Raw genomic sequence first — 115343 nt, 5'->3', positions numbered from 1 at the left:
ACCTGTTCGGCCACGACATCCCCCCAGACTGCGGCGGCGGCGGAGGCAGCCTCAGCCAATCGATGATCTGGATCGCCAACTCGGCGCAGGGCAGCGTGTCGAAGATCGACACCCAGACCCTGGTCGAGGTCGGCCGCTACTGGGTCCGGCCCGACCACGGCGGGAGCCCCTCGCGGACCTCGGTCAACCGCGCCGGAGACGCGGTCGTCGCCGCGCGCACGGGCGGCGTGACCATGGTCCGCTTCGACGCCGCGGACTGCGAGGACACCAACGGGACCCCGGGCGTGCAGACCTCTTCAGGCGCGGCGGACATCCTCGACTGGGACCAGGAGGAGTGCCGCGGCTGGCACACCCCGACGGCGCACGCGAGCATCCGCGCCCTCGCCTGGACCGCAGGCGAGTGGGACCCCGAGACCTGCGAGTGGACCGGCGCCAAGGTCTGGGTTGGGGCCGACTTCGGGACCTCGGGCAGCGCCGAGGTCCTGCGCCTCGACGGGGAGACCGGGCTCATCGAAGACACCGTCCCGCTCCCCGACATGGAGATGTCCCTCAACGTCGGCCCCTACGGCGCGGTCGTCGACGGCGAGAACAACCTGTGGCTCGCCCAGATCTACGCCAAGGACCTGACCCGGGTCGACCACGACACCCTCGAGGTCTCGACCTGGCAAGAGCCGATCCACACCTACGGCATCGCCTACCACGACGATCACGTGTACCTGTGCAACCGCGAGATCTCGCGCTTCGACCCCGTGACCGAGGCCTTCACGACCGCGCTGGTCGAGGACTGGAACGGCTTTTACGGCCACACCGGCGGCTGCATGGTCGACTCCGAGGGGGTGCTGTGGAAGGCCGTGGACGACACCCTCTACGGGGTCGATACCGAGAGCCTCGCGGTGCTCGACAGCATCGCCATGCCCGAGGGCATGCAGTGGGGCGTCGCCGTCGACTTCGACGGCTACGTGTGGACCATCCCGCGCGACGGCTCCCGGGCCTACCGCGTCGATCCCATCGACCACTCCATCGAGACCGTCGAGGGCCTCGTGGGCGCCTACACCTACAGCGACATGACCGGCTTTTCCCTGGACAGCGCGGCGGCGGGCTAGCGTCGAGATGGACCCTGGCGCGACATCTCCCCCGAGCTCCGAGCGCTCCCCGGACGCCTTCGACCGGCACTTGCGAACGCTCGCCCTCGGCCCGAGCTCCGAGGAGGACGAGGCCCTCGCGCGCCTCGAGGCCCGCCTGTTCGGCCAGCAGGCCCCGAGCATCCTGCGCGGGCGCTACGTCTTGCTCGAGCGCCGGGGGAGCGGGAGCGGCGGGGTCGTCTATCGGGCCTACGACCCGCGCCTCGATCGCCAGGTCGCGCTCAAGCTGCTCCGCCACCGTGACCGGCCCAGCCCACGCGCCGCGCACAGGCTCGAGCGCGAGGCCCAGGCCCTCGCCAAGCTCAAGCACCCCAACGTCGTGACCGTCTACGACGTCGGCGTCCACGGCGGGCGGCTGTTCGTAGCCATGGAGTTCGTCGAGGGTCAGACCATGCGCGAGTGGTTGGGCCGGGCCGGGCCAAAGCCCCGCAGCTGGCGGGCGATCCTGTCCGTGTTTCAGGCCGCGGCCCGGGCCCTCGCCGCCGTCCATGACGCGGGCCTGGTCCACCGCGACTTCAAGCCCGAGAACGTCATGATCGACACGGACGGGGTCGCCCGCGTGATGGACTTTGGGCTGGTCGCCGGGCCCGAGCACCTCTTTGGCGGCTCGACCAGCGACGAGCGCCAGACCCCAGAGGACTCCAACCCCCAGATCACGCGCACCAACGCGCTGGTCGGGACCCCCGCGTACATGGCCCCCGAGCAGCTCGAGGGCGGACGCGCCAGCCCAGCGAGCGATCAGTTCAGCTTCTGCGTCGCCCTCCACGAGGCCCTGTTTGGCGCGCGGCCTTACCCCAAGCTGAGCGACGAGCTCCCCGAGCAGCCCATGGCCCTCCCCCCCGCCAGGGCGCGGCGCGTACCCGCCTGGCTGCGCGCCGTCGTGGCCCAGGGGCTCGCCCCCGACCCGCGCGCCCGCCATCGAGACATGCAGGCCCTGAGCCACGCGCTCGAGGCCGGAGAGAGCCGGCGCCGACGTCGACGCGTCGTCGCCCTGCTCGCCGCGGGGCTCGCCCTCGTCGCCGCTCCCCTGCTCGTCGAGGGCGAGCGCGAGCGTCAACACCTGCTGCAGTGCGAGGCCGCTGGCGATCCCATCGCGGAGGTCTGGAGCCCGCGCGCCCGCGCCGAGCTCCTCGACACCCTGCTCGCCACGAAGCTCAGCTACGCCGACGAGGTGGGCGCGCAGCTCGAGCGGCGCCTCGACGACCACACCCGCCGCTGGCGAGCCGACGCCGCCCTCGTCTGTGACCGAGCGGTGCGCGAGCCGAGCTGGGACGCCGCGCAGGTCGACAAGGCCAACTGGTGCCTCGAGCGGCGCCGCATCGAGCTCGAGGCCCTGCTCATCGAGCTCGGCCGCGGGGGCAAGCAGAGCGTCGATCGAGCCCTCGAGCTGAGCTCGACCCTGAGCCCGAGCGCGAGCTGCGTGGACCCCATGACCCTCGCGGCCCAGCCCTCGGCCCCGGCCCTCGGCGCCCGGGGTCAGGTGCTCCGCCTCCACCGCGACCTGTCCCAGGCGCGCTTTTTGAACCTCACCGGCGAGCACGACGAGGCGGGCGCCCTGGCTCGAGCGGTCCGCGGCCTCGCCGAAACCCAGGGCTGGGGCACCCTCGCCGCGGCGGCCCGCCTGCGCGAGGGTCAGAGCTTCATGGACGCCGGTCGCCACGAGGAGGCCCTCGCCCCCCTGCGAGCGGCCTACTACGCCGCGGCCAAGCGCGGCGGCTGGACCCTGGCGACCGAGGCCGCGCTCGAGCTCGGCGCCGCGCAGATGGAGACCGCCGACTACGACGGCTTTCGAGACTGGATGCGCCACGCCGGCGTCGCGGCGAAGCACGCTGGCGATCCGGAGGGCTCGTGGGAGGCCCGCATCGCCCTCTCGTGGGGCGTGCTGGCGCTGACCGAGGGCGAGTTCGACCTCGCCGAGCGCCACTTCCGGCGGACCCTCGAGCTCTACGAGGCCAACCTCGACCCCCACCACCCCGACCTCGCCGTCGTCCTCAACAACCTCGGCGGGGTCTACTTCCTGCGCGAGGACTACGGCCACGCCGCCGAGTTCATCGGCCGGAGCCTCGAGATCCGCGAGCGCGCCCTCGGGCCCGGCCATCCTGGGCTCGGCTACATGCTGACCAACCTCGGTACTCTCGAGGCCAAGCGTGGCAACGACGCGCGGGCCCGCGAGCTGCTGACCCGCTCCGTCGAGGTGCGCACCCGCGGCTTCGGCCCCGAGCACCCCGACACCGCGACCAGCCACCACGCCCTGGGCGACTTCCTGGTCGCGCGCGGCGAGCCCGAGCTCGGCCTCGAGCACCTCCGCCGCGCCTCGGAGATCGTCGACGGCCACCCCGGGGTCGACCGGCGCACGCTGGCGATCTTCCTGGCCGGAGAGGCCAAGGGCCACGCCGCTGGGGGCGACCTGGCGAAGGCCTGCGCCCGGCTCGAGCGAGCCCTGCGGATCTTCGAAGACGAGCGCGCCGACGGCCACGAGTCGGAGCTGAAGTACCCCGAGTACGAGGCGCTGTTGGGGCGCTACCGCCTGCGCGAAGGTGAGACCGAGGCCGCCCTCGGCCTCCTCCAGTCGGCGCTCCGCAGCCAGCGCGAGGTCCTCGATGCGCGCAGTCCAGCCCTGGCTCAGACCCTCGTGGATCTCGGCGACGTGCACCTGGCGCGGACCAATTGGAGCGCCGCCGAGCGAGCCTACGCCGAGGCCGAGGCCATCTACCTCGGCACCCCCGGCGCGCCCCAAGAGGGCCTCGCCCGAGCTCGAGCCGGCCTGTCGCGGGCTCGTGGGGGCCCCCGCTGATCGCGCTCGGGAACCAGATCGCCGCCCGCGACATGTCTAGAGCGTGGACACTTCACGCTGCTGGACTCTGTGCGCCCTGCTCGGCGCAGGTTGCTACGTCGGGGTTGCGACCGACCCCGGTGAACGGGCCGAATCGGACACGGGCGGCCACGCCTCGACCGGCGGCGAAGACGAGGGCGAGCCCAGCTGCGAGGCGGGCGTCACCGAGCTCGGCCCCGGGGCCATGGCCCGGCTGACCCGGCTCGAGTACAGCCACGCCGTCCGCGACCTGTTCGAGATCGAGGTCCCCCTCGACGAGCTCCCCGACGACGAGCTGCTCGGGCCCTTCTCCGCCAACCTCGACGCGCCCCCCTCCGAGCTCGAGCTCGAGGCCTACATGGATCAGGCCGAGGCGATCGCGGCCGCCGTCGCCGAGCAGCCCGAGCGCGTGCTCGACTGCGCCGCCGAGGGCATCGACGAGCCCGACGCGTGCGCCGACGCCTTCATCGAGGTGCTCGGGCGCAGGGCCTACCGCCGCCCGCTCAGCGACGCGCAGCGCACCCAGCTGCGCGGGCTCTACGAACTCGGCGTGGCCCAGGGCGGACCCAGCCGGGGCCTCGAGCTCGTGACCACCGCCGCCCTCGAGAGCCCGCACTTCCTCTACCACGTGGAGATCGGGGTGGAGCTCGGGGTGGAGCCCGGGACCGGACCGAGCGAGGCCCTGCGCCTCGACGCCTTCTCCCTCGCCGCGCGCCTGTCCTTCTTCCTGTGGCGCTCGATCCCCGACGACGCCCTCCTCGACGCCGCCGAGCACGGCGAGCTCGACGAGCCCGCGGGGCTCGAGGCCCAGGTCGAGCGCATGCTCGACGACCCCCGAGCGGCGCGCGGGAGCGCGGCCATGTACCGCCAATGGATGGGCCTCGAGGGCGAGTTCCCCGACAAGTCGTCCGAGAGCTTCCCGGCCTACGACCCCAGCCTCGCCCCGGCCATGCGCGAGGGCCTGGGTCGCTTCGCCGCCGCGATCATCCACGACGACGGGGGCTCCATGGCCGGCCTGCTCGAAGATCCCCGCGCCTTCGTCGACGCCCCGCTCGCGTCCTACTACGGCGTCGAGCTCCCCCCCGATCCGGCCGGCGACGACGGCCTGCACCGCGTGGACCTGCCCGGCGACGAGCGGGCCGGGCTGCTGACCCGCGCCGGGGTCATGGCGATGCACGGGCACTTCAACCAGACCGCGCCGGTCCAGCGCGGCCGCTTCGTCCGCGAGGCGCTGCTGTGCCAGCCCATCCCCGATCCGCCGCCGGACGTCGACGACACGCCCCCGGCCCTCGACCCCGACCTGTCCGTGCGCGAGCGCTTCGCCATGCACTCCTCCGAGGCGGGCTGCGCCTCCTGCCACACCCTCATGGACCCCATCGGCTTCGCCTTCGAGCACTACGACGGGGCCGGGCGCTACCGGACCGTCGACGGCAACCTGGCCGTGGACGCGAGCGGCGAGCTCACCAACACCGAGGACCTCGACGGCAGCTTCTACGGCGCCATCGAGCTGTCCGAGCGCCTGTCCGACAGCGACCAGGTCCGGGCCTGCTTCGTCCGCCAGTACCTGCGCTTCGCCCTGGTCCGCCCGCTCGCGGCCGAAGACGACTGCACCCTCGCGGCGCTCGAGGAAGCGTTCGCCGCGTCGGACGACACCGTCGAAGCCCTGATGCTCGCCGTCGCCACCTCCGAGTCCTTCCGCCTCCGCCGCCCCCGCCCCCTGCCCGAGGAGTCCAACTGATGTCACCGCGCCGCTTCGCCCCCCCACACAGCCGCCGCTCCTTCCTCGCCGCCCTCGGTCTGGGCGCTGCCGCCGGGGCCCTCGCCCCCTTCGTCCCCCTGCTGGAGGGCGAGGCCCGGCCCGGCAGCTTCCCCCGGCGCCTGGTCCTGTTCCACACCCCCAACGGCACCATCTTCGACGAGTGGCGGTGCGCGGGCACGGAGCACGACTGGTCCCTCAGCCCCATGCTCGCGCCCCTCGCCAGCCGCAAGCAGGACGTGATCGTCCTCGACGGCGTCGACAACGTGGCCATCTACTCGGGGCCGGGCGCCGGCCACTCGGGCATCGGCACGCTGTGGACCGGGACCGAGCTGCAAGAGGGCGACATGCACGACGTCCCCTCGGGCTGGGCCAACGGCATCTCCGTCGACCAGCTCATCGCCAACCGCCTCGAGGGCCAGACCCCGTTCAAGAGCCTCGAGCTCGGCGTGCGCGTGACCAACAACGCGACGGTGCGCTCGCGCATGAGCTACACCGGCCCCGCCGAGCCCCTGTCCATCGACAGCGACCCCTTCAACGTCTTCGACCGCCTGTTCGCCGACGCCGAGCTCGACCCCCTCGCCCTCGCGGAGCAGCGCGAAGCTCGGCTCGGCGTCATCGCCGGGGTCGAGGCCGAGCTCGAGACCCTCGGCGGGAAGCTGTCCGGCGCCGACCAACACAAGCTCGAGCAGCACCTCGACAACCTGCGCGCGATCGAGGCGCGGATCGAGAACTCCGTCGGCCTCGACTGCGCCATCCCCTCGATGCCCGCCGAGCTCGCCCTCAACGACCCCAACTACGCGGCGATCGGCGCCCTGCAGATGGACCTGCTGACCGCGGCCTTCGCCTGCGACCTCACCCGCGTCGCCTCGATCATGTGGTGCCGCGAAGCCGGCGGCCCGGTGTTCTCGGGCTTCGGCCACGTCGACAACGCGCACTGGCTCTCGCACCGCAAGGAGGAGCCCTACATGAGCCAGCGCCGCCAGATCCACACCTTCTACGCCGAACAGTTCGTCGCCCTCCTCGATCGCCTCGCCGCCGTCCCCGAGGGCGACGGGAGCATGCTCGACAACACCGTCGTGGTCTGGGCCTCGGCGATCTGCGAGAGCACCGCGCACGGCAGCCGCAACATCCCCGTCGTGCTCGGAGGTCGCTGCGGCGGCTACTTCGAGACGGGCCGGTACCTGCGCTACGGCAGCTTCACGGGCTCGCCCAAGCACGCCGAGCACGGGGGGCGGACGAACAACGATCTGCTCATCACCTTGTGCCACGCCATGGGCCAGACCGACGTCGAGACCTTCGGCAACCCGGGCTACTGCACCGGGCCCTTGCTGTGATCGTTCGCAGCACCGCGGGCCGACTTTCGCAGTGACACGGGCGGCGAAACCCAAGATGATGTCCCTGCGAGGTGCGTGGTGATTTGGAACTCTTGCTGGCCTGGCGCGCGGGGGACACCCGCGCGGGCAACGAGCTCGTCCGTCGGTTCTTCCCGAGCATCTATCGCTTCTTTCGCAGCAAGCTCGAGGCCGAGGTCGAGGACCTGACCCAGCAAGTCCTCCTCGCCCTCGTCGAGCGCAGCCCGCACATGGCCAGCGACAGCAACGTCCGGGCCTACCTGTTTGGCATCGCCAGGCGCAAGCTGCTCGCCCACCTGCGCCAGCGCTACGCCCAAAACCAGCACATCGCCAGCGACGTCATCTCGGTCCAGGGCATCGCGGGCGAGTCGCAGGAGTCCTTCAGCGAGCTCGTCCACGCCCACCGAGCGCAGCGCCAGCTGCTGCTCGCGCTGCGCCGCCTGCCCATCGAGCATCAGATCGTCGTCGAGCTCCACTACTGGGAAGGCATGCGCATCGCCGAGATCGCCGAGGTCGTCGAGGCCGCGCCGGGGACCGTCAAGAGCCGCCTGGCGCGGGCTCGGGCCAAGCTCCAGGAGCAGCTCGGCGAGGGCTTCGCGGCGGCAGATCCTAGCCTGGGTGAGGGCATCGACGACTGGGTCAGCTCGATCCGGGCCCTCGCCGGCCCGCCGAGCGCGTGACGCCCAAGGCTGGTGTCTCCACGCGCCCATCTCGAACGATCAAGGTGCGGTCGAGCGCGAGCCCGAGGCGCTCGAGGTTGTGGGTCGCCACGACCACGCAGCGCTCCCGCGCCTGCTCGAGCAGCGCGCGCAAGTCGTCCAGGGCGGCGAGGTCCAGGGTGTTGCTCGGCTCATCGAGGAGCAGCACGGGCGGGTCGACCGCGGACGCGGCCGCGAGCGCGAGCTTGCGACGCTGCCCCGCCGAGAGCGTGGCGAGGGTGCGATCGAGGGCCCCCTCGCCGACCCAACCCACGAAGCGCTCGATGCCCCGCTGCGTCCCGGCCCCGCGCACGCTCCCCGCCGTCTCGAGCAGCTCCCGCGCCGTGAGGTAGGGGAAGAACTCGGGCCCCTCGGCCAGGCGATCCACATGTAGACCAGGGTCATCAGCGCGAGCCCGAGCCCGACGCCGTAGGACGGTTTCATCCCTCGGGGTGAAGTCGGAATCCCCGTGTCATTCACTGACCCGCAAGCTACTCGAGCGGCGCGACCGCTCTACACAGGTCAGGTCCCCGCGAGCTCGCGTACTTCGAAGCCCGGCGAGAGACGACCAAGCGCGCCTAGGAGCAGCTCCTGCTCCAAACCCGAGCGCTCTGCGGTGATCAGCAAAACAGGGCCATCCTCGACCAAGCCCCGCAGCTGTGCGACAGCCTCCCAGTTCTCCTGGTAGTGCCGCTCGAGGCGCTGCCGATAGCGCTCACCATCCCAAGACTCGCCAGCGAAGCGGTTGGCCAGAGCCGCGAGATGGATGTAGTCAGCCCCAAAATGCTCAGCTCGCCGAACGAACTCTCGCCCTCGAAGGCCCAAGCGGAGGAACGAGGGCGCAACGCGTAGATCCACGATCCGACGAACGTCGAGATCGCTAAGCAGGGCATCGAAACCGAGCGCGGCGAGCACCCCAACCGTCGTGCAGATCAGCGCCTGACGCGGCGGTGAAAAGCCCGGTAGCCCTAGCTGCGAGCCCACCGAAGGACCCGAAACCAGCGAAGCGCCGCCAGCGCTTCCTCCACCTTCAATCACTCGAAGGCTCGGTTGGTCCTCGCGCACCGTCATCCCCTGCACCTGCTTGTAGCGTAGAGTCGACCTTCTTGGCCAGCTCTTCCTCGAGTTGTAGGAAGCTCCGCATGAGCACTCGGTCGGAGTGGGCGGGCCCCTCGCGCTCCATCAACCACCCATCCCCGTCTTTGAGCGAGCGCCGTTTTTCAAACAACGCCGAGAACCTCCGAGGGGCGACTCCACTAAAGAGTCGAAACACCACCCGGCGCTCCCCCGACTCGACGCCCTTTTGACCCGAAACCGTCTGCTCGCGGATCGCGTCATCGTGCAGCTCGAGGGCGAGACTCTTGGCGTAAGGCTCGATATAGATCACCTCGGTGAGACCCGAGGCGACGATGTGACGCGCACAACTGTGACACGGGTAGGTCGTACAGTAGAGGGTCCCTTCAGGGGGGACGGGAGTGCCCGCTCGCGCCAGCGCCAGCAACGCGTCCATTTCGGCGTGAATCGCACGAGAGAACTCAATCAAGTCGCGCACTCGAGTCCTCTCGAGGGCTGCTCGAATCATCTGGCTCGTCACACCCTCCCTCAGCGCACGAGAGTCCTCCAGCTTGGTAAAAATATCCTCATAGATTTCCTTCTTCTTATGATCATTGCGGCAGTATGGCCGCTCGTGGGTCCCTGCCCACTTGAAGCAACGCCGATCGGGCAGTCCCTCGGCCTCGGCCTCCTCCTCCGAGTAGAGCCCACCTCCAGGAGCTGGCGGATCGTTGGTCCCGGTCGCCAGAATCTCCCCCTTGGAGTCCGAGATCGCGGCACCGACCTGCCGCGACATGCACGACGATCGCAGCGAAGCCGACCAGGCGGCGTGCATGCCTCGCTCGTCTCGTGTTGGTCGAATGACCTCGACTCCCGTCACGGCCTGCAAGAACCGCTCGAGCGGTTCTCCGAGCTCATCGGCATCCTGCCCCGCATCGTTGGCGACGAAGAAGTCTGCCCGATGCAGGGTCTTGCGCACTTGCTGCCCAACAGGATCAGCGGAGGCATGGTCTCGGTCCATGAGGTCCTCGATCTTCGACTTGTCCACTTCATCCTTGAACTTGAGCCGGAGTCGACTCGAGCGCTCCTTCCGATTGCACAGGACGCCGATCAGGTAGAAGCCTCGCCCGTAGACTGCTCGCAGGAGCTCGATTTCCTGGGGATGCTTGAGCGAATCGAGCACGAACACCCGCGCATTCCCAGGAGTCGCGCGCCGCTGGACATGGATTCTCTTGATGGCCAAGCCCGCTACGAAGTTCGCCCCATAGCGATCCCGAAGACGATCGCCCTCATCTTGGAGCTGGACACTCTCCACCACGGTCTTGGCGTGTCTGCGCTCGAGTTCCATCCGCTCGGCCAGAAGTTCGGAGAGCTTGATCCGCTGTACATCTTCGAACCCGAGACCCCGGAGCTGCTCGACCAGAGCCGCGCTGACTGTACTGAGACCGGACCCGACATATCCCGTGACTCCAAAGACGAGGTCATCGGTTTCCTTCGAGCGAACCTCGTCCCCAAGGAGATCCTCCCGCTGTGAGGCGACCTTCAGCCTGCGTGCGGCAGTACCCATCCCGAGTACATATCACGGGCCGCCGCTGACTCAAGTCACTCGCTCCCCGCCCGGTGGCCCAAATCCGGGCCACCGGCGACCAAAAACTGGAGGCTCCTGGCGTTCCTAGCCAGGCACCTTCAGGGGTGAGGCCGGGTCAGTCGTCGAGGTCGAGCAGCGAACGAACGCCCACCGCAGCCACGACCGCCGCGGCCGCGACCCCCGAGCTGCCGCCCTCATCCGTCGAACAAGCGCAGCCCTCTTCGTCGAGGCTGCCCCCGTCGGCGCCGCCGCCAGTGCCTTCGGTGTCGTCGCCGATCTCGTCCTCGCCGCTCGAGCCATCGGTCCCGGACTCGTCGCCGCTGCTGCCAGACTCCTCCGTCGACCCGTCCGTCGTGTCGGTCTCGCCGGTGTCCTCGGTCTCGCCAGTGTCCGTGCTCTCCTCGGTGTCCGTCTCCTCCCCGGTGTCGGTCTCCTCCTCCTCGCCGCCCATCATCTCGGGGAAGGGCCCGGTGACGACGAGGGTCAGGCCGTCGCCCTGGATGTTGACGAACAGCGCCTGGCCGTCGGGCGAGAAGCACACGCCGGCGAACTCGCTGTCGCTGGTGGCGTTGCGCGCGAAGTCGCAGACCTCGCCCTGGTCGTTGATCCAGCGGATGTACTGGTCGCCGCCGCCGTCCTCGGCCATGAACACCTCGCCCCAGGGCGCGACGGTGATGTTGTCGGGCTTGTCGAGCACGCTGGTGCTGGTCGAGCTCACGACGCACTCGAGGGTCGGGCTGTCGCCGTCGATGAGCCGGAAGATCTGGCCGGCGCCCGCCGGGCCGCCGCTGGTCGAGCAGATGTAGACCTGGCCCTCGAAGAACCACATGCCTTCGCCGCGGACGATGATCGCCGCGCCCTTGTCCTGGGCCTCGTCGCGGACGGAGTCGCTGTCGGGGTCGGGCTCGTCGATGTCGACCCAGTCGACGTCGACCACGTCGCCGGGGTCCATGTTGGTGGTCGCAAAGTTGTCCTGGCCGACGACGCGCAGGGCCTGGAGCTGGCCCGTGAAGGGGTCGCTCATGTCGTCGGGGACGAAGCGGTAGAGGCAGGAGTCGCCGCGGTCCTCGCTGAGGTAGGCGTGGAAGTTCGAGGGGTCGACGGCGACGGCCTCGTGGTTGTAGCGGCCGTAGCCCTCGACAGGCTGCGGGTCCTGGACGGAGTCCGCGTCCGTCGGGCACACGAAGGTGTAGCCGTGGCGCACGCCGCCGTTGATGTCGACGTTCTCCTCGCAGCTGAGCCAGCCCCAGGGGCTCGGGCCGCCGGCGCAGTTGCGGACCGTGCCGACGAGCACGAGGTTGCTCGAGATCCGCTCGTAGGTGCCGGCGTCGATGACCAGGCGGGTGACGCCGCCCATGGCCGCGGCCTCGTAGGCCTCGTCGGGCGGGAGCTGGCCGAGCTTGTAGGGGCCGTTGAGGATGTCGCCGACGCTGTTCTCATGGTTGCGCATCAGGATCAGCGTGTCGTCGGGGCCCTCGAAGCAGGCCATGCCGTCGGGGCGACCGGGGACGCGGTAGCCGTCGTCCATGTCCTCGCCGGCCTCCTCGATGATCGCGTAGCTGAAGCCCTCGGGCAGGTCGAGGATCCCGTTGGGATCGGAGACCAGGTCCCCCCAGCGCCCGCGCGCCGCGGCCCGGCGGTTGCTCGCCAAGGTCGCGAGCGCGGCCGCCAGAGAAGCGGCGCCAGAGGTGATCAAGAACTTACGTCGGCCAAGTTCGCGCATGGCCGGACTCTCGTCGCCGAGTGCAGCCGGGCCATGAAGCTGCCGTTACGAATCCAACCCGAAGCGTTACGAGTTCAACTCGAAGCGTTGCGAATTCGACGCAGCCCTACTCGCAGATGCCCTCGGGGCTCCCGCACGCCCCCGCACCTGCGCAAGTCCCACTCTCGCACTCCGCGTCGAAGCGGCACACCTGGCCCGCGACCAGCGCGCCCGGGCAGTACTCCTCGTCGCACTCCTGGGGGAACTCCTGCAGGCGCTCGAAGTGCGAGGGCAGCACGGTCACGCCCGAGCCGTCCATCGCCGGGAGATCGGGGATCGGCCCCGAACGCATGCCCTCGGCCCGCTCCCACATGCGCACGAAGTCGTCGGCGGAGCGGCGCAGAGGCTCGACGTCGGAGCCGAGCAGCTCGAGATCGTCGATGAGATCGCCGAGCAGGCTCATCTCGCTCAGGCCCTTTTGGTCGAAGGGCGTGCCGAGGGTCAGGCCCTCGAGGCGCTCGTCGCGTTGCTGGCACTGCGCCTCGACGGGGAAGGACGCCGAGCAGCCGTCAGCCGCAAAGCGCGGCCGGGTCTGCTGGATGAAGCCGTTGAGGTCCGAGCCCATGCCGATGGCCACCTGCAGGCCCAGGCGCCCGTAGTCGTAGGCCTGGGCGAAGGAGCGGCTCGAGCCGTGGCAGGTGTTGGTGACCGGCGAGGGCTCGTAGGTGTTGGTCTCCTCGTGGGCCGTGCGCAGCCCGACCATGCCCCCGGTCTGCCGGACCATGTCGACGATGAACATCGGCGTGGTCTTCTCCTCGCGGCCCTTGGCCGGGAGCATGATCTCGCGGAAGTGGGCGTGGGACAGGTAGAGCGGGTAGTAGTCGTTGGCGACGGCGATGTCGTAGACGTCCGCGGTCATCGCCTCGGACATGTGCGCGAGGTCCACGGGCATGCCGCGCTCGATCATCTTCTCGATCAGCGCCGCGCCCTCGTCGGTGAGGCCCTTGGTGTTGCGGCAGTTCTCGTCGACGTCGAAGCCGAGGGTGACCGAGCCCGAGGTCAGCCCGCAGTCGGTGTCGATGTGGCAGCTCTCCTCCATCTGCGTCATGTGGAAGATGGTGTTGTGCGGCGCGGCCCCGCCGAAGCGGTTGTCGAGCTGGTGGACGGGCTGGAGGGTGCGCACGCCGAGGGCGTAGACCTCCTCGAAGCTCGCCTCCCAGTCGCCGTCGCCGAAGATGTGCGAGGCCTCGATGCTCAGGACCATGGCCAGCTTGTCCTCGGACACGATGCGCCGGGCGTCCTCGGCCGACAGCGCGATCTCGACCCAGTCGTTGGCCTCGGCGAAGGCGTTGGCGCGCTCGAGCTGGATGATGACGTCGTCCATCTCGTCGCAGTCCGGGCGCTCGACGTTGGCGGGCTCGATGGCCCGGCACAGCCAGTCGAGGGTCACCGCCGACATCACCGATACGCGCAGGCCGTCCTCGTAGGCCTGCTCGAGCCAGCCCTCCCAGGACTGCTGGTGGGCGATGGCGTCCCAGCGCGGCCAGCCCTCGAGCTCGGGCCAGCCGTCGGTGCGATCGGGGTGCAGGCCGGTGTCGCCGTCGCTGCCGGGGACCTGGGCGAGGAGCTCCGCGATGCCCAGGCCGTTGAGGTTGAGCAGCGCGCCGAACAGCGGGACCTGGAGCATGGCCTCGGTGTAGATGGCCTCGTCGCAGGCGGTGAACAGCACGGACAGGTCCTCGCGCAGCATGCCGTGGTCGCCGGGCGTGCCGCCGTCGCACATCGCCAGGGCGATCTCGGCGGGGCCCTCGACCTGGCCGTGGAACCAGCCCCCGCCGAAGGCCTCCTCGGCGAACATGTGCAGGTGCAGGTCGGCGACGCCGGTCAACGGCTCGGGCTGTTCGCCGGTCTCGCCCGTATCGGCGGTGGTGTCGGCGGTGGTGTCGGCCGTCGTGTCCGGCTGGCTGATCTCGTCGCCGCCCTCGCCGTCGTCGCCAGGGCACGCGGTCACAGACAGGAGCAGGCCCAGGCTGAGCGGGGTGGACCAGAGCGAAGAGCAAGACAGGCGACGCATCTTCGGGAGTCTAGCCTCCCGATCTGAAAGGCCCAAGGGCGCTCGCCCCTGGGCCTTCGGTCGGATTGTCCGGCTTCGAGCCGAGCGATTCACTGCGGCGTGATCGTCACGCGCACGACATCGCTCACCGCGGGGTAGGCGTAGCCGTCGTCGACGACCATGACCACGCCGCCCTCGTCCGCGCCCGTATTTGGACCGCTCTGTCGCGGCGCCTGGTCCAGCCCCGCGCCGGGGAACTGGTTGACCTCGGTGCCCGCGTCCCACAGCTGAATCTGCGCGGTGAGGTCCCCCGAGATCGGCGCGCCGTCCTCGCTGAACAGCGCGAGCCCTGCGGCGTCCAGGCCGTAGAACAGGTCGTTGGACTGGACGAGCATGTTGGCGAAGCTCAGGTGATCGCCAGGCGCGGCCTCGACGGTGAAGCTGTAGCGCGCACCCGAGAACAGCGGGCCCGGGCCGTCGGCGCCCTCGGGCACGGCGTAGGCCCCCGCGGCGTAGCCCGCGTCGAGCAGCGAGGCCTCCAGCCCCGAAGGATCGCCGTCCTCCGCCAAAGCCTCGAGTCCCTGGCCGAGGTCGGCCTCGCCGACTTCGAACAGCGCCGGCTGCTCTCCGTGCACGACCCAAACCCCTGGGGCCAGGGGTCCCACCAGGGCCGTACGCTCCGCCAACGCCGCGGCGAGACCATCGATCGCGCCATCCTCGGCCAGGGCCTCGAGACCATCGCCCGCGTCTGGCTGACCTTCCATGAACAGCGGGGCCTCGCCCTCGCCGTGCACGGCCCACACGCCGGGGGCCACGGGCACGGGCGAGTCGCCCTCGGAGCTGGTCAGGGTCGTCCCCGTGGAGACGTTGGTCAGGCGCAGGCTGAACATGCTGTCGCCGTGGGCGATGAGCTCGACGCTGAGCACGTCGGACACCTCCGGGAGGTTGCCGAAGTCGTCGCTGGCCAGGCGCACGCTGGTGTCCGGATCGGCCGGGCCCGTGTCCGCGTCGCCCTGGTTGAGGACCTGGTTGGGCCCCGCCCCCGGCTCCTCGTTGGCCTCCGTGCCCGCGTCCCACAGCAGCACCTCGTCGGTCACGTCGCCCGAGCGCGGGTTGCCCTCGGCGTCGTAGAGCGCGATACCGTCGCTGTCCGGGCCGTAGAAGAGGTCGTTCGAGGGCACGAACATGTGCGCGAAGCTGATCGCGTGGCCCGGGCCGGCGTGGAAGTCGACGACGTAGGTCGAGCCGGGCAGCAACGGGCCAGGCTCGTCGGCGCCCTCGGGCACGGCCGTGGTGCCGCTGAGCAGGTGGCCGGTGCTCGGCGAGACGTTCTCGATCTCGACGACGAAGGTCTGCGCCTCGCCCCCGGACTCCTCCTCGCCCTCGTCCTCCGTGCTGTCGTCCTCGCCCTCTTCGTCCGCGTCGGCGCCGTCGGTCCCGTCCTCGCCCAGCTCGTCGCCGTCGTCCGTCGGGTCCATCGGATCCGTGCACGCCGCGAGGCTGAACCCGAACAGGGTCGCAAGGGAAAGGGCAGTGATCGAAAGACGGGAAGATTGATCGAATTGCAGTGTCATGGTCTGGCTTCTCCTGTCCCGACTTGCTCCGCCGCTGCGCGCAGGTCCCCGTCGTCGCGCCCTCCCGCGAGCCTGGACAGGCTCCGCGAAAACGTGCGTCTAGAGGCGCCTGTGCTCAAACAACGGCATTTGGGAGCCGGGCGCGTTCGCTGATGTCCGCCATACCCAGCAACGCACCGCGCAGTTACAACCCATCTCGCGCGGCACTCACACGGCTTTTTTCTCGGCCAGCGTTACGTTCTCAAGAACGTCCCGTTTTGACCGCGGTGGTCAGCGACGAAGAGCTCATGTCCCGCTATCAGCGAGGCGACCGTGCAGCCTTTCGGCAGCTGTTCGAGCGCTACGCTCCCCGCCTGCGCCGGACCATGCTCCGCGGCCTCCACGACCGCGAGGTCGCCGACGACCTCCTGCAGCAGACCTTCCTCCAGCTCCACCGAGCCCGGGCCGACTACCGCACCGACGCGTCCTTTCGGCCGTGGATCTACACCATCGCCCTCAACGTCAAGCGCAGCTACTTTCGCCGGGTCGGCCGGCGCTCCGAGGGCGCGCTGGCCATCGACCCCGCGTCCATCGACGGCGACCCCGACGAGCTCATGGCCGCCCGGGAGCTGCGCCAGGCCGTCGCGACCTTGCCGGCGGCCCAGCGCCAGGTCGTCGAGCTGTTTTGGTTCGAGGGCTTCAGCTTCCCCGAGATCGCCGGCGTGGTCGGCTCGACCCACGGCGCCGTCAAGGTCCGCGCCCACCGGGCCTACAAGAGCATCCGCGCCACCCTCGAGCGCCAGGGTGTAACCGAGCCGGGGCAGCTCGCATACCTGGGGAGGCTCGCACCATGAGCACGACCGACGACCACCCCCAGACCGAGCCGCGCCCGGACGCGAGCGGCGAGTTTGACGATCTGTTCGCGCGCATCGAGGCGGACATCGAGCGCGAGCGCGGACTCGCCGCGCGCCTGCGCGCGCTGCCGCGGTGGCTGGCCATCGCCCTGGCCGTGGGCCTCATCCTCCTGTTCGCCGGGCTGTGGCTGTGGCTGTGGCCGCGCTCGGACATGCACCTCTACCCGGACTGGCGCCTGCTGCTCGAGCTCGCCGCCCTGGCCGCGCTGTCGATCAGCGCCGTGCACACCTTCCTCAGCGGCCCGCGGCTGTGCCCCACGCACGAGCCCCTGATCGCGCTGCGCCTGCTCGGCCACCTGATCGTCGCCCTGGCCATCGTGTTCATGCCGCCGGCGCACCTGACCGAGCCCTACCTCAGCGCCGGGACCGGCTCGATGCTGTGGCCGTGCGCGACGGCCTGCCTGAGCATCGGCACGAGCGCGGCCCTCCCGGTCCTCGGCCTCATCCTGCTGCTCGATCGCGGCTCGGCGATGCAGGTTCCGCTCACGCGCATGCTCGCCCCTGCCGGCGCGTGGCTGGGCGGGATGCTGGTGCTCCAGCTCCACTGCCCCATCCTCGCCCACGAGCACCAGGTCCTCGGCCACGCCGGCGTGCTGGTCCCCGTGCTCGCGGTCTGGGCCCTGATCGAAGGGCTACGCCGCGCCCGGAACGAGTCGGTCTAGGAGCGCGTCCACCTCGGCCTCGACCCGCAGCAGCGCGCGGTGCTCGGGGGCGACGAAGCCCTCGGCGATCATGTGCTCGACCATGGCCACGAGCGGCTGCCAGTAGCCGCCCACGTCGAGCAGCCCGATGGGCTTTTGGTGCAGCCCGACCTGGGCCCAGGTCAACATCTCGAACAGCTCCTCGAGGGTGCCCATGCCCCCGGGCAGCGCGACGAAGGCGTCGCCGAGCGCGGCCATCTGGGCCTTGCGCGGGTGCATGCCGCTGACCACGTGCAGCTGCGTGAGCCCGCGGTGGCCGACCTCGCGGGCCTCGAGAAACTCCGGGATCACCCCGACGACCTCGGCGCCTCGCTCGAGGGCCGCGTCGGCAACGACGCCCATGAGCCCGACGTGGCCGCCGCCGTAGACCAGGCTCAGGCCGCGAGCCGCGAGGGCCTCGCCCATCGCCCGGGCGGCGGCGACGTACTCGGGCCGCGCCCCCACTCGGGAGCCACAAAAGACGCACACACGACGGAGCGGGGAGGTCACGGCCGCCGGAGTAGCACGACCGCCCTCACTCCTCCACGGCCTGGGGGTTGCGCGCGATGACGCCGCCCAGGGTGACCGCCATGCCCAGCACGAGCACGTTGGTCGGCGGCGCCCACATCAGCAGCGACCAGCTCGGCGCCGCCCCGCCCATGCCCAAGACGCTGAACAGCCCGAAGGTCCACAGCAGCGCGAGCGCGCCCAGGGCCAGGTAGACCAAGGCGACGCGGGTGTAAGAGCGCGGGATCTTCGAGATCACGCGGACCCACAGGTGCGGCGCGAGGGCCAGCAGGCCCGAGTGGTAGGTGAACATGGCGATGGGTCCCCGCGGGGACCAGCGCCACCCCGAGCAAGAGCGCGAGCCCGGTCCCCAGCCACAGCCCGCCGCCTTCGAAGCCGCTGACGTCGAGGTACAGGTTGACGACCAGGGCCGGGAGCACGGCGATCACCATGAGCGCCGCGCCTCGGCCCAGGTGCTCGAGGAGCCGGTCCCCCGCGGCCTGAGGGAGCTTCCGCCGCCCCTTGGCGACGTGGGCGAGGATCAAAAAGTAGGTCGCGGCCAACCCCGCGATGTAGAAGAGAATTCCGACCAGGGTCAGGCCCAAGACGACGAAGATCAAGGGCGCCGCCGCGGCGAGGGCGAAGGCCATCCCCTCGATGCCCCACAGGCGCAGCAAGTCCTCGCGCATGGCCGCGAGCACGACGGGGTCGAAGAGCGGGCGCTCCTCAGAGTCCGGCGCGGCCTCCTGGACCCGCGCGATGCCTCCCGAGCCCACGAACTGCACGAAGCCGTGCGCGACCGATCGTCCGTCGTCCGCCGCCGCCCGGTCCGCGCCGAAGCTCTGCAAGTGCGCGACGAAGGCCTCGACGTCGGCGGGGCCGAGGCTCGGGAGCTCCCCGAGCTCCCGCGCGCCGACGAACTCCTCGAGCACCGAGCGCTGGCGAATCCGCTCTGCGGGGCTCATGGGGTGTTGAGAGGCTTTTTCACGCACGTAGCCGGTGATGATCCCGGCCATGTCCAGCTGCTGCGCCACGACCCCAGCCTAGCGCAGACGCCGGGGCCCGCCGCGTCGCTGGCGAGATCGACACAGGCGCTTGGGTGGCCCCCGCCAGGCTGACGGATCCGCCAGCCGCAGCCATCACCCCCGTGGGTGAACCGCTAGCCCAAGATGCACACGCCGACGTCGCCGAAGCTCGGCGGCGCCTGGCCGGGCTCGAAGAAGGGCACGCAGCTGCGCGGCGCCGCGCAGGTGTCGGGCCCCGTGATGTCGCACCACGGCGTGCAGCAGTTCACGTCGCTACCGCTGCACTCGGGCACCAGGGCCTTGTCGACGCAGGCCAAGCCCGGCACGCAGTCGTTGGTCATGTCGCAGGCCTCGAGGTCGCCCCCGGGGCTCGCGACCAGCCCGCAGTCGAAGCCGTTGCCCGCCCAGTAGCAGCCGTAGTCCAGCGGGCAGTCCTGGGCGAGGGGGTGGCACTGCTTCGCGCACAGAGCCACGGCGCCCGAGAACAGGCAGCCCCAGCCCTCGGGGCACATCAGGTCCTGGGGCGAGCCGACGCAAAAGGGCACGCAGGTCCCGTGCAGCTCGCCCTCGACCCACTCGAGGTTCCAGCAAAAGCCCTCGCCGTTGCAGTCGTCCTGGGCCTCGTTGAAGTCGCTGAGGGTGCACGGCTCGCCCCAGATCTTGTCGCCGAGGATCGGCATGCACTTGTTGGCGTCGAGGAAGGGGCTGCCCTCGACGGTGGCATAGGGCACGCACTTGTGGGTGGGGAAGCAGTCCTGGGCCAGGGGCGCGCAGGGCTCGTTGGTGACGTCCGGCGGGGTGCCCCAGGTGTCCACGCCGTCAAAGCTGTCGCTCTCGTCGACGTCGTCCTGGTCGTCGGCGTCGGTGGACTCGTCGGCGCTCGCCGTCGTCGCGCTCGCGGTCTCGTCCTCGGACTCGTCGGCGGTGTCGCTCGTGGGGCCCTCGCTCGCGGTGTCGCTGGTGGGGGCCTCGTCGGAGCTCGAGGTCGGCCCGTCTTCGCCCACGTCGTCGTCGGTGGTCGAGGCCGTCGTCGCGCCATCGTCCGCGCCCGCCCCGGGCCCGCCCTCGTCGGCCTCGTCGCCCTCGCCCAGGGAGCCGAAGTTGTTGTTGGGCAGCAGATCTCGACCGCAGCCCGCGAGCGCCATCAGGCTCGCCAGCACCAGGGCTGATCTCGTGTGCCACCTCGACCCCATCGCCGCGCTCGACTCTAGCAGCCGCCCCATCGCCGCTCCATGACCCCGAGCGCCCGGATCCTTCCCCCGCCCTGGCTCCATGGGGCTCCATGGGCTCCACGAGGCTCCACGAGGCTGGCGCCTGGCCTCCAGCCGCACCTTCGTGCCACCCTCGGCCCATGCGTCGTGCGCTCGTGCTCCCTGCGCTCTTGCTCGTGGCCCTCGCCTGCGAGGCCCCGCCCGCGGCCAAGCCCGCGCCCAAGGCCGCGCCGGAGCCCAAACTCGAGCCCCAGCCCGAACCCGCGCCCAAGACAGAGGAGCCCCCCGCCGATCCCCTGGCGCTCCCGAGCGTCGAGGGCGTGCACTACTTCGAGCGCGTCACCGGCGGTGCCGCGGCCGACGCCGAGCTCCCGATGATCGTCGCCATCCACGGCCTCGGCGACAACCCCCGCGACTTCGCCCACCTGTTCGACGGCTTCGACCAGCCGGCCCGGGTGATCTTCCCCCGGGCCCTCGACGCCCACGAGCCCGGCTGGTCATGGTTCCCGATCCGCGCCCGCGACCCCGACGTCGAGGCCCTCGCCGCTGGCATCGAAAAGGCCGCCGACACCCTCGCCCCCGCCATCGCGGCCCTCGCCAAGGATCGCCCGACCGTCGGCAAGCCGATCGTCACGGGCTTTTCCCAGGGCGGGATGCTGACCTTCACCCTCGCTGTCCACCACGGCGAGCTGTTCTCGGCCGCCTTCCCCGTCGGCGGGTGGTTCCCGCCCCCGCTCATGGACGACGCCGACAAGACCGCGCCCGCCGACGCCCCGCCGATGGTCGCCTTCCACGGCGACCAGGACCGCGCCGTGAAGTACCTGCCCACGGCCGAGTGCGTCGCCGCGCTCCAGGAGGCGGACTACAGCGTCGAGCTCAAGACCTACGAAGGGGTCGGCCACGCCATCCCGCCGGCCATGCGCGCGGAGCTCATGGCCGGCATCACCGGCGCCCTGCCCTCTGCCCCCGCCAACTGAGCCCCCTGCCATGTCCAGCTCCAGACTCAAGACCTACCCAGGCCTGCAGCCGACCGACTTCATGCACCCCTGGGACGTCAAGGCCACCGGCGCCCTCAAGAACGTCCCCGGCCTCGACAAGCTGATCGCCAAGGTCATGGAGTACAGCTTCGAGCGGGTCTACTACCTGCAAAACGTCGCCGACAACGTGCGCGTGACCGAGTCGATGTTCCCCAAGCTCCACCGCTACCTGACGTGGGGCTGCAAGATCCTCGACATCGAAGAGCCGCCCGAGTTCTACGTGTCCCTGGACCCGGCCTACAACGCCTACACCTACGGCCACACCAAGCCCTTCATCGTCATCACCTCCTCGCTGCTCAACCTGCTCGACGAAAAAGAGAAGATGTTCGTCATCTGCCACGAGCTCGGCCACGTCAAGTGCGAGCACGTGCTCTACACCCTCGTCGCCGAGAACCTCGCGGCGCTCATCGAGGTCATCGGCAAGATGACCCTCGGCGTGGGCTCCCTGCTCGGGGCCGGCCTGGCCCTGCCCCTGCTCGACTGGTACCGCAAGGCCGAGCTCAGCGCGGACCGGGCCGCGCTCTTGGCCGTGCAAGATCCGGCCGTGGCCACGCGGGTGTTCATGAAGCTCGCCGGCGGGGCCGAGAGCTTGGTCGAGGACATGGATCAGGCTGAGTTCCTGCGCCAGATCCGGGCCTACGAGGACCGCGACGCCTCCAACCTCGACCGGGCCTACAAGCTCTTGCTCACCATCTTCCGCACCCACCCCTTCCCGATCATGCGCGCCAAGCACCTGGACCTGTGGGTCCGCGAGGGCGGCTACGCGAAGGTCTCGGGGACGGGCTAGCCGCCTGGCCCTGCGCACGCCCAGCGCGGGCTACGGGATGACGATGTCCCTTTCAGTTCCCGTTCGCCGACGAGGCGACCCCGTCCCGTCCCGGGCGAACACGGAGGTCATGCTCGGCCACCTCCGCGAGCTCCAGGCTTCGCAGCCCGCTAGAGCTCGCAGTCGTGCAGGTACAGCGGCATGACGTAGGGCCAGTCGAAGGTGCCGTCCCAGTTGCCGGACTTGGGCGCGTCGAGGGCCCTCGCGGCCGCGCACGCACCGTCGGCGAAGCTGGCCGCGTCGCCCATGCCGAGCAGCTCGCGCAGACCGTCGAGCACGGCGTGGGCCTGCGGGTGCTCCTTTGCCCCGCCGGGGCCTTCGGTGCTGCACAGGTGGACGCGGAACAGCAGCGGGCCCTGCTCCACGGCGTCCGCGGGGTAGCCCATCATGCCCGTCGACGGCGACGCGCCGGGCTCGGGGCGGGCGTAGACGAGGAGCTCGACCGAGCTCCACGCGGCCTCGAGGGCGTACTCGTCTTCGTAGCTGTCGACGAGCTCGAGGCTCTGGCGGCCCGGAGCCTCGGCTTCGAACAGCGCGACGAGCGGGGCGAGCAGCGCCCGGTCGAGCAGCGCCGCGTCGGGGGCGGGGAGCTCGAGGGGCGTGTCGTTCTTGGTGTGCGAGCCGTCCCAGTTGGCGCAGTGGTTGGCGGACAGCCGAGCCTCGCCGTCGACGAAGCGCAGGGTGTACTTGAGCGTGTGCATGTCGGCGTTGCCGCCGGGGAAGCGATCGAGCGCGCGAAAGTAGGCGACGAGGGCGAGCTGGTCCTCGTCGAGGGCGAGCTGCAGCCCGTCCGCCCCCGCGATCGGCGAGGGCTCTTGGCGAGCTGCGTAGCGAGCGTAGTGACCCAGCCAGGACCCGCGCTTGGACGCGTAGCACGACGCGTTGCAGACCATCTCGCCGAGGGTCGCGTGGCTATCCTCGGGGCGACCGAGCTCGACCGCGACCCAGCGCCACGGCTCGTCGTAGTAGTCGTCGTGGCGATCTTCGTCCTCGAGCTCGAGCCATGGAGGCATGAAGCCGCCGTGCTCGAGGGCGGCCATGCACAGCGAGTAGGCGCGGTGCAGCTCGGCCTCGCTCAGCGGAGGAGACTCGCGGTCGGCGACGATCACGAGGGTCTCGCCGGCCTCGAGCTGGGCCTCGCGCTCGCCGTCCTCGAAGGTGAAGCCCTTCGCCGAGAGCTCGAGGGTCCAGCCCACGTACTTGGCATCGATCTCCACGCGCTCGCCGACGGGAAAGTCGAAGCACACGTAGCGCTTCCCCCCGTCGCCCGTCGGCTTGGACAGGGGCGAGTCCCAGCCGCCGATCGCCTCGCCAGCACGGTTGATCACGACGGGCGCCTTCTTGGTCGGAGACATGCGAGCGCCATGATGACACAGGCTGACGAGGTGCTCGGTGACCGCGGGGGTGAACGGCGCCGTCCATTTTTTGGTTAGAGTCTCGCCGTGCGGAACACGAGCCGAGGGTGGTCGCTGACGTTGGGGCTGGGCTTTGTGGGGGCGTGCACGCTCGCGTGCTCCGACGCGGCTGCGCCCACCGAGGACGAGGGCGCGGACGAGGTCGGGCAGACCGACTCGAGCACGGACACCGAGACCGAGACTGAAACGGGAGAGTCGTCGAGCACCGAGACCGAGACCGAGACCGAGTCCAGCTCCGAGACCGAGACAGACACCGAGACCGGGACCGAATCGGACACGGACACCGACGAGTCCAGCTCCGAGACCCAAGCCCCGCCGTGCAACAACACCGTCGTCGTCACCGGCTACTGGCCGCCGACCAACGAGATGCTCCGCCCGTGGAGCCAAAACCCCGACCAAAACCCCGAGGGCTGGATGGGCGCGAACTGGCACGACCACGGCTACGACGTCTACGCCTTCTTCCCCGAGTTCCCCCCGGACGGCGACCCCACCAACGACGAGCTCGGCGACCCCGGGGCCGTGGGCTCGCCCGAGTCCGACCTGCAGGTCGACTACCAGGACACCTCCCAGGACTTTTGGGCCATCGTCGACGAATACGCGCCCGCCATCTTGATCACCACCAGCCGCGGCGGTGAGATCGGCTGGGAGCTCGAGGCCGTCGAGGGTGGCCACGCCGCGGGCGGCCCCCAGCCCGCCCTCGACTGGTACCCCGACGGCTACGGCGAGGTCATCTTCCCGACCCAGGACAGCATCGAGGCGCGCTCTTGGGCCGGCATCAGCACCTACCGCCAGGGCGACCAGCTCCCCTCCCAGCTGCCCCTCGAGGCCATCCTCGACGCGACCGCGGCCCTGAACCTGACGACCGTGGCCATCGACCAAGAGACCAGCGGCAACTTCCTGTCGGGCTTCATGGGCCTGCACGGCCTGCTCTACAACCTCGAGGCCGAGGACAACCTCGCCGCGGGGCACATCCACGTCGGCTTTGGCCTGCCCGTGGACGACGCCCGCGCGTTAATCGAAACGACCCTCGACGTGGTCCTCGAGGCCCACCCGCTGGACTGCGAGCCCTGACATGCTCCGCTCCGGCGCTCCCCTCCCCGCGCTCCTCGGGAACGGGGCGACCCCCGACGAGGTCTTCGCTGCCGTCGCCGCCGGCCTTGGCGCGACGATCTTGCTGGCCCTCGGCACCCTCGTCGCGCTGCTCGTCCGCGCTCGCGACGATGAGCCCGCCCCGATCTATGTACGGCTCGCGTGGGCCTGGCTCGCCCTCGCCACGGTCCTCGCCGTGCTCGTCGGCCCCCACCTCGATCCAGCAGCTTGGCTCCTGCTGTGCCCCTTCCTCCTCGCCGCAGGCCTCAGCTGGCGGATCCACGCAGCCCCGCGGGCCCTGCCTCCGCGGCTCGCCCTCGCCGCGCTCATGCTCTCGCCGGTCATCCTGGCCGCGGGGTCGGTGTTCGTCTATCAGTCGAGCCAGCGCGAAGCCGCCCAGCAATACGAGGAGGCCCTCCAGCGAGAACGACAGCTCGACGCGAACTGACGGGAGCGCGAGTTCAAAACTGCGCGTGAACGACGCAGCACTCTGATATCCTGGTCACCATGCGCCTTTTTGGGAGCAGGGCCACCTCGCACACAGCGCCGCTCCTCGTTGGGTTCATCAGTGTCGCCATCAGCTGCGGCCCGGCCAGCCCGCCGGCCGAGCGAGAAGAGCCAGCCCGAGGTCTGGCTCTCGACCCGGCCGGTGAGCCGACTCGAGAGGACCCGTCGGCACGGCTGCTCATGGCCTCGGGGTGGTCCGAGCTCGCAGACACGGCCGCGGCGAGCGAGCAAGCCCTGGCCAAGGTCGGAGCCGACGTCCCCGAGCCTCGCTTCGTGTTGGTGTTCTTCACCGAGCCGCACAGCCCCGACGCGATCCACGACGCCGTCCGAAGCCGCCACCCCGACGCGCAGATCTTCGGCATGCAGTCGGCCAACGCGGTGTTCACCTCCGAAGGCATCCACGGCCTCGAAGGCGGAGCGATCGCCATGCTCGGCTTCGCCGCCGAGGACCTCCGCGTGGGGATCGCGGGCGCCCCCCTCCTCGACGGGGACAACCTCGAGCACCGCGCGCTCGGCCGGGAGCTCTACACCCTCGCCCTCGCCTCCGCCGGACAAAGGCCCGACTCCACGCCCACGGCGATGATCACCAGCCAGGCCATGGGGCACTCCGAGCAGTACTGCGAGGCGCTCAACGAGTCGCTGTCGATCCCCGTGCCGATGATCGGGGGCAACGCGGTCACCTCGACCATCACCCACGGCGCCGTGATCGCCAACGACGAGGTCTACGCCGAGGGGGTCGGCCTCGCCGTCCTGTTCAGCGAGACCAAGGTCGGGACGCACTTCCACGGCGGCTTCTCTGGCCGGATGAAGCGCGGGGTCGTGACCGGGGTCGCTCCCGACGACGACCACGTGATCACGACCATCGACGGCCGCCCCGCCCTCGAGGTCTACGACGAGTGGTCCGAAGGCGCCTTTCGCGAGCAGGTCGAGGCCAGTCGCAGCGCGCCCGTCATCGTCAACGAGAGCGTCCTGCAGCCCCTCGCCAAGGCCCTCGACACCAAGAGCGGGGAGCCCCACTTCGTGACCCTGCACCCCTGGCGCTTCAACCCCGACGGCTCCCTCGACGGCGGCGTGTCCGTGACCAAGGGCGAGACCCTCCACTACGTCGAGGGGAGCGACGAGGCGCTCATCCAGCGCAGCGGCGTCGTCACCCGACGGGCCATGGCCGAAGCCCGGATCCCCCGCCCACAGCTCGCGGGCGGCGTGCACATCTACTGCATCGGCGCCGGCATGGCCCTGGGCATCGGGGCCGACGGCAAGGCCGGCGGCATCGTCGACGCGATCAATACCCAGACCGACGGCGCCCCCTACATCGGCGGCTTCTTCGGGGGAGAGCAGGGCATGATCCCCGACCATGGCTACTTCGCGGGGAACCTGATGAGCTCGATGATGGTGTTCTCGCGGTGAGCTCGGCCCTGCCCCGAGAGCCCCGACGGCGCCTGGGGCTGCGCACGCGCACCTTCTTGCTGGTGATCACCTGCGCCACCTTGCCGGTGCTGCTCGTCACCTTGCGCAACGTCGTCCGCTTCCAGGCCGCGCTCGAGCTCGAGTTCACGGCCCGCGCGGAGCTCGTCGCCCAGCAGCTCGCCCGCGGCAGCGTCGAGGGCCTGGTCATCGAGGACGAGCGCCTGCTCGATGAACAGCTCGACGCGGCGAGCGAGTCCGCGTCCGCCGAGCACATGGCCATCCACGACGCGGACGGGCTGCCCGTGGCCTGGCGCGGCGGCCCAGCGCCACCGGCCCGCAGCTGCGCCGAGCCCTCGACGCAGCTGCGGCCCGACCCGGCGGAGGAGCTCCTCGAGATCGAGCGCCCCGTGCTCGACCCCAAGCACGGCGCGATCGGCTGCGTGCGCATGCAGTTCTCCCTCGCCCCCGTGCGCGAGGACAGCCGCGAGGCCCTGCTCGACGCCCTGCTGCTGTGGCTGGGCGTCACCGGCACCCTCGGCGCGCTCGGGGCCTACTACGTGGGCTACCGCGTGTCCGAGCCGATCTTGGCCCTCGTCGACCGCGCGAGCGCCTTTTGGGCCTCCCGCGAGGCCGCCGACGAGTCGCAGCGCAGCAGCAAGGACGAGGTCGAGCTGCTCGCGCGCAGCTTCGACGCCCTCGCCGACCGCGTCAACACCAGCCTGAGCGAGCTGACCGAGAGCGAGCAGCGCCTCCAGAGCACGCTCAACGCCATCGGAGACGCCGTGATCGCGACCGACACCCTCGGCGGCGTCGCGTGGATGAACCCCGTCGCCTCGCGGCTCACGGGGGTGCGCGTCGAGGACGCTCGCGGCCGGCCCCTCGACGAGCTGCTCACGGTCCGCGATCCGATCGGCGCCGAGCCCCTGGCCCTCCCCCTGTCCGAGCTGCTCAGCGAGGGCGCGGGTCCCGAGCTCAGCGGCCGCCCGCTGCTCATCGACGGCCCCCTCGGCCGGCGCCGGGTCGTGCCCTCGCACGCGCTGATCCTCGACAGCGTCGGCGCCAGGGACGGGCTGGTGCTCGTGCTCCACGACGTCACCGAGCAGCACGAGCTCCAGGCTCAGCTCGCCCAGCGCGACAAGATGGACGCCCTCGGCCTGCTCGCCAGCGGCGTGGCCCACGACTTCAACAACATGCTCACGGGCATCCTCGGCGGCGCGGAGCTCCTGCGCGCCACGATCTCCCCCGAGGAGGAGGAGGACGCCCTGCCCTTCATCGAGCTGATCTCCGACGCCGCCGAGCGCTCGGCCGAGCTCACCGCCCAGCTGCTCTCCTTCTCGCGCAAGAGCCACGTCGAGCTGTCCCCCGTGGACGTGCACGCCAGCGTCCGCGAGGCCGTCGCCCTGCTCCGGCGCAGCCTCGACAAGCGGGTCCAGATCCAGACCCGGCTCGACGCCGCTCACGCGACGGTCATCGGCGACCGCGGGCGACTGCTCAGCGCGCTCATCAACCTCGGCGTCAACGCCTCCCACGCCATGCACGGGGGCGGGAAGCTCACCTTCAGCACGCGCCTGCGCGAGCCGACGCAGCTCGAGATCGAGGTCCGCGACACCGGCTCCGGGATCTCGGAAGACAACCTCGCGCGCATCTTCGAGCCCTTCTTCACGACCAAAAAAGAAGGCAAGGGCACGGGCCTGGGCCTCGCCGCCGTCCAGGGGATCATCGAGCAGCACGGCGGCAGCGTGGCCGTCGACAGCGAGCTCGGGGTCGGCACCTCGTTCTACCTGCGCCTGCCCCTGTCGACCCGCGAGCTCGCGCCCGAGGACGGAGACGAGCTCGTCCTTGGCCACGGCCACGTGCTCGTCGTCGACGACGAGCGAGCCGCCCGCGTCGCCGCCCAGGGCATGCTCGAGACCCTCGGCTACCGCGTCACCGCGGTCGCCGACGGCCGCGAGGCCCTGCGCGTCTACGCCGAGCGCGGCGACGCGTTTGCCCTGGTCCTCCTCGACATGATCATGCCCGGCCTGAGCGTGCACGAGTGCTTCGCCGGGCTCCGCGAGCTCGACCCCGAGGTCCGCGTCCTGCTGCTCTCGGGCTTCACCCGCGAGCGAGACGTCCGGGCCCTGCGACGCGCTGGCGCCCTCGGCCTGCTGACCAAGCCCTACACCCGCGTCGGGCTCAGCCGCGCCGTCGCCAAGGCCCTCGCTACCGGCGACGCGCCGCCTTCCTGAGCCGCGGCCGCCTCCCCCTCACTCGAAGCACGAGCAGGTCTGGGCCGTCGCCTGCAGGCCGTTGGGGCCGTCGACCAGCAGCTGGCCCCAGGGCGTGAGCTGGTCGGAGAAGTCGACGACCATGTCCAGGGACGCCAGCTCCGCGCTGTTGCCGGACCACGACCAGCCCAGGTAGCCCACGCCGGAGGCCTCGGCCGTGGCCATGATCGCCTCGGCGGCGACCTGCGGCCCGCCGTGGTCGGCCGCGAACTCGCCGACGAGCAGCGCGAGCCCCGAGCCGAGGAAGTCGGCGACGTAGGACTCGACCTTGGCGTCCTCGTCGTAGACCTCGTACATGTGCACGGAGAACATCACGTTGGCGTCGGGGTCGGCGGCGAAGATCGACTGGGCCTGGACCCCGTCGCGCATGGTCCCGGTCCAGTCCTGCCCCCAGTTGGGCGCGTCGACGATGAGCGTGTGGTGGATGCCGGCGCTGCGTAGGTCCCCGATGGCGCCGACGTGGAAGGGCATCCACTCCTCGGTGGTCGTGTTGCCCATGGGCTCGTTGGCGATGTTGATGAGCACGTGATCTTCGCTGCCCTCGACGGCCGCGCGGACGTCGTCGCTGAGCCAGTAGTCGACCGCCGTCGAGGGCGGGGCCGCGCTGGCTTGCTCGGACCAGCCCGTGGCGTCGTGGACCTCGAGGATCGCGACCATGTCGTTGTCCCGGGCCCACCCGATGACCTGGGCGACCTCGTCGCCGGAGACGCGCTCCCACTGCGCCCCGTCGGTCAGCACGATGCGCACCGCGTTGGCGCCCGCGGCCGCCATGGCCGCGAACTGCTCGGCGGTGTCGTCCCGCCAGCTGTACCAGGCGTAGGGGTAGTTGACGCCGCGGATGACGAAGGCGTTGCAGTTGGCGTCGTAGAGCGCGCCGCCGTCGACGTGAAAGCCCAGCGCGTCGCAGCCGCGGGTGTCCGCGCTGGAGCTCTCTTCGCTCGAGCTCTCCGCAGTCTCCGTGCTGTCCGTGCTCTCGCCAGCGTCGGTGGTGCTCGTCGAGTCCGCGCCCGAGGTGTCCTCTCCCGTCGTCGAGCTCTCCGTGCCCGAGGTCTCGGCGGCCTCATCGGAAGACGCGGGTCCATCGTCGCTGCAGCCGAGCGCGGCCACGAGCAAGAAGCTACTCAGGAGACGATTGCGCGGGTGTCGATTCAGCATGGCTCATCGACATCATAGCGCCGGGGCTAGTCGACACTCACTGGCAACTGACCCCAGCGAGCCTCGCCCTCCGAGACGCTGATCGCCCGCTGACCGCCCCCGTCGACGGCCGCGCTCCACAGCTCCTGCGCGTCACCGATGCGCTCGAGGGAGCCGTCGCTGCCGAGCAGGCTCAGGTCCAAGGTCGAAGGCGTCGCCTGCGTGCGCACCAGCAGCCGGCCGTCCGCGCTCCGCCCCCAAAAACCGCGGAGGTTGCCGACCGTCCCAAAATCCGCGGGGAAGGCCTCCACGACCTCTCCGCCCGCGCTCAGGATCTGCTCGAAGGTCTCGCCGAGGGAGCCGTCCTCGGCCACCAAGGCGCCGCGGAGCAGGAGGGCCCCGTCGTCGAAGAGGCTGCGAATGACGATCGCCTCGGGGTTGCCGGCGGCGGTCACCAGCGTGGGCGCTCGCCCGCCGCCGACGGACCAGCGCTCGACGAAGACCTTGCGGTTCGAGCAGTCCGGCGGCGCCAGGCAGCCGCCGGTGTTCTTCCACGCGACCCACTCGCCCTCGGGCGACACCAACAGATCCGTGGGCGGGCCGATGTGCTCGCCGATGACCTCGAGGCGCTCGGGGTCCGCGTCGGGCATGGCCACGATGGTGCCGTCGGTGAACGCGAGGACCACGGTCCCGCCTTCGGCCGTTCGGCTCGTCGAGATCCCCAGGCTCTCCCCGGTGTGGATGGGGTAGACCCGGAGCTCCCCCTCGACCTCGACGAAGGCCACGGCCTGCGACTCGGTCACGACGATCGCGATCCGCCGCTCACCGACCCCCACGGCCAACACGGAGGCCGGCAGGGGGTACTCGGCGACGAGCTGCCCCCCGCCGTCGTAGACGCGGCGCCGGGTGATGCTGCCCCCGGGCTCGGCGGGCGCCATGAACGAAGCCACGGTCCCCAGCGGGTCCATCCAGATGTTCGCGTCCTCGGGGATCTCGCTGCCCGGCACGAGCACCGTCGACTCCCCCGAGTCGGCGTCGAGGCGCACGAGGTTCCCGTCCCGGTCGCGGGTCAACATCCGCGGGACGACCGTCGAGCTGCGCACCTCCCCGCCAGCGTCGCAGCTGCCGACCTCGAAGCTCACCACCTCGTCGAAGTCGAACACCTCGATGAAGTCGCCCTCGTTCCTCGCCACGCACACCCAGGGCCGGCTGAGCGAGCCCCCCGCGCGCGTGCCGACCCAGCCCGACTGCGACACGGAGTCCTCGTACACCCGCGAGCGCCCCTCGCCCTCGAGCTCGCGGAGCACGAAGCGGCCGAACCCATCGAGCCACCGCGCGCGATCGCCGTGAGGGGAGAAGCGCAAGGCCTCGATGTCGCCGAGCTCCTCGCGGCTGCCGTCGAGGCGAACGAGCTCGATGCCCGCCGGCTCGCCTTCGAGCGTGGCCCGCTCGAGGATGACCTGGCCGCACGGGGCCAGCTCCATGCTGGCCATGGGCCAGTTCTCGGGGGTGATGTCGACGCCGAAGCCCGGGGCCTCGACCTCGGGGCACAGCAGCCCAACGCGCGCCTCGACCTCCGCCGCTTCCTCGGCCCCGACGCAGCCACCCGAGAGCAGCCACGACGCGGCGAGGGCGGTGACCCCGAGGGGCCAGGCCGAGGCGCGGAGGGATCGAAGGCGAGTCATGCCCGGTGTGTGCCACCCAGAGACCGCTTCGATCATGGCGAGCGCAAATCCTCGACCCCCTGCCCCTGGGACAGTCTGGGCTGTTAGGCTGAGCGCGGTGCTCGCTTGCCGCCAGCGACGGTCGACCCGGCTCCTGCGGGCCCTGGGTGTCCTGGCGCTGACCCTGGCGCTGTGGCTCGCGCCCCGCGTCGCCCAGGCCAACCCCGACCTGGCCTTTCGGACCATCGAGACCGAGCACTTCATCATCCACTACCACGTGGGCGAGGAGGAGCTCGCCGACCGCGTGGCGCTGCTGGCCGAGCGCGCCTACGCGCGCATGACCCTCGAGCTGGCCCACGAGGTCCGGCTGCGCACGCACATCATCCTGACCGACACCACCGACGCGTCCAACGGCTTCGCCAACGCGACCCCCTTCCCGGCCATCCGCCTGTTCGCCCCGGCCCCCGACACCCTCAGCGTGCTCGGCAGCTACGACGACTGGATCGACATCCTCGTCACCCACGAGTTCGTCCACGTCGTGCACATCGACACGGTCCACGGGCTCCCGCGCCTGCTCAACGCCCTGCTCGGCTTCGGCGTGGTCGGCAAGGTCTCGGCGCCCAACATCGTCCAGCCGCGGTGGATCGTCGAGGGCCTGGCGACCATGTACGAGTCGAAGCTCGGCGCCCAGGGCCGGCACCGCTCGGCGCTGTTCGACATGTTCATGCGCGTGGCCATCCTCGAGGGCCGCTTCCAGACCCTCGACCAGATCAACTCCGGCGCCCGCGTGTTCCCGGGCGGGACCTCGGTCTACCTCTACGGCCTGCACCTGCTGCACTACATCGCCGCCCACTACGGCGCCGACAAGCTGGCCGAGATGAGCCACCTCTACGGCGGCCGGCTGGTCCCCTGGGGCATCAACCGGGCCCTGCGCGAGGTCATCGGCGTCGACTTCGAGACCCTCGAGCGCGAGTACCAGACCCACCTCGAGCGGCGCTTTTACGCCGAGGCCCGGCGGATCCGCGCCAGGGGACTGCGCCAGGGCCGGCGGCTGACCTTCACCGCCAGCGCCGGCTCGTCCGGGGCCCACACCCGCTTCCCGGTGTGGAGCCCCGACGACCAGCACATCTATTTTTTTGACGACGACGGCCACCGCCAGGCCGGCATCCGGCGGATCTCGGCCGAGGGCACGCGCATCCGCGAGGGCCTGGCGATCGGCAACCAGGGCAAGAGCCCCGACATCGAGCGCGTCATCGACATGGAGGACAACTCGCGGCCGAGCTTCGTCGGGCCCAACGAGGACCAGATCATCTTCGACATGGTCGGCGTCCACGACCAGCGCTACCGGTGGAGCGACCTCTACCGCTGGAAGGGGCCCAGCCGCCGGGGCCGCGAGCAGCTGACCTTTGGCATGCGCGCCCGGGCCCCGGACGTGTCCCCCGACGGGCGCACCGTCGCCTTCGTGCGCAACGACAGCGGGCAGTCGCGGATCGCTTTTTTGGCCCTCGACACCCTCGAGGTCCGCGAGCTCGAGCCCCTGGGAACGGGCCGGGGCTCGGGCGTCGAGCTGCAGCAGGCCTACGACCCCGACTGGCACCCCAGCGGCACCAAGGTCGCCTACTCGGCGTGGCGCGACGGGGGCTGGCGGGACATCTACGTCCACGACCTCGAGACCCAGACCACCGAGCGGATCACCGCCGACCGGGCCCAGGACAACTCGCCGGAGTGGAGCCCCGACGGGCGCTGGCTGCTGTTCTCGAGCGACCGCTCCGGGGTCTTCAACCTCTACGCCTTCGACACCGAGAGCGGGCAGACGCGGCAGGTGTCCAACGTGCTCGGCGGCGCCTTCGAGCCGGCCATCAGCCACGACGGCGAGCGCATCGCCTACGTCGGCTACTCGAGCACGGGCTACGACCTGTGGGCCATGGACTTCGACCCGGCGCGCTTCATGGATCCGCCCGAGGCGATCACCGACTGGCCCGTGGCCCTCGACCCCGAGCCCGGCTACGACGCCGACGACCCCAGCGCCGGCCCCCCGCCCTCGGCCAGCGCCAAGCCCTACCGCTTCTACCGGACCTTCTTCCCCCGCACCCTCGTGCCCTCGGCGGCCGACTTCGAGCTGGGCACGCTGCTGTCGACGCTGTCCCTCAGCCTCGCGATGGAGGACGTGATCGGCTACCACTCGCTGGTCGGGAGCTTCGAGTGGCTGACCGATCTGCGCCTGCCCGCGGGCTCGGTCAGCTACCGCTTCAGCCGCCTCTTCCCCAGCATGTTCGTGGGCTTTGGCCAGGACTACCGGGTGCGCACGGGCTTTACGCGCTACGCCTACGACCCGCCCGCGAGCGCCCCCGGCACGGACCCGCCCTACCGCCAGGACCTCTACCTCGAGCGCGTGCTCGCCTTCAACGCGGGGCTGAGCGTGCCCGTGCTCCGCATGGGTCGCCACGACGCCCGCGCCTCGCTGAGCTACAGCTACGTCCACTACACCAACCTCGACGCCGCCGACGCGCAGGTCGACCCCAACGCGCCCGCGAGCCTCGAGCCCGAGATCGGGGGGCTGAGCACGGTCAACCTCGGGCTGACCTACGACAACCGCGAGGGCGTGCGCTACTCCTGGGGCAACGAGACGGGCCGGCGCCTGGCCGTCGATCTGAGCCTCAGCGACCCGGCCCTCGGCGGGCGCTACAGCGACCTGCGAGCCAGCGGCAACTACACCGAGGCGCTGCGCATGCCCTGGGTCGGCCACCAGGTCCTCGCCCTGCGCCTGGCCGGCGGCGCGTCCTCGCAGGGCCTCGCGCGGCGCGGCTCCTTCCGCCTCGGGGGGCTGCCCGAGGACCAGGACGTGATCCAGACCATCCTCGCCCGGAGCCCCTGGGGCGAGGCCGGATCGCTGCGCGGCTACGACCCGAGCGAGTTCGGCGGCCGCTACTTTGGGGTGCTGCAGCTCGAATACCGCGTTCCAATCCTCGACGTCGACCGCGGCCTGGGCACGACGGCGGCCTTCTTCGAGCGCCTCGTGCTGGTCGCGTTCACGGACTGGGGCATGGCCTGGACCGACCCGATCACCATCAACGATCTGGCAGGCAGCGTCGGCGCGACGCTCATCTCCAGCTTCAAGTTCGGATATGGCGAGCGCCTGGCCCTGTTTTTCCAGTACGCTCATGGTCTCGACCCCGAAGTCGGCATCGACTACTTCCGGGTGTTCGTTGGCCGAGGTTTTTAGTGATCGCCCGTCGCCCAGCTCGCGCTCCCCTGCCCCGCCCCCTTTGCTGGCTGACGCTGGCCTCCCTCGCGCTGGCGCTGCTGTACGCCTCGCCGACCCACGCGGCGCCCCCCGAGGCCGACGAGCCCGCCCCCGACGCGGCTGCTCCCGCGGACGCCGAGCCCGCGACCCTCGCGGCCGACGAGACCCCGCTGCCGGACGTCCCCGAGCCTGAACCCGAGCTCGAGCCCGAACCCGAGCTCGAGCCCGGGCCCACGGCCGACGGCGCCCTCGTCGAGGGACCCCCCGAGCCCGAACCCGAGCCCGCCCCCGCGCCCGAGCCCGAGGGCAAGAAGAAGCGCAAGAAGAAAAAGCGCGACCCCAACGACCCCCACCGCCTCGAGTGGGGCGTGCTGCCGGCGGTCTCCTACGACATCGATCTCGGCCTCGGCTTCGGGGCCCTCGTGTCCCTCGCCCGCTTCCACCCCGACTTCCAGCCCTACCGCTGGCGCCTCGAGTTCCTCGCCCAGGCCACGGTCAAGAACACGCCCGGCATCGGCCTGGGCCTCCCCTACCACAACGACTACGTCAAGGCCGACCTCCCCGGCCTGTGGAACGGGCGGCTGCGCATCAACGCCGAGGCGCGCTTTCGTCGCTTCACCAACCAGGGCTGGCACGGCCTGGGCAACGCCTCCCTCAACCCCGAGCCGTGGGAGGACATCGACCCCGACACGGACCCCGACGCCTACCGAGAGGCGCGCTTTTACAACAAGTACCTGCGCACCCGGGCCTCGGCGGCCTTCAACGCGCGCATCATCTTGTGGGACCGCTCCGTGCTCGGCAACGACGTGCCCCGGGCCTGCGGCCCCAAGCTCCGCGACGGCTGCCCGCCCTACGCCAGCCAGCGCGCCCGCCAGGGCCTGGGCCCTGCGCCCAAGGTCGCCCACAAGCGCCGCCTCGAGCTGCTCGTGGGCACCTCGCTGGGCTACAACGCCATCGAGGCCTACGCCAACAGCAAGCTGGCCGAGGACATCGCCGCCCGCGACGAGCCCGGGCCCGACGGCGAAGACGACGCCGAGACCCTCCGCGGCCTGCTGCACGGCACCGACAACCACTTCTTGATGACCCTCAACGCGGGGTTGCTCTACGACACCCGCGACCACGAGTACACGCCGACCCGCGGCTCGTTCACCGAGCTGTCCCTGCAGTTCTCCCCGGGCGTCGACGAGAACCTGCTCTACTCGCGCCTGTACCTGGGCACCTCGCACTTCGTCCCGCTCTACGGCGAGTACCTGGTGTTCGGCGTGCGCGGCATCCTCGACTACCTGTGGGGCACGCCGCCGCTCTACGCCATGGGCGAGACCGGCGTGCTCGTGCCCCTCGACGGCCCCGGCGGCAGCTGGACGATCCGCGGCATCCCCCGCCAGCGCTACTTCGGCAAGCAAAAGGCCATCGTCAACCTCGAGCTGCGCTCGATGCTGGTTCGCTTCAACATCAAGAGCGCCCGCTTTGGGGTGGGCACGGCGCTCTACTTCGACGCCGGGCGGCTGTGGACGGACACCCAGCCGGTGTTCCTCGACGGCGTCAACCTCGACGGCGAGTTCTCGGACATCAAGACCGGCGTGGGCGGGGGCCTGCGCCTGACCTGGGGCGAGACCCTGGTCGTACGCGTGGATCCGGCGTGGTCGCCCTCGGACCAGAACTTCGGCTTCTACCTCGACGTCGGCCAAATGTTCTAGCCGTGGGGTCGCCCCCAGAGGGGGCAAAATCGTCCACACCTTCGACATCGAGCGAACGCAGCCGCTGCGCACACTCGCGCGTGGGAGCTGGATTAGCCTTGGTTCCCGTGAATCCGCGCGTCCCCATCGAGTTCGCACGCTGCGAGCTCGGCCTGTCCCAGTCCCCGACGCCCGCGTGGGTCCTCGACGCCGCGTCGCTGACCTTTCGCTGGGCCAACGACGCGGCCCTCGAGTTTTGGGGCGCCGACACCCGCGAGGCGCTGTTCGCCCGGGACATCATCACCAGCGCGCCCAAGCCCGTGGTCGAGCGCATCCGCGGACAGATCGCCCGCTGCCGCGAGGGCGAGCGCGTCAGCGAGGAGTGGATCATGTACCCCAACGGTCAGCGGCGGACGATCCTCCTCGACGTCCGGGCCATCCTGCTCGACGAGGGGAAGCTCGGGATGCTGCTCCAGGCCCAGCCCCTCGCCGGCGTGGCGTCCGAGGCCGTCGAGCGCAACGTCGCCATGCACCGCCACGCGACGGTCATCCTCGGGCTCGCGTCGAACACCGGGGCCCTGCTCGCCCAAAACCCCGCCGCGACCGCGACCTTCGGCGAGCGCGAGGGCTGGCCGGCGTGGTTCGAAGACCCGGCCGAGGCCGGGCGCATCCTCGAGGCGACGCTGGCCGACGAGGTCCAGCGCAACCTGCTGCCGGTGCGCACCCTCGGCGGGGAGCGGCGCTGGCACCTCGTCGTCACCCAGCCCATGCGCGACCCCGTGAGCGCCGACATCGGCGTGCTCGTCGAGCACCTCGACGTGAGCGCCCAGGTCGAGGCCGAGGCCCTCGCCGAGACGACCCAGGCGACCCTCGAGATCGTCGAGCGCCAGCGCCGGGAGATCCTCCAGCTGTCCGCGCCGCTGCTCGAGGTCGGCGACGCGACCCTCGCCGTGCCGCTCATCGGCCGCCTCGACCGCGAGCGCCACGAGCTGTTGATGGCCAAGCTGCTCGAGCACGTCTCGACCCGCGGGGTCCGGCGCGTGCTCCTGGACCTGACCGGCATCGCCGAGGTCGACGGCGAGGCCGGCCAGCGCCTGGTCCAGCTGATCGCGGCCCTGGGCCTGCTCGGCGCCCGAGCGACGCTCACCGGCGTCCGCCCGGCCCTCGCCCTGGAGCTGGCGAGCACGGGCGCCGCCCTCGAGGGGGTCGCCTTCCATCGCTCCCTGGCCCGCGGGCTCGCCCAACGGCGGGGCCTCGACGGCCGCGGATCGTGAGCTTGAAGGTTCGAGACCGCGCACTTTGCACAGCGTGCCCCAAACGTGGGATGCTGGGGCCCTATGGCATCCAAGCTCTGGACAGTCCTGGGAGTCGGGGCCTTCGTCGGTCTCGTGGTCGCGTCGGGCGTGGTGATCGCCGCCGACCACGACGAGGCCGACACGACCTCCTTCGACGACGCGGCCGCAGACATCGGTGACCTCTACGCCTTCCACGACGGCGAGCGCCTGACCCTGATCTTGACCGTCGACGGCTACAAGCTGCGCACGGAGGAGACGGTCTACGACGACGGCGTGCTCTACGGCGTGCACATCGACACCGACGGGGACAACGTGGCCGACCACGACCTGTGGGCGCGCTTTGGCAGCAACGCCGCGGGCGAGTGGGCCGTGCAGGTCGAGGGCATCCCCGGCGCGGACGGGCCCCTGGTCAGCCCCGTCGACGAGGTCCTCGAGGTCGAGGGCGGCGCGTCGATCTTCGCGGGCACCCGCGACGACCCCTTCTTCTTCGACCTCGACGGCTTCCAGGACACCCTCGCCACGGGCACGGTGGCCTTCAACCCCGAGCGCGACTTCGTGGCGATCAAGAACACCGTCGCCATCGTCGTCGAGTTTGACCACGCGGCCCTGGGCAGCGAGACCTTCGGCGTGTGGGCGACCACCGGGAGGCAGGCACAGTGACGCTCCAACTCCAACTCCGACTCCGCTGGGCCCCCATGGCGCGGACTGTGGCTGTGGCTCTGGCCGGCGCCGGTCTGCTGACGGCCTGCTCCACCGAGCCCGAGACCCCCGACGACCCCTTCGTATTTGCGACCGACGATCCCTCGACCTACGTCCGCGTCGATCGCATCGGCATGCCGGCCATCGGCACGGCGGTCATCGCCGACAAGGAGGGCTACAACCAGGCCGACCCCAGCGACGATCCGAGCGCCTTCGTCGAGCAGATCGTCGCCTCGGTCACGGGCCTCCACGAGGCCCTCGACGACGACCTCACCGGCCTGGGCCTGAGCCCCTGCGCCCCCGACCTGTGCGTCGAGCAGGCGGCCCCGCTGGTCGTCCCCGACATCATCACCGTCGACACGAGCGCGGACTCCGGCTTCCCCAACGGCCGGCGCCTCGAGGACCCGGTGATCGACGTCACCCTGGCCCTGGTGCTGCTCGACCTGAGCGTCGAGGGGCAAACGGTGACGAGCCTCGTCGGCGCCCTCAACCCCACGGCCAACGACCGCCCCTTCGAGGATGCCTTCCCCTACCTCGCGCCGGCGCACGAGCTGTGATCTCGGCCTCGCGCTCGCCGCAGCCCTGGGCGCGGCCATCGCCCTGAGCTGCGGCGGCCAAGAGAGCCCCGAGGCCGCCGCCCAGCGAAGGGCCGCGCGCCCCGAACACAGCTCGCCGACGACCTACGTCGAGGCCCTCGCCATGCTCGACGCCGAGATCCGCGAGGCCCGCTCCCTCGCCGGCATCGAGCCCGACGACTCGACCGCCACCGCCCGGCTCGTCAGCTGGAGCGACCTCGAGCTCCTCGCCCGCCTGTGCATGCGGCGGGCCCGGCTCAGCGGCAACGTCAAAGACTGGCTCGCGGCCCGCGACGCCCTCGACGCAGCTCTCGACCTCGCCCCCGAAGGCGGCGGCCCGACGCTGACCCGGGCCGAGCTCGCCCTCGCCTTGCACCAGCTCGACGACGCCGAGCGCTGGCTGGCCACGGCCCGCCGCGCGCCCCTGCACTCGGCCGGCGCCCTCGAGCGCATGGAGGCCATCGAGGCCGAACTCGCCCGCGGGCGCAGCGATCACGAGGGCGCCGCCCAGCGCTACGGGGTCGGCCTGCCCTTCGCCCCCGAGCCGCCGCCCGAGGGGGAGGGCGCGCCCGCGGCCGAGGCCCTCCGCGCCGCCCGCGAGGGCTTGCTGCGCCGCGAGGCGGGGGATTACGACGGGGCGCGGGCCGCCTTTGACCGAGCCCTCGCGCGCATGCGCGCTGGTTCGACCCCCCGCCACCAGCAGACCCTGGCCTGGCTCGCCCTCCAGCGCGGCCTCGTGGAGTGGGAGACCGGCAACCCCAAGGAGGCCCTGCGCTACTACCAGGGGGCCCACGCCGCGTTCCCGGACTGGTGGCTGGTCACCGAGCACCGCGCCGAGGCCCACGCCGCCCTCGGCGAGCACCACGAGGCCATCTCCTTGTACCGCCAGGCCCTCGACCACAGCCACCAGCCCGAGCTCATGGACGCCCTCGCGGCCCTGCTCCAGCAGCACCCCGACCTGCAAATCAGCGAAGGTGAGGCCGGCCACTGGCGGCGGCTGTCCAAAACCACGCAAATCGAGCGGGAGCGCGTGCTCCCCGAGCTCGCCCGGGCCCACGACCACACCCGCGGGTGAACGCTCGATCGCCCCGTCAACTGTCCGGGCGATCAATCCGAGCGATCGAGGCAGCGGCGCCCATCCTGTGTATGCTCGCCGGGCGTGAAACTTCCTTCGACGATCCTCGCGGGTCTCCTCGCGCTGCCACCGAGCTTCACCGCGGCGACCGCTGCCCCCGACGCCGACGCCCCCGACGAGACCGCCGAGGGTGAGGACGGCGGCGAGGGCGAGGGCCTGTCCGCCGACGCCGAGCGTGCGCGCGAAGCCTACGTCCGCGGCACCCAGCTCTACCAAGACGCCGACTTCGAGGCCGCCCTCGAGGCCTTCCAAGAAGCGGCGACCTACTACGCCTCGCCCGACTTCCAGTTCAACATTGCCCGCTGCTACGAACGCCTGGGCAACTACGAAGAGGCCATCCGCCACTACGAGATCTACCTGCGCACGAGCGAGGACTCCATGGATCGCGCCGTGGTCGAGGCCAGCATCGAAGACCTGCGCGAGCGCATCGCCGAGCGCGAGGCCGCGGAGCAGGCCGAGGCCGAGCGCCTCGCCGCCGAGGCCGAGCGCAAGCCCTCCAAGCCGCTGATCCTGTCCGGCGCCGCGCTGCTCGGCGTGGGCGCGGCCGTCGGCCTCGGCGGCGGCATCGGCTTTGGCGTGATGGTGGCCCGGGACAACGCGGCCCTCGGCGACGTCGCCAGCGGCAACCCCGAGGGCCTGAGCTTCGCCGAGGCCGAGACCCTCGCGGACCAGGCCCGCGCCAACCAGACCCTCGAGCTCGCCATGATCGGCGCCGGCTCGGCCCTGGCGATCACCGGCGCCGTGCTCTTGGCCGTGGGCCTCAAACGCAAGCGCGACGCCGAGGCCGGCGAGCAGGCTCCCCCGGCGAGCGCCCAGACCTGGCGCCTGAGCCCCTACGCCGCCCCCACCGCGAACGGCCTCTCGGCGGGCCTGCACTTCGGAGGACAGTTTTGAACGCGCCCACTTCTTCGCCCATGTCCCGTGGCTGGCGTCGGCGCGCCCTCGCCTGCTTCGGCTTCGGCCTGCTGTCCGCCTGCCTGACCAACGAGCCCGACCCCGACGCCTCGGGCATCTACGCCTGCGTCGGCACCGAGGACTGCCCCGGCGAGCAGGCCTGCCTGCAGGGCGTGTGCGAGGCCGTCGCCCTGCCCGTCGTCACCATCAGCAGCCCCGAGGACCTCGAGGCCCTGCCCTTCGGCACGGAGCACCAAGAGGTGCTCAGCCTCACCGGCGCCAACTTGACCCTGCGCCCGCTGTCCGAGTCCGGCGAGGCCGTCCCGGGCGAGGGCCACATCGTCGTGTTCGTCGACGAGGTCGAGGTCCTGGTCATCGACAGCGGCAACCTCGGCGCGGGCATCCAGGAGTTCATCGACATCCCCGACACCCCCGGCGTCCACTACATCCGCGCCCAGGCCCGGCTCAACGACGGCAGCGACTACGACAACCCCGAGGGCTCGGGCCGCAACCTGGTGTGGGTCGACGACGGCCGGGAGCACGTCGCCCTGCGCCGGCCGTGGCTGCGCGAGCGCTTTGGCCTGGACGAGCAGAGCATCGAGGTCGAGATCGAGGTGCTCGGCGGGATGACCGTGGGTCCGCCCTCGGACACCGAGGCCATCCACGCGCACATCTACTACGACCAAATGCTGCCCGAGTGCCTGAACATCCCGCTGTGCGAGGCCGGCTACAACGGCGTCGTGCCCTCGAACGCCGGCGAGTTCGGGCCCATCCCCATCCCCGCGAGCGAGCCCGGCCCGGCGACGATCTCGGCCTCCTTGGCCGAGTCCGGCCACACCGTCTACCTCGAAGAGTCCACCATGATGCCGGTGGTCACCGAGGTCACCATCTTCCGCGAAGCGCTGCCCTGACGCCCCGGCCTCGAGCTCAAGGATCCCCGGGCAGGAAGCAGCCGCCGAACTCGGGGCAGCCCTCGGGCGCGAGGGTCCGGAAGCGGTCGGAGCAGACCGTGCCCGGCACGGCCGCGTCGCAGCTCGCGTCGTCGCCCGCGGCGCAAAAGGGCGTGCAGCAGCTCCAGCCCTCGCAGCTCGGCAGGTCGTCCGCGTTGCCGCACATCGAGCCGGGGGCGCAGTCGCTGGCGCTCTCGCAGGTCTCGCCGATGAGCTTGGGCGTCTCGAGGGTCTGCACGGCGCAGACCGTGTCGACGTAGCCGCCGTAGTAGACGCAGCTCATGCCCTCGCCGCAGTCCTGCGCCATCGGGTCGCAAGACTCGACGCACAAGGGCATGCCGACCTGCCCGATCAAGCGGCACTCGTAGCCGAAGCAGCTCTCGCCCTGGCCCTCGCAGGTGGCGTCCTCCCAGCCCGTGCCCTGGCAGATCGGGATGCAGCTCCCGACGTAGCCGCCCTCTTCGGTCTGCTCGAGGTTCCAGCAGTGGCTGTTCGCGTCGCAGTCGTCGGAGCCGAGCTCGTGGCCGTGGTACTCGCAGGGCTCGTCGACGCCCTGCTCCCCGAGCACCGGCACGCAGCGCGACACCCCGTAGAACTGGGACCAGGTCGTGGGCACGCACTTCTCGCCCTCGGCGCAGTCCTGCTCGAAGACGTCGCAGTCGGTCCCGTTTTGGATGTCCTCGTCGGGCACGAAGTCGAGGCCGCCGTCGTCCGCGTCTGCGTCCGCTTCGTCCGACTCGCCTTCGTCGGCTTCGCCCTCGCCCTCGCCCTCGACCTCGGCGTCCGCTTCGGCCTCGTCGTCCGCCTGAGTCTCGGTGCCGTCGTCCCCGGTGAGCTTGTGCGTTCCGCATGCAGCGAGCGCCAGGGACAGGCCGACGACGAGAGCGCGTGAGTGGCGGACCATGCCTCAGAATAACTAACAAAACGAAACAAGACAGGCTCTCACGGGTTTTGCGCATCCGGACCGCTCGGTCCCCGCGCGCGATCCAGATCGGCCGGTCAGCCCAGCCTTGACACCCGTCCAGGGCCCTGGCAATTAACTGAACATTCAGGCAGATGACATCATGAGCAGTACCTCGCCGAGCGCCGCCAATCCCTCCTCTGAGCCCTCCTCCGCCATCTCCGAGCCCGTTCGCGCGGTCCTCGCGGTGTTCGCGGGGCCCCTCGCCGAGGTCCGCTTCCCCGACGTGGACGGCGACCAATTGGCCGCGAGTGCCGCCGAGGTCGAGGCCCAGCGCGTGGAGCTCCAGCGCGCCCTCGAGGCCGTGGTCGAGGCCCGCGCGGTGCTCGAGGCCGGCCAGGCGCAGCTCCTGAGCCAGGCCAAGAAGGCCCACGCCTACGCCTCCATCTACGCCGCCGGCGACCCCGAGCTCGTCGACAGCCTCGCGGCGATCCGCTTCGACGCCAGCCGCCTCGCGCCCAAAAAGCGCCGCGGTCGGCCGAGCAAGTCCGCCAGCAAAAAGCGGGCGGCGGCGGAGTCCAGCCCAGAGCCCAAGGCAGACTCCAAGGCAGCGTCCAAGGCCGACGAGGCTCGGCGCCAGGCGAGCTTCGCCGTGGCCGACAGCGACGCGGCCTGACCCTCACCACGGACCCGTCATGAAGCTCGAGCTCGCACTCTCGCCGCCGGACTCGGCCGCGCCGATCGACGCTGGCGATCCCTGCGTGGTCGTGGCCGAGGCGGCCCAGCGGGCCCACCGGCGCGCCCTCGCCCGGCGCTTCTTCGCCCTGGTCGCCGCCGCCCTGGGCAAGGACGAGCGCGCCCCGGGCTGCGCGTGGTCCATCGCCAACGCCGACGCCGGGGTCGACCTCGCCCAGGAGCTCGGCCGCCAGCTCGACGCCGCGTGGGCCCGCGAGGGCATCGAGCGCGGCCTCGAGGCCTTTGGTCGCTGCCTCGACGAGACCGGGCAGCGCTGCGTCGCCGCGCTGATCGCCGAGTACTTCGCGTGGCGCGAGCCCCCGGACCGCTTCTTCAACCACGCCAGCCGGCTCATCGCCGGGCGCTCCGCGGCCGAGCTCGTGCGCGTGGCGATCGTCGCGGCCGGCTACGCGCGCCTGCCCAAGCCCGAGGACGAGGACGACCTGCGCGTGCTCGCGGCCGTGCCCTGGTCCCACGGGGACCTCGTCGCGCCCGCCGGTGGCACCCGCGAGCTCGCGGTGATCGCCTTCACCGGCGATCACCCGGTCGAGGCGCACCGCGTGGCCACGGACATCTCCAGCCTCGGCAGCGAGGTCATCGTCAGCGCCTTCGCCGAGGCCCAGTTTGGCTGGATGGCCGAGCCCGGGCCCGCCGCCGTCCCGCTCGTGGGCCGGCCCTTACTGTGGTTTCCGGCCGATCTCGACGCCCACCTCCGCCGCCTGCACCTCGTGTTCGCCGCGGCCATCGCGTAGCCCCTCCCCCCTCCGCCCAGGGACGTTGCCTCCGGGCCGCGGATCACGGAAGCTGCGACGGTCGTGAGCGCCGCCAAGCCGCCCTTTTCGAAGATCCTGGTCGCCAACCGCGGAGAGATCGCCATCCGCGTGTTCCGAACCTGCCGCGAGCACGGCATCCGCACCGTCGCGGTCTACAGCGACGGCGACAGCGACTCGCCCCACGTGGCCGCGGCCGACGAGGCCGTGCACATCGGGCCCACGCCCTCGGCCCAGAGCTACCTCGTCGCCGAGAAGATCATCGCCGCCGCCAAGCAGACCGGCGCCGACGCCATCCACCCCGGCTACGGCTTCCTCAGCGAGCGGGCCAGCTTCGTCGAGGCCTGCGACGCCGCCGGCATCACCTTCATCGGGCCCGGCACCGAGGCCATGAACGTCATGGGCGACAAGGTCCGCGCGCGCAAGGCGATGATCGCCGCCGAGGTCCCCCTGGTCCCCGGGCGCGAGGACCTCGAAGGGGTCGACGACGCCCTCGCGGCCGCGGCCGAGATCGGCTACCCGCTGATGCTCAAGGCCTCGGCCGGCGGCGGCGGCAAGGGCATGCGCATCGTCCACGACGAGGCCCAGCTGCGCCGCGGCTTCGAGGCCGCCCAGCGCGAGGCCCTCGCGGCCTTCGGCGACGGGCGCCTGTTCGTCGAGCGGGCGGTCATGAAGGCCCGCCACGTGGAGATCCAGCTCATGGCCGACCGCCACGGCACGGTCGTCTACCTCAACGAGCGCGACTGCTCGGTGCAGCGCCGCCACCAAAAGGTCATCGAGGAGGCGCCCTCGCCCTCGCCGCAGATGACCCCGGAGGTGCGCGCGGCCATGGGCGAGGTCGCCTGCCGCGTCGCCCGCTCGGTCAACTACGTCGGCGCGGCCACGGTCGAGTTCCTGTTCGAGGAGCAAGACGACGGCGAGCCGCGCTTTTACTTCCTCGAGATGAACACCCGCTTGCAGGTCGAGCACCCCGTGACCGAGATGACCACGGGCCGAGACCTGGTCTGGGACATGATCCGCGTCGCCGCCGGCGAGCCCCTCGGCTACGGCCAGGGCGAGGTCGGGCTGGTCGGCCACGCCGTGGAGTGCCGCATCTACGCCGAGGACAGCCTGCGCTTTTTGCCCAGCCCCGGCCCCCTGCTGCGCCTGCGCTGGCCCGAGGGCCCCAACCTGCGCATCGACGCGGCCGTGCGCGAGGGCTCCGAGGTCTCGAGCCACTACGACCCGATGATCGCCAAGCTCGTCGCCTGGGGCCCAGACCGCGCCGTCGCCATCGAGCGCATGCGCCGGGCCCTCGAGGACACGGTCATCCTGGGCATCGACTGCAACATCGACTTCCACCTGAAGGTGCTCGCCGAGGAGGACTTCCGCGCGGGGCACTTCGACACCGGCTACATCGGCAAGCACCCGGCGCTGACCGAGGCCAGCGAGCTCGGCGAGGCCGAGTCCGCGGCCATCGCCGCCGCCGCGGCCCTGGCCGTGGTCGACGCGGGCCCGGGCGGCCGCGGGCGCGCGGACAGCCAGGGCGGCGAGGCGGGCTTTAGCTCGTGGCAGCGCAGCGCCCGGTGGATGCGCTGAACCAGCGCTGACGCGGGGCCCCTCGGGGGCGTAGGCTGGGGTCGCGTGCCCGCCCACCGCATCGACCTCCCCCAACCCGCGTGGATGCAGCGCTGGCCCGCCGGGCTCCGCCCCGCCGGGCTCACGGGTCGCCGCGACGGGGTCGAGCTGATCTACTGCGCGGCGAGCTTTGGCGAGGTCCGGGTCGTCGCCTACCCGGCCCGCGAGGCCGGGCGCGTCGACCTGCGCGTGGTCCCCAACCCGCGCCTCCCCGAAGCCGTGGCCCGCCGCCTGTCCGCGGGCGTCGGCCGGGTGTTCGCCCACAGCCGCGCCGACGCGCTGCCGTGGCTGCGCCGGGTGCTCGCGCGCTGCGAAGCCTTCGAGGAGGCCGCGGAGCCGGGCCTCGACGCGGCCCTGGCTCGCTGCGCCGAGGCGGCCACCCGAGCGCGCAGCGACGAAGGCCCGAGCCTGCCGGCTGCGGCCGTCGACGCGCTCGCGACCCGTCTGCCCGAGGCCGCGCGCGACGAGCTCGAGCCGCGCCTGGCCCTGGCCCACCTGCAGCTGTGCGCCGGGCAGCTCCAGGGTGCCCTCGACACCCTCGGCGGTCCGGGCCAGGGCTGGCCGGACGTGCCCGCGGCGGACGCCAGCGCCGAGTCCCCCCGCGCCGCGGCCCGCCGCGCCGTCCTGGCGGGGACCCTCGGGCTGCGCGACGCGGCCATCGACCACGCCCGACGCTTCGCCGCGCTGGCTCGAACCACCGGCGAGCTCGAGTTTGGCGGCCGCCTGTGCGCCCACCTGGGCCTGCGCGACGAGGCCTGCCAACAGTACGCGGCGCTGATCCGCGTCGCGCCCCGGCCCCGACACCTCGCCGCCTTGCTGCGCGCGGCCGAAGAGGCCGACGCGGACGGCCGCCAGGCCCTGGCCGAGCTCGCCGAGCACCTCGGCGACGACCCCCTGCCCTGGCTGCCGGCGGACCTCCGCGTGCGACTGGGCCGGACGCTCATGGAGCTCGGCGCCTACCCCCTCGCCGAGCTCCAGCTGCGCGCGTGCGCGGCCACCAGCCCCGACGCCGCCGGCAAAGCCAGCGCGACCGCCACCCTCGCCCGCGCGAGGCTGTGGGCCCTCGACCTCGACGCCGCCGAAACCCTCGCCAACGAAGCCGACGATCCCAATAACCCCGAGCACGCCACCGCGCTCATGGTCCTCGGCGCCGTCGCCTGCCTGCGCGGCGAGCCCGCCCGGGGCCTCGACGCCCTCGAGCGCGCCCATCGGCTGCGCGGCGACGACCTCGAGATCCGCAACTGGCGAGTCGAAGCCCTGCTGCGCGCCGGCCAGCCCGACGCAGCCCAGGCCGCGGCGCTCGAGGAGGGCTACCGCAGCGCCATCGTCCGCCAGCTGCTGCGGGTCCGGCTCGCGGCCATCCACGCCGCCCGGGGCCACGCCGCGCCCGAGGGCCCGCGGGACGACACCGACTACATCCACCGCACGATCTTGCGTCAGCTCGCCCAGCCCCTCGCGGCCCTCGACGCCGACGCGGCCGAGGCCATGACCCTCGGGCCCGAGGCCAGCGACGCCGACACCCTCGCCGCCGTCGAGCTGGCCCTGCGCGCCCTCGGGGGCAATCGCTCCAACCACCTGAGCCTCGTCGGCGAGAGCGACGGCCGGGGCGGCCGGAGCCTGCACCCCGCGCGCGAGGTCTGGTCCCCCCGCGCCCGCGCCTCCGAGCTCCAACACCGCCTGCTCTTCGAGCCCCTCGCCACGGTCCGCGAGCGCCTCGCCGAGCTGGTCGCGACCTACCCCGGGGTCCCCTACGGCGAGACCTACTCCGCCGAGCTGTTGTTGTGGGAGGGCCGCTACGCCGAGGCCCTCGAGGTGTTCGAGGCGGTCTGGCAGCGCACCCACCAGCGCTGGAGCTACGTCGGCTCGGCGGCCGCGCTGCACTTCCTCGACCGCGACGACGAGGCCCTCGCGCGCTGGGAAGAGGCCGCGACGGTCCACGCCTTCTTGCCCGAGGAGGCCACCCACGCCTACCGCTCCGAGATCTGGCGCAAGCGCGGCGCCCTCGAGGCCGCCCTCGAAGCCGCCAGCTTGGCCGTCGAGGCCACCAACACCCGCTTTGGCGCGTGGATCAACCTCGCGCTCATCGAGCGTCGCCGCGGCGATCGAGGCGCCGCCGAGGCGGCCTTGGAGGTCGTGCGCGACAACCTCCAGGTCCAGCTCGCCCTCGTCGCCCGCGCCGAGGGACTGACCGTCGACGACGCCCTCGAGCTCGAGAGCGCGCCGGTCTTGCTCGAGGCCTTGCTCCGCGCCATGCGGGGCAATCGCTCGTCCGGCGTCCAGACCCTCGTCGACGATCGCGGCGTCCTGCGCATCTTCACGCAACGCCACCTCGAGGGCTGGACCGAGCTCGCCAGCTGGTGTTCGGAGTGGAGCATCCACACCCTCGCGCTCCTCGAACACCCATCCATTGGAGTCGTGGACGTGGGGCAGGGAGGGCGTGGCGTCGTCCACGACGGCTAAAACAATCCCTCGTGGACGTGGGGCAGGGAGGGCGTGGCGTCGTCCACGACGGCTAAAACGATCCCTCGTGGACGTGGGGCAGGGAGGGCGTGGCGTCGTCCACGACGGCTAAAACGATCCCTCGTGGACGTGGGGCAGGGAGGGCGTGGCGTCGTCCACGACGGCTAAAACAATCCCGCGTGAGCCAGGTCGGCGTCGAGAGATCGCACCGCCCCCGATCGCCGAGCGCGGCGCCCTCCGGAGATTGCGCGTCCTCGCGTCGCGCCCCGCTTCGCGGCGAGGACACTGGCCGCTGAGCGCGGCTCAGACCCGAACGCGCGGCCTTGGTGATCACGCCTTGACCCGTCCCCGAGTTCGTGCCATTTCGACCGCCCGTGCGGCGGCGTAGCTCCTCCAAGCGGACCAAATTCATCTTCGTGACCGGCGGCGTGGTGTCGTCCCTGGGCAAGGGCCTGTGCGCGGCATCCGTCGGCGCGCTGCTCGAGAACCGGGGCCTCAACGTCGGGATGCAGAAGCTCGACCCCTACCTCAACGTGGACCCGGGGACGATGAGCCCCACCCAGCACGGTGAGGTGTTCGTGACCGACGACGGGGCCGAGACGGACCTCGACCTCGGCCACTACGAGCGCTTCGTGTCGCACCGCATGTCGCGGCACAGCAACTACACCTCGGGCCAGATCTACTCGTCCGTGCTCGAGAAGGAGCGCAAGGGCGACTACCTCGGCCAGACCGTCCAGGTCATCCCCCACGTCACCAACGAGATCAAGCAGGCCGTGCTCAAGGCGGCCGAGGGTGTCGACCTGCTGATCTGCGAGATCGGCGGGACCGTCGGCGACATCGAGTCCCTGCCCTTCCTCGAGGCGGTCCGTCAGCTCCGCCTCGAGCTCGGGTCCGAGAACGCGATCTTCATCCACCTGACCTTGCTGCCCTACCTGCCCACGGCCGGCGAGCTCAAGACCAAGCCCACCCAGCACTCGGTCATGAAGCTGCGCGAGATCGGCATCCAGCCCGACATCCTCGTGTGCCGGGCCGAGCACCCCATCGAGACCGACACCCTCGAGAAGATCGCGCTGTTCACCAACGTGCAGCTGAGCTCGGTCATCCCCCTGCCCGACGCCGACACCATCTACGCCGTGCCGCTGATGCTCCACGAGGCGCGCGTCGACGACGTGGCCTGCGAGCTGCTCAACATCTGGAGCCGCGAGCCGCAGCTGGAAGAGTGGCGGCGCATCACCTCGATCCTCCGCGGGCCCGAGCACACCGTGAAGATCGGCGTGGTCGGCAAGTACGTCGACCTGCACGAGAGCTACAAGAGCCTGTCCGAGGCCCTGACCCACGGCGGCCTGGCCAACTCGGCGGGGGTCGAGATCGTGTTCGTCGACGCCGAGCAGGTCTCGGCCGGCGGCCCCGCGGCCCTCGAAGAGCTCGACGCCGTCTTGGTCCCCGGAGGCTTCGGCGAGCGCGGCAGCGCGGGCAAGATCGAGGCCATCCGCTGGGCCCGGGAGAACCGCGCGCCCTTCTTCGGCATCTGCCTCGGCATGCAGCTGGCGACCATCGAGTTCGCCCGCCACGTCGCCGGCATCGAGGACGCGCAGTCCACGGAGTTCGACCCCGAGGCGAGCCAGCCGGTCATCGACCTGATGGAGTCGCAGTCCGAGGTCACCCACAAGGGCGGCACCATGCGCCTGGGCGCCTACGACTGCGAGCTGTCCGCGAACACCCTGGCACGCCGGGTCTACGGCCGCCCGCGCATCTCGGAGCGCCACCGCCACCGCTGGGAGTTCAACAACGCCTACATGGACCGGCTGCGCGAGGCCGGGCTGATCTTCTGCGGCATGGCCCCCGACGGCAGCCTCGTCGAGATGGTCGAGCTGCCCTCGTCGGCGCACCCCTACTTCATCGCCTGCCAGTTCCACCCCGAGTTCAAGAGCCGGCCGACCGCACCCCACCCGCTGTTCACGGCCTTCATCGCCGCGGCCCTCGCCCATCAAAAAGCGCGCGCGGAGGGCTAGGCGGTCACGCTCGGCCTGCGCAAAACACCGGCCGAGCTCCCCCAACTCGTGGGGGCCGCGAAGGCTCGATCACGGCCCGCGCTCGCACGCCGATTCGTGGCGAAAGGCAAGGCTTTTTCCCGCACAAATCGCCGTTCGAGCGCGGTGCCGAGCCGGTTTTGTAGTGGGCGCCCGCACGAGTCTCTGGTAGCCTGATCTTCAGTCCATGGTCCTGCACATGCGCCAAGAGCTGCGAATGTCGCAGCAGCTCGTCATGACCCCGCAGCTGCAGCAGGCCATCAAGCTGCTGCAGCTGTCCCGGGTCGAGCTCCAGGACCTCGTGCGCAACGAGCTGCTCGAGAACCCCCTCCTCGAAGAGTCTCGGGAGATGGGCACGACCAACGAGGAGCCCGTGTCCGCCGTCGAGATGCAAGACGGCGTCGACCTCCAGGGCGACATCGGCGAGGCCCGGGCTGCAGACGCGCCCCAGCAAGAGGTCAAGGCCGACGCCCCCAACACGGACAACTTCGACTGGGAGTCTTACCTCCAGCACCACACCCTCTCGGGCCCCATGCCCGGCTCGGGGGTGCGCGGCGACGACGACCTGCCCGGCCTCGAGCAGACCATGGCCGACGAGGAGACCCTCGTCGAGCACCTGATGTGGCAGATCCGGCTGTCGAACTGGTCGCCCCTCGAAGAGGACATCGCCGAGTACATCGTCCGCAGCATCACGGCCTCGGGCCACCTCGGCCTGTCCGTGCCGCAGATCGCCCAGCGCCTCGAGGTCTCGACCCTGCGCGTCGAGCAGATGCTGCGCAAGGTCCAACAGCTCGACCCCCTGGCCCTCGCCTCGCGCAACCTCGCCGAGGTGCTGTGGATCCAGGCCCGCCACCCCGAGCACCCCATCGGCGACCCGCTGGTCCTGACGATCATCGCCAAGCACCTGCCCAACCTCGAAAAGCGCGCCTACCAGGCCGTCGCCCGCGACACCGGCGAGCCCCTCGAAGAGGTCTACGAGGCGACCAAGGTGATCATGGGCCTCGAGCCCCGGCCCGCGCGGCAGTTCGTGTCCGAGTCGGCGCAGTACGTCACCCCCGACGTCTACGTGCACAAGATCGGCGAGGAGTACGTCGTCACCCTCAACGACGACGGCCTGCCCAAGCTCAAGATCTCCAACTACTACCGCTCGGCCATGCTCGCCGACTCCTCCAAACAAGGGGGCAAGGGCAAGGGCGCCAAGCAGGCCAAGCAAGGCAAGGGCGCCAAGCCGGCCAAGGGCGACCAGGCCGGCGCGAAGGATTACATCACCGAGCGGCTGCGTTCAGCCCAGTGGTTGATCCGCTCCATCCAGCAGCGCCAGCGCACGATCTTGAAGGTCACCAAGTCCATCCTCGGCTTCCAGCGCGAGTTCTTCGAGAAGGGCCCCCAGCACCTGCGCCCGCTGATCCTCAAGGACGTCGCCGAAGACATCGAGATGCACGAGTCGACGGTCAGCCGCGTGACCACCAACAAGTACGTGCACACGCCCCAGGGCATCTACGAGCTCAAGTACTTCTTCAACGCCGGCATCTCCCGGCGCGGCGGCGGGGAGCTGGCCTCCGAGGCCGTCAAGGAAAAAATCAAGAAGCTCATCGAGGGCGAGGACTCTCGCAAGCCTTACAGCGACCAAAAGCTGGTCGAGCTGTTGCGCGAGGAAGGCATCGACATCGCCCGGCGCACCGTCGCCAAGTACCGTGAACAGCTCAACTTGTTATCGAGCTCGAAGCGGCGCAAACTGTTCTAAGCTCGAACCACTCGGCCACCCCGACCGGCCACTCGTTCAGTCCGAAGTAATCTGTACCCTTTGCGCGCCCCCGCCCTCCCCTTCCTCGCCCCTGAGACGCCGAAAACCCGGCGCCCGGGAGAGGACGGGCTCGGAGCTGGGGACGCCGCGTTTGGGGCCGCCGCTCGGATCAGTCACGATTTTCCCGACCCCCATTGGAGGGGGTCAGAAAGTAGGAGGTAGACCGCGATGCAAACCCAGTTTGTGTTCCGCCACATGGAGTCGTCAGACGCCCTTCGCAACTACGCCGAGGACCGCCTGGCCAAGATCAAGCGCTACTTCTCCGATCCGCTGAAGGTCAACTGCACCTTCTCGGTCGAGAAGATCAACCACATCGCGCAATTCGACGTCACGCTTCGCAACGGCCTCCAGCTGCACTCGTCCGAGAAGACGGAGAGCATGTACAGCTCCATCGACATGGCCCTGGCCAAGATGGAGCGGCAGGTCCGGCGCTACAAAGATCGCATCACCAACCACAAGCCGCACAAGGGTAAGGCGGCGCGCGTCCGCCAGGTCGTGTTCTCCCTCGACGGTCAGGAGGAGCCCGAGACCATGGTCCAGGCCGAGGAGCGCCGCGCGGCCGAGTCTCAGTCCTCGCCCGTGGTTCCCGCCGAGGAGGCGGCGACCATCATCCGCGAGACCGAGTTCCAAGCCGGCCGCCTCAAGGTCCGCGAGGCCGTCATGCAGCTCAACCTCGCGCACAAGCAGTTCCTGGTGTTCACCAACACCGAGACCGGGGACATCAACGTGATCTACCGGCTCGAGGACGAGGGCAGCTACGGCCTGATCGAGACCCGCGGTCACGTCGAAGACGCCTAGGAAGCCAGGCACCCATTTTTGCGGGCGCCAGCCTGAGTCGAGGACGTGGGGCAGGGAGGGCCTGGCTCGTCCTCGACGTTGAAGGAGTCAGAGGCTGTGAATGATTCACAGCCTCTGGCTGGCGCCCCGCCGTGACATGACCTCGGCGCCCGCCTGTGCCACCCTCGGGCCATGCGTCGTGAAGCCGCCGTCGAAGTCAGCCGCCTGCTGGACGAAGACTCCACCGACTTGCAGCTCGAGGTGCTGTCGAGCTGGGGGGGCCTCGACCGCCTGCTGACGCGGCCGCGGATTCAAAAGCCCGGGCTGGCCCTGTCCGGCTTCGTCAAGCACGTCTACGGCGACCGCTTGCAGGTCCTCGGCCTGACCGAGATCGACTACCTGCTCCACGTCAGCGAGGAGCAGGCGCGGATCGGGGTCGAGAAGTACTGCAAGCGCAAGCTCGCCGCCCTCGCCCTGACCCGGGGGCTCGAGCCCCCGGACCTGCTGATGGAGCTGGCCGAGGCCCACGGCATCCCCGTGCTGCGCACCCCGCTGATGACCTCGAGCTTCATCGGCCGGGTGACCCGCCGGCTCGAGGACCTGCTCTCGCCCCGGGCCAACATCCACGGCGTGCTCGTCGACGTCCTCGGCGTGGGCCTGCTGCTGATCGGGCGCAGCGGCGTGGGCAAGAGCGAGGCGGCCCTCGACCTGGTGCTCCGCGGGCACCGGCTGGTGGCCGACGACGTCGTCGAGGTCACCATCCGCCCGCCCGACACCATCTGGGGCTCGGCCACGCACCTGCACCAGCACCACATGGAGATCCGCGGCATGGGCATCCTCAACATCACCCACCTGTTCGGGGTCGCGGCGGTCCGCGACGCCAAGAAGGTCGAGGTGGTCGTCGAGCTCTCGGACCTCCACGAGGGCGACTACGATCGCCTCGGCACCGAGAACCACACCTGGCCGATCCTCGGCGTCGACATCCCCCTGGTCCGCATCCCGCTGCGAGCCGGCCGCAACATCTCCTCGCTCATCGAGGTCGTGGCCCGCAATCAGATCCTCAAGTTCCGCGGCATCGACTCGGCCCGCGAGTTCCAGGAGAAGATCGCAAACCACATCGCCCAGACCACCGGGACGGCCCCCGACGCCAGCCCCGAAGAGGGCGCCCCGATCAAGGTCCTGCCGCCTCAGACCTCCGGTCTGGTGCAGCGCGGCGACGTCGAATAGGCTGGGGTCACCGGAGCTCGCGCCCGAGCCCGGCGAGACCGAGACGCCCATGGAACTCCTCGTCGTCAGCGGACTGTCCGGCGCCGGCAAGTCGACCTGCCTCCGAGCCCTCGAGGACCTCGGCTACCCCTGCGTCGACAACCTGCCCGTGCCCCTGCTGCCCCAGCTGGTCGAGATGAACGCCAGCCGGGCGGGCGCCAGCCACAAGCTCGCCATCGGCATGGACGCCCGGGCCCCGGAGCACCTCCACGATCTGCCCCGCGTGCGCGAGGAGCTGATCGCCGCCGGTCACCAGGTCGAGCTGCTCTTCCTCGAGGCCCCGAACTCGACCCTGGTCCGGCGCTTCTCGGAGACCCGCCGCCGCCACCCCCTGGGCGACGTGCCCGGGGCGATCGTCGAAGAGCGCCAGCGCCTGGTCGAGCTGCGCGCCCTGGCCGACTCGGTCATCGACACGGAGAACCTGCGCTCGCGCCAGCTCCGGCAGCTGATCCGCGATCGCTACGGCGGCCGGGGCGAGGCCCTGCGCGTGGTCTTGATGTCCTTTGGGTTCAAAAACGGCCTGCCCAGCGAGGCCGACCTGGTGTTCGACGCCCGCTACCTGCAAAACCCCTTCGACGTCCCCGAGCTCCGGGCCCGCGGCGGCTTCGACGGGCCCGTCCGCGACTTCGTCCTCGCCCAGCCCGAGGCCCAGGAGCTGCTCGAGCGCGTCGAGGGCCTGCTGCGCTTTCAGGCCCCCCTGACCCTGCGCGAGGGTCGGAGCTACCTGACCCTCGCGCTGGGCTGCACCGGCGGCCAGCACCGCTCGGTGGCCTTGGTCGAGGCGCTGCTGGGGCGCTGCGAGGCCAGCCCCCTCGCCTCGCCGACGCCCGTGCTGACCGTCCGCCACCGCGACCTCGAGCGCGCCCTCGCGGACACCGCCCACCTCGCGCCGCCCAGCGAGAGCGGAACACCCGGGGCGTCGTGAGCGGGCCGCCGAGCGAGCGCCTGCTGCTCGCGCTCTCTCAGCTCATCGCCCGCCAGCCCGGGGCCGAGGCGCGCCTGGTCTACGACGACCACCTCGCCGGCGATCGCCTGGCTCTGGTCGTCAGCCTTGGCGGGGCTCCAGGCCAGGACAGCCCCCTGGCGCGGCAGCACGGCGAGCTGCAGGTGTGGCGCGTGGGCGGCCGGGAGCACCTCGCCCTGCTCGTCGACTCGCCCCAGACCGCGTCGAGCTTCATGGTCTGCAGCGAAGACCTGGCGGCCCAGGCCGGGATGATGGCGCGCAGCACCAAGCGCTTCGCCAAGCGCTGCAAGCTCCTCGCGGCCGGACTGTTCGCGACCTACGCGCGTCGGGCCGAGGGCTTCCCCCGCGAGGTCCTCGGGCGCCTGACCCCGACGGACGACGACAACGACAACGACGGCGACGGCACCCCCGACGCAGCCGCGCCGCCCTTCGTCGCCGCCCGTCCTCTCGTCGGCTTCACCGTCGCCCTGGTCGGATCCACGAAGGCCAAGCGCAGCCACGAGCACCCCCTCGCGCTCGAGGCCCAGGGCCTCGACGGCACGCTCTGGGCCGCCGCCGCCGCCCTGCCCGGCAGCCCCGCCCTGCGCGCGATGCCCTGGAGCCCCGCGGGCGAGGGCTTCCTGCCGCCCCGAGAGCTGCGCGTGGCCCTGTGCTCGCGCTTGGGCCTCGAAGCGCTCCGCGCCCACTGGCGCAGCTGGGGCCTGGCCGGCGATCCGCCCATCGCCAGCGAACAACCGCTGCCGCCCGTCGAGTCCAAGACCGGAGCCGCCGACGGCGGCGGCGGGACGACCTGCGGCGACGAGTGCCGCAGCTGCGCCTACGAGCTGCCCTACCTGCCCTGCGAGCTCATCGACTGCCTGTACTGGAGCGACTGCGACCTCGGCCTGCCGAGCTGCGACTTCGACCTCCTGCCCAGCTGCGACGCCGCGCCGGGCTGCGATTGCATGCCCTGTGACCTGTGAAGCCAAGCCAGGCCCGATGCAGCGCGCAGGTCTGGGCGCCCTGCGGACGGCCATCCTCGCCTATCGCCGGTGGGCCTCGGGGCGCGGGCCGCTGCGCCGGGTCGGCTGCACCTTCGCCCACGGCGAGAGCTGCTCGGCCTACGGGCTGCGCATGGCCGAGACCTCGCCCAGCCTGGGCCTGGCCCTCGCGCGCATTCGCGGTCGCCTGCATCGCTGCCGCGGCGCCTCGGTCTATCGCGTCCACCGAGGAGCACGCCGCGACGCGCTGGCGTGGGGATGCGACCACGACGAGCCACATACTCTGGAGGATGAGCTGTGCGCCGCCCGAGAGCGCCCGAGCACCCGCGCGGCCGTGCTCGCCGTGAGCCTCGAGGTCGCGCGCTACCGCGGGCGGTGGGCCCTCGCGGCCGAGCTCGCCGAGGTCCTCGCGCGCGCCGAGACAACCTTGGACGCGACGCTCGACGACGCGGCCCCGCCCGCGCCCTTGCTGGTCCGCCGAGTCTCCGCCGCGAGCCTCGACGATCGCCCCCGAGCCACCCTCGCCTGGCTCGCGCCGGCCCTCGCCCTCGAGCTCGGCGTCCTCGCCCTCGCGCTGCCGGTCCTCGCCCTCGCGTGGTGGTGGCTGGCGTGGCCCGGCCCCCTCGGCCTCCCCCTCGCGCTCTCGTTCGGCTTCATGATCCTCGCGCGCCTGCTCACCCGCGCCCGCGCTCGCCTCGAGCTGCGCGATCGTTTGCGCAGGCAGATCGACGCGCTGCGCTTCGAGACCGCAGGTTCGCCCGCTCCGCACCGGCGCCGCCGGCCCTCCGAGGCCGCGCCTCGACCGGGGTCGGGCCAAGTCTCGGGGGTCACGAAAAGTCCCGTGATTTCAGCGGGACACGGCTAGGCGGGGGGATCGCCACGCGCAGGGCGGGGCGGACTCACCAGGCGCAAAGTTGCGATTTATTTGGGGTGGTTGCAGCATCTCGTGGAAGGCCATGCCCATCGACGGCTGCACCACAGCGCCCTCGCCTCCGCCCGCGGCGAGCGATAGCGACCCGAACGGCGACGCCGTCCGACCGCGCTGTGGCGTCGTCATCATCGGCCACGGGACCTCGGCCACGGCCCTCCTCGCAGCGGCCCGCTCGTTGCTCCCCGTCGACGGCCTCGACGACGCCGTGGCCATCGACGCGGGCGCGGGCGTGACCCCGGCGCTCAAGGCCCGCGTCTGCGAGGTCATGGGCGAGGTCGACATCGGCGGCGGCATCTTGCTCGTCGCGGACCTCATGGGCTCGAGCCCCTGCACCTGCGGCGTCCAGCAGAGCGTCGGCCACGGCTTCGCCCTCGTCACCGGCCTCAACCTCGCGGTGCTCACCAAGCTCGGCCTCCTCGACCGCCGCCAAGCTCCGCGCGCCCTCGCAGAGCAGTGCGCCGAGTCGGTCAAGCGCTCGATCGTGGTCAAAGCCCACGACTAGCCCTCCCCCACGCCCCCTCAGCATCTCATGCCGCGCAGCAAGTCGAGCGAGCTCGAAATCGTCAACCCCCTCGGCCTCCACGCCCGCGCCGCGGCCAAGCTGGTCAACGTCGCCAACAAGTACCAGTCGGACGTGTTCATCGGGCGCGACGGGCAAGAGGTCAACGGCAAGAGCATCCTCGGCGTGCTCGGCCTGGCCTGCGCCCAGGGCTCGAAGATCAACCTGCGCGTGGAAGGGCGCGACGCCGACGAGGCGCACACGGCCCTCGCCGCCCTGGTCGCCGAGGGCTTCGGCGAAATTTGAAGCTCCAGTCCGCGCGCGCTGGGGTGGTGCTCCATTCAGAGTGACACTCGGGAGCGTCTACAGGACAATGGCCGCATGTTCGGTCCTTCCCGTGCTGTCCTGGTCCTCGGGGGCCTCGCTTCGGTTTTGACGCTGACGGGCTGCGGACGGACCGTCGAATGCGGCGAAGGGCTGAACTGCTTTGGCGAAGGCTCGACGATCGGCACGAGCATGGACGAGGTCGGCGAGAGCTCGACGCCGCCGGACATGCCCGAGGGCGAGTCGGCCGACTCCAGCTCCGAGAGCGAGTCCACCGAGACCGAGTCCACCACCGAGACCGAGTCGACCACCGAGACCGAGTCCACCGAGACCGAGTCCACCGAGACCGAGTCCACCGAGACCGACGCGACGGACACCACCGAGTCGACGGAGACCGACTCGACCACGGACAGCTCGGACACCTCCGACACGGACACCACCGAGACCGAGACCAGCTCCGACTCTGGGGACACCGAGGGCACCACCGACACGACCACCGGCGGCTCCTCTTGCGGCGACGGCATCGTCGACCTCGGCGAGCAGTGCGACGGGGACAACCTCCAGGGCTTCTCCTGCGTCGACCTCGGCTACGTCGGGGGCACCCTGCTGTGCGACCCCGTGACCTGCACCTTCGACGCCTCCATGTGCGACACGGGCGGGGGCGGCACGACGGGCTGAGCGGGCTGCTACCATGGGCGCGGCGATGAGCGACGAGCGCCCGACCCCAGACGCCCACAAGCGCCCAGCCCGCGAGCGACGAGGCAACGGCGTCAGCGCGGGCCTGGGCATGGGCCCGGCCTACGTCGTCGACCGCCGCGAGGTCAACGTCCCGCACACCACCATCGCGCGGGAGGGGATCGACGACGAGCTCAAGCGCTTCCGCGCCGCGCTGCGCGGGACCCAAGAGCAGCTCGAGACCATCAAGAGCCGGCTGACCCACGGCGAGCACCGCCAGATCCTCAAGGCGCAGCAGATGATGCTGCGCGACCCGGACCTCATCCAGCACGTCGAGCAGCTGATCCGCGAGCGGCTGATCGGCGCGGAGTGGGCGGTCAGCGAGGCCGTCGACGAGGTCCGGGCGACCCTCGCCAAGGTCGGCGACGACTACTTCCGCGCCCGCCAGTCCGACGTCGCGTTCATGGGCGAGCGGCTGATCACCACCCTCGGCGGCGACGAAAAAGACGCCCTGACCCCGCCCCCCGGCTCGGTCATCGTCGCCCACGAGCTCAGCCCCGCCGACGCGGCCAACCTGGCCAACCACGACGTCGCCGGCATCGTCACCGAGGAGGGCGGGGCCACCTCGCACACGGCGATCATCGCCCGCGCCCTGCAGATCCCCGCCGTCGTCGGCGTCCACGACCTCATCCCCGAGGTCTATACCAACGACCCGGTCATCGTCGACGGCGTGCACGGGCTGATCCAGGTCCGGCCGACCCAGGCCCGGGTCGAGGAGCTGCGCGACGAGGTCCAGCGCTACGAGGCCTTCGAGCAGCGGGTGCTCCGCGAGCGCGCCCTCCCGGCCCAGACCGAGGACGGCGAGAACGTCTACCTGCGCGCCAACTTGGCCCTCGATGAAGAGATCGAGCTGGCCAAGCGCAGCGGCGCCGAGGGGGTGGGGCTGTACCGCACCGAGTTCATGTACATGAACCGGCAAGAGCCGCCGAGCGAGGAGGAGCACTACCGCATGGGCAAGGCCCTGCTCCAGCGCTGGGCGCCCTACCCCGTGCGCGTGCGGACCTTCGACCTGGGCTCGGACAAGCAGTGCGAGGCCCTGGGCCTCAACGAGGCCGAGGCCAACCCGGCCATGGGCGTGCGATCGATGCGCCTGGCCCTGCTCCACCGCGAGGTGCTCCTGGACCAGCTCCGCGGCCTGCTCCGCGCCGCCCTCCACGGCCCGCTGCAGATCATGCTCCCGCTGATCTCGGGCCTCGAGGAGCTCTCGGCGGTGCGCGGGGCCTTCAACGAGGCCCGGGCCCAGCTCGCCGAGACCGGCCTGCCCCACGCCAGCGAGGTCCACGTGGGCGTGATGATCGAGGTCCCCGCGGCGGCCATCGCCGCGGATCTGATCGCCGAGCGGGTCGACTTCATGAGCATCGGGACCAACGATCTCATCCAGTACGCCCTCGCCATCGACCGCGACAACGACGACGTCAACTACCTCTACGAGCCGCTGCACCCCGCGATCCTGCGGCTGATCAAGACCGTGTGCGACGCCGGCCGGGCCCACGACATCCCCGTGTCGCTGTGCGGCGAGATGGCCTCGGACCCCCGCTACACCTGGGTGCTCGTCGGCCTGGGCCTGCGCGAGCTCTCGATGCAGGCCGCGGCCATCCCCGTGATCAAGAACATCATCCGCTCGTCCTCGATCGACGAGATGGAGGCCCTCGCCGCCCAGGTGCTCGAGTGCAGGACCGCGACCGAGGCCCGGCGCCTGGTCGTGCGCAAGATGAACGAGCGCTTCCCCGAGCACCTCGAGCACGGCGCAGGCATCCAGATCCTCGACGACGACAGCCCCGAACGAGCGTCCGCCGAATGAGCACGACGAGCTCTCCACCACGCCCGAGCGACGCCCCCAGGGAAGGCCCCGCTCCCCTGCCCGCCGAGCGCTCCCGGCTCATCCCCATGGCCCCGGGCCGGATGTGGCTCCAAGACCTCGGGCCGCTCGCGCCGGAGCGTACGGACGAGGTGCCCGCGCTCTTGCTGCACTCGCTGCTGGTCACGGGCTGGGACTTTCGCTTCCTCGCCGAGTCCTGGTCCCCGCGCCGCCGGGTCCTGGTCCCCGATCTGTTCGGCTGCGGCAGCTCCGACCGCCCCGCGGCCGCGGACGCGGCGGGCTACGGCTTCGAGTGGCACGCCGAGCTCCTCGCCCGCATGCTCGATCGCCTGCCGGATCTGTCGGGCCGCGAGCGCGACGATCACCCCGGGATCGATTTGGTCGGCCACGGCTACGGGGGCGCCATCGCGGTCGCCCTGGCCCACAAGCTCATGCGCGTGGGCAGCCCCCACCGCGTCGGCGTGCGCCGGCTGATCCTCATCGCCCCGCACCTGGTCCCCGTCGACGCGCCCATCGCCCTCCCCGGCCCGGTCCCGGCCCTGCGTCGCGCCTGGCGGTGGGTCGGCTTCGCGCCCCTGGTGCTGCGCACCGCCTTTCGTCGCGCCGACCTGCGCCGCTTCCTGCGGCGCTCGCTGTCCACCGAGGAGCTCCTCGACCACGAGCCCCTCGCCGACGACGTCGACGTCTACTGGGACCGGCTGTGCCGCGACGGCGGCCTCGAGGCCGTCGAGGCCATGCTCCGCCAGCTCGACGACCTCCACCAGCACGAGCCCGGGGGCACGCGCCAGCGCCTCATCGAGGCCTGCCAGACCATCGAGGGTCTGCGCACCCCCACCATGCTCGTGTGGGGCGACCGGGACGCGATCGTGCCCACGGCGATGAGCGAGCGGACCGCGGGGCTGCTGCCCAGCTCGGCCTTGCGGATCATCGAAGGCTGCGGCCACGCGCCCCAGCGCGAGCGGCCCGAAGCCCTGCTCCGGGCCCTCGACGCGCCCTCGGCGTGGTGAGCCTGAGCGGCGCCGCTCAAGGGTTGTCCGGATCGGGCACGAAGCTGCCGTCGGCGAGGTAGTAGACGTCGCTCGCCTCGCCCTTGGGGACCAGGCGCCACAGCAGCAGCGCCTCCTCGTCACGCCCAACCACGACCTGGGCGATGTCGACCCCGGCCCGCTCCCGCGCGTCGGCGACCAGCCGCGGCACGAGCTCCAGGTCGAGCTCGCGCAGGTCGAAGGGCTCGGCGTCGACGAGGCCGGCCCCGCCCCGGCGCATCACCGTCCCCTTCGGGCTGACGGTGTAGCGCCTGGCGACCCCGTCGCGCTGGAGCACGAGCTCGACGGAGCGCGGGGACAGGGTCAGCTTGCCCGCCGAGCCCAGCCAGTCGCCGTCGATCGCCCCCGCGAAGGCGGGCTGCAGTCCGCTCGCGTCCTCGAGGGGCGAGGCGAGGCCCGAGCCCGCCGCCAGCCCGGGGTTGTCCTCCGCCTTGGCCAGCAGGAAGAAGGCCATCCCCGCGCCCATGATGAGCATCACGAGCAACGCCACGCCCACCCCGAGGACGACGAACACCCGGCCCTGGCTCGCCTGCTTGCTCATGGCTGCTCCTCCCGCGCCTCGATGCGGACCAGCTCGGCGTCCTCTGCCTGGGCCACGGGGCCGTCGACGGCGGTGCCCTCGAGGACGACCGAGGCCTCGTCGCGCAGGGCCATGGCCGCGCCCGAGCCGGTGATCGAGCCGCCCTTGGCGTGGACCTTGGCCTGCCCGCCCGCCTGCAGGCCCGTCGACCCGCCGACCGCGACCTCGGTCAGGTCCACGGAGGCGCCGCCCGAGGCCCGCACGCCCACGCCCTCGGCGGTGATGCTGCCGCTGACCATGATCAGCTCGCCGTCCTCGATGACCACGCCGTCCTTGGCCCTCAGGTCGACGTTGACCAGGCGCAGCTGGCAGCCCCCCCGGACCCGCACCCCCGTGGGCCCCGTGACCCGCAGCTCGAGGTTGGACACGGTCTGCGCCCCGCCGTTGCACTCGAGGGGCTCGGACTGCATGGAGGTCGCGCCAGGCACGGAGCGGACCTTCTTGCGCTCGCCCCGGGGCGGGTGGACCGGCGTCGCCTTCCCGGCGACGAAGTTGCTGTCCATGGCCCGGTCGCCGATGTCGTCCTTGCCGATCAGGCCGCAGCCCACCAAGGCCGCGCAGCCCAGCGCGAGGAGCGAAGATCGCCAGCGTCCCATCGCGCGGATTTCACCACGCCGAGGCCCCGCCAGCCAAGGCGCGAGCCCGCTCAAAGTGCGCTCTCAGCTTCTTCGTACAGGCGCTTGGCCTCGAGCATCTTCAACGGGTCGCCCGAGCGCAGCGCCTCGAGCTCCGTGCGCAGCGCCTGCTCGGTCTTCTCGGCGTAGACCCTGAATTTGTCGAGGTCCTCGCGGTGCTGCCGGGGCGCCTGCTCGACCTCGGCCAGGGCCTCGCGCAGGTCGACGATGGCCGGCAAGGTCACCTCTTCGATGGCCTTGGCCCGGTCCTCGTCGGTCTCGGCCTCGTTGTAGGCCGAGAAGGCCGTGCGGTTGAGGACCTCGACCTGGTCGTAGACGACCATGATCTCGGGGTCGGTCCGCAGCAGCACGCACGCGCCCGCGACGAGCACGGCCACGCCCGCGCCGACCATGAGCGAGAGCCGGCGCTGCAGGGCGAGGCTCTCTTGGCGGCTCTGGACCGGGCGCTCGGCGAGGGTCGTGATCAGGTAGCCGATGCCCAGCCCCGCGACGAGCCCGCCGACGTGGGCGGCGTTGTCGATGTTCGACATGAAGAAGGCCACGGCGACGTTGAGGCCGATGAGCACCATGGCGTTGCGCCGCACGCTCTGGACGAACTCCGGCGGCAGGACCTCGCGGCGCCGGAGGGTGAAGCCCAAGAAGGCCCCGAACACCCCGAGCAGCGCCCCCGAGGCCCCCACGCTGGGCGCGATGGGGTTCCAGGCCAAGCTCGCCGCGCTCGCGCACAACCCACTCCCGAAATAGATCACGAGGTAGGCGGGGGCGCGGAAGATCTGCTCGGTGATCCGGCCGATGACCCACAGGAAGTAGATGTTGAAGCCGAGGTGGATGAGGCCGCCGTGGAGGAAGGTCGCGGTCAGCAGCCGCCACCACTGGCCGCTGGCGGTCTTGGGTCCAAAGTTGGCCCCCCAGTCGACCAGCTCCTCCGACGAGGGCTCGAAGGCGTCGACGCCCATGCCGACCATGAGCAGCCAGACCGCGACGTTCAGTCCGAGCAGGACGTAGCTGGCGTAGGGCTCGGGGCGCGAGCTCTGCTGCTGCCGGGCCCGACTGTCGGCCTCGGCGCGCCGAGCTTCGCGGTCGGCCGCCTCGACCTCGCGCGTCCGCTCGGCCCGCCTATCTGCCAGGGATACGATCTCGGCGCCGTCGTCTCGTTCGCTCACCTGGGCTCAAAGTAGACCGCCGGGCCGCCGAGGGCCAGGGCCCCCGAGGGCTCCGGGTGGAGCGAGGCTGCGCGCCCGGTCGCGCGGGGAACAAAAGGGCGTCGTGGGCGACTACTCCCGATCTGCCCGAGCCAAGTTCGGGCCCGCCAGCGCCAGCGCCCGACCCAGGCCCGGGCCCCCCGGACCACCAGGGCGTCGAGCTGACGCAGCAGGAAGCCCGGCAAGGCGGTGAGCTCCCGGGGCCGTCGACGCCAGCGCGAGGGCCAGCTGTCGAGGACCTGGCCGCACCACGCCCAGCCCCGGTACAGGGTCACGGCGCTCATCCGGGCGGGCTCGACGACGACGTGGGCGCCGTCCCAGGCGCGCCAGTCCCGGTGGACGATGCGATCGACGGAGGCCAGCTCGCGGACCTCCGCGCTCCCCGGCTCGGGCGTGCGCAGGCGCAGCTCGACCTCCGCCAGGCCCTGGTCCTCGACCCAGGCGACCAGGCGCTCGAAGCTGCCGACCTCGTCGTGATCGAGGCCGAGGGTGAAGCGGCCCGAGACCCGCACGCCGCGGGCCTGCAGGCGCTGGACAAGCTCCGTCAGCGCGAGCACGTGGGCCCGCGCCCCGGCCGGGCCGAGGCTGCCAAAGTCGACGTGGATGGCGTCGAGACCCGCCGGCAGGCCGTCGAGGATGCCCGGTTGGAGCAAGGTCGCGGCCGGCAGCGCCGTCGGAAAGCGCCGCGCCGCGACGGCCGCGGCGACGGGCTGGTCCGGGTCGAAGCGCGGTCGGTCTGGGGAGGGCACGGGCTGTCTACGACTCAGCCCCGGCCTGCATTCCGCCCCCCGGGTCCGCTATGCTTCCGGCTCTAGCCCTGGCTTTGCCCATGAACGCCCGTATTCGACCCCTCACGCCGCTTTTTTCCCTGCTCCTTCTCCCCGTCTCGGTGAGCTGCGCCGACGACTCGGGCACGCGCGACGAGGGCTTCGGCGAGGTCGGCGGGGACGAGCTGGGGCCCACGGCGGACACGGACACCGCGGGCATGGAAGAGGTCGGCGAGACCGCCGACACCTCGACGGACGCGGACACGACCGCCGACGAGTCGACGGAGGAGTCCACCGACGACACCGACACCGACACCACGGAGGAGTCCACCGACGAGACCGACACGACGCAAGAGTCCACCGAGGACACGACGGAGGAGTCCACCGACACCACCGAAGAGTCGACCGAGTCCTCGTCGGAGTCGACCACCGGCAACGACTGCCTCGAGTGCGGGGTGACCCTCGACTCCACCCAGTCGTCGAGCTTCTCGGCCCTCCCGGGCACGGAGTTCCTGGGCTCGGCGACCTTGCAGGGCGACCAGATCATTTACGCCCTCGACGAGGTCGGCTCGGGCCGGGTCATCTACACCGCCGACACCAACCTCCTGTACGAGGAGATCACCGACTGCCCGCTGTGGGAGTGGCTGGGCCAAAGCGGCGACCAGCTGCCCAAGGTGCTGAGCTTCGGCCGCTACCTGTGCGGCGGCCTGGGCAACAACCTGGGCAGCTACCCCGACCTGACCTACGCCGGCGACAACCTCCCGGCCCAGTACGTCAACGACCCCGCCGCCCTCGCGGCCGACTACGACGCGGTCATCTACTGCACCCTGGCCTCGACGCCGGCGGCCGAGGCCGCGACCATCGTCGAATACGTGCAAGACCACGGCGGCGGGCTCTACCTGGCGAGCGAGTACTGGGGCTTCATCAACCAGGGCGACCTCGACACGATCAACACCATCGCCAACCCCCTCGGGGTCGAGTTCGAGGCCACCAACCTCGACTGGGGCCAGGCCAACGGCGACATCGCCTTCGAGTGCTTCCCGGACCCGCAGTAGCGAGGACCGTCAGAGCGAGTCGAGGGGCCCCGGGCCGCTGCGCATCAGCCCGCCCTTCTTGCGCCGGGCGCCGCGGCGCCTGACCTTGGGCTCGCGCTCGGGCTCGCAAGGCTCCTCCATCTCCAGTCGTTGACCGCCCCCCGCCTTGGGCGGGGCCTCGGCCGGGATGACCACGGTCGGCGCGACGCTGGGTGCAGCGTCCTCGACGAGCTCAACGGAGGCCGCCGCCGGCGGACCGTGAGGCGTACAGCCCGTGAGCGCTCCGACCACGCCCGCGCTCAGCGCTGCCCCGGCCGCGCGGGCGAAGCTCGGCAGCGAGGCGGCGCCGATGGTCTGCCAGCGCCGAGCCGACGCGCGCACCCGCGAAAGGGGCACGACGCTCGCGTCCGCGCTCGAGCGCGCGGGCGCGCGCGAGTGAAACACGATCGCACCGCTCGCGTCCTCGACGTAGGAGATGCACACCTCCGCGCCCTCGGTGGCCCGCAAGAAGGTCCGCGCGCTGGCCTCGTCCATGGCCGAGAGATCGTGGACCTGGGTCCGGCAGTGATCACAAAAGCGGCGCATGCCCCCGGGTTGCAGGTGCATGGCCGCCCAATCCGCTTCGCAGCCGCTGGTGGGGACATCGCTGGCGCGCATGTCGGCCCCAACGCGCCCTGGCCCGATCCGCTTTCCCCAGCGCCTACAGCCGCGGGCAGGGCTCGTTGACGCACTCGGGGCCGCCCACGCCACCGCACAGGTCGGTGGTCATGGGGCCCGTGTCGTCGGCGAGGTCGAGGACGGCGGACCACGGCAGCAGGTCGTTGTTGCGCACGAACAGCTTGTCGGTGTCGCTCAGCTCCGCCAGACCCACGAAGCTCGTCAAGCTCGACACCCACTCGACCTGCAGGAAGCCGACCCGGGCGAGGGAGTCGGCGCCCGCGAAGTTGACCATGGTCGGGGTGTTGTCGGCGAGGCAGCGGTCGAAGTCGACGATCAGCGTGTCGATGTCGGTGACGTTGCTCAGCCCGCCGAAGTCGTGGAGCCCGACGTTGTCGTGCAGGCGCAGGGTCTGGATGCGGTCAAAGCCCTCGAGGCCCTCGAGGTCGTCGAGGGTCGGGTTTTGCGTCACCGTCAGGGCGACCTGCTGCTGCGAGCAGCAGTCGCTCAAGCCGTGCAGGTCGGCGAGCGCGGGGTTGTCTTCGACCTCGATCTCGAACGGCCCGTCGCCCGGCGAGAGGAACACCGGCAGGCCGCTGAGGGTCAGCAGCCCGTCGTTGTTGGACACCTCGAGCAAGCTCGGGCTCAGGCCCTCGGGGAAGCCGTCGAGGTCGACGAGGCTGTCGTTGTCGGTGATGGTGATGCGGTCGACGTAGCCCAGGCCCGCGAGCCCGCCGAGCTCGGCGAGCTCCTCGTTGCGGCGCAGGTGAATCCAGTCGACGTCCTCGAGCTGCTCGAGGCCCGACAGCGACTCGAGGCCGAGGTTGCCGACGACGTAGAGGGTCCCGCCGACGTGGCGCAGCTTGGTGAGCCACTGGAGATCCTTCAGGCTCGTGGTCGGACCGATCTTGAGATCGCCGGTGACCTCCTCGACGCAGTCGACGCTCGCGCGCTCGGTCGCGTCGGTGATCTCCAGGGTCTCGACGATGGCCTGGCAGCTCGTCGAGCCCCCGGACTCCTCGCCGTCGTCGTCTCCGTGGTCGTTGTCGCCGTCGCCCTCGAGCTGGCCCTCGTCGAGGTCGCCAGCCTCGCCAAAGCCGATGCCGTCCTCGGGGCCGTCGATCGGCCCGGCCTCGCATCCCGCGAAGACGAAGAGCACGCCGAGCGGTAGCGCCAACGCGGACGCCCGCATGCGCGCGGGTGACGAGGCAACCACGACGGCCAAATGTAGCAGGCCCGGGAAGGGGTCGCACCGAGTGCGCCCCATTGGGTCGTGGCTACCGTCAAACGGCACTCATGGCCACAGCCGAGGCGTGGGCGCGGGCGCCCAGCGAAGCTGGAGCGAAAATGACAGGGATCACCCAGCCTGTAGGCCCAAAACGGACATCTACCGACCCCCGTAGCCCCTCACGAGACACTTCGCCCCCTCAGTCGCAGGCACGAACGCCATTGCCCATCAAGCTCGAGCGGAGGAGCGGAGCGACGAAGCGTCCCCAGTCCGAGCTGCCTGTGGGGGCAGAGCTAGCGGGGTCCGATGCGATCGAAGCCGCAGTAAGGCTGAAGCGCAGCGGGGATGCGGACCGAGCCGTCCGCCTGCTGGTTGTTCTCGAGGATGGCCACCAGCGCCCGCGAGGTTGCGACCGCGGTCCCGTTGAGCATGTGGACCATCTTCGGCTTTTGCTTCTTGCCGTCGACGGGCGCCGGGCGGTAGCGGATGCGCAGGCGCCGGGCCTGATAGTCGGTGCAGTTCGAGGTGCTGGTGATCTCCCCCCAGCCCCCGCGGCCGGGCATCCACGCCTCGAGGTCGTACTTGCGGTAGGCCGGCCCGCCGAGGTCGCCGCTGGCGATGTCGAGGACGCGGTAGGGAATCTCGAGGCCCTGGAAGATCTCTTCTTCGATGTCGAGCATGCGCTGGTGCATGGCCTCGCTCAGCTCGAGCTCGCCGACGGTGAAGGCGAACAGCTCGACCTTGGTGAACTGGTGCACCCGGTAGAGGCCGCGGGACTCCTTACCGGCCGAGCCGGCCTCGGTGCGGAAGCAGTGCGACAGGCCGGCGACCAGCAAGGGCAGCTGCTCGGGGTCGAGGATCTCGTCGGCCACCATGCCGCCGAGGGTGATCTCGGCGGTCCCGACCAGGCACAGGTCGGAGTTGGCCACGCTGTAGACCTGGGTCGACTCGCCGCGGGGGTTGAAGCCCAGGCCGTCGAGGATGTCGACGCGCGCCAGGTCCGGGGTGGTGTGCAGCTTGAAGCCGTGCTTGCGCGCCATGTCGAGGGCGTAGCGCTGCAGGGCCAGGTCGAGGAGCACGGCCTCGTTGACCAGGTAGTAGAATTTTTGCCCGGCGACCTTGGCCCCGCTGGCGAAGTCGACCAGGTCCAGGGCCTCGGCGATGTCGAGGTGGTCCTTGGGCTCAAAGCCCTCCGCGGCGAAGTCCCGGCGCTCGCCCCAGGTGCGCAGCTGGGCGTGGTCGTCGTCGGTGTGGCCCTTGGGCACGTCCGGGTGGCTGAGGTTGGGGACGCGGCGCCAGGCCTCGTCGCGGGCGGCGATGGCCTCGGCGTGCTGCTCGGCGATCTGCTTCTCCTGCTCGCGCAGCTCCCGACCGCGCTCGATGAGCGGCGTGCGGGCGGCCTGCTGCTCGTCCTTGGCCAGCTTGCCGACCTTCTTCATCGCCGAGGAGTTCTCGTTTTGCTCGCGGCGCAGGTTGTCGCCGGCGGCGATCAGGTCGCGGACCTTCTGATCGTACGCGCGCAGGCGCTCGACCGTGGCCTTCGCCCACGACTCGCCGGCCTGCTCCGAGTCGAGGTCCGGAAACACCTGAACGTTGCGGTCGTGGAGGTTCGCGGCGATGCGCTCGGGGTCCTCGCGAAGGAGCTTGATGTCGAGCATGGCCAAGGGGTCAAAGCGCAGCCGGCGACCGGTGTCAACCGGTTGCTGCGATCCCCAGCCTCGACGCCCGTGGTGCGCCGCTGCGGGCGAGATTCTCCGCCCCAAGCGGGAACCTCACCGGGCTGGCGACCTCGTTGAACCCGTGCGTCGCCCCGCGGAGCCCGATCGGTCTCAGTTCCCCGAGCTGGTCGCGCTGCGGCGCCTGTCGACCTGGCGCACGCTGAGCGCCCTCAGCCGCGTCGGGCTCTTGGCCCTGACCCTCCTGTGGGCTTTGAGCGCGGCGTTTCCCGGCGCGGAGCTCGAGCCCATGCCCGCGCCTGCCCGCGCAGATCCCCCGGGGCCCGTGTGCGCCCCAGCTTTGAGCGAGCCCATCTCCGTGGCCGTGTTCTCCACGGGCTTCACCTTCTGGGGCCTCGAGCCCCGGGTCGAGCGGCAGGGGGATGGGTTGATGCTGCGCGATCACCTGGGCACCGAGCGCGAGTACCTCGATGTCAACGCCGAGGCACCCGAAGCCCTCGAGGCCTGGGCGCGGCGGATCTGCTGGGGGGAGGAGCAGGTCCTGTTCCTCGTCGGCTTCGACCTCGAGTCCGAGCGCGAGACCCTCGAAGGCCTCGCCGAAGCCGCGCGCGCGGGCTGCCCCAAGCTCTACCCCGCGCCCGTCGAGCTCCGGCCGGCTCGCCGCTGCGGCTTCGAGAGCACGCAGCCTCCCCAGGTCGTCGTGCCCGAGCAGCCCGCGCCGAGCGTGGACGCCTGCGACGGGCCCATGACCTGCGCGCCCGCTCCCTGGACGCCGGCCCAGTAGATGAGATCCCTCGCGTCTTTCTTGGTGACCGTGGCCAAGTGTGTGATGGCTGAGCACACCCGCTCACGTCCTCGCCCACGCCCGCTCGAACCATGCGCCGCCCGCTCTCCGCCCTCTTCGCCGTCTTCTTGGTCTCTGGCCTGGTGACCGGCGCGGGCCTAGCGGGGGCCCACGACGCAGGCGCGACGGAGCGCGAGGCGAGCACCCGCGCGGCCCGGTCCAGCGCCGTCGATCTCGCCCAGCTCGACGCCCTTCGCCGCCAAGCCGGCCAGGTCGAGCTGTCTGCGACGGACTGGGCCGACCGCGTGGACGCCCGCCTAAAGGCGCTGGAGGCTGATTCGAAGTATCACCGAAATGTCGGTGCTTCGTCGGAGCGCCGTGACCAGCTCGAGCTCGAGCTCGAGCGGGCCCTCGAAGACGCCGTCAGCGGCCTGGGCCCCAAGGCCCGCGTCGCCGTCGAGCTGCGCGACCTCGACAGCGGCGCGCGCCTGGCCAGCATCGGCGCAGAGCGCGGGCTGCACCCGGCCAGCACCCAGAAGCTGATCACCGCCATCGCCGCCGTCGAGCTCCTGGGCCCGGACTACCAGTTCGAGACCAGCCTCAGCCGCGAGGGAGACGCCCTCGTGCTCCGCGGCCAGGGCGATCCCGATCTCCACCTCGCCGATCTCCACGCCCTGGCCAGCGCGGCCATGGACGACCCCGAGTCTCTCGCCGGGGTGACCCGCGTCGTCGTCGACGACAGCGCCTTCTCCCACCACCGCCTCGGCCCGGGCTTTGGCTCGGCGCGCCCCGGCGACTTCGGACACAGCTACATGGCCCCGAGCGGCGCCCTGGCCATGGACTACGCGACCGTCGAGGTCACCGTCCGCCCTGGCCGCTTCAACGGCCCGGCCCGCGTGGCCCTGTCTTTGCCCGACGCGGCCGTCGAGCTCGTCAACCACGCCCGCACCGGCTTCGGCGGCGAGCTCGAGGTCCGCACTGAGCCCGGCTCCCAGGGCCGCACGCGGGTCATCGTCGAGGGCTGGATCCCCGCAGGCCACGCGCCCGCGAGCGTCCGTCGGCGCGTCAGCGATCCGGGCCTCGCGGCCGGGGCTGCGTTCGCCGACGTGCTCGCCCGCGTCGCCGGCGAGGGAGCGGAGCCGCTGCCCGTCGTCCGCGGCCGCCTGGGCGCGACCGCGGCGCGCTCCAAGGAGCTGGCCGTGCACCGCTCGGCCCCGCTGACCGAGGTGCTCAGCTCGGCCCTGCGCTTCTCCAACAACTTCACCGCCGAGCAGGTCCTGCGCACCCTCGCGTGGCGGGCCACGGACACCCCCGGCAGCTGGGACGACGGCGTCGCCGTGCTCGAGCGCTTCGCCGCGGCGCTGACCGACGACGAGCGCCTGGCCGACCAACACTTCGTCAACGGCTCGGGCCTCAACCGCGACGGTCGCCTCAGCCCGGCCTTTTTGGTCGACGCCCTGGCCCTGACCCAGCGACCGGGCTCGCCGGCCCAGGCCCTCCTGGCCAGCTTCGCCGAGGCCGGCAGCGAGGGCACCCTGCGCGGCCGCCTGCCCGGCGCCGGCGGCCGTCTGATCGCCAAGACCGGGACCTACGGCAGCACCAGCTCCCTCGCCGGCATCGTCTACGACGAGCCCGGCCAGCGCCCCGTCGCCTTCGCCATCCTCGTCAACGGCGAGTCCGTCGAGCGCAGCCGCGCGGCCCAGGACGCCGTCGTCGCGGCTTTGCTCCGCCACCGCTGATTTCTACTTTGCCCCCACAGCCGTCTGGGACCGGGGGCGCTTCGTCGCTCCGCTCCTCCGCTTTGGCTTGGTGGGCAATGAAGTTCGTACCTTGGAGAAGGCTCGTGGTCGCCCCCGCAAGCGGGGGCGCGGATTCGCTGACAGTCTCTGATTCTGCCCGCGAGCGGCGCAAACGCGCTACCCTCGGCCCATGGCCAAGCGCATGCGCCTCGACGAAGCACGCAGACGCCTGCCCATCGTCGACCAGCTGCCCAAGGCCCGCACCCGCCGCTACAACACCAAGGAGCACCCCGGCACGCGGCCCTCGCTGGTCGCCTGGGAGTTCACCCTGGCCTGCGACCACCGCTGCAAGCACTGCGGGCCCCGGGCCGGCCTGCCCCGGCCCAACGAGCTGAGTCGTGGACGTGGGGCAGGGAGGGCGTGGCGTCGTCCACGACGGCTAAAATAGTCAGGGGCTGTGGATTCATCCACAGCCCCTGAGCACCGACTAGGCCCTGCGCCTGGTCGACGACCTCGCGGAGGTCGGCGCCGGCGAGATCGTGCTGCTCGGCGGCGAGGCCTACCTGCGCAGCGACGTGCTCCTGGTCATCCGCCGCATCCGCGAGCGGGGCATGGCCGCGTCGATCGTCACCGGCGGCCTGGGCATGACCCAGACCCGCGCCGAGGCCCTGGTCGAAGCCGGCATCACCACCGCCGGCGTGTCCATCAAGAGCTGCCCGAGCCTGGGCGGGGCCAAGGACACCGCCGGCTCGTGGCGCGAGCACGGCCTCGAGGCCCTGTGGCGTGGCTCGCCAGAGCTCAGCTACATGCGCGATCGAGGCGTCGAGGAGCTGTGGGGCTTTTGCAAGACCTGCTACTACGCCGAGACCTGCAAGGCCGGGTGCACCGCCGTGTCCGAGCCCCTGCTGGGCCGCCCCGGCAACAACCCCTACTGCCACCACCGCGCCCTCGAGCTCCAGCGCCAGGGCCTGCGCGAGCGCGTCGAGCCCGTGGCCACGGCCAAGGGCATGCCCTTCGACAGCGGGCTGTGGCGGCTGATCCTCGAGCACCTCGACCCGGCGAAGCGGGCGGCCCTCGGCCCCGTCGAGATCACCGAGCCTCGAATCTCGCGCATGGTCGAGTGGACGGGCGCTGGCCGCCCGCTGACCGTCGACGATCTGGGCGCGCTCCCGGACGGCGCCGCCCCCTTCACCGACGCCGAGCGCGACCTCCCCGAGACTCCCCCCAACCCTGACCCTTGACCGAGAGAGAGCCCGCCATGTTCGAGTGCCACGGCTGCCGCCGCTACATCCGAGAGTCCGAGTCCACCTGCCCCTTTTGCGGCGCGACGCCGCGGGCCGAGTTCGCCCCCACGCCGTCCGCGAGCGCCTGCGGTCGGGCCATCTTGGCCCTCGCCTTCGGCCTGAGCCTGAGCGCCTGCGTCGAGAACCACAGCGACGGCGAGAGCTCCTCCGACACGGGCGACACGACCACGGACAACACCACCAACACGACCACGGACAACACCACCGAGTCCGACTCCTCGGACGACAGCTGGGAGCAGAGCGCCGACGCCTACACCGTCGGCGGCGAGGTCACGGGCGAGGAGTGGGACACCGAGGAGAGCGACCTGACCGACGACACCGCGGGGGATACGGACACTGCGGGGGATACGGATACCGCGGGCGACACGGACACCGGCTCCGAGACCGATACCGGCTCCGAAACGGACACCGACACGGGCTCCGAGACCGACACTGGCGGCACGAGCACCAGCACCTCTGGGTGAGGCCCTGCTCGTCCGCCGCCAGAACTACTGAGCACGGCGACGACGCAGGCCCAAGCCCAGCAGCGCGAACAAGCCGAACCATGGGGGTGTCGACGTGTCGGCGCTGCGGCAGTTGCAGCCGTCGTCGGAGACCGGCGGCGCGCCCCCGGTCGTGCCCTCGCCCGAGTCTTCGTCGTCCTCCGTCGAGCTCACTTCGTCGCCCGAAGACTCGCCGCCCGTCGACGAGCCTGAGCTCTCCTCTTCGCCCGAGCTCTCTTCCTCGCTCGTGCTCTCCTCCGCCGAGCTCGCTTCTTCGCTCGAACTCTCTTCTTCGCTCGAACTCTCTTCTTCGCTCGAACTCTCCTCTTCGCTCGAACTCTCTTCTTCGCTCGAACTCTCCTCTTCGCTCGAACTCTCCTCTTCGCTCGAACTCTCCTCTTCGCTCGAACTCTCCTCTTCGCTCGAACTCTCCTCTTCGCTCGAACTCTCCTCTTCGCTCGAACTCTCCTCTTCGCTCGAACTCTCCTCTTCGCTCGAACTCTCCTCTTCGCTCGAACTCTCCTCGCTCGTGCTCTCCTCCCCGCCCCCCTCGAGCGCTGCCTCCATCGCCAAATCGCAACGCAGCCGCGGCCGCAGCCCAAAGTTGCCCGTATCCACGAACACCTCGGAGGTCTCGATCGCCAGCTCGATCTCCTCGGCGCTGGCTTCGGGCACCTCCGCGCGGATCAGAGCCACACACGCCGCCACCTGCGGCGCGGCCATGGAGGTCCCGTGCCAGGTGTCCGTCCCCCCGCCCAAAAAAGACGAGGTGATCGCCGAGCCTGGCGCGAACAGGTCGAGCTCGGAGCTGATGTTCCCGTAGCAAGCGCGCAGGTCGACGCCCGTGACCAGGTCCTGGCAGCCAAAGATCGACAGCGGGCCGATGTCGGCGTCGTAGCTCGACGCGACGGCGATGGACTCGGACAGGCAAGCCGGCACCTCCATGGTCGTGGGCTGGGACTGGTTGCCCGTCGAGGCCACGACCAGGACGTCGTTGGCCCGCGCCGTCGTCACGGCGGTCTCGAAGGCCTCGACCCACGCGGTCCCGACCTCGCCGCAGTCGCCGGCGAAGGTCGCGTTGGTGCCCAGGCTCGCGTTGACCACGGCGACCTCGGGGTGGTTGGCGAGGATCCAGTCGAGGCCCGCGATCACGTCGGAGGCGGCCTGGAAGTTGCCGTTGGCGTCGGTGACCTTGACCTCGACGAGCTCGGCCTCGGGGGCGCCCCCGAGCGCGCTCACCTGCCCGCCGCTCGCCAGGATTCCGCTGACGTGGGTGCCGTGGCCGTTGTCGTCCTCGGCCGCGCCGAGTCCCTCCTGGACGCTGCCCCCGCCCGGACAGCAGCCCGGACAAAAGCAGGCCTCGTCGACGAGCCGGCCCGCGAAGTCCGGGTGGTCGCTGTCGAGGCCGCTGTCGAGGACGGCGATACGCGTCCCGGCGCCGAGGTGCCCGTCGAGCTGGAGCTGCCCGAGGCCGACGAGGGGGATGGACTCGCTCAGGCTGCTGTGGCCCGGCGGATCCAGGGAGATGGCCGCGACCCGCGGGTCCTCGGCCAGCGCCAGCAAGCCCGCGCGGTCGAGGGTCAGCGAGACCGCCTCGACAAAGGTAAAGCGCCGCTCGAGCGTCGCGCTGGCAGGCAGCGAGGCGAGCACGGCGTCGACGGCCTCGGCGATGCGGGCCGCGCTGCGCTCGCCCTCGAGCCCGGTGACCTGCCGCTGCCCCGCGGGCGCGAGCCCGGGGACCTCGAGCATCACCAGCACCCGCACTCGCTCGGCCTCGGCGAAGGCGGGCTCGATGGCAGGATCGATCTGCGCCGCTCGCAGCTGCGCGTCGTCGAGCTCGACCGCGGGGCCGCAAGCCCCCACGAAGGACAACCCAAGGACAACCAGGCCTGCTCTCGCGCGCGCCATCATCGACGCGGATGCTACATCGCTCGGCCCGTCACGAGGCCGTGCCAGCTGGCACTCGCAGGCCGCTCAGCCAGGTCGAGGCTAGCCCCAGCGACCGCGCAGGTAGGCGCGGTCCGGAGTCCGCAGCGCGTCGGTCAGCGCCACGCCCAGGGGCTGGACGCCCAGGAAAAAGCCCAGGCAGGCCGCGCCGCCGAGCATCGACACCCACCCAAAGGCGGGCGGGACCAGAGCCAGCGCCGTACACCCCGCGGCGACGGCGAGCTCGGCGAACACGAACAGCAGCGCGGCCCGGCGCTTGGTCCGGAGCCAGCCGAGGGGTTCGAGGGCCGAGACGATCGCCGGCTCCTGCCCGCGCGCCGGCAGGTAGTAGACCGTCGAGCCGACCGCGCCCACGTCGACGGCTACGGTGCGCCGCCAGCCCTTGGCGCGCTTGGCCTGGGGCAGCACGGACTCGAGCTGGGCCGCGCTCTCGGGGGCCGCCGCCCGCTCGCGCGCGTCGAGCTCGGGCCAGACCTCGGCGCCCTCCAGCGCGAGGCTGTGACGCTCGCCGCCGACCTCGAGGACCCCCGCCCAGCCCACGCTGCGGTGGGCTCGATCGGCGAAGTGGACCACGCCGTCGCCCTTGGTCCGGCCGACCTGGTCGACCTCGGCCCGGGCGAGCACGCCTTCAGGCCCGGCGGCCTCGACCACCGTCCCGACCACGGCCTCCCGCGCCCGCGCCAGGCGGCTGGCGAGGCCCCGGCGGTCGAGCAGCGCCGCGTAGGCGATGAGCAGGGTGTGGATCCACAAAAAGCCCAGGGCGATGGCCGCGAAGACCTCGAGCCCCTGCGTGTCGGCGCCCCACATGCTCAGCTCGCCTCGGCCACGGCGGCCGCGTCTGCCTCGGCCCGACGCACGGCCCGGGACGCGAGCTCCGGGAGCTGTGCCGCCGCATCGCCCGCGGCCCCGAACACGAACTTCGCCGGGCGCCGCAAATTCAGCAGGTAGGTCCGCAGCAGGTAGGCGACCATGCTCGGCTCGTCGAGGCGCGGATCCATGCGCGGGACGACCTCCCGGGAGTGGGCGTCGGCGAGCTCGGACCAGTGCATGCCTGCGCGGTTGTGATGAATCGTGTGGTAGCCGTTGTTGCACATGATCCAGTTGAAGCCGCGGCCCACGAAGTTGCGGGAGTGGTTCCACTCCGAGGCCGTGTCGGCCCGGTCGTGCTGGATCAGGTTGATGCGCAGGATGCAGCGCGCCCCGTAGAGCTGGGGCAGGACCACGAAGAACAAGGTCCCCCAGAAGTCGAAGGCCATCAGCGCGCCGGTCAGCCCAAAGGCAAACACCGACTCGAGCCGATACTGGCGCACGAAGGTCGGGTGGCGGCTCCACGCGGCCCAGCGCTGGACCCCGGCGAAGGTCCGCGGCCCCGCGACGTTGGGGAAGTGCAGCAAATTGAGCAGGTTCCAGCCAAAGCCCACGTGCGCCGGCGAGGCCCAGTCGAGGTCGCCGTCGTCGTCGAAGTGGTGGTGGACCAGGTTGTGCGAGGGGATGTTGGCCGAGGCCGGGTAGAGGGCGCCGAAGCTCAGCACCGCCCGCCAGACCAGGTTGAGGCGCTTGCTGTGGAAGATGCCCTGGTGGAGGTGATTGTGGATCACCACCGAGTTGAGGAAGCTGAAGTAGCAAGCGGCGGCGAGCACCAGCAGGTTGCGGGCCGCGGGCACGAACACCGGCGTCAGCAGCAGGCTCCAGTACACCGCCACGATGCCGATCTGCCGCCACTCGGCGCGGCGCCGGACCAGACGCGGGGCAGCGGCGCTACCCGCGGAAGAGGTGGCCGTGGCCATGCAAGGCTGATTAGCATCGGGCCCGCGGGAGGTCCACGGGGGGAGTCGACGCCCCCAAAACGGTGTGATATCCCCGCCGATAGCCGTGTCTGGACTCGCCGCAGCTCTGACCGCCCAGCCCTCCGTGCGCTTTCGCCATCGCCGAGCCTTCTACGTGCTCTACGACGGCACCTACCTGGTGTTGTTCTCGGCGATCCTCGCCACCATGCTCGCCCTCGGCTGGCAGGGGCTCACGCCGACCTGGGCCGAGTTCAACTGGTGGTGGCTGCTGGCCCTCCCGCTGGTCACGCACCTGCACATCCTGGCCAGCGTGTTCATCCACAACTGCTCCCACGGCAACTTCCCCAAGGCGATCAACCGCCTGGTCGGCGAGCTGTGCGGGATCATCGTGCTGACCCGCTACGCGAGCTGGGAGATCATCCACCGTCGCCACCACAAGTACAGCGACGACCTGGACAAGGACCCCCACCCGCTGACCAAGGAGACGGCGGGCTACTGGAAGTTCACCTGGCACACGATCACCAACGTCGAGCGCCAGCTGCAGATGCAGTTCTTCGACCTCTACGGCGACACCGAGGAGAACCGCAGCTTCGAAAAGCGCCGCGCGTTCACCAGCTACGCGACCAACATCGTGCTGATCGCCTGCTGGTACGTCTTCCTGGGCCCCGTCGGCTTCTTCCTGTTCTTCCTGCCCGCCTCGGTGATTGGCTTCCTGCACATCAATCACTTCAACTGGTGCACCCACAACGCGCACAAGCCGGAGGAGGGCTACTTCCCGGTCAACCTCGACCACGGCTACTACTGGGTGGGCAACCGGATCTGGTTCGGCATCTACTACCACGGCTACCACCACAAGCAGGCCAACCTGTTCAACCCGATGCGCTACGAGGCCTTCCAAAAGGCCAAGGCCGAGCGCCTCGCGGCGCGCAAGGCCGCCGGTCCGCGGGCCTGATCGAAGCGGCTCGGGGCTCGCCCTTGGTGAAAGCCTCCGGGTGCGCGATGATTGTCATCGAATGACGATCCTCGCCCGCTCTACACCCCTGCTGGCCACGCTCCCGCTCTTTACCGAGGCCTGCGACCCCGCCGAGGCGGGCTCGGACACCGCCGCCGACGAGGCGAGCGACGCGGGGCCGGTGGACTCCGACGGCGACGGGCTGAGCGACGCGCGAGAGGCCGAGCTCGGCACCGACCCCACGGCCGTCGACACCGACGAGGACGGCTACTGGGACAGCTGGGAGGTCACCGAGGGCACCGACCCCCTCGACTACGACGACCGCATCTACGCCGGCTTTTGGCCCTACAACCCCAACAAGGACGCCCTCGAGCAGGGCACCTGGGACCAGGCCACGAAGATCACCGGCTCCCTGCTGCCCCGCGCGACTTACCTCGACCAGTACGGCGAGCTCGTCGACACCTACGACTTCAGCGAGTTCACCGGCACGCCCTCGGGCAACCCGGCCTCGGTGGTCATCGACGTCTCGGCGCAGTGGTGCGGCCCCTGCCACGCCATGGCTGACTGGCTCGCGGGCGTCGAGGGCCCCGCGAACGACTTCTACGAGCAGCAGTACCCCTCGGTCGTCCAAAAGATCAACGAGAGGCGCGTGCTGTTCGTGACCGTCGTCGGCGAAGACATCGACGGCAACGCCCCGAGCCTCGCCGATGTCCAGAGCTGGCACGAGCAGCACCCCAGCGAGGTCATCCCCGCACTCGCCGACGAGGCCGTGCAGTTCATGCCGATCTACGCCCCCGGGGCCGTCCCCCAGCTCTTCGTGCTCAGCCCCGAGATGGTCCTGGAGTACTGGCAGAGCAGCAGCGCGAACGCGCCGACCGTGCTCCAGCTCATCGAAGAGAACCTGTGAGCGCGCAGCCCAGCGCCTCAGGGCGCGAGGTCGACTCGAACAGGCGCGGCAGCTGAAACAACCGCGAGCCCAGCGCACTAGGATGCTGCATGGCCACGACCTGGATCGTCCTGATCGCCTTCGTCCTCGCCTTCGCGCTGCTGTCCCGCAAGCTCGACGGCTTCGGCGTCTCGGCTCCCATGGTGTTCGTGGCCTTCGGCGCCCTGGTCGGCCCCCACGCCCTCGGCCTGCCCATGGCCGAAGGCGCCACCGATGAGGCCACCAGCGCCCTCGCCCACGGCGTCGTCGACGTGCTCGCCGAGCTGACCTTGATGCTGGTGCTGTTCGGCGACGCCTCGCGCATCGACCTCCAGGCCCTGCGCCGCGAGTCCGGCCTGCCCGGCCGGATGCTGGCGATCGGCATGCCCCTGACCATCGCCCTGGGTGCTGTGGCCGCAAAGCTCCTGTTCCCGAGCTTGAGCGTGTGGGAGGCCGCGCTGCTCGCCGCCGTGCTCGCGCCCACGGACGCGGCGCTGGGCCAGGCGGTGGTCAGCAGCGAAGAAGTGCCGCCCGCGATCCGCCAGAGCCTCAACGTCGAGAGCGGGCTCAACGACGGCGTCGCGCTCCCGGTGGTGATGGTGTTCGCGGCCCTGGCCAGCGGGGGCGAGGGCGAGGCCGCCCAAGCAGCCGGCGAGGGCACCAAGTGGGTGGTGTTCTGGCTGATGCAGGTCGGCCTCGGCCCCGTCGCGGGCATCCTCGTCGCCCTCGTCGGCGGTTACCTGGCCGAGCGCGCGTGCGCGAGCGGGGCCATGGGCGAGACCTTCGAGCGCATCGCCGGGCTCAGCCTCGCGCCCCTGGCCTACTTCGCCGCCGAGGCCATCGGCGGCAACGGCTTCATCGCCGCCTTCGTCGCGGGCCTGGTCCTCGGCAACACGGCCCGGGGCTTCGCCGGCTCGGTCCACGCCTTCCTCGAGACCGAGGGCCAGCTGCTGATGATCGCCGTGTTCGCCCTCGTCGGCGCGCTGTGGGCCGTCGACGTGGTCGCGGGCGCCAGCGCGACGGCGTGGGTCTACGCCGGGCTCAGCCTGACCGCGATCCGCATGGTCCCCGTCGCCCTGTCCATGGTCGGCAAGGGCGTGCGCTGGCCGACCGTGGCCTTCCTCGGCTGGTTCGGCCCGCGCGGGCTGGCCACCGTGCTGTTCGGGCTGATCATCATCGAGCGCGAGGCCATCGCCCACCGCGAGCAGCTGTTCGCCGTCGCCATGCTCACCGTGCTGCTCAGCGTGTTCGCCCACGGCCTCAGCGCGCGGCCGGGGGCGCGGCGCTACGGCCAGTGGGCGAAGGCGGCGGGGCTGCGCGCGGACGCGAGCGAGATGGCCGAGGTGATGGAGCACCCGACCCGCCACGACCCCGAGCGACCCTCGAAGCTCGCCCGAGCCCTCGGGGTTAGGGGCGCGCGCGAGGGCTGAAGTCGGCCCTCAAAGTCCCTGGCAACGCAGACACCAGTGGAGGCTTTCAGGTTTTCTCGGCACGCGGGGATTTGTCTCGCCGACCTGAAAGGCGGCCACCCAGCCGCGGTTTGCGAGCCATGGCTGGCTCCCCTCTCCCCCTCTCCCGTCTCTCGCGGCTGACGGCGCTGTCCGCCGCCGCCCTGCTCGCCCTGCCCCTCGCGGCCTGCCACGGCCCGGCGACCTCGACGGCTCCGGTCGCGACCTCCAAGCTCGAGACCCAGTCCTCCGCGCCAGCCGAGCGCAAAGCCAAGTCCAAGTCCAAGCCGACGGTCGAGTTCGTCGCCCAGTCCCAGTCGGGCTCCCCGCTGTTCGCCGCGACGGGCGAGGGCGAGCTCCGGGCGTTCACCGACCCGGGCGAGATGCCCAGCCTGATCGTGCCCAGCGTCGACGACAGCAAGGGTGGCCCCGCGGCCCTGGTCCTCGAGCACACCGACGTCGACGCCCACGTCCACGGCCACGTCGCCCAGGTCAAGCTCCGCCAGCGCTTCCACAACAGCTTCAAACAGCCCATCGAGGTCCGCTACGTGTTCCCGCTCCCGGAGAACGCGGCCGTCGACGACATGCGGATGATCATCGGCGAGCGCACCATCGAGTCCGAGGTCGAGACCAAGGCCAAGGCCGTCGAGCGCTTCGCCGACGCCCGCGAGGCCGGGCACACCGCGGCCTTGCTCGAGCAAGAGCGGCCCAACGTGTTCACCCAATCCGTCACCAACGTCGCGCCCGGGGAGAGCGTCGAGGTCGAGGTCCAGTACGTCCAGACCCTGACCCAAGACGGGGGCAACTACGAGTTCGTATTCCCCATGGTCGTCGGGCCGCGCTTTTCCCCGCCGGGGACCAGCGCCGAGGCCCACGCGGCCGTGTCCCCGCCGATCGTCGGCGAGGGCACGCGCACGGGCCACGACGTGTCGCTGTCGATGACCGTCGCCGCCGGCGGCAAGGTCCAGCGCTGGGACTCGCCCACGCACACCGTGGTCGGCAGCGAGACCAGCGACGGCTTCGCCCTGCGCCTGGCCGACCAAAAGACCCTCCCCAACCGCGACTTCGTGGTCCGCTGGCAGAGCACCGCCGCCCAGGCCAAGGCCACGGCTTACTTCGGCCCGCAGCTGAGCCAGTCGGTGGCCGGCGCCCAGCCCGGGCACTTCACCCTCGTCGTCGAGCCCCCGCAGAGCGACCTCGACAGCCTCGTCGGCCAGCGCGAGATGATCTTCGTCATCGATCGCTCGGGCTCGATGAGCGGCGTGCCCCTGGCCCTGGCCAAGCAGACCCTGCGCGAGGCCCTGTCCCACCTGCGCCCCGTCGACACCTTCAACGTCATCTCCTTCGAGAGCAGCACCGCCATGCTCTACGAGGCCGCGGTCCCGGCCAACGAGCAGAACCTGGTCCACGCCGAGCGCTTCATCGACGGGCTCCAGGCCGGCGGCGGGACGATGATGTCGGGGGCCGTGGACGCGGCGCTGTCCCCCGAGATCGGCCTGGGCCGGCACCGCTACGTATTCTTCGTGACCGACGGCTTCATCTCCAACGAGGACGAGATCGCCCGCCAGGCTTCGGCGCTGGTCCGCGCCGCCGACAAAGCCGGACAGCGCGCCCGGGTGTTCGGCATGGGCATCGGCTCGTCCCCCAACCGCGAGCTGCTGGCGAGCCTGTCGAAGGCCGGCAAGGGCCGCTACCTCGCCGTCGGCAACCGCGAGCACCCGCGCGAGGCCGTCGAGGCCTACACCCGCATGGTCGACAGCGCCGTGCTCACCGACATCCACATCGACTGGGACGGCCTGCCCGTCCAGGCCGTGTTCCCCAGCGCCGACACCCTCCCCGACCTCTACGCCAGCCACAGCACCGTGTGGGTCGGGCGCTACGACGACAGCCTCGACCCCGCCCAGCTCGCGCAGGCCCAGCCCGTGCTGCGGGCGACCGTGGCTGGGACCCAGACCACCGTCGAGCTGCCGATCACCGTGGCCGCGAGCCCCGAGGACGACCGCACCCTGGCCACGCTGTGGGCCCGGGAGCAGATCGGCGACCTGACGGCGCGGCACTACGACGGCGTCCTCGACCACGCCGAGCTCGAGCGCCACGTCACCGATCTGGGCCTGAGCTATCACCTGGTCACGGCCTACACCAGCTTGATCGCCGTCGACACCAGCCGGGTCGTCAGCGACGGCGACCCCGTGCGCGTCGACCAGGCCGTCGAGATGCCCGAAGACGTCTCGTACCCGGTCCAGGGCCAGGCCGTGAACATGCCCGTGGCGTCGAGCTCGAGCCGGGACTTCACGGTGCTCGTCGACGTGTCGCCCACGGCCTCCCGCGACGCGGGCGGCATGGCCAGGATGTCCATCTACGGTGAAAGCTACGCGGCGGCCATGGCCGTCAGCGCCGGCGGAGGCGGCTCGGGCTGGGACCCGGTGTTCCGGGTCCGCAGCGTCGACGCCCCCGACGGGCTCAAGGCCAAGTTCGTGCGCCGAGCCGTCCGCCGGCGCGCCGGGATGTTCGAGGCCTGCTACGACCAGTACGGCCTGCGCGGCAAGAAGTCCGTGCCCGTGCTCCTGCGCTTCGACGCTTCCGGTGCGCTGGTCGACATCGAATGGGAGGGAACCTTCGACGCCGCCGAGGGCTGCATGGAGTCCGTGCTCCACGGCGTCGACTGGTCCATCGCGCGCATCGACCGGGCCAAAGGCGACGCCGTCGAGATCCGCGTGATCCTCGACCTTCGCTAGCTCGAGCCCGCAAAGACTGCGAGTTCTCCGGTAACACGCCGCGGTACCAGTGAGCGGCGTGATCCAGGCTGCGCGTGTCCCATCGATCAGCTGACAAGAGCAGGAGGGCGTGCCACCTTCGGGCGCCCCCATGCCTTCCATAGAGCTCCAGTCCCGCCGCTTCACCACCGACCGCCTCGACACCCACGCCTTCGTCGCTGGGGACCCGCAAAAGCCCGCGCTCTTGCTGATCCACGGCAACGTGTCGAGCGCGGTGTTCTTCGATCAGGTCCAGGCCGAGCTCGCCCGGGACTACTACGTCATCGCGCCGGACATGCGCGGCTACGGCAAGAGCCAGCTCGAGGCCATCGACGCGACCCGGGGCATGGCCGACATGTCCGACGACTTCGCCGCGCTCTTGGCCCACCCCGATCTGGGCCTGGCCGCGGACGCCAAGGTCCACGTCGTCGGGTGGTCCGTGGGCGGCAACGTGGCCCTGCAGCTCGCCCTCGACCACGGCACGCGGGTGGCCTCGCTGACCCTGCTCAACCCGGGCTCGCCCAAGGGCTTCGGCGGGACCAAGGACGTGGCCGGGACGCCTTGCTATCCCGACTTTGGGGGATCGGGCGGCGGCACGGCCAACCCCGACTTCGTGGCCTTCCTCGCCGCCAAGGAGCGTGGCTCGGACGCCCCCGTGACCCCGCGCAACGTCATGGTCAACTTCTACTGGAAGCCCGGCCTGGCCCTCGAGCCCGCCCGCGAGGAGGCCTACCTCAGCGCCATGCTCGACACGACCGCCGGCGCGACCACCTACCCCGGCGACGTCGTCGACTCGCCCAACTGGCCCGGCGTCGCCCCGGGCGTCACCGGCATGAACAACGCGCTCTCGCCCAAGTACCTCGACCAGGCGGGCTTCGCCGCGCTCGGGGCCGGCGGTCCGCCGGTGCTGTGGATCCGCGGCGCCGACGACCAGATCGTCTCGGACCGCTCGATGTTCGACTTCGGCACCCTCGGCGAGCTCGGGGCCGTGCCCGGCTGGCCCGGCGCCGAGGTGTTCCCCTCGCAGCCCATGGTCGCCCAGACCCGGGCGGTGTTCGACGCCTACCAGGCCGCCGGCGGCCGCTACCGCGAGGTGGTGTTCGAGGACTGCGGCCACGGCCCGCACATCGAAAAGCAAGACGCCTTCCTGGCCGAGCTGCGGACCTTCCTGCGGGAGCAGGGCGCGTGAGCTGCTTCCCCGCCCGCCACCTCATCCTCCCCCTCGCCCTGCTGCTCCCCGCCCTCGGCTGCCCTGGTTCGGGCGGGTCGGGCGAGGACGACAGCGGCGCCGACGAGGTCGGGCCGCAGACCGAGGACGAAGACACCAGCTCCGAAGCCAGCTCGGACACCGACACCGCCGCGGACACCGACACCGCCGCGGACACCGAGGACACCGGCTCCGAGACCGGCGCGGCCTGTGACCCCGCGGCCCTGCTCGACGGCCTGAGCCTCGACCAGAGCTACACCGAGGTCGACTACGGCTGGGCCAAGGTCGAGCGCTGGGTCGACGCCAACCCCGGCTTCGAGCAAGAGGCCTTCTTCCCCGACGCCCGCTCCGAGCAAAAGGCCCAGCGCCTCGAGTTCTTCGCCTTCGACCCGACCCCGCACTCGAGCGAGCTGCTGCTCTACTACGCGCCCAACTTCGAGGCCGCCCTGGCCAGCGGGCGCACGCCCGTGGTCCTCGCCCACGGGGCCAACGACAACGCCGACCGGGCGTGGTCCGACCCCGGCGAGAGCGGCGACTTTGGCTGCGGCAAGCCCGAGTGCCCCAACGAGGGCCTGATGCAGGCCCTCGTCGCCGCGGGCTACCCCGTGGTCGCCGTGACCATGGCCCACAGCCAGGGCGACAACTACTACTGGGCCGAGCAGATCCACAACGCCATCGACATCGTCCGCGCGCAGACCTGCGAGCTCGACGAGCCCGCGGCCCAGGTCGACCTGATCGGCTGGTCCAAGGGTGCGTTCGCGGCCCGCATGTACGTGTCCGGCGTGCGCGAGGACTGGGGCCGCGCCTACGCCGACGACGTCCGCAAGCTCGTGCTCATCGGCGGGCCCAACCTCGGCTTCGACTACCTGTTCCGCTACGGCACCGCCCACAACCTCGGCGTGTGGCCGCCCAACGGCACCATCCACGCGCCCGTGGCCCACGACGCCCAGGTCGTCGGCCTGAGCACCATCGACCTGAGCGAGTACGCGGTCTACGAGACCGCCGCGGGGGACTACTTCCGCGGCCAGCGGCAGATGGTCGACATGTGGATCGACGAGTACCCGCTGACCGCCGTGGCCAACAACGGCTTCGGCGACTACGCCATCGCCGACTCCCTGGCGACCTACTGGGGCGAGGGCGACTACACCGGCCTGCTCGCCCGGGGCAAGGGCATCGAGTTCACCATCGCCCAGGGCTCGCTGGTCCAGACCATCGTCGAGGCCGGCACGCCCGCCAGCGTCGAGACCTTCCTGCTGTGCAGCGAGCTGACCTCGCCCAACAGCTACATCCCCGGCATCCCCAACGAGATCGCCGGGCCCAGCGACGGCGTGGTCTTCGTCGAGTCCTGCGCGTCGGCGGAGGGCATCGGCAAGCTCGGCCAGGTCGCCATCCTCGAGGACGTCAACCACCTCGAGCTCGGCTGGTCCGACCTGTCCGTCGAGACCATCACGGGGTGGCTGGGCCAGTGACGCCGCCCGTGCCTGACGACCAGAGCATCGGCGTGCTCGCGGCCGGGGCCTACGTGCCCGAGCGCAAGCTCAGCTCCGCCGAGATCGCCGCGGCCACGGACATCCCCGAGGCCGTGATCCGCGAAAAGTTCGGCATCCACCAAAAGCCCGTCCCCGGCCCCGACGATCACACCAACGCCATGGGCCTGTTCGCGGCCCAGGACGCGGTCGAGCGCGCGGGCATCGATCCGGCCGAGATCGATCTGGTGCTGTGCACCACCGAAGAGTGGAAAGAGCACCCGCTGTGGACCGCCGGGATTAAATTGGCCCACGACCTGGGCGCGCACCGGGCCTGGGCCATCGACGTGCAGCAGCGCTGCGGCACGACCATGGCGGCCATCGAGATCGCCCGGGCGATGATGCTGGCCTCCCCCGGCGTCGACACCGTGCTGATCGCCGGCGGCTACCGCAACTGCGACTACGTCGACTTCGCCAACCCTCGGGCGCGCTTTTTGATCAACCTCAGCGCGGGCGGGGGCGCGCTGCTGCTGCGCCGCGGGCACCCCCGCAACCGGGTCCTCGGCAGCGCGGTGATCACCGACGGCAGCTTCAGCCTCGACGTCATCGTGCCCCAGGGCGGGACCGTCGACCCGCGCTTCGACGACCCCGTGGGCACGGGCGGCCGCGCCCTCGACGTGCCCGACCCCGCGGCGATGAAGGCCCGGCTGGACAAGAAGTCCATGGCCAACTTCCTCGCCGTCGTCGACCAGGCCCTGGAGCGCTCCGTCGAAGACGGGCGACCGCTGGGCCGGGCCGACATCGACTTCCTCAACATCCTGCACATGAAGCGCTCGGCCCACCGCTACGTCCTCGGCGAGCTCGGCCTGCGCGAGACCCAGAGCTTTTACCTCGAGGACTTCGGCCACCTCGGCCAGCAAGACCAGCCCCTGGTCTGCGTCGAGGCCGAGCGCCGCGGCCTGCTCCGCGACGGCCAGCTGATGGTCATGGTCGCGGCCGGCATCGGCTACGCCTGGTCCGCCTCCGTCATCCGCTGGGGATCCACCGCCAGCGCCAGCGCCTGAATCACACGCACATGAGCACAGACAAACGAGTCGCCATCATCACCGGTGCCGCCAACGGCATCGGCCGCGCCACCGCCCTCGAATTCGCCCAGGCGGGCTACCACGTCGTCGCCTGGGACCTGGCCGAAGAGGCCGGCGCGGCCCTCATCGCCGAGATCGCCGACGCGGGCGGCAGCGCCGACTTCGCCCGGGTCGACGTCAGCGCGGCCGAGTCCGTCGAGGCCGCCGTCGCCGAGATCATCGCCGAGCACGGCCGCGTCGACGTCCTGGTCAACAACGCCGGCATCCTCCACGACGGCCAGCTGGTCAAGGTCAAGGGCGGCGAGGTCGTCAAGAAGATGGCCGAGGCGCAGTTCGACGCGGTCATCTCCGTCAACCTCAAGGGCGTGTTCCTGTGCACCCAGGCCGTCGCGCCGCACATGATCGCCGCCAAGTACGGGCGCATCCTCAACGCCTCCTCGGTCGTCGGCCTCTACGGCAACTTCGGCCAGACCAACTACGTCGCGGCCAAGTCCGGCGTCATCGGCATGACCAAGGTCTGGGCCCGCGAGCTCGGCCGCTACGGCATCACCGTCAACGCCATCGCCCCCGGCTTCATCGCCACCGAGATGGTCCAGCAGATGCCCGAGCGCGTGCTCGAGGCCATGGTCGCGCGCACCCCCGTGGGCCGCATCGGCGACCCCGTGGACATCGCCCGGGCCTACCTCTTCCTGGCCTCGGAGGAGTCGGGCTTCATCAGCGGCACGACCCTGAGCGTCGACGGCGGCATGGTCGTCGGGAGCTGAGCCATGTCCGCTGCGGCCTGGACGAGCGACTGGCTGGCCCGGCGGGCGCGGCTGTCCCCGAGCGCGCCCGCGATCCTCGACGTCAGCGCGCCGGGGACGAGCCCGGCCGAGCCCCGGGCGCTGAGCTACGCCGCGCTCGAGGCCGAGACCAACCAGGTCGCGCGCTGGCTGCGAGTCCAGGGCGTGGAGCGGGGCGATCGCGTGGCCATCCTGGCCAAGAACCGCCTCGAGTACCTCGAGCTGCTGTTCGCCTGCGCCAAGCTGGGCGCGGTGCTCCAGGCCCTCAACTGGCGCCTGACCCCCGCGGAGCTCGGGCCGCTGATCGCCGCGGCCGAGCCCGCCTTGCTGTGCTGGGACCAGACCTTCGCCGAGCTCGTCGACGCCCTGCGCCCAAGCCTACCGTCGGGGCTCCGGACCGTCGCCCTCGACGACGCCTCGACACAAACCGAGTTGCGCCTCGCCAGCTGCCGCGCGCTCGGTAGCGAGCCCCTCGAGCGCGAGGCCTTCGGCCCCGACCAGCCCTGGGTGCTCTGCTACACCGGCGGGACCACGGGCCTGCCCAAGGCCGCCGTGCTGACCCACGCGACCGTGACCTGGAACGCGGTCAACACCGTGGCCAGCTGGGGCCTCGACGCCGGCGATCTGGCCGTCCTCAACGCGCCGATGTTCCACACCGGCGGGCTCAACGTGTTCACCACGCCGCTGATCCACGCGGGCGGCTGCTCGGTGCTGTGCCGCGCCTTCGACCTCGACGAGCTCTACGCCTTGCTCGCCGCGCCCTTGCCCACGCCGACGGGTCCCCGGGGCGTGAGCTGCTTTTTTGGCGTGCCCGCGATGTTCCAGGCCATGCAGGCCGACCCCCGCTGGGCCGAGGCGCCGCTCGAGCGCCTGAAGCTCATCATCTCCGGCGGCGCCCCCTGCCCCGCCCCGGTGTTCGAGGGCTTTTGGGCCCGGGGCATCGACTTCAAGACGGGCTACGGGCTCACCGAGGCCGGACCCAACAATTTCTGGCTGCCCCCCGAGCGCGTGCGCGAAAAGCCCGGCGCCGTCGGCTGGCCGCTGATGCACGTCGACGTGCGCGTCGCCGACGAGACCGGCGAGCCCTGCCCAGCGGACGGCGTCGGCGAGCTGTGGATCCGCGGACCCCACGTGTCGCCGGGCTACTACGCCAACCCCGAGGCCACGGCGGCGAGCTTCGTCGACGGCTGGCTGCGCACCGGCGACCTGGCCGTAGCCGACGCCGAGGGCTGCGTGACCATCGTGGGCCGCAGCAAGGACATGATCATCTCCGGGGGCGAGAACATCTACCCGGCGCAGATCGAGAGCGCCATGAGCTCGCACCCGGCCGTGGCCGAGGCGGCGCTGATCGGCGTCCCGGACGAGCGCTGGGGCGAGGTCGGCCGGGCCTTCGTGGTCCTCGCGGCGGACGAGCCGAGCGCCGAGGGCTTCAGCGCCGAGGTCTTGCTGGCCTTCCTCGGCGAGCGCCTGGCTCGCTACAAGCTGCCCAAGTCCGTGGTCGTCCTCGACGCCCTGCCGCGCACGGGCGCGGGCAAGATCGACAAGCGGGCCCTCGCCCAGCTGGAGCCCGCCTCGTGACCGACGACCGCTTGCGACGTGGACGGCTGCGCTGCGCTACCGCTGGGCCGGCAGCGAGGATCCGGCGGCGCCCGTGCTGGTGTTCGTCAACGGCTGCTGACCGACCTCGACAGCTGGGCCGGGCACCTGCCGCACTTCGCCGACTACCGCTGCTTGCTGTGGGACTGCCGCGGCCAGGGCGGCTCGGACAAGCCCGTGGCCCCGAGCTACCCCGTGGCCACCCACGGCCGCGACCTGCTCGGCCTGCTCGACGCCCTCGAGCTCGCCGAGCCCCTCGCCGTGCTCGGGCTGAGCAACGGCGGCGCGGCGGCGCTGTGCCTGGCCGCGAGCGCCCCCGAGCGCGTGCACACCCTGATCCTCAGCGGCGCCTACGCCCAGGTCGACAAGCTCCTCGAGCTCAAGCTGCAGGCGTGGATCGCCGCCATGGAGGCGGGCGGCGGCGCCCTGCGCTTCGACGTGGCCACGCCCTGGGTGTGGGGTCCCGAGTTCCTCGCCCGCAACTGGGAGGCCCTGCTCGCCTACCGCGACCGCGGCCTGGTCCTCGACCTCGACGCCGCGCGCCGGCTGATCGCGGGCGCCATGGACCACGACCTGAGCGACGCGCAGCTCGGCCAGATCCGCGCCCGGACCCTGGTCAGCGTCGGCGAGCACGACCTGCTCACGCCGCCGCACCTGTCCCGGGCGATCGTCGCAGGCGTGCCGGAGGCCACCCTCGCTACGCTCCCGGGCCTCGGCCACGCCGCCGCGCTCGAGGACGTCGAGGGCTTTTGCGTGCGCTGCCGGGCCTTCCTGGGCGATAGCGGATACCCACCGTGCTGAGTATCCGTAGAAGTGCCTACACGGGGCGCTCGTCGGCTACTGCTGACGGCACTTGCGCAACAACGAGCGCAGGTATTCGTCTCGGTGAAGAGCAACGCGCCGGCCGCTGATTTCACGAATCACGACCGGGCGCCGCCAGCCACATCGGCAACGACGCTTGGTGCACGGATAAATGTCCATGACAACCTCCTTGAATGAAGAGAAGAAGTGATGGCCAAGGACACACGAGGGCAGTATAGTGGTTCCATCTCACTGGGACCGGCGTTAGCCGGCTCCACTACGGGTCCGAGTGTCCAAAGCACTCTGGCCTGTTTTTTTTGGGGTTCTGCCTGCTAGTCGTCGTCCTCCTCGTCCAAGGCCGCGAGTGCCGCAGCCGCGTTCAGCTGAGCTTCAATCCAGCTTTGCACGATCTTCGTTTCGCGCAGAGTCATCTGCACCGGACTGGTCAACGACACCAGACGGCCTCCAGGAAGCGGCAGACTCACGACATGAGTACCGTCACCGTCAATGGTGACCTCTCCACTCGGCTCTGTAGGCTCCGTCTTCGCCGCTGTACTCGAAGCGTTCTTCGTCTTCTTCCGCCGTGACTTCCGTGACTCGCGATCAGCCTCAACCTCAGCCTTCCACTGATGAAACTCCACGTCCGTGTCCGAGTGGTGGTCCTCAAACTGTTTCAACAACTTGCGGACGCGCTTCTCGTAGGTCGTGACGGTCTTGGTAGAGACGTTGTTAGCCCCCCCATAGGCCTGGAAGAGGCCCGGCAACTCTTTGCGAAACTCACTCACGGTCCAGGAGTCCGGGTTGTGCCCGTTTTCGCTAGCCTGCTCCGTCGCTGTCTTCAGCGCTTGGAGTACATTCGTCGAGTGCGTTTTTTTGAAGATGCCCACAGACCTCGCCCGTGCAACGAAGTCTCTGACGTCACCGACCTTTGCCTCCTCCGACATATCGTGAACCTACATCGGGATTCCGTCACCTTCAAGAATAACTTCTAGCATTCTTACAAGTTGTTGATTTTAAACAACTTTCCACCATGGTATCCGCGAGCATCGCCAACATATCGCATAAATCCCATCTCTGAGAGAGGTTGTCCGTACTTCGGCACCTGATTCAGATGGCCACGCCACCCTATATCCATCGTGTAGCGATGAGAGGGATAGCCTTCCACATACGGGCCTTCCTGGGCGATGCTCCTCGGCGATGGCTCAGCCACCGTCCCCCCAGCCTCAGCTCTCCCGGCGACCTCAAGTCAGCGTGATCGGCAACGCCTCCGGCCCGGACTCGCTCATGGCCCTCGCCGCCGAGTTGGGCGAGGCCTGCGTCGATCGAGGCTGGCGCATCGTGTGCGGCGGGCTCGGCGGGGTGATGCGGGCCGTCGGGGAGGGCGCCCGCCGCTCGGCCCGAGCCTCGGGCGGCGACGTCGTCGGCCTGCTCCCGACCCTCGACCCGAGCACGGCCAACCCCTTCGTCGACGTCGCCATCCCCACGGGCCTCCAGCACGGGCGAAACACCCTCGTGGTCAGCTCCGGCGACGTCGTCGTCGCCCTCGGCGGGGGCGCGGGCACGCTGTCCGAGCTCGCCCTCGCCTGGCAGATGGACAAGCCCATCGTCGCGCTCACCGGCGAGCCGGGCTGGGCGGCGACCCTCGCCGGTCAGGCCCTCGACCACCGTCGCAGCGACCGCATCCACGAAGCGGCGACGGTCGACGAGGCCGTCGACCGCGTCGCCGAGTTGCTGAAAAAATCCCCAAACGCGTGGGCAGCCTTCTCAAAAGGAGGGACTCCAAAGGACTGAGACAGACCACCCACGCGCTGAGGACTGGGACTTGGGACTCACCTTTGAAGTGCGCGCAGACGCCTTCAACGGGTGGAAGAAAGTCGTCGCCGTCGACCGCCGAGTCCAACCAGCAGGATCAACCCGGCCACCCCCGCCCAGCCCCGGGGCCCACTCGCCCCGTCGACCTCGCAGTCGCAGCCCGCCTCGGGGTCCGCGTCCGCCCCCTCCGAGCCACCGCTTTCTTCGCCGCCGCCCTCGGTGTCATCGCCGATTTCATCCTCGGCGCCGCCAGAGCCCGACGACTCGGAGCCCTCGTCCTCCGTCGACTCGGAGTCGTCCTCGGGGCTCTCCTCCCCCGGCCCGTCGGTGGTCTCGGTCTCCGTCTCGTTCTCGGTCTCCGCCTCCGTCTCCCACTCCGCGTCCAAGTCCGCGTCCAGGTCGTCGAGGCTGTCCTGGAACTCGGAGCCGTCGCCGTCGTCGTCGTCGAAGCTCGGCCCCGGGTCGGGCTCTTCGGTGGTCGGCTCGGGGTTCTCGGAGCAGTCCAAGAGCGCGCAGCAAGGGTCGAACTCGAGGGGCCCGAGGGTCTCGTAGAGGGCGTCCTCGAGCTCGACCTGGTTTTGGGCCAGGTAGGCGTCGTTGGCCCCGCCGGAGCCCCAGTCGGCCATCTGCTCGACCTGCGCGACGGCGTCGGGGAAGCCGAACAGGTCCCCGTAGCCGATCACGTAGGTGGTGATGCCCGCGTTGAACATGGCCTCGAGCTCGCTCTGGACCTGGGCGTCGCTCGAGTAGCCGCTGTACATCCCGTCGGTGATCAGGATGTTGATGTAGGGCGTGTCGGGGGCGGTGGGGTAGAGCGCGTCGTCGGTCTGCGACGCGGCCGCGTAGTCGATCTGATGCAGGCGGACGGTCTCCAGGCCCCGGTGCGTGAAGGTCCCCGAGCCCCAGCAAAAGTCCGCCGGACCCTCGCAGCGCGGCATGTGGCTGTTCGTCTGCAGGTCGAAGCCGGGCGGCCCCGCGCTGCCGTCTTGGTAGGTCCACGCGATGGTCGGGCCGCCCCAGGGGTCGTCGCAGCCCGGCTCGACGCAGCTGACTTCGGGGTCCAGCGCCCACGCGAGGTTGTCCCGCATGCACGGGCCGTAGCTGGCGAGGACCCGCTGCTCCTCCGGCGCGTCGTCGTGGCCAAAGATCGTCAGGCCGACGTGCAACATGTCCTGGGGCGCGAGCCCCTCGTCGACGTCGAACAGCGAGTCGGGTGCGGTCAGCCCCGCTCGGATCTCATCCCAGGCGGTCTCCCCCATGGTCCCGGGCACGGTCCCGCCGAAGTCGTTGAGCGTGGACGAGGAGGCGTCGAGGAGCACCATGACCCGGGGGTGCTGCCGCGAGCAGCCCGGGAGCGCGTGGTCGTGGAGGAGCTCCTGGTTCAGACCGTAGATGGCGCCGTCGAGCAGCCCGGGCGTCCCGCCGTGAAAGGCCGCCCCGGTCCCGCCCGCGAAGGCGAGGGCGTCGGCGGCCTCCTCGACCTGGGCGTCCCCGTCGATGGTGATCACGTAGGTCGGCACGTCGGCCTCGTCGAGCAGCGCCGTCGCCGTGATCGCCGGGTCCTGGTCCGCCGGCGCGAGGGCGGTGGTCCCGTCGGCGCCCGTCCACAGCCCGTCGGTGAGCACCACCGCGACGTAGGAGCGGACCTGCTCCCCGGGCAAATCGGGCACGAGCGCACGGGTCGCGGCGACCTCGGCCTGCGCCCGATCGAGGGCGCCCTTGGTCCACGTCCCGATGCCAAACTCGGGCGGGGCCGGCGTCGCCGCGAGGCTCTCGACCACGGCCTCGGCGCTGCAGTCGAGCCAGGTGTCGTCGTTGGCGTCGAGCCAGGCCACCTCGAGCTTGTGGCCGTCGACGAGGCCCGAGGGATCCAGGTCGATGGTCGTCCCGGGGACGCCGGGCTCGGGGTCGTGGCCAAAGCGCATCAGCGCCAGCTGGGTGTTGTCGCCCAGGAAGCTGCCCGGCTGCGTCGCGGCCTGGAGCGCGGCCACGGTGACCTCCCAGCGCGTGAGCTGATTCTCGACGTCCCAGATCGCGCTCATCGAGGTCGAGTAGTCGACCATCAGCAGCACCGCCGGCTTCTTGACGGCGCACGGGCTCTCCTCCCCGCAGTTTTGGCCCTCCGCCTGGGCCGGCTCCCCCGGCCCGCCCACGGCGAAGGCCAGGCCCACGCCCGTCAGCAGGCCGAGCTGCCCGATCATCCACCCTCTCCTGCGACGTCCAGTGTCTCGGTGCATGGGTCCCCCGTCTCCCCCAGTGTCACCGAGGGGGCGGAGCAGGTGGCGATTTTTCTCAGCCCGCGCCCGAGTCCGAGCCCGAGCGGGCGACCCGGCGCAGCCCCAGCGCGACCAGGCAAGACGCCACGAAGAACACCCCCGCGAGCACCAGCATGGTCCAGTGCTGGCCGCGGTGGTCGACGGACCAGCCCACCAGCGGCCCCGCGACCAAAAAGCCCGAGCGGAACACCATGCTGCGCAGCGACACGAAGCCGGCGCGATCGCTGCTGGGCACGAGCTGCTGCTCGCGGTGGCGGAACACCGGCCCTTGCAGGCCGCGCATGACCATCAGGGCGTAGTAAGCCACGAAGCCCCACCACACGTGGCTCAGGCCCAGGCCCAGATAACCCAGCACGATCAGCGCGGCGCACAGGCCCGCCGTCGCGGCCAGGGGCCAGCGACCCACCAGGCGGTGCGAGGCGAGGGCGGCGAGGGCCACGGTGAAGTTGGCGACGGCCCACATCGGGCCCAGCCACGGCTCGGGCAGGCCCGCGTCGACGGCGTAGAGCTGCACGGTCCACACCGGGATGAACGAGGCCAGGCCGAGCACCACGACGGCGACGATCAGCGCGCGCAGCTCGGTGTTCTCCCGGGCGACGTGGCGGATCATGGCGCGCACCTGGCCCAAGCTGTCGGTGAAGTCCGGGCGCTCCCGGGGCGGCTCGACCAGGCTCAGGGCCACGAGCAGGCCCACGGCCGAGGCCGCGCCCTGGGCCAGGAAGGGCCCCTGCACCCCCCACGCGAACAGCAAGCCCGCGGCCAGGGCCCCGCCGCCCTCGGCGAGCTGCCCCCAGAAGGTGTGGCGCCCGGACCAGCGCGCGAACTCGTGCTCGCGCCCCGTCGCCAGCAGCGACTCGTACATCAGCGCGCTGTCGCAGCCCGAGAGCAGCGCCATGCCCACGCCGAGCAGCAGCTCCGCCCCCGCGACCCCCCACCAGGTCGTCGAGTAGCCGTAGATCGGCCAGGCCACGGTCCACAGCGCGAAGGCCAGGACCAGGGTGCGCCGGTAGCCGATGCGATCGGCGAGGTAGCCCGAGGGGAACTCGAAGATCACCATGGCCATGCCGAACACCGCCTGGAGCAGCATGATGTCGGTGACGGTGAAGCCGACCTGGCGCTGGAGAAAGACCGACAGCACCGCCATGGGGAAGAGCGCCATCTGGGCTCCCCGGAGCACGCACAGCCGCGCGGGGTTGCGGTCCATGGCCGTGAGCCTGACAGATGGCGGGGCAAAGGCGAGGCTCTCGGCGCGGCGAGATCCCTCTTCAACTCACACTCGAGCGGGGGCACTCGAAGCGGCGCGCGAGCTGGCAATTGTGGCCCGACGCCCCGCCTGCTATGCAAACGAGCATGGCAGCGTCCACGGCCCGCGCCGAGCTCGAGGGGGCGCTGCGCCGCGACCCCGGGGACGAGCAGGCGTGGACGGTGTTCGGCGATCTGCTGTCCGCCGCGGGCGATCATCGGGGAGAGCTCATCGCCCTCGAGCAGCGCGCGCTCGCCTCGGCGCGGGACTTCGAGCGCAAGGTCCTGCGCCACCGCATCGAGGAGCTGACCCGGGCCGAGTACGCGAGCTGGCTCGGGCCCCTGGCGCAGTCCGGCGACCTCGACCCGGGCCTGGTCCGCGGCTTCGCCATGGATCCCCAGCTGCGTCGCCACCACCCCAAGACCCTCGAACAATTGCTGGCCATCGAGTCCCGCACCGGGGCGCTGCTGCGCACGCTCACGGCCGAGCGGGCGACGGGCTGCACCAAGATCGCCGCCTTGCTGCGCGAGCGCGGGCTCGCCGATCTCCACAGCCTGAGCCTCCCCGACCCGGCCTTCGAGCGCGTCGCTCCCCTCGCCAAGCTCGACGGGCTGCGCCGCCTCGAGCTCGCCCGCGCCGCCCCCGTCGATCTGGCCAGCCTCGGCCAGCTCGACCAGCTCGACACCCTCGTGCTCCCCAGCCTGCGCGCCGACCTCGAGCCCTTCGCCGATCACGGTGCCTTCGCCGCCCTGCGCCGCCTCGATCTCTCCTTCCACGCCTCGCCCCGCCTGGCCCTCGGGCGCGCGTCGGGTCGAGGCGCGCGCGGAGACGAGCACGCCCTCGCCCCCCTCGCCGGCCGCGAGCAGCTCCTCGAGCTCGACCTGGGCCACGCCGGCTGGACCGAGCTCGCCCCCCTCGCCGAGCTCCGCAGCCTCGAGCGCCTGGTCCTCGCGAGCACCGACGTGTTCGATCTTCGCCCGCTCATGAGCCTCACCGCCCTGCGCGAGCTCGACCTGCGCGGCGCTCGAGCGCTCGCCGATCTGAGCCCGCTGACGGGCCACGCCGCCCTCGAGAGCCTGCGCCTGGCCTACACCCGGGTCCGCGACCTTCGGCCCTTGCGGGTGCTGCCTCGGCTCAAGATGCTCGACATCGAGGCGACGCCGGTGGCGTCCATCGATGATCTCATGGCCATGCCCGCCCTCGAGCGCGTGATCATCAGCGGCTCGGCGATCACCAACATCGACCCCCTGCTCGAGCGCGGCGTCCAGGTGATCGGCCGTCCCCCGGTGGTCACACCGAGCTGGCGCGAGTTGGCCAATTCGCTGATTCGCGGCGACGGCTGATCGACCCATCGCCCACGGCCCGCACCATTCGCCAATGGCGGATCGGTCATGAGCGTGCGCTCAGGCGCGCCCAGGGCAATCGAGCGTTTGCCGGCGCCCTCCCTGCCGGCTATGGTCGGGCCTCCCCTCACTGCAATCACGCAACCGAAAGAATCCGATATGAAGACCGCCACCAAGCTGTTCGCCGCGACCTGCCTCATCTCCCTCGTCTCCCTGACCACCGGCTGCGGCCCCTCCCCCGACAAGCTCTGCGACCACATGATCGAGCTGACCAAGAAGGACCTCGGTGAGGAAGCCGCCAAGGCCATGGACAAGGCCGAGTGCGTCAAGTCGGCCGAGCGTCAAAAGGAGATGCAGGGCATGATCAAGTTCAACGAAGAGGCCAAGTGCGCCATGAAGGCCGAGTCCCTCGAGGACCTCGCGGCCTGCGACGGGAAGAAGGAGTAATCCTCCTCTCGTCCCCAACGCTCGAAGAGCGACGCGAGCCGGCTTCACCCCGGCGGCGTCGCTCTTCGGCTTTTTTACGGCGAATTTTGGGATGAGGTGCCGTGTTAGATCGCTGCCATGTCCTGGCTGCGTCGCGTATCTCCCCTGTCTGGCTCCGTGTTGCTCGCCCTGTCCACCGTGGCGCTCGCGTGCAGCGACGACGGCGGTGAGGGGGCGGACGACGAGGTCGGCGAGAGCGCGGGGGAGTCGAGCGACGACGGCACCGACGACACCACCGAGACCACCGGCGACGACGACGAGACCACCAGCGACGACGCCGAGACCAGCGACGACGCCGAGACCACCACCGACACCGGCGAGCCCGAGCCCGCCACGGAGCCCGGGTGCGAGGACGCGGAGTTCTACGCCGTCCCCGAGGACCCGGCCGAGCGCGGGCCGTGGGCCGTGGGCGCGAAGACGGTGGTCATCGACGGGCTGACCACCGAGATCTGGTACCCGGCGCAGTGGGGCTCGGAGGCGGGCGCAGACCTCAAGGGCTACGATCTGCGCGCCTTCTTGCCCGAGTCCGAGGCCGCCAAGATCCCCGACGAGAAGGCGCCGCCGCAGGTCTGCGACTGCTACGACGACCTGCCCATCGACGCCGCCCACGGGCCCTACCCCGTCGTCGTGTTCGTCCACGGCACGGCCTCGTGGCGCAGCCAGTCCCTGAGCCAGGTCACCCACTGGGCCAGCCGCGGCTTCGTCGTCGTCAGCTCCGACCACCCGGGCCTCATGCTCGGCGACATCCTCGGCCCGCTGTGCGGCCTGCCCGGGAGCCAGCAAGATCTGTCCGGCGACACGGACGCCGTGCTCGCGGCCCTCGCCGCGCCGAGCGGGGACTGGGCCTTCCTCGACGGCCTCATCGACATGGAGCGCATGGCCGTCAGTGGCCACAGCGCGGGGGGCAGCGCCGCCGCCAACCAGGCCGACAAGCCCGGCATGCGCGTGTCCATCCCCATGGCCTCGGGCCAGCCCGTCGTGGCCAACCCCGCCATCGAGTCCTCGCTCTTCCTGGGCGGCAACGCCGACGGCGTCGTGCCCTACTCGAGCACCCAGAGCGGCTACGCGGGCACGGCCGCGCCCAAGCGCCTGGTCGGCATCGAGAACGCCGGACACCTGGCCTTCTCGGACATCTGCGAGATCGAGAACGACGAGGGCCAGGACATCCTCGAGGTCGCCGTCGAGGCCGACGTGTGCGGGGCCTCCCTCGCCGGCTTCCTGTTCGACTGCAGCGACGCCTTCGTGGCCCCCGAGATCGCCACGGCGATCATCAACCACAGCAGCACCGCCGTGCTCGAGGAGGTGCTCAAGTGTCAGGACGACGACGCCTTCGCCGAGTTCGAGGCGAGCTACCCGGACGTCGCGGAGTTCCTCCAGGAGCTGTGAAGCCCAAGCGGCGGGCGTCCTAGCTAGATCGTCCCGCCGAGCACGCCCATCGCGGCCTCGCGCCACCAGTAGCGCTGGTAGGGGTTCTCGAGGGTCAGCACGAGGTCGTTCCACGCCGGCCCCTCGTCGGAGCGCACGACGAGCTCGGGGGAAGCCGTCTTCGTCCATGTCGACCACCGCGACGAGGTCGTAGGTGTCGACGGGGCCGACCGGGATGGCCGTGTCGTTGAGCAGCGTGCCCAGGGTCCACTGCCCGTTGCTGGCGACGTAGGCGATGACGAAGGTCGAGCCGCCCACCGCCGCGAACTGGGTCGGGTGCGCGTTGTGAGAGTCGTCGGAGGGGGGCAGCTGGAAGAAGGCGGGCTCGGGGGTTCGGCGCTTGGTGTACGCGCTGCGGTGGTACTCGGGCGACGCCGTCATCGCGCGCAGGGTCTCCAGGAAGGCATCGAAGGCGGCGCGCTCCGACGCGCTCGGGACCCACTGCGCGGAAGCGCCGGGCTGCCACTCGCCGGCGACGTAGAGCGCGGGGGCTTGCGACGAAGCGGGGCCGAGGGTGAGCTCCCAGCACTCGGAGGCGTCGTAGTAGTCCGAGCCCGTCACCGTGGCCTCGCCGCTCGGCTGGCCCCAGGCGTCGACGGCCCGCCACGTCGTCTCCGGATCCCGCCACGGCGCGCAGCAGTCCGCGCCCGCCGAGGTGACGCCCTCGGGTCCTGCCACCGCGAGCGGAACCCGCGGGGACGAGGCGAGCCATCGACTGCGCGCTTCGGGGCAAGCGTCCGCTTGGGAAGATGCTTCGGAAGACGCTTCGGGCACCGCCTGGGAGGCCTCGGCCGGGCAGGCCTCGATCGGAGCATCCGACGGCGCGGGACGACACGCCACCAAGACGGCGCCGATCGACACGCACGGGAGAACCCAGCAGAAACCCCGCGCGACGACGACTCGGCCCATACGCTCGAACAGGACGCCCATCGACGGCGACTCTACCCGACCGGACCCAGTGGCGGCAGGACACGCGCCGCTCATGGTCATGGACCATGAGCGCCGTCGGCGAAGTCCTGACCCTCACCCAGCTGTGCCGGCGCCAGTCGAGCTCGGCGGTGGCACAGTGGGTCTGCGACTGCGCCCGTAGAGTCATCCGCGAGGCCTTCCGCCCCGAGAGCCGAGACCTCCGGCCGATGCGGGCGCTGCGGGCCCTCCACGACCACCTGCGCGCCCAGGCCAAGGGCGCGCCCGGGGACGCCGACGCGCTCTCGGACGCCCTCGAGCAGGCGACCGCTTCGGCCCTCCAGCACGCCGACGACCCCCTCGCCGAGTCGGCCGACGTCGCCGCCCAGGCCATCCACCACGCGCTGGCGCCCCACGCCTGGCCCGCCGAGGCCCTCGCCGCGACCTGCCGCCGCTACCTCCACCCCATCCACGGCCACGACTACGCCGCCATCGAGACCTTCGAAGATCGCTGGCAAGCCCGGCGCCTGCTGTGGCGCACCCGCTCGATGCCGAGCGCCACCGACATCGTCGTGCGCCTCGACCACGCCGCGGCCCTCGGCGCCCTCCCGCCGGTGGGGAGCCCCGCCAGCCGCCGCTTCGCCGAGCTGCGCGCGCAAACCTTCGCCGACGAGGACGCGCGACTCGATCTCATCCTGGAGTTTCCCGAGCTGGTCTTCCACCGGGAGCTCGGCCTGTGACCGGCGACCGTGCTAGACCGTCTCTCGTGGAGTTCCGTCGCCTCGCTCCGGCCCTGGCGCTGATGCTGGCGACGGCCTGCGGCGGGGGCTCTTCGGACGAGTCGAGCGACGCCCACGCCGAGACCAGCGAGAGCGACGGCGCCGACACGACGGAGCCCGAGGAGGGCGAGGGCGAAGACGAGAGCGGCAGCGGGCCCGCCCCCGTCCCCGACAACCCGTGCTGGTCCGCGACCCTGAGCACCCCGGCGCTCCCGCGGGCCATCGGCGAGCACGACGGCGAGCTGTTCACCGTCAGCTCCCGCGCCATCATGGCCGAGACCAGCGGCGTTGAGGGTCCGTGGACGCCGACGGCCGAGTTCGACCTGCGCAGCTTCGTCCCCGAGACCATCGGCGGGGCCCCCGACGACCTGTGGCTCAGCGACGGCTTCGACCTCGTCCACTTCGACGGGCACGGCTTCGAGCCCTCTCCCCTCCCCGAGCACGTCACGCGGGTCGAGGTGGGCCAGGACGCCGAGGGCGTCGTGTGGCTGTTCATGGACGAGTGCCAGTTCAACTGCGACTACCTGCTGTGGCGCCGAGCCGGCGATCAGTGGGAGCCGCTCCCCCCCCTCGGCTCCAACGACATGGAGTGGGTCGCCTACGGCGTCGACGAGCGCTGGGTCAGCCGCTGGAACTGGGACGAGGGCATCGACATCTACCGCCAAGAGGGCGAGGACGACTGGCAGTTCTTCGACCACCTCGACGGCCCGGGCCAGGAGGTCCCCAGCCTCCACGCCGACGCCTCGGGGCTGTGGGTCGCCGGCTGGAACACCTGCGGCCTCCTCGGGGAGCTCCGCCTCGCCCGCCCCCCCTCGGCCTCGGAGCCCTCGGAGTGGGTCGAGGCCGCGCTCCCCGTCAACATCGGAGACTGCCGGGTCCGGGGCGCCCTACACCAGGGCCAGCTCTACTTCGTGGTCCCGGACCTGGGCAGCCTGTACCGCTGGGACGGCCACAGCCCCGAGCCCGAGGCCGTGCTCAAGCTGCCCTTCGCGGACCGCTCTTGGTACCCCGGCTCGGAGGTCGACCTGCTCGCCCGCGACGGCCGGCTGCTGCTCTACGACAACCGCGAGGGCCACACCCTCTACGAGTTCACCGACGAGCCCACGCCCCAGCTCGAGGTCATCCACCACGACGCGTGGTTCGACCTCGACGTCATGGTGGGCCAGGACCTCGAGTCCGTGTTTGGCTTTGGCGACACCACCGTCCACGAGTGGTCCAGCTCCGCGCAGCCCGAGGCCCCCGACGACCCGGGCGCGTGGGCGGTCCACCACGCCTTCGACTACCACAGCCCCCAGTCCCTGGTCTCGACGCAGGCCGGCGAGGCCTGGCTGCTCGAGCGCACCAGCGACCCGCTGGTCGGCAGCTTCTCGCGGCTGTGGCACCTGCGCGCCGGCGAGCCCCTCGACCTGAGCGCCGACTTCCCCTCCTCCCACGAGTTCGAGCTGCTGTGGGGCCGCGGGGACCAGCTGTGGCTCTACGGGCGCACCGAGCCCGGCTACGGCCAGTACCTCGCCGCGTGGTCGCGCGAGGGCGACGCGTGGCAGGTCAGCACCACCCCGCCCCTGAAGCTCCCCGACTTCATCGCCGTGACCGGCGACGACGAGCGCCGCTACCTGCTCGACGCCTTCGGCGACGTCCACGTCCACGGCGACAACGAGTGGGTCCTGCTCCCGCCCACGGAGCTCACCGACGTCCACCACAAACAGGGCCAGCTCGCCCTCGTCGACGGCCAGCTGTTCCTGCGCGCCTACCAGTACGCCCAGGACTTCCCGGGCACCCCCGAGCTGCGCACCTTCATGGTCTGGGACGGCGAGCAGTGGCGCTACGTCGCCTCGCGCTGGCCCGACGCCCCGGCCTACGCGTCCGCGATGGCGGCCGACGGGCTCGGCGGGCTGTGGGCCCTCGCCCCGGCCCCGCCCCTCGAGCCCGAGGATCCCGAAGACCCCGAGAGCGAGCCTCCGCTCGGCGCCATCGGCGAGGGCGCGAGCCTCCACTACTTCCACTCGGGCAGCTGGCAGCACGTCGAGTCCCCCGAGCCCCTCGGCGAGGGCCTGCTGCACGCCAGCCCCGAGGGCGTCATCCTCCAGGAACGCAACCTCGAGGGCGGCCACACCCGGGTGTTCCGGTGGACCTGCGACTGAGCGCTGCTTTGCCCCCACAGTCGCCTGGGACCGGGGCGCTTCGTCGCTCCGCTCCTCCGCTTTGGCTTGGTGGGCAATGAAGTTCGTACCTTGGAGAGGGTGTGTGGTCGCCCCCGCTCGCGGGGGCGTCATCTGGCGGGGCTGAAGGCGTGGTGGGCCCTCACGATCTCACGACGGCCAAGATGGACACTGGTGCCGGCAAGACTCGTTTTGACCAGCCCTCGGAGTACAGCTGCGGCGCGCTTCGCCTTGGCTTACCGTTGCCGTCGTGATGGTTCGCCTGGCTTCTCTGGTTTCCCCGCTCCGCACGCGCAATCTCGCGGCTACGCCCCTGGTTCCGCTCCTGATGCTCGGCGCGGCGGGGTGCACCGACGACGCGGCTGAGGGTGACGACGAGGTCGGCGAGTCGAGCGAGAGCACGGACACCGCTGGCGACACCGACGAGACCGCGGACACCGAGGAGTCGACGGACACCGGCTCCGTCGGGGCCTGCGACGAGGAGTCCTTCGACGCCCTGCGCACCTGCGTGGCCGCCTACTCCGAGGCCGTCGCCGACTGCTACGCGACCACCGACGCCCCCTGCCCCGACGACGACGCGGCGACGGCCGCCGCCCTCGACGAGCTCGAGCTCAGCGTGACCGCGGCCTGCACCGACGGCGAGTTCCTCGGCCTGAGCACCGACGCGGTCGTCGGGCGCCTGCGCAACGCCTGCGAGTCCGAGGCCTCGTCCATGGCCTGGCGCACCTACGGCGGGCCCCAGGGCGCCGTGTGGCCCAACGCCGGCGGGGTCGACCAGCAGTGCCTCGCCGCCGCCCACCTCGCGACCATGGACCTGGTCGACGAGTCCCTGTTCGCCGCCGCGGCCTGCATCGAGGACGACACCTGCACCGCCGAGGTCCTCGACACCTTGCGCGCGGACTACCTCGCCGCGGCCACGGCCGACATCGAGCAGGCCTGCGACGACCTGGCCGACATCGCCGCCCTCGAGCCCGCCGAGTACGCGACCCGGGTCGCGCACCAGGTCGACTGCCTGACCGCCGCCGGTCACCCCGACACCGCCAAGCTCGGGCTCGACTGCGGCCCGGACAACGTGCTGTTCGAGGCCACCCGCGGCGAGTGGACCCAGGTCGAGCTCGACCCCTCGTCCGGCGCGATCTGTGGCGACGGCACCAACTACGCCTTCCAGATCCACCTCGCCCCCGAGGGCCAGCCCCTCGACCGCGTGCTGATCGCCCTCCAGGGCGGCGGCGTGTGCCTGTTCGCCGACGACTGCGCCGCCCGCCTCGAGAGCAGCCCGGGCCTGTTCAACGCCCTCGACGACTTCCCCCTCGGCGACGGCATCGGCAGCCTCGACCCCGAGGTCAACCCCTTCGCCGAGTGGACCATCGTCTACCTGCCCTACTGCAACCAGGACGTGTTCGCGGGCGGCGGCGTGGTCGAGGACTTCGGCGAGCTGCAGCTGCCCCGGGCCGGCGGCGTCAACCTGCGCGCGTCTCTGCGGATGATCCGCGACTACCTGTGGCGCGAGCTCGACGCGGCCGGCGATCCGGGCTTTCGCCCCGACGCGCTCGTCGCCCTGTTCGGGGGCTTCTCCGCCGGGGCCTACGGCACCATCTACAACTACCACTGGCTCCTCGACGAGCTGCAGTGGCCGCGGACCATCGCCTTCCCCGACGCGGGCCTGGCCCTCGACAACGGCACCCCCGTCGGCGTCGGGGCCCTCGGCGTCGCCAAGCTCCCGGTCTGGGACACCGTCAAGAACCTGCCCTCCTACTGCTTCACGGGCGACTGCGCCATCGGCCCGGTGCTGTCCGAGGCCCTCTCGCCCCGGCTCGAGCAGGTCCCCGAGCAGCAGATGCTGATCCTCAGCAACCCCAAGGACAACATCCAGCAAGGCGACGCCTTCTTCGAGGACGAGGCCGACTGGATCAACACCATGCGCCAGACCTACTGCGACACCAAGGACCTGCCGGGCATCAACTATTACTTCACCAGCGTGTCCGACGAGAGCGTCCACGTGATCTCCGTGGTCCCCGAGCTGTGGACCGGCGAGGTCGACGGCGAGACCCTGCGCGACTTCTTCGTCCGCGCCGTCGAGGAGCCCGACACCGTGGTCAGCCGCGTCGAGGAGGCCGACTTCGTCGACGCCATCCCCGGCGTCGAGCCCTACCCCTGCGAGGTCGCGCCTTGAGCATCGACGCCGCGACGAACCGTCCGAGCTTCCTGGCTGGCGCGGCGGCCCTGCTGCTCGCCGCCGCGTCGAGCAGCTGCCAGCTGCTCACCCCGGTCCCGCCCGTCGAGCCCGGCACCAACCCCTTCGTCGGCCGCCCGCTCTACCTCAACGCGTGGTCGCGGGCGGGCAACCAGGCCGACACGTGGCGCAACTCCCGGCCCGAGGACGCCCAGCTCATGGACCAGCTCGCGGCCCAGCCGGTCTCGCTGTGGTTCGGCGACTGGACGGCCAACGTCGAGACCGAGATCCGCACCGAGACCGACAACGCCCGGGCCCAGGGCGCCCTCGCGCTCATGGTCCTCTACAACATCCCCAACCGCGACTGCGGGCTCTACTCGGCGGGCGGGGTCGAGGACGCCGACGCCTACCGCGAGTGGATCGGCGCGGCCCAGCGGGGCATCGGCAAGTCCGTCGCGGCCGTCATCCTCGAGCCCGACGCCCTCGGCAACCTCGCCGACTGCCTCGACGCCGCGGGCCAGCGCGAGCGCCTGGGGCTCATCGCCGAGGCCGTCGAGACCCTGTCCGAGGGCGGCCAGACCGCGGTCTACATCGACGCCGGCAACGCGCGCTGGCACCCCCCCGAGATCATGGCCGAGCGCCTGCAGCGAGCCGGCGTGGCCAAGGCCCGGGGCTTCGCCCTCAACGTGTCCAACTACGTCGGCACCGAGGAGTCCGTCGCCTACGGCCTCGCCATCTCGGAGCTCCTCGGGGGCAAGCCCTTCGTCATCGACACCAGCCGCAACGGCAACGGACCCACGGAGGGCTCGCAGTGGTGCAACCCCCACGGCCGCGCCGTGGGCGAGCCGCCCCTGAGCCCCACGGCCGATCCCCGCGTCGACGCCTACCTGTGGATCAAGGTGCCCGGGGAGTCCGACGGCGAGTGCAACGACGGACCCGCGGCGGGGGGCTGGTGGCCCGAGATGGCCATCGAGCTCGCGCGCAACGCCGAGTGGACCTACCGCGCCGCCGGGCTGCCCGTGCCCCTCGACTCCGCCCCCGCGCTCATCCCCGAGGGCCCCGATCCCTTCGTCGCCCCGAGCCCGGGCCCGCACCGCTGAGGCGTGCTAGCTTCCGCGGCGCCATGGGCAAAAAGCGCAAACCCAAGCCTCAGCCCCCCCACATCCCGGGGCTGATCGACAGCCACTGTCACCTGGACTACGCGCCCATGGCCGACGACCTCGAGGCGACCTTCGCCCGGGCCGAGGCCGCCGGGGTCGAGCAGATGGTCCACATCGGCTGCAGCCCCGACACCATGGGCCCCGCCGTCGAGCTGGCCACCACCCACGCGCGGGTGTTCGCCAGCGTGGGCATCCACCCCCACGAGGCGCGCCACCTCGACGACGAGCTGTTCGCGACCATCGAGCGCCTGGCTACGAGCTCGGCCAAGGTCGTCGCCATCGGCGAGACCGGCCTCGACTACCACTACGACTTCTCCCCCCGCGAGGATCAGCTGCGCGCCTTCGGCCGGCAGATCGAGCTAGCCAAGGCCATCGACAAGCCCCTGGTGCTGCACATCCGCGACGCCCACGCCGACGCGTGGTCCGTGCTCGACGAGCACCCCGCCCGGGCCAACCCCGGCGTCGTGCACTGCTTCACGGGCAACGCCGCCGAGGCCGAGCGCTGGCTCGAGCGCGGCTGGCACATCGCCTTCTCCGGCATCGCCACCTTCAAAAAAGCCGTCGAGCTGCGCGAGGCCGTGCTCCGGGTCCCGCGCGAGCGCATCCTGCTCGAGACCGACGCGCCCTACCTCGCCCCCGAGCCCCTCCGCGGTCGCCGCAACGAGCCGGCCAACGTCGCCTTCACCTGCGCGGCTCTCGCCGAGCTCCGCGGCGAAGATCCCCGCGAGCTCGCGCGCACCACCGCCGCCAACACCCGCGCGCTCTTCGGGCTCCCCGAGCCCCAGGCGACGCGCGCGTCGGTCTGAACACCCGACGAGGGATGAGCGGCATCACGCCCGGGGCCCGCCGAGGCCTTGACCCGGCCCCCCGCCTTGCCCATCATCCCGTCCCCCGGCACCGCTGCGGCCCCTGGCAATGTCGCCAAGCCTGCACGTGCCCAAGAAGAAAAGGAGGCACCCATGAACCGCCAGATGGGACTGCTTACCAAGAAAATCGGGATGACCGAGTTCTACAAGGAAGACGGCACCCGCGTGCCCGTCACCGTCCTGCTCGCCAAGGGCAACGTCGTCACCGCGCACCGCACCGTCGAGCGCGACGGCTACACCGCCCTCCAGCTCGCCTTCGACGACCAAAAGGCCAGCCGCCTGAGCAAGCCCAAGCTCGGCCAGTTCAAGAAGGCCGAGGTCTCGCCCAAGCGCAAGATCAAGGAGTTCCGCGTCGCGGCCGACGTCGTCGCCCAGCACGCCGTCGGCTCCGAGGTCGACGTCTCCATCTTCTCCGATGGCCAGCTCGTCGACGTCACCGGCACCAGCAAGGGCAAGGGCTTCCAGGGCGTCATGAAGCGCCACGGCATGCGCGGTGAGAAGCGCACCCACGGTCAGCACGAGGTCTACCGCCACGGCGGCTCCATCGGTTGTCGCCTGACCCCCGGTCGCGTCATCCCCGGCAAGCGCATGGCCGGCCAGATGGGCAACGAGACCGTCACCGTCCAGAACCTCGAGGTCGCCAAGGTCATCGCCGACAAGGGCCTGATCCTCGTCAAGGGCGCGATCCCGGGCGGCAAGAACGGCTACGTGCAGATCCGCCACGCCATCAAGGCCGCCATCCGCACCAAGCACGGCAAGAACTAGCGCCGAGCGGCTCTGGTCGAGAAAGCCCGCGCCCTCGCGCGGGCTTTTTCGCGTTTGGAGCCCGCAGGCCTATCATCGAGGGCATGGCACGCTCCGGTCGATCAGGTTTGGGGGACAAGAAGAACCGCCACGACCCGAACTACCTCCGGGCCAAGCGGGAGAACTTCGCCGGCCGAGCCATCTACAAGCTCGAGGAGATCGACAAGCGCTTTCGGCTGATCAAGCCGGGCGCGCGCGTCCTCGATCTGGGCTGCTGGCCCGGCTCGTGGCTGCAGTACGCGGTCAAGCGAGCCGGCACCGACGCGACCTTGGTCGGCGTCGACCTCAAGGCCGTCGAGCTCGCCCTGCCGAGCAACGTCAAGACCTTCGTCGGCGACGTCAACAAGCTCAAGCTCGACAAGATGGTCGAGCGCTTCGGTCGCTTCGACGTCGTGCTCAGCGACATGGCCCCGAACACCACGGGCAACAAGGACTTCGACATCCCCGTGAGCGAAGACCTGTTCCTCCGCGCCCTCGACATCGCCACGGGCTGCTCGCGCATCGGCGGCCACTTCTGCGCCAAGGTCTTCCAGGGCGCGCGCTTCCACGAGCTGATCCGCGAGGTCGAGCGCCGCTACCAGCAGGCCAAGCCCTACCGCTCGGCGCACACGCGCAAGCAAAGCCGCGAGCAGTACATCATCGGGCGCGGGCTCAAGGCCAACGTCGCCAGGGACGCAAACCCGATCGCGGACAGCTAGGCGGCCCTGCGTCGACCTCCAGGCTTTTGTCACGACCCGGTCACGGCGCCCGCTAAACTCGACGGATGCGCCGTCCATCCCCCTTGGCCCGTGGTGTGCTGCTCTCCAGCCTGAGCCTCGCGCTCGCGTGTGGCTCCGACGACAGCGGCGACGGGGCTGATGAGGTCGACACCGGCTCGACCGACGAGACCGAGACTGGCACCGACACCGGCTCGACCGACGAGACCGAGACTGGCACCGACACCGGCTCGACCGACGAGACCGAGACGGACTCGACCGGCGAGACCGAGTCGACCGAGGAGACCGACACCGGCGAAGCGCTGCCGTGCAACGGGCACCCGCAGCTGTGCGATCGCCCCCTCGACGAGGTGGTGTTCGCCGCGACGCACAACTCCCACGCCGTCACCAGCGAGGGCTTCTCGGCCTTCAACGCCAACCAGGGCTTCCCCGTGCCCAACCAGCTCGAGGACGGCGTGCGGGCCTTCCTGCTCGACACCTACTTCGAAGACGACAGCGTGGTGCTCTGCCACGGGCCCTGCGGTCTCGGCGAGGTGTCCCACGCCCTGGTCCTGGGGCAGATGGTCGACTTCCTCGAGGCCAACCCCCGCGAGGTCGTGGCCATCCTCTACCAGGACGCGGTCAGCCCCGAGCAGCTGAGCGTCGACTACGAGGCGACCGGGGCCATCGACCTGGTCTACAGCCACCCCGAGGGCGAGCCCTGGCCGACCCTCGGCGAGCTCATCGAGGCCAATGCGCGCCTGCTGGTCACCGCCGAGCAGGGCGGCCCACCTCCGGACTGGCACCACCACCTGTGGGCGCTCGCGTGGGACACCCCCTACGGCCCGACGGACGCCGCGGACCTGTCCTGCGAGCTCAACCGCGGCGACCCCGACAACGATCTCTTCCTCGTCAACCACTGGGTCAACAACACCTTCGGCCTGCCCTCGGCCGAGAACGCGGAGGAGGTCAACGCCTACGAGCCGCTGCTCAGCCGCGCCCTCGAGTGCTGGGCCCTGTGGGATCACCCGCCCAACTTCCTGGCCGTGGACTACTACGAGCGCGGCAACCTGATGGACGTCGTCGACGCCCTCAACCTCGGCGACGGGCCCTGACTCGCGGCCGGCTCAGCCCGCTCGGGCTTACGATTCGACTACGCTCAGGCGCTCCCCGACTCGACACACTGCTCTGGCCGCCGCGCCGTAAGCAGCTGTGATTGAAAGTGCGGACCCAAAGGGGACGAGCCTCGTCGTCGCGAGTACCCTCCCGGCGATGTTCGACCGATTTTGTTCGTTGGTGGTCGCCCCTCCCTGCCGAGGCGGGCCCGTCCGCCAACGACCAGCAGCTGGTCACCGAGCTGTGCACCTGGGCCAACCGCTGCCTCGCCGAGGAGGGCCTCGACCCCTACCCCGTCGACGAGTGCGTCCGGGACGAGAGCGCGGCCTTCGACCCGCGAGCGCGCGCGGACATGCAGGACTGCCTCGACATCGCCAAAGGCTCCTGCCTCGACTTCTTCGACACGCCGATGTGCACCGGCGGCTGAGTTCTGTTCTGCCCCCACAGGGAGCTCGGACGGGGGGCGCTCCGTCGCTATCCGCTCCTCCGCTTTGGCTTGGTGGGCAATGGCGTTTGTACCTTTGAGAAGGCAGGTGGTCGCCCCCGCAAGCGGGGGCGTGGATTCGTTGACAGTCTCAGATCTGAGTCGTGGACGTGGGGCAGGGAGGGCGTGGCGTCGTCCACGACGGCTAAAACAGACAGGGACTGTGAAAATTTCACAGTCCCTGAGTCGTGGACGTGGGGCAGGGAGGGCGTGGCGTCGTCCACGACGGCTAAAATGGACAGGGACTGTGAAAACTTCACAGTCCCTGAGCTGAACTCAGGAGGGCAGCGCGACCGCGTTGCTCTTGGGGCAGATCGCGAACAGGTTGATGCCCGCGTCCTCGAACACGACCTCGCTGCAGCGGCGCCCAAACACCGACTCGGTGTACAGGCGATCCATGTCGGCCTCGTCGCGGTGGATGAGCCGCCAGTCCAGGACGTAGTCCATCAGGGCCTTGTCCGAGTTGAGCGGGTGGAAGTTGCCGAGGATCAGCTCGCCGGACGGGCGCAGCAGGCCGTGGGCGTAGTTGATCAGCTTCACGACCATGCGATCGCTGAAGTAGTCGATGAGGCCGATGCTGTAGACGAGGTCCTGGGCGGGGATCTCGAGCTTCTGGCGTCCCAGGGCGAGGTACACGAGGTTGTTGTGGTGCAGCTGGATCGCATCCCGTAGCCCCCGCCCCTCGACCTCCGCGCGGACCTTGGCGATCGCCTCTTCGTCGATGTCGATGAGCCGCGCCTCGATCTGGGGCAGCGCCTGTCCCTGCGCGGCGAGCTCCTCGAGCGCGTCGAACACGTCGAACAGCTCGCGCGCCGGGCCGCAGGCCATGATGGTGATCCGAAAGGGCCTGGGCTCGCTGCCCCCGGCCGCGAGGCGCTCGAGGCGTTGGAAGATCTGGTTGCGCAGCAGCACCCGCCGGTTGCGGACGGCCGCGGCCGCGGGCTGGTTGAGGAAGGCGCGGTCGAGGAGCGGGCCCAGGCGGCTCGTCCCCCCGGGGACGTTGTTGTAGATCCACGCGATGGACTCGGCGTCCCCCGCGTAGCCCCGGGGCTTGGCGTAGAGGCGCTCCGCCGTCTTGGTCAGCAGCAGGTAGGGCAAGACCTCGCGCTGGACCCGAGCGCCGAGGCGATCGCGCTCGACCTTGTCGAGGCCCGAGTCGTCGCCGAGCAGCTCGTTGAGCCGAATCGCGAAGCCCGCGAAGCCTCGGGACAGCTCCTGGCCCAGCGCCTCGAGCTCCGCGCCGCGACGCATGGCCGACTTGTCGGCCGCTTGCAGCTGCTCTTTGAACTCCGCGCACAGCCGATCGACCTCAGCCTCGGTGCCGTCGCCGCCCAGGGGCACGACCATGCGCTGCTCGTCGCGGACGTGCTCGCGCAGCGAGGTCACCAGGGAGCTCGCCAGGCCCCGCAAGATGCGGGCCGCGAACGCCGGCTCGGTCGCCATCCGAGCCTGAACCCGCTCTCGAGAGATGCGCAGGATGAGCGAGTTCTCGCCGGCGCGGACCGTCGAGGGCATGGGCGCGCCGTCGATGAAGGGCGCCGCCCCGACCCACGCGCCCGAGCGGTACGTCACCTGCCGAACCCCCGGGGTCATGGCCACCAAGAGGCCGTGCAAGACGAGCACGAGGTCGACCACGACCTCGTCCTGCTCGAAGATCAGCGCTCCAGTGATGAGCTGGATCTCCTCGCCGTTCTCGAACAACCACTGCAGGTCAGCCGCCGGCAAGGCCTGCTCCGAACCCGGTCCCACGGCGTCTTGCTCAGCCCGCGATTGGAGGGGCAAGGCCACGGAGGAAGAAGTATCACGCATGGCGTTCACCACGAAGTCCCGCTTCCACGAGGGTTCCTATCGGGCCCCACCGAGGGCGTCCCCCCCGAGGCCCGCGTCGGCGAGAACCGCACGCAGTCGGTCGATTGCGTCCGTGCGCGAATGCATGATCGTGTAGATGTCTTCAGGGATGGTGTCGAGAATCAGCAGCGCCGCGAATGTCCGCATCGGGTCGTCGTCGTGGTGGTGCAGCACCATGAACAGCAGATTGTCATCTCGAAACATGTCGCGGATCTTGGCGCGGACCTCGGGCCCAGGCATCACCGACTTCGAGATGTCGACGAACATGGCGTAGCCGCGCAGCCCCTTGGTCAGGCGCGTCAGCTCCTCGCGCATCACGTGGGTCGAGAGCAGCGTGGGTCGCTTGGGCTCCTCGTAGAGGATGATCCCCGGCTCGAGCCATTGAATGTGGCTCCGGTAGTCGATCTCGGCCTCGGCCTGCTTGGCGATCGCGGACTCGGCCAGGCGCGCGCTGCGTTGACGCGCGGCCTCGTTGAGCCGGCGGATCAAGGTCTGCACGAAGGCGTTCATCGACAGGTAGCGGCTGTTGGGATCGCGCGAGCGCGCACGCATCAGCGCCTTGCCGAGCCAGTGCGGCACCTCCCCCCCGTCGGGCTCCCGGCTCACGCCCGCGAGCGAGTTCGACGCGAATTTCGACAAGCTCGCGCCCGGGGTGGGGTGGTGGCCGTAGACGGCCTCGAAGATCGCCGTGGCCAGGGCGTACTGGTCCGTGCGCGGGTTGACCGAGCGACCCTCGAGCTGCTCGGGGGCCATGTACGCCGGGCAGCCGACGAGCAGCCTCTCGCCGAAGCGAAACAGGCCCGCCTGGGCGAGGGCCGAGCGCGCCGCGTCGCCCTCGACGACGCCCTCGGGCGCGCTCCCCTGCAGGGTCTGTTCGATGGCCCAGGTCAGGCCAAAGTTCACCACCCGGACCGAGCCGTCGAAGTCGACGATCACGTTGGCCGGGCTGAAGTTGCGGTGGATGATGCCCTGGGAGTGCCCGGCCACGAGCCCCTGACCCGCGGCCAGGAACACGGCGAGGATCTCGGGCCACTGCCGCGCGCCGTCGGCGAGCCACTCCACGAGGCTCTGGCCTTCGACGTACTCCATCACCACGAAGACGCCCCGTCGGGCCTCGCCGTCCCCGCCCCCCGTCGTGAACACGCCAGCCTCGTGGATCTGGGCGATGTTCGGGTGCGAGAGCTTCGCCGTGGCCCGGACCTGACGCAGGATCGGCGGCTCTTCGGACGTGGACTCCCCCGCCGGCCACGCGTGGACCAGCTCGATGGCCACGTCGCGACCTCGCTCGGGGTCGTGGCCGAGGTAGACCGAGCCCAAGATTCCCTGGCTCAAGCAACGCCGCAATCGGTAACCACCAAAGGCGACGTCCCCAGACTCCGAGTCGAGTGCCCGCAGGTCACCCGCGTCGACAGACGGCGCCTCGAGGCTCGCGGCTTCGCTCCCCGATTCTGACATGCTGTCCCTGGTCACGGCCGCAATCTACCAACTCGCGGCCTGTGACGCGGGAGTGGCCTCCGCGCGCAAGAACCGCGCAGCGAGGCTCGAGCGAACTCCGCACTGCGGGCCCCCACGCGCGCCATCATCGTGCTGGACACGGGCGCCAGCATGCTGTGAACTAGCCCAGTTCGATGACTCGTCACCTCGGGTGATCCCGAGCAAGCCCCCCCCAATGACCTCTCGGCCGCCACTCCTCCGCGCGAAACACCTCGACGGAAAGCTACTGGCTGATTACCGCTACCACCCACTGATCATACATCGGTGGTTTGGCGACGTGGAGGACGGCCTGCTCGACGCCGTCTACGCCATTCGCGACACCTACGCCCTCGACGGCAGCGGCGGTCACAAGCAGGTGTGGATCCACGACATCACCGAGCTCAAGACCCTCAAGGCGACGGCCCGCAAGCACCTCGCGGACATCAACTCCAACGATCCGCGCATCGCCGAGCTCGACGACTACGTCATCATGCCGGTCGGGATGAACCGGCTCATCCGCGGCGCCATGACGGCCGTGGTGTGGATGGTCGGCAAGGAAAAATTCCCCATCGAGTTCCAAGAGTCGATCCCCGCGGGCATCGACCGCGCGCTCGAGCTGTTTGAGAAGTGGGGCGTCCCCGAGCCGCCCATCCCGTCGAACTACCGCTTCCCCCTGGAACACGAAGCGACCTACGTCGACTTCCGCAAGTTCTGAGCCTCTGAGCCTGGCAGGCTGCTAGCAGTCGCCCACCCTGGCCACGCCGGGGTGGGCGACTGCTAGAGGCTCGCCTCGATCCACGCGCCGAGCTCGGGCTGAGCGAGCACCTCCCGGGTCGGCGAGTCGTAGCGAGGCTCCTCGAGCACGACGCTGACCAGCGCGAGCACCCGACGCCGAGCCATCGCCGGTGACACCCCGTAGCGGGCCGCCAGGCCCTCGAGCAGCGCGTCCATGTGGCTGCCCCGCGGGGTCTCCCGCAAATTCACGAACGCGGCCTGACGCGCCACGCAGGGCTCGTCGAGCCAGGCCCAGGCCAGGCCGACCCGCGCGCCCCGGGCTCCGTCGACGAGCTCGAGGGTCTCGACCGGGGAGCCGTCCCACTCGGGCTGGCGACGGATCCACGCGGCCAGCCCCGCCTCGCCGCTAAAGCGCCGCCCGTCCAGCTCGACGCGCAGCGCAGGACACAGCCAGTGGACCTTCTCCAGCACCGCCGAGAGCTCGGCCCGGGAGGGCAAGGGCTCGCGCATCAAGGAAGCGTCCGGCCACACCCGCAGCGTCGTGCCCGAGTCGTCGCAGGCCCCCACCAGCTCGTTCTCCGAGACCAGCACCGTCCCCTCGAAGACCCAGCGCCGGACCTCGCCCGCGCGCCGCAGCTCGAACTCGAGGCGCCGCGCCAGGGCGTTGATCATCGCCAGGCCCATGCCGGTGCCGATCACGTGGGCGTGGGCGCGGTCGCCCTGCCGCGTGCGCTTTTTGTGGTGCGTCTCGAGCTGGTCCAGGACCTCGCTGGGCTCGAGCCCCGGTCCATCGTCGACGACGCAGAAGTGGTCGTGGGTGAGGCTGACGTAGAGCCGAGAGCAGCGCCCGCTCAGGTGCAAATCGAGGGCTCCGTCGATGGCCTCGACGACGAGGTTCAGCGCCCCGCCGAGATTCGCGCTGCTGAGGCTCTCTGCGCCAGGGCCTTGAGCGCGGGCAGCAGCCGGCGGCGCTTGCCCGGGACCAAGCTCGAGGCTCCGAACATGAACAGCCGGCCGTTGTGGCGGACGCCGCGGTAGCTCTTTTTGAACGAGGCCCCGCCCACGGCGTCGAGGACGATGTCGACCCCGCGGCCCTCGGTGATTCCCATGACCTCGGCCTCGAAGTCCTGGTTGCGGTAGTCGATGCAGTGGCTGACCCCGCGCTCGCGCAGGCGCTCGTGCTTGCCCGCGCTCGCGGTCCC

General features: G+C 71.0%; 97 protein-coding genes and 1 pseudogene (1 of these 98 running past the window's edge). 68 read left to right on the top strand and 30 right to left on the bottom strand.

All coding sequences use genetic code 11. From position 1 onward, the window contains the following. The 5 genes from PPSIR1_RS13010 to PPSIR1_RS12990 form a co-directional block, all read left to right on the top strand. Positions 1–1103, top strand: the 3' portion of a protein-coding gene (locus tag PPSIR1_RS13010; RefSeq protein WP_006971533.1) for an NHL repeat-containing protein. 271 nt of this gene lie to the left of the window's left edge; the window shows 1103 of its 1374 coding nt (coding positions 272–1374); its start codon lies beyond the left edge, outside the window; it ends in the stop codon at positions 1101–1103. 7 nt (positions 1104–1110) lie between these two features. Continuing rightward, positions 1111–3936 (top strand): serine/threonine-protein kinase, encoded by a 2826-nt coding sequence (locus tag PPSIR1_RS13005; RefSeq protein WP_006971532.1) that lies wholly within the window; start codon positions 1111–1113, stop codon positions 3934–3936. Positions 3937–3979: 43 nt separating this feature from the next. Beyond that, positions 3980–5692 (top strand): DUF1592 domain-containing protein, encoded by a 1713-nt coding sequence (locus PPSIR1_RS13000; protein ID WP_006971531.1) that lies wholly within the window; start codon positions 3980–3982, stop codon positions 5690–5692. Beyond that, the gene (locus PPSIR1_RS12995) at positions 5692–7047 is read left to right on the top strand and encodes a DUF1552 domain-containing protein (protein ID WP_006971530.1); all 1356 of its coding nucleotides are present in this window, start codon (positions 5692–5694) and stop codon (positions 7045–7047) included. The genes PPSIR1_RS13000 and PPSIR1_RS12995 overlap by 1 nt, the downstream gene beginning before the upstream one ends. Before the next feature lie 71 nt (positions 7048–7118). Next, complete coding sequence (locus PPSIR1_RS12990; RefSeq protein ID WP_086001285.1) at positions 7119–7745, top strand: RNA polymerase sigma factor; 627 nt, start codon at positions 7119–7121, stop codon at positions 7743–7745. Here PPSIR1_RS12990 and PPSIR1_RS12985 read toward each other — a convergent pair. The 6 genes and pseudogenes from PPSIR1_RS12985 to PPSIR1_RS12955 form a co-directional block, all read right to left on the bottom strand. Next, positions 7705–8157, bottom strand: a pseudogene (locus tag PPSIR1_RS12985) (ATP-binding cassette domain-containing protein); the annotation flags it as partial. The gene PPSIR1_RS12990 and the pseudogene PPSIR1_RS12985 overlap by 41 nt on opposite strands. A gap of 128 nt (positions 8158–8285) precedes the next feature. Then, positions 8286–8834, bottom strand: coding sequence for a DUF488 family protein (locus PPSIR1_RS12980; RefSeq protein WP_086001284.1), 549 nt, complete (start codon positions 8832–8834; stop codon positions 8286–8288). Next, on the bottom strand, positions 8794–10383 hold the full coding sequence (locus PPSIR1_RS45990; protein ID WP_086001283.1) for an anti-phage dCTP deaminase: 1590 nt from the start codon (positions 10381–10383) through the stop codon (positions 8794–8796). Before PPSIR1_RS45990 ends, PPSIR1_RS12980 begins: the two co-directional genes overlap by 41 nt. 136 nt (positions 10384–10519) lie before the next feature. Continuing rightward, entirely contained in the window at positions 10520–12127 is a 1608-nt protein-coding gene (locus tag PPSIR1_RS12965) for an alkaline phosphatase PhoX (RefSeq protein WP_045115908.1), read from the bottom strand. 106 nt (positions 12128–12233) lie between these two features. After that, positions 12234–14180 (bottom strand): membrane dipeptidase, encoded by a 1947-nt coding sequence (locus PPSIR1_RS12960; protein ID WP_053335357.1) that lies wholly within the window; start codon positions 14178–14180, stop codon positions 12234–12236. An 89-nt stretch (positions 14181–14269) separates the two neighbouring features. Beyond that, positions 14270–15733 (bottom strand): spondin domain-containing protein, encoded by a 1464-nt coding sequence (locus tag PPSIR1_RS12955; protein ID WP_157595496.1) that lies wholly within the window; start codon positions 15731–15733, stop codon positions 14270–14272. A gap of 287 nt (positions 15734–16020) precedes the next feature. On the opposite strand from PPSIR1_RS12955, the gene PPSIR1_RS12950 reads away from it, so the two are divergent. Together PPSIR1_RS12950 and PPSIR1_RS12945 are read left to right on the top strand one after the other, a co-directional pair. Next, positions 16021–16566 carry an RNA polymerase sigma factor gene (locus tag PPSIR1_RS12950; RefSeq protein WP_045115927.1) on the top strand — a complete coding sequence of 182 codons (546 nt, stop codon included), beginning with the start codon at positions 16021–16023 and terminating at the stop codon, positions 16564–16566. Next, complete coding sequence (locus tag PPSIR1_RS12945) at positions 16563–17288, top strand: hypothetical protein (protein WP_006971520.1); 726 nt, start codon at positions 16563–16565, stop codon at positions 17286–17288. Before PPSIR1_RS12950 ends, PPSIR1_RS12945 begins: the two co-directional genes overlap by 4 nt. Here PPSIR1_RS12945 and PPSIR1_RS12940 read toward each other — a convergent pair. Further along, positions 17259–17816: a TIGR00730 family Rossman fold protein gene (locus tag PPSIR1_RS12940; protein WP_045115907.1), complete on the bottom strand. Its 558-nt coding sequence runs from the start codon at positions 17814–17816 to the stop codon at positions 17259–17261. The genes PPSIR1_RS12945 and PPSIR1_RS12940 overlap by 30 nt on opposite strands. 25 nt (positions 17817–17841) lie before the next feature. Beyond that, the gene (locus tag PPSIR1_RS12935) at positions 17842–18126 is read right to left on the bottom strand and encodes a hypothetical protein (RefSeq protein ID WP_045115906.1); all 285 of its coding nucleotides are present in this window, start codon (positions 18124–18126) and stop codon (positions 17842–17844) included. Here PPSIR1_RS12935 and PPSIR1_RS12930 point away from each other — a divergent pair. Continuing rightward, positions 18125–18931, top strand: a complete 807-nt coding sequence (locus tag PPSIR1_RS12930; RefSeq protein WP_045115905.1) for a hypothetical protein — start codon at positions 18125–18127, stop codon at positions 18929–18931. The two genes, PPSIR1_RS12935 and PPSIR1_RS12930, sit on opposite strands and share 2 nt — an antisense overlap. A 41-nt stretch (positions 18932–18972) precedes the next feature. On the opposite strand, the gene PPSIR1_RS12925 is transcribed toward PPSIR1_RS12930, so the two are convergent. Next, positions 18973–19998, bottom strand: a complete 1026-nt coding sequence (locus tag PPSIR1_RS12925; RefSeq protein WP_006971518.1) for a hypothetical protein — start codon at positions 19996–19998, stop codon at positions 18973–18975. Between the two features lie 191 nt (positions 19999–20189). Here PPSIR1_RS12925 and PPSIR1_RS12920 point away from each other — a divergent pair, with 191 nt between their 5' ends. Further along, positions 20190–21026 carry an alpha/beta hydrolase gene (locus tag PPSIR1_RS12920; RefSeq protein ID WP_157595495.1) on the top strand — a complete coding sequence of 279 codons (837 nt, stop codon included), beginning with the start codon at positions 20190–20192 and terminating at the stop codon, positions 21024–21026. A 10-nt stretch (positions 21027–21036) separates the two neighbouring features. After that, positions 21037–21873: a M48 family metallopeptidase gene (locus PPSIR1_RS12915; protein ID WP_006971516.1), complete on the top strand. Its 837-nt coding sequence runs from the start codon at positions 21037–21039 to the stop codon at positions 21871–21873. A 149-nt stretch (positions 21874–22022) separates the two neighbouring features. Here PPSIR1_RS12915 and PPSIR1_RS12910 read toward each other — a convergent pair whose 3' ends face one another. Continuing rightward, complete coding sequence (locus tag PPSIR1_RS12910) at positions 22023–23267, bottom strand: hypothetical protein (protein WP_006971515.1); 1245 nt, start codon at positions 23265–23267, stop codon at positions 22023–22025. An 87-nt stretch (positions 23268–23354) separates the two neighbouring features. Here PPSIR1_RS12910 and PPSIR1_RS12905 point away from each other — a divergent pair, with 87 nt between their 5' ends. The 4 genes from PPSIR1_RS12905 (at position 23355) to PPSIR1_RS42580 (ending at position 28558) form a co-directional block, all read left to right on the top strand. Beyond that, on the top strand, positions 23355–24398 hold the full coding sequence (locus PPSIR1_RS12905) for a hypothetical protein (RefSeq protein ID WP_157595494.1): 1044 nt from the start codon (positions 23355–23357) through the stop codon (positions 24396–24398). 1 nt (position 24399) lies between these two features. Then, a complete protein-coding gene (locus PPSIR1_RS12900) occupies positions 24400–24864 on the top strand; it encodes a hypothetical protein (protein WP_006971513.1) in 465 nt (154 codons plus the stop codon). Between the two features lie 239 nt (positions 24865–25103). Further along, positions 25104–26330 carry an FIST signal transduction protein gene (locus PPSIR1_RS12895; RefSeq protein WP_006971512.1) on the top strand — a complete coding sequence of 409 codons (1227 nt, stop codon included), beginning with the start codon at positions 25104–25106 and terminating at the stop codon, positions 26328–26330. After that, positions 26327–28558 (top strand): hybrid sensor histidine kinase/response regulator, encoded by a 2232-nt coding sequence (locus PPSIR1_RS42580; protein ID WP_006971511.1) that lies wholly within the window; start codon positions 26327–26329, stop codon positions 28556–28558. The genes PPSIR1_RS12895 and PPSIR1_RS42580 overlap by 4 nt, the downstream gene beginning before the upstream one ends. An 18-nt stretch (positions 28559–28576) precedes the next feature. Here PPSIR1_RS42580 and PPSIR1_RS12885 read toward each other — a convergent pair whose 3' ends face one another. After that, positions 28577–29752, bottom strand: coding sequence for a cellulase family glycosylhydrolase (locus PPSIR1_RS12885; protein ID WP_086001279.1), 1176 nt, complete (start codon positions 29750–29752; stop codon positions 28577–28579). A 26-nt stretch (positions 29753–29778) separates the two neighbouring features. Next, positions 29779–31416 carry a hypothetical protein gene (locus PPSIR1_RS12880; protein WP_006971509.1) on the bottom strand — a complete coding sequence of 546 codons (1638 nt, stop codon included), beginning with the start codon at positions 31414–31416 and terminating at the stop codon, positions 29779–29781. 97 nt (positions 31417–31513) lie between these two features. Here PPSIR1_RS12880 and PPSIR1_RS12875 point away from each other — a divergent pair, with 97 nt between their 5' ends. The 8 genes from PPSIR1_RS12875 to PPSIR1_RS12840 all read left to right on the top strand — a co-directional run bounded on the left by PPSIR1_RS12875 (position 31514) and on the right by PPSIR1_RS12840 (position 41824). After that, a complete protein-coding gene (locus PPSIR1_RS12875) occupies positions 31514–34618 on the top strand; it encodes a DPP IV N-terminal domain-containing protein (RefSeq protein WP_006971508.1) in 3105 nt (1034 codons plus the stop codon). Continuing rightward, complete coding sequence (gene omp85 / locus PPSIR1_RS12870; protein ID WP_006971507.1) at positions 34618–36336, top strand: Omp85 family outer membrane protein; 1719 nt, start codon at positions 34618–34620, stop codon at positions 36334–36336. Before PPSIR1_RS12875 ends, omp85 begins: the two co-directional genes overlap by 1 nt. A 107-nt stretch (positions 36337–36443) precedes the next feature. After that, the gene (locus tag PPSIR1_RS12865; RefSeq protein ID WP_006971506.1) at positions 36444–37589 is read left to right on the top strand and encodes an STAS domain-containing protein; all 1146 of its coding nucleotides are present in this window, start codon (positions 36444–36446) and stop codon (positions 37587–37589) included. Between the two features lie 63 nt (positions 37590–37652). Beyond that, positions 37653–38270, top strand: coding sequence for a DUF4331 family protein (locus PPSIR1_RS12860; protein ID WP_086001278.1), 618 nt, complete (start codon positions 37653–37655; stop codon positions 38268–38270). Between the two features lie 35 nt (positions 38271–38305). Continuing rightward, positions 38306–38866: a DUF4331 family protein gene (locus PPSIR1_RS42575; protein WP_086001277.1), complete on the top strand. Its 561-nt coding sequence runs from the start codon at positions 38306–38308 to the stop codon at positions 38864–38866. Then, positions 38829–39959 carry a tetratricopeptide repeat protein gene (locus tag PPSIR1_RS12850; RefSeq protein ID WP_006971503.1) on the top strand — a complete coding sequence of 377 codons (1131 nt, stop codon included), beginning with the start codon at positions 38829–38831 and terminating at the stop codon, positions 39957–39959. Before PPSIR1_RS42575 ends, PPSIR1_RS12850 begins: the two co-directional genes overlap by 38 nt. A gap of 84 nt (positions 39960–40043) precedes the next feature. Continuing rightward, on the top strand, positions 40044–40913 hold the full coding sequence (locus PPSIR1_RS12845) for a tetratricopeptide repeat protein (RefSeq protein ID WP_006971502.1): 870 nt from the start codon (positions 40044–40046) through the stop codon (positions 40911–40913). 20 nt (positions 40914–40933) lie between these two features. Beyond that, the gene (locus PPSIR1_RS12840) at positions 40934–41824 is read left to right on the top strand and encodes a hypothetical protein (RefSeq protein ID WP_006971501.1); all 891 of its coding nucleotides are present in this window, start codon (positions 40934–40936) and stop codon (positions 41822–41824) included. A gap of 16 nt (positions 41825–41840) precedes the next feature. Here the strand turns inward: PPSIR1_RS12840 and PPSIR1_RS12835 are convergent, their stop codons facing one another. Beyond that, on the bottom strand, positions 41841–42767 hold the full coding sequence (locus tag PPSIR1_RS12835) for a hypothetical protein (protein ID WP_006971500.1): 927 nt from the start codon (positions 42765–42767) through the stop codon (positions 41841–41843). Positions 42768–42927: 160 nt separating this feature from the next. On the opposite strand from PPSIR1_RS12835, the gene PPSIR1_RS42570 reads away from it, so the two are divergent. From PPSIR1_RS42570 to PPSIR1_RS12755, 16 genes are all read left to right on the top strand, one after another. Continuing rightward, positions 42928–43440: a hypothetical protein gene (locus PPSIR1_RS42570; RefSeq protein WP_006971499.1), complete on the top strand. Its 513-nt coding sequence runs from the start codon at positions 42928–42930 to the stop codon at positions 43438–43440. Between the two features lie 19 nt (positions 43441–43459). Continuing rightward, complete coding sequence (locus PPSIR1_RS12825; RefSeq protein WP_006971498.1) at positions 43460–44251, top strand: hypothetical protein; 792 nt, start codon at positions 43460–43462, stop codon at positions 44249–44251. Between the two features lie 63 nt (positions 44252–44314). Then, complete coding sequence (locus PPSIR1_RS12820; RefSeq protein WP_006971497.1) at positions 44315–45847, top strand: acetyl-CoA carboxylase biotin carboxylase subunit; 1533 nt, start codon at positions 44315–44317, stop codon at positions 45845–45847. 45 nt (positions 45848–45892) lie between these two features. Further along, entirely contained in the window at positions 45893–48346 is a 2454-nt protein-coding gene (locus PPSIR1_RS12815; protein ID WP_157595493.1) for a hypothetical protein, read from the top strand. A 374-nt stretch (positions 48347–48720) separates the two neighbouring features. After that, entirely contained in the window at positions 48721–50358 is a 1638-nt protein-coding gene (locus PPSIR1_RS12810; RefSeq protein WP_006971495.1) for a CTP synthase, read from the top strand. A gap of 205 nt (positions 50359–50563) precedes the next feature. Further along, a complete protein-coding gene (gene rpoN, locus PPSIR1_RS12805; RefSeq protein ID WP_006971494.1) occupies positions 50564–52120 on the top strand; it encodes an RNA polymerase factor sigma-54 in 1557 nt (518 codons plus the stop codon). 228 nt (positions 52121–52348) lie between these two features. After that, on the top strand, positions 52349–52978 hold the full coding sequence (hpf, locus tag PPSIR1_RS12800) for a ribosome hibernation-promoting factor, HPF/YfiA family (RefSeq protein WP_045115904.1): 630 nt from the start codon (positions 52349–52351) through the stop codon (positions 52976–52978). Between the two features lie 171 nt (positions 52979–53149). Further along, the gene (gene hprK / locus PPSIR1_RS12795) at positions 53150–54184 is read left to right on the top strand and encodes an HPr(Ser) kinase/phosphatase (RefSeq protein ID WP_006971492.1); all 1035 of its coding nucleotides are present in this window, start codon (positions 53150–53152) and stop codon (positions 54182–54184) included. Between the two features lie 49 nt (positions 54185–54233). Continuing rightward, positions 54234–55148: an RNase adapter RapZ gene (rapZ, locus tag PPSIR1_RS12790; protein WP_006971491.1), complete on the top strand. Its 915-nt coding sequence runs from the start codon at positions 54234–54236 to the stop codon at positions 55146–55148. Further along, positions 55145–56149, top strand: a complete 1005-nt coding sequence (locus tag PPSIR1_RS12785) for a hypothetical protein (protein ID WP_006971490.1) — start codon at positions 55145–55147, stop codon at positions 56147–56149. The genes rapZ and PPSIR1_RS12785 overlap by 4 nt, the downstream gene beginning before the upstream one ends. A 16-nt stretch (positions 56150–56165) precedes the next feature. Beyond that, positions 56166–57032, top strand: coding sequence for a hypothetical protein (locus PPSIR1_RS12780; RefSeq protein ID WP_006971489.1), 867 nt, complete (start codon positions 56166–56168; stop codon positions 57030–57032). Between the two features lie 91 nt (positions 57033–57123). After that, on the top strand, positions 57124–57600 hold the full coding sequence (locus PPSIR1_RS12775; protein ID WP_006971488.1) for a PTS sugar transporter subunit IIA domain-containing protein: 477 nt from the start codon (positions 57124–57126) through the stop codon (positions 57598–57600). 27 nt (positions 57601–57627) lie between these two features. Further along, complete coding sequence (locus tag PPSIR1_RS12770; RefSeq protein ID WP_006971487.1) at positions 57628–57903, top strand: HPr family phosphocarrier protein; 276 nt, start codon at positions 57628–57630, stop codon at positions 57901–57903. A 75-nt stretch (positions 57904–57978) separates the two neighbouring features. Continuing rightward, positions 57979–58599, top strand: coding sequence for a hypothetical protein (locus PPSIR1_RS12765; protein ID WP_157595492.1), 621 nt, complete (start codon positions 57979–57981; stop codon positions 58597–58599). A 25-nt stretch (positions 58600–58624) separates the two neighbouring features. Beyond that, positions 58625–60457 carry a phosphoenolpyruvate--protein phosphotransferase gene (ptsP, locus tag PPSIR1_RS12760; RefSeq protein WP_045115919.1) on the top strand — a complete coding sequence of 611 codons (1833 nt, stop codon included), beginning with the start codon at positions 58625–58627 and terminating at the stop codon, positions 60455–60457. Then, the gene (locus PPSIR1_RS12755) at positions 60454–61482 is read left to right on the top strand and encodes an alpha/beta fold hydrolase (protein WP_006971484.1); all 1029 of its coding nucleotides are present in this window, start codon (positions 60454–60456) and stop codon (positions 61480–61482) included. Before ptsP ends, PPSIR1_RS12755 begins: the two co-directional genes overlap by 4 nt. A gap of 16 nt (positions 61483–61498) precedes the next feature. Here PPSIR1_RS12755 and PPSIR1_RS12750 read toward each other — a convergent pair whose 3' ends face one another. The 4 genes from PPSIR1_RS12750 to PPSIR1_RS12735 are packed head-to-tail and all read right to left on the bottom strand — an operon-like array spanning position 61499 to position 64687. Next, entirely contained in the window at positions 61499–62062 is a 564-nt protein-coding gene (locus PPSIR1_RS12750) for a hypothetical protein (RefSeq protein WP_006971483.1), read from the bottom strand. Further along, complete coding sequence (locus tag PPSIR1_RS12745; RefSeq protein ID WP_006971482.1) at positions 62059–62697, bottom strand: hypothetical protein; 639 nt, start codon at positions 62695–62697, stop codon at positions 62059–62061. Before PPSIR1_RS12745 ends, PPSIR1_RS12750 begins: the two co-directional genes overlap by 4 nt. Before the next feature lie 50 nt (positions 62698–62747). Further along, entirely contained in the window at positions 62748–63899 is a 1152-nt protein-coding gene (locus tag PPSIR1_RS42565) for a rhomboid family intramembrane serine protease (RefSeq protein WP_006971481.1), read from the bottom strand. Beyond that, positions 63896–64687 (bottom strand): hypothetical protein, encoded by a 792-nt coding sequence (locus PPSIR1_RS12735; protein WP_006971480.1) that lies wholly within the window; start codon positions 64685–64687, stop codon positions 63896–63898. Before PPSIR1_RS12735 ends, PPSIR1_RS42565 begins: the two co-directional genes overlap by 4 nt. A gap of 140 nt (positions 64688–64827) precedes the next feature. On the opposite strand from PPSIR1_RS12735, the gene PPSIR1_RS12730 reads away from it, so the two are divergent. Next, a complete protein-coding gene (locus PPSIR1_RS12730) occupies positions 64828–65760 on the top strand; it encodes a hypothetical protein (protein WP_006971479.1) in 933 nt (310 codons plus the stop codon). A 9-nt stretch (positions 65761–65769) separates the two neighbouring features. Here PPSIR1_RS12730 and PPSIR1_RS12725 read toward each other — a convergent pair whose 3' ends face one another. The 3 genes from PPSIR1_RS12725 to serS form a co-directional block, all read right to left on the bottom strand. After that, entirely contained in the window at positions 65770–66345 is a 576-nt protein-coding gene (locus PPSIR1_RS12725; protein WP_157595491.1) for a hypothetical protein, read from the bottom strand. 94 nt (positions 66346–66439) lie between these two features. Next, positions 66440–67555 carry a hypothetical protein gene (locus PPSIR1_RS12720; protein WP_006971477.1) on the bottom strand — a complete coding sequence of 372 codons (1116 nt, stop codon included), beginning with the start codon at positions 67553–67555 and terminating at the stop codon, positions 66440–66442. Positions 67556–67917: 362 nt separating this feature from the next. After that, positions 67918–69282 (bottom strand): serine--tRNA ligase, encoded by a 1365-nt coding sequence (gene serS / locus PPSIR1_RS12715; RefSeq protein WP_045115917.1) that lies wholly within the window; start codon positions 69280–69282, stop codon positions 67918–67920. A gap of 142 nt (positions 69283–69424) precedes the next feature. On the opposite strand from serS, the gene PPSIR1_RS12710 reads away from it, so the two are divergent. The 5 genes from PPSIR1_RS12710 to PPSIR1_RS12695 all read left to right on the top strand — a co-directional run bounded on the left by PPSIR1_RS12710 (position 69425) and on the right by PPSIR1_RS12695 (position 73591). Then, complete coding sequence (locus PPSIR1_RS12710) at positions 69425–70084, top strand: hypothetical protein (RefSeq protein ID WP_006971475.1); 660 nt, start codon at positions 69425–69427, stop codon at positions 70082–70084. A gap of 92 nt (positions 70085–70176) precedes the next feature. Next, entirely contained in the window at positions 70177–71823 is a 1647-nt protein-coding gene (gene dacB / locus PPSIR1_RS12705) for a D-alanyl-D-alanine carboxypeptidase/D-alanyl-D-alanine endopeptidase (protein ID WP_006971474.1), read from the top strand. A gap of 190 nt (positions 71824–72013) precedes the next feature. Further along, positions 72014–72271, top strand: coding sequence for a hypothetical protein (locus PPSIR1_RS47750; RefSeq protein WP_006971473.1), 258 nt, complete (start codon positions 72014–72016; stop codon positions 72269–72271). 91 nt (positions 72272–72362) lie between these two features. Further along, positions 72363–73064 (top strand): hypothetical protein, encoded by a 702-nt coding sequence (locus PPSIR1_RS12700; RefSeq protein WP_006971472.1) that lies wholly within the window; start codon positions 72363–72365, stop codon positions 73062–73064. A gap of 17 nt (positions 73065–73081) precedes the next feature. Beyond that, positions 73082–73591 (top strand): hypothetical protein, encoded by a 510-nt coding sequence (locus tag PPSIR1_RS12695; RefSeq protein ID WP_006971471.1) that lies wholly within the window; start codon positions 73082–73084, stop codon positions 73589–73591. 24 nt (positions 73592–73615) lie between these two features. Here the strand turns inward: PPSIR1_RS12695 and PPSIR1_RS12690 are convergent, their stop codons facing one another. The 3 genes from PPSIR1_RS12690 to PPSIR1_RS12680 all read right to left on the bottom strand — a co-directional run bounded on the left by PPSIR1_RS12690 (position 73616) and on the right by PPSIR1_RS12680 (position 77343). Then, positions 73616–75520, bottom strand: coding sequence for a S8 family peptidase (locus PPSIR1_RS12690; protein WP_086001276.1), 1905 nt, complete (start codon positions 75518–75520; stop codon positions 73616–73618). A 78-nt stretch (positions 75521–75598) separates the two neighbouring features. After that, a complete protein-coding gene (locus PPSIR1_RS12685; protein WP_006971469.1) occupies positions 75599–76363 on the bottom strand; it encodes a hypothetical protein in 765 nt (254 codons plus the stop codon). A 2-nt stretch (positions 76364–76365) separates the two neighbouring features. After that, complete coding sequence (locus PPSIR1_RS12680; RefSeq protein WP_006971468.1) at positions 76366–77343, bottom strand: fatty acid desaturase; 978 nt, start codon at positions 77341–77343, stop codon at positions 76366–76368. Positions 77344–77428: 85 nt separating this feature from the next. On the opposite strand from PPSIR1_RS12680, the gene PPSIR1_RS12675 reads away from it, so the two are divergent. From PPSIR1_RS12675 to PPSIR1_RS12630, 10 genes are all read left to right on the top strand, one after another. Next, complete coding sequence (locus PPSIR1_RS12675; protein WP_157595490.1) at positions 77429–78295, top strand: fatty acid desaturase family protein; 867 nt, start codon at positions 77429–77431, stop codon at positions 78293–78295. Between the two features lie 61 nt (positions 78296–78356). Beyond that, complete coding sequence (locus tag PPSIR1_RS51065) at positions 78357–79202, top strand: TlpA family protein disulfide reductase (RefSeq protein ID WP_006971466.1); 846 nt, start codon at positions 78357–78359, stop codon at positions 79200–79202. Between the two features lie 89 nt (positions 79203–79291). After that, positions 79292–80650, top strand: coding sequence for a cation:proton antiporter (locus PPSIR1_RS12665; RefSeq protein ID WP_006971465.1), 1359 nt, complete (start codon positions 79292–79294; stop codon positions 80648–80650). A gap of 119 nt (positions 80651–80769) precedes the next feature. Continuing rightward, positions 80770–83403 carry a VIT domain-containing protein gene (locus PPSIR1_RS12660; RefSeq protein ID WP_006971464.1) on the top strand — a complete coding sequence of 878 codons (2634 nt, stop codon included), beginning with the start codon at positions 80770–80772 and terminating at the stop codon, positions 83401–83403. Between the two features lie 130 nt (positions 83404–83533). Further along, positions 83534–84610 carry an alpha/beta fold hydrolase gene (locus PPSIR1_RS12655; RefSeq protein ID WP_006971463.1) on the top strand — a complete coding sequence of 359 codons (1077 nt, stop codon included), beginning with the start codon at positions 83534–83536 and terminating at the stop codon, positions 84608–84610. After that, positions 84607–86097, top strand: a complete 1491-nt coding sequence (locus PPSIR1_RS12650; RefSeq protein ID WP_006971462.1) for an esterase/lipase family protein — start codon at positions 84607–84609, stop codon at positions 86095–86097. The genes PPSIR1_RS12655 and PPSIR1_RS12650 overlap by 4 nt, the downstream gene beginning before the upstream one ends. After that, a complete protein-coding gene (locus PPSIR1_RS12645) occupies positions 86082–87158 on the top strand; it encodes a 3-oxoacyl-ACP synthase (protein ID WP_198154502.1) in 1077 nt (358 codons plus the stop codon). The genes PPSIR1_RS12650 and PPSIR1_RS12645 overlap by 16 nt, the downstream gene beginning before the upstream one ends. A gap of 11 nt (positions 87159–87169) precedes the next feature. Beyond that, positions 87170–87943, top strand: a complete 774-nt coding sequence (gene fabG, locus PPSIR1_RS12640; RefSeq protein WP_006971460.1) for a 3-oxoacyl-ACP reductase FabG — start codon at positions 87170–87172, stop codon at positions 87941–87943. A 3-nt stretch (positions 87944–87946) separates the two neighbouring features. Further along, positions 87947–89539 carry an acyl-CoA synthetase gene (locus tag PPSIR1_RS12635; RefSeq protein WP_006971459.1) on the top strand — a complete coding sequence of 531 codons (1593 nt, stop codon included), beginning with the start codon at positions 87947–87949 and terminating at the stop codon, positions 89537–89539. 18 nt (positions 89540–89557) lie between these two features. Next, on the top strand, positions 89558–90358 hold the full coding sequence (locus PPSIR1_RS12630) for an alpha/beta fold hydrolase (protein WP_086001275.1): 801 nt from the start codon (positions 89558–89560) through the stop codon (positions 90356–90358). Positions 90359–90690: 332 nt separating this feature from the next. Here PPSIR1_RS12630 and PPSIR1_RS12625 read toward each other — a convergent pair whose 3' ends face one another. Continuing rightward, positions 90691–91302 (bottom strand): hypothetical protein, encoded by a 612-nt coding sequence (locus PPSIR1_RS12625; RefSeq protein WP_006971457.1) that lies wholly within the window; start codon positions 91300–91302, stop codon positions 90691–90693. Between the two features lie 307 nt (positions 91303–91609). On the opposite strand from PPSIR1_RS12625, the gene PPSIR1_RS12620 reads away from it, so the two are divergent. After that, entirely contained in the window at positions 91610–92149 is a 540-nt protein-coding gene (locus PPSIR1_RS12620; RefSeq protein ID WP_006971456.1) for a TIGR00725 family protein, read from the top strand. Between the two features lie 65 nt (positions 92150–92214). Here PPSIR1_RS12620 and PPSIR1_RS12615 read toward each other — a convergent pair whose 3' ends face one another. Both PPSIR1_RS12615 and PPSIR1_RS12610 read right to left on the bottom strand, forming a co-directional pair. Then, on the bottom strand, positions 92215–94371 hold the full coding sequence (locus PPSIR1_RS12615) for a vWA domain-containing protein (protein WP_006971455.1): 2157 nt from the start codon (positions 94369–94371) through the stop codon (positions 92215–92217). A gap of 91 nt (positions 94372–94462) precedes the next feature. Then, the gene (locus PPSIR1_RS12610) at positions 94463–95650 is read right to left on the bottom strand and encodes an MFS transporter (RefSeq protein WP_006971454.1); all 1188 of its coding nucleotides are present in this window, start codon (positions 95648–95650) and stop codon (positions 94463–94465) included. A 146-nt stretch (positions 95651–95796) separates the two neighbouring features. Here PPSIR1_RS12610 and PPSIR1_RS12605 point away from each other — a divergent pair, with 146 nt between their 5' ends. From PPSIR1_RS12605 to PPSIR1_RS12550, 12 genes are all read left to right on the top strand, one after another. Then, positions 95797–97032, top strand: coding sequence for a leucine-rich repeat domain-containing protein (locus PPSIR1_RS12605; RefSeq protein ID WP_045115899.1), 1236 nt, complete (start codon positions 95797–95799; stop codon positions 97030–97032). 159 nt (positions 97033–97191) lie between these two features. Beyond that, positions 97192–97479 carry a hypothetical protein gene (locus tag PPSIR1_RS12600; RefSeq protein WP_006971452.1) on the top strand — a complete coding sequence of 96 codons (288 nt, stop codon included), beginning with the start codon at positions 97192–97194 and terminating at the stop codon, positions 97477–97479. A gap of 117 nt (positions 97480–97596) precedes the next feature. Continuing rightward, positions 97597–98904 carry an alpha/beta hydrolase family protein gene (locus PPSIR1_RS12595; protein WP_045115898.1) on the top strand — a complete coding sequence of 436 codons (1308 nt, stop codon included), beginning with the start codon at positions 97597–97599 and terminating at the stop codon, positions 98902–98904. A 1034-nt stretch (positions 98905–99938) separates the two neighbouring features. Beyond that, the gene (locus tag PPSIR1_RS12590; protein WP_006971449.1) at positions 99939–100589 is read left to right on the top strand and encodes a hypothetical protein; all 651 of its coding nucleotides are present in this window, start codon (positions 99939–99941) and stop codon (positions 100587–100589) included. A 26-nt stretch (positions 100590–100615) separates the two neighbouring features. After that, entirely contained in the window at positions 100616–102769 is a 2154-nt protein-coding gene (locus PPSIR1_RS12585; protein WP_006971448.1) for a GIY-YIG nuclease family protein, read from the top strand. A gap of 346 nt (positions 102770–103115) precedes the next feature. Further along, the gene (locus PPSIR1_RS12580) at positions 103116–104960 is read left to right on the top strand and encodes a pectin acetylesterase-family hydrolase (protein ID WP_006971447.1); all 1845 of its coding nucleotides are present in this window, start codon (positions 103116–103118) and stop codon (positions 104958–104960) included. Further along, the gene (locus PPSIR1_RS12575) at positions 104957–106060 is read left to right on the top strand and encodes a glycoside hydrolase family 6 protein (protein ID WP_006971446.1); all 1104 of its coding nucleotides are present in this window, start codon (positions 104957–104959) and stop codon (positions 106058–106060) included. The genes PPSIR1_RS12580 and PPSIR1_RS12575 overlap by 4 nt, the downstream gene beginning before the upstream one ends. A gap of 23 nt (positions 106061–106083) precedes the next feature. Further along, positions 106084–106926, top strand: coding sequence for a TatD family hydrolase (locus tag PPSIR1_RS12570; RefSeq protein WP_006971445.1), 843 nt, complete (start codon positions 106084–106086; stop codon positions 106924–106926). 153 nt (positions 106927–107079) lie between these two features. Beyond that, entirely contained in the window at positions 107080–107751 is a 672-nt protein-coding gene (rplC, locus tag PPSIR1_RS12565; protein WP_006971444.1) for a 50S ribosomal protein L3, read from the top strand. A gap of 83 nt (positions 107752–107834) precedes the next feature. Beyond that, on the top strand, positions 107835–108488 hold the full coding sequence (locus PPSIR1_RS12560; RefSeq protein WP_045115897.1) for an SAM-dependent methyltransferase: 654 nt from the start codon (positions 107835–107837) through the stop codon (positions 108486–108488). Positions 108489–108553: 65 nt separating this feature from the next. After that, a complete protein-coding gene (locus PPSIR1_RS12555; RefSeq protein ID WP_157595489.1) occupies positions 108554–109600 on the top strand; it encodes a phosphoinositide-specific phospholipase C-related protein in 1047 nt (348 codons plus the stop codon). 107 nt (positions 109601–109707) lie between these two features. Further along, on the top strand, positions 109708–110028 hold the full coding sequence (locus tag PPSIR1_RS12550; RefSeq protein WP_006971441.1) for a hypothetical protein: 321 nt from the start codon (positions 109708–109710) through the stop codon (positions 110026–110028). A 333-nt stretch (positions 110029–110361) separates the two neighbouring features. On the opposite strand, the gene PPSIR1_RS42560 is transcribed toward PPSIR1_RS12550, so the two are convergent. Next, positions 110362–111834, bottom strand: a complete 1473-nt coding sequence (locus tag PPSIR1_RS42560) for a class I SAM-dependent methyltransferase family protein (RefSeq protein WP_157595488.1) — start codon at positions 111832–111834, stop codon at positions 110362–110364. A gap of 96 nt (positions 111835–111930) precedes the next feature. Then, positions 111931–113265 (bottom strand): serine/threonine-protein kinase, encoded by a 1335-nt coding sequence (locus PPSIR1_RS42555; protein ID WP_157595487.1) that lies wholly within the window; start codon positions 113263–113265, stop codon positions 111931–111933. 439 nt (positions 113266–113704) lie between these two features. Here PPSIR1_RS42555 and PPSIR1_RS12535 point away from each other — a divergent pair, with 439 nt between their 5' ends. Next, entirely contained in the window at positions 113705–114121 is a 417-nt protein-coding gene (locus tag PPSIR1_RS12535; protein ID WP_006971438.1) for a hypothetical protein, read from the top strand. A 62-nt stretch (positions 114122–114183) separates the two neighbouring features. On the opposite strand, the gene PPSIR1_RS12530 is transcribed toward PPSIR1_RS12535, so the two are convergent. Both PPSIR1_RS12530 and PPSIR1_RS12525 read right to left on the bottom strand, forming a co-directional pair. Next, positions 114184–115041 (bottom strand): ATP-binding protein, encoded by an 858-nt coding sequence (locus PPSIR1_RS12530; protein ID WP_338047289.1) that lies wholly within the window; start codon positions 115039–115041, stop codon positions 114184–114186. Beyond that, the coding region (locus tag PPSIR1_RS12525; RefSeq protein ID WP_006971436.1) for a zinc-binding dehydrogenase at positions 115038–115343 on the bottom strand (306 nt) is incomplete at its 5' end. The genes PPSIR1_RS12525 and PPSIR1_RS12530, both read right to left, overlap by 4 nt.

It is taken from the genome of Plesiocystis pacifica SIR-1, assembly GCF_000170895.1.
GTDB classification, from domain to species: domain Bacteria; phylum Myxococcota_A; class Polyangia; order Nannocystales; family Nannocystaceae; genus Plesiocystis; species Plesiocystis pacifica.
This window is presented reverse-complemented; position numbering and strand designations above follow the sequence as displayed.

What these genes read in the sequence shown, in the direction of transcription:
- PPSIR1_RS12885 (WP_086001279.1), bottom strand. Translation starts at nt 29,752, where the DNA reads ATGCTGAATCGACACCCGCGCAATCGTCTCCTGAGTAGCTTCTTGCTC.
- PPSIR1_RS42570 (WP_006971499.1), top strand. Translation starts at nt 42,928, where the DNA reads ATGAGCAGTACCTCGCCGAGCGCCGCCAATCCCTCCTCTGAGCCCTCC.
- PPSIR1_RS12960 (WP_053335357.1), bottom strand. Translation starts at nt 14,180, where the DNA reads ATGCGTCGCCTGTCTTGCTCTTCGCTCTGGTCCACCCCGCTCAGCCTG.
- PPSIR1_RS42575 (WP_086001277.1), top strand. Translation starts at nt 38,306, where the DNA reads ATGGCGCGGACTGTGGCTGTGGCTCTGGCCGGCGCCGGTCTGCTGACG.
- PPSIR1_RS12665 (WP_006971465.1), top strand. Translation starts at nt 79,292, where the DNA reads ATGGCCACGACCTGGATCGTCCTGATCGCCTTCGTCCTCGCCTTCGCG.
- hpf (WP_045115904.1), top strand. Translation starts at nt 52,349, where the DNA reads ATGCAAACCCAGTTTGTGTTCCGCCACATGGAGTCGTCAGACGCCCTT.
- PPSIR1_RS12910 (WP_006971515.1), bottom strand. Translation starts at nt 23,267, where the DNA reads ATGTCTCCGACCAAGAAGGCGCCCGTCGTGATCAACCGTGCTGGCGAG.
- PPSIR1_RS12880 (WP_006971509.1), bottom strand. Translation starts at nt 31,416, where the DNA reads ATGACTCGCCTTCGATCCCTCCGCGCCTCGGCCTGGCCCCTCGGGGTC.
- PPSIR1_RS12835 (WP_006971500.1), bottom strand. Translation starts at nt 42,767, where the DNA reads ATGGTCCGCCACTCACGCGCTCTCGTCGTCGGCCTGTCCCTGGCGCTC.
- PPSIR1_RS12615 (WP_006971455.1), bottom strand. Translation starts at nt 94,371, where the DNA reads ATGATCGGGCAGCTCGGCCTGCTGACGGGCGTGGGCCTGGCCTTCGCC.
- PPSIR1_RS12895 (WP_006971512.1), top strand. Translation starts at nt 25,104, where the DNA reads ATGGCCTCGGGGTGGTCCGAGCTCGCAGACACGGCCGCGGCGAGCGAG.
- PPSIR1_RS12590 (WP_006971449.1), top strand. Translation starts at nt 99,939, where the DNA reads ATGAGCGCCGTCGGCGAAGTCCTGACCCTCACCCAGCTGTGCCGGCGC.
- PPSIR1_RS12685 (WP_006971469.1), bottom strand. Translation starts at nt 76,363, where the DNA reads ATGTGGGGCGCCGACACGCAGGGGCTCGAGGTCTTCGCGGCCATCGCC.
- PPSIR1_RS12770 (WP_006971487.1), top strand. Translation starts at nt 57,628, where the DNA reads ATGCCGCGCAGCAAGTCGAGCGAGCTCGAAATCGTCAACCCCCTCGGC.
- PPSIR1_RS12900 (WP_006971513.1), top strand. Translation starts at nt 24,400, where the DNA reads ATGCTCCGCTCCGGCGCTCCCCTCCCCGCGCTCCTCGGGAACGGGGCG.
- PPSIR1_RS45990 (WP_086001283.1), bottom strand. Translation starts at nt 10,383, where the DNA reads ATGGGTACTGCCGCACGCAGGCTGAAGGTCGCCTCACAGCGGGAGGAT.
- ptsP (WP_045115919.1), top strand. Translation starts at nt 58,625, where the DNA reads ATGAGCGACGAGCGCCCGACCCCAGACGCCCACAAGCGCCCAGCCCGC.
- PPSIR1_RS12580 (WP_006971447.1), top strand. Translation starts at nt 103,116, where the DNA reads ATGCTCGGCGCGGCGGGGTGCACCGACGACGCGGCTGAGGGTGACGAC.
- PPSIR1_RS12980 (WP_086001284.1), bottom strand. Translation starts at nt 8,834, where the DNA reads ATGACGGTGCGCGAGGACCAACCGAGCCTTCGAGTGATTGAAGGTGGA.
- PPSIR1_RS12955 (WP_157595496.1), bottom strand. Translation starts at nt 15,733, where the DNA reads ATGACACTGCAATTCGATCAATCTTCCCGTCTTTCGATCACTGCCCTT.
- PPSIR1_RS12635 (WP_006971459.1), top strand. Translation starts at nt 87,947, where the DNA reads ATGTCCGCTGCGGCCTGGACGAGCGACTGGCTGGCCCGGCGGGCGCGG.
- PPSIR1_RS12680 (WP_006971468.1), bottom strand. Translation starts at nt 77,343, where the DNA reads ATGGCCACGGCCACCTCTTCCGCGGGTAGCGCCGCTGCCCCGCGTCTG.
- PPSIR1_RS12750 (WP_006971483.1), bottom strand. Translation starts at nt 62,062, where the DNA reads ATGAGCAAGCAGGCGAGCCAGGGCCGGGTGTTCGTCGTCCTCGGGGTG.
- PPSIR1_RS12555 (WP_157595489.1), top strand. Translation starts at nt 108,554, where the DNA reads ATGCGCCGTCCATCCCCCTTGGCCCGTGGTGTGCTGCTCTCCAGCCTG.
- PPSIR1_RS12745 (WP_006971482.1), bottom strand. Translation starts at nt 62,697, where the DNA reads ATGGGACGCTGGCGATCTTCGCTCCTCGCGCTGGGCTGCGCGGCCTTG.
- PPSIR1_RS51065 (WP_006971466.1), top strand. Translation starts at nt 78,357, where the DNA reads ATGACGATCCTCGCCCGCTCTACACCCCTGCTGGCCACGCTCCCGCTC.
- PPSIR1_RS12775 (WP_006971488.1), top strand. Translation starts at nt 57,124, where the DNA reads ATGCCCATCGACGGCTGCACCACAGCGCCCTCGCCTCCGCCCGCGGCG.
- rplC (WP_006971444.1), top strand. Translation starts at nt 107,080, where the DNA reads ATGAACCGCCAGATGGGACTGCTTACCAAGAAAATCGGGATGACCGAG.
- rapZ (WP_006971491.1), top strand. Translation starts at nt 54,234, where the DNA reads ATGGAACTCCTCGTCGTCAGCGGACTGTCCGGCGCCGGCAAGTCGACC.
- rpoN (WP_006971494.1), top strand. Translation starts at nt 50,564, where the DNA reads ATGGTCCTGCACATGCGCCAAGAGCTGCGAATGTCGCAGCAGCTCGTC.
- PPSIR1_RS12860 (WP_086001278.1), top strand. Translation starts at nt 37,653, where the DNA reads ATGGCATCCAAGCTCTGGACAGTCCTGGGAGTCGGGGCCTTCGTCGGT.
- PPSIR1_RS12755 (WP_006971484.1), top strand. Translation starts at nt 60,454, where the DNA reads ATGAGCACGACGAGCTCTCCACCACGCCCGAGCGACGCCCCCAGGGAA.
- PPSIR1_RS12950 (WP_045115927.1), top strand. Translation starts at nt 16,021, where the DNA reads ATGTCCCGCTATCAGCGAGGCGACCGTGCAGCCTTTCGGCAGCTGTTC.
- PPSIR1_RS12765 (WP_157595492.1), top strand. Translation starts at nt 57,979, where the DNA reads ATGTTCGGTCCTTCCCGTGCTGTCCTGGTCCTCGGGGGCCTCGCTTCG.
- hprK (WP_006971492.1), top strand. Translation starts at nt 53,150, where the DNA reads ATGCGTCGTGAAGCCGCCGTCGAAGTCAGCCGCCTGCTGGACGAAGAC.
- PPSIR1_RS13005 (WP_006971532.1), top strand. Translation starts at nt 1,111, where the DNA reads ATGGACCCTGGCGCGACATCTCCCCCGAGCTCCGAGCGCTCCCCGGAC.
- PPSIR1_RS12840 (WP_006971501.1), top strand. Translation starts at nt 40,934, where the DNA reads ATGTCCCGTGGCTGGCGTCGGCGCGCCCTCGCCTGCTTCGGCTTCGGC.
- PPSIR1_RS12625 (WP_006971457.1), bottom strand. Translation starts at nt 91,302, where the DNA reads ATGTCGGAGGAGGCAAAGGTCGGTGACGTCAGAGACTTCGTTGCACGG.
- PPSIR1_RS12920 (WP_157595495.1), top strand. Translation starts at nt 20,190, where the DNA reads ATGCGTCGTGCGCTCGTGCTCCCTGCGCTCTTGCTCGTGGCCCTCGCC.
- PPSIR1_RS12930 (WP_045115905.1), top strand. Translation starts at nt 18,125, where the DNA reads ATGGCGATGGGTCCCCGCGGGGACCAGCGCCACCCCGAGCAAGAGCGC.
- PPSIR1_RS12690 (WP_086001276.1), bottom strand. Translation starts at nt 75,520, where the DNA reads ATGATGGCGCGCGCGAGAGCAGGCCTGGTTGTCCTTGGGTTGTCCTTC.
- PPSIR1_RS12570 (WP_006971445.1), top strand. Translation starts at nt 106,084, where the DNA reads ATGGGCAAAAAGCGCAAACCCAAGCCTCAGCCCCCCCACATCCCGGGG.
- PPSIR1_RS12995 (WP_006971530.1), top strand. Translation starts at nt 5,692, where the DNA reads ATGTCACCGCGCCGCTTCGCCCCCCCACACAGCCGCCGCTCCTTCCTC.
- PPSIR1_RS12935 (WP_045115906.1), bottom strand. Translation starts at nt 18,126, where the DNA reads ATGTTCACCTACCACTCGGGCCTGCTGGCCCTCGCGCCGCACCTGTGG.
- PPSIR1_RS12915 (WP_006971516.1), top strand. Translation starts at nt 21,037, where the DNA reads ATGTCCAGCTCCAGACTCAAGACCTACCCAGGCCTGCAGCCGACCGAC.
- PPSIR1_RS12595 (WP_045115898.1), top strand. Translation starts at nt 97,597, where the DNA reads ATGTCCTGGCTGCGTCGCGTATCTCCCCTGTCTGGCTCCGTGTTGCTC.
- PPSIR1_RS12945 (WP_006971520.1), top strand. Translation starts at nt 16,563, where the DNA reads ATGAGCACGACCGACGACCACCCCCAGACCGAGCCGCGCCCGGACGCG.
- PPSIR1_RS12560 (WP_045115897.1), top strand. Translation starts at nt 107,835, where the DNA reads ATGGCACGCTCCGGTCGATCAGGTTTGGGGGACAAGAAGAACCGCCAC.
- serS (WP_045115917.1), bottom strand. Translation starts at nt 69,282, where the DNA reads ATGCTCGACATCAAGCTCCTTCGCGAGGACCCCGAGCGCATCGCCGCG.
- PPSIR1_RS12655 (WP_006971463.1), top strand. Translation starts at nt 83,534, where the DNA reads ATGCCTTCCATAGAGCTCCAGTCCCGCCGCTTCACCACCGACCGCCTC.
- fabG (WP_006971460.1), top strand. Translation starts at nt 87,170, where the DNA reads ATGAGCACAGACAAACGAGTCGCCATCATCACCGGTGCCGCCAACGGC.
- PPSIR1_RS12825 (WP_006971498.1), top strand. Translation starts at nt 43,460, where the DNA reads ATGAAGCTCGAGCTCGCACTCTCGCCGCCGGACTCGGCCGCGCCGATC.
- PPSIR1_RS12965 (WP_045115908.1), bottom strand. Translation starts at nt 12,127, where the DNA reads ATGCGCGAACTTGGCCGACGTAAGTTCTTGATCACCTCTGGCGCCGCT.
- PPSIR1_RS12695 (WP_006971471.1), top strand. Translation starts at nt 73,082, where the DNA reads ATGTTCGAGTGCCACGGCTGCCGCCGCTACATCCGAGAGTCCGAGTCC.
- PPSIR1_RS12660 (WP_006971464.1), top strand. Translation starts at nt 80,770, where the DNA reads ATGGCTGGCTCCCCTCTCCCCCTCTCCCGTCTCTCGCGGCTGACGGCG.
- PPSIR1_RS12850 (WP_006971503.1), top strand. Translation starts at nt 38,829, where the DNA reads ATGCCTTCCCCTACCTCGCGCCGGCGCACGAGCTGTGATCTCGGCCTC.
- PPSIR1_RS12605 (WP_045115899.1), top strand. Translation starts at nt 95,797, where the DNA reads ATGGCAGCGTCCACGGCCCGCGCCGAGCTCGAGGGGGCGCTGCGCCGC.
- PPSIR1_RS12780 (WP_006971489.1), top strand. Translation starts at nt 56,166, where the DNA reads ATGCAGCGCGCAGGTCTGGGCGCCCTGCGGACGGCCATCCTCGCCTAT.
- PPSIR1_RS12725 (WP_157595491.1), bottom strand. Translation starts at nt 66,345, where the DNA reads ATGCACCTGCAACCCGGGGGCATGCGCCGCTTTTGTGATCACTGCCGG.
- PPSIR1_RS12610 (WP_006971454.1), bottom strand. Translation starts at nt 95,650, where the DNA reads ATGGACCGCAACCCCGCGCGGCTGTGCGTGCTCCGGGGAGCCCAGATG.
- dacB (WP_006971474.1), top strand. Translation starts at nt 70,177, where the DNA reads ATGCGCCGCCCGCTCTCCGCCCTCTTCGCCGTCTTCTTGGTCTCTGGC.
- PPSIR1_RS12600 (WP_006971452.1), top strand. Translation starts at nt 97,192, where the DNA reads ATGAAGACCGCCACCAAGCTGTTCGCCGCGACCTGCCTCATCTCCCTC.
- PPSIR1_RS47750 (WP_006971473.1), top strand. Translation starts at nt 72,014, where the DNA reads ATGGCCAAGCGCATGCGCCTCGACGAAGCACGCAGACGCCTGCCCATC.